This window comes from Bradyrhizobium sp. 87, from assembly GCF_023073015.1.
GTDB lineage: Bacteria > Pseudomonadota > Alphaproteobacteria > Rhizobiales > Xanthobacteraceae > Bradyrhizobium > Bradyrhizobium canariense_D.
Genome location: NZ_JADPIQ010000086.1, coordinates 1 through 114,418 on the forward strand (window position 1 = coordinate 1; position 114,418 = coordinate 114,418).

The 114,418-nt window shown below is 63.7% G+C and carries 101 protein-coding genes and 6 pseudogenes (1 of these 107 cut by a window edge); 62 read left to right on the top strand and 45 right to left on the bottom strand.

What is annotated here, in order from left to right; translation table 11 throughout:
* Positions 1-1,151 precede the first annotated feature (1,151 nt).
* Genes IVB50_RS42745 through IVB50_RS42755 form a run of 3 tightly spaced genes read right to left on the bottom strand, consistent with a single transcriptional unit; the run spans position 1,152 to position 1,985 of the window.
* On the bottom strand, positions 1,152-1,325 hold the full coding sequence (locus tag IVB50_RS42745) for a hypothetical protein (RefSeq protein ID WP_345956910.1): 174 nt from the start codon (positions 1,323-1,325) through the stop codon (positions 1,152-1,154).
* Positions 1,326-1,336: 11 nt separating this feature from the next.
* A complete protein-coding gene (locus IVB50_RS42750; protein ID WP_345956911.1) occupies positions 1,337-1,630 on the bottom strand; it encodes an O-antigen ligase family protein in 294 nt (97 codons plus the stop codon).
* A 25-nt stretch (positions 1,631-1,655) separates the two neighbouring features.
* Positions 1,656-1,985, bottom strand: coding sequence for a hypothetical protein (locus tag IVB50_RS42755; RefSeq protein ID WP_345956912.1), 330 nt, complete (start codon positions 1,983-1,985; stop codon positions 1,656-1,658).
* 127 nt (positions 1,986-2,112) lie between these two features.
* Here IVB50_RS42755 and IVB50_RS20845 point away from each other — a divergent pair, with 127 nt between their 5' ends.
* From IVB50_RS20845 to IVB50_RS20860, 4 genes are all read left to right on the top strand, one after another.
* Positions 2,113-2,538 carry a transposase gene (locus IVB50_RS20845; RefSeq protein ID WP_201263781.1) on the top strand — a complete coding sequence of 142 codons (426 nt, stop codon included), beginning with the start codon at positions 2,113-2,115 and terminating at the stop codon, positions 2,536-2,538.
* The gene (gene tnpB, locus IVB50_RS20850) at positions 2,535-2,882 is read left to right on the top strand and encodes an IS66 family insertion sequence element accessory protein TnpB (protein ID WP_085394103.1); all 348 of its coding nucleotides are present in this window, start codon (positions 2,535-2,537) and stop codon (positions 2,880-2,882) included. Before IVB50_RS20845 ends, tnpB (IVB50_RS20850) begins: the two co-directional genes overlap by 4 nt.
* 69 nt (positions 2,883-2,951) lie before the next feature.
* Positions 2,952-4,603 (top strand): IS66 family transposase gene (locus IVB50_RS20855; RefSeq protein WP_247297060.1). Its coding sequence is split into 2 segments (ribosomal slippage): positions 2,952-4,323 and positions 4,323-4,603, totalling 1,653 coding nucleotides; the frame shifts between segments, so codons are not numbered across the junction.
* A complete protein-coding gene (locus IVB50_RS20860; protein ID WP_085394101.1) occupies positions 4,600-4,839 on the top strand; it encodes a hypothetical protein in 240 nt (79 codons plus the stop codon). The genes IVB50_RS20855 and IVB50_RS20860 overlap by 4 nt, the downstream gene beginning before the upstream one ends.
* Before the next feature lie 26 nt (positions 4,840-4,865).
* Here the strand turns inward: IVB50_RS20860 and IVB50_RS20865 are convergent.
* The 7 genes and pseudogenes from IVB50_RS20865 to IVB50_RS20895 form a co-directional block, all read right to left on the bottom strand.
* Positions 4,866-5,223, bottom strand: a pseudogene (locus tag IVB50_RS20865) (ligase); the annotation flags it as partial.
* A 1,564-nt stretch (positions 5,224-6,787) separates the two neighbouring features.
* Positions 6,788-8,266: pseudogene (locus tag IVB50_RS20870) on the bottom strand (IS66 family transposase).
* 122 nt (positions 8,267-8,388) lie between these two features.
* Complete coding sequence (tnpB, locus tag IVB50_RS20875) at positions 8,389-8,745, bottom strand: IS66 family insertion sequence element accessory protein TnpB (RefSeq protein WP_247297062.1); 357 nt, start codon at positions 8,743-8,745, stop codon at positions 8,389-8,391.
* Positions 8,742-9,146, bottom strand: coding sequence for a transposase (locus tag IVB50_RS20880; protein WP_247297063.1), 405 nt, complete (start codon positions 9,144-9,146; stop codon positions 8,742-8,744). Before IVB50_RS20880 ends, tnpB (IVB50_RS20875) begins: the two co-directional genes overlap by 4 nt.
* Before the next feature lie 67 nt (positions 9,147-9,213).
* Entirely contained in the window at positions 9,214-9,627 is a 414-nt protein-coding gene (locus IVB50_RS20885) for a hypothetical protein (protein WP_247297064.1), read from the bottom strand.
* A gap of 29 nt (positions 9,628-9,656) precedes the next feature.
* Positions 9,657-10,538 (bottom strand): annotated as a pseudogene (locus IVB50_RS20890) (ERF family protein).
* A pseudogene (locus IVB50_RS20895) lies at positions 10,522-11,383 on the bottom strand (YqaJ viral recombinase family protein). Before IVB50_RS20895 ends, IVB50_RS20890 begins: the two co-directional pseudogenes overlap by 17 nt.
* Positions 11,384-11,776: 393 nt before the next feature.
* Here IVB50_RS20895 and IVB50_RS20900 point away from each other — a divergent pair.
* The 3 genes from IVB50_RS20900 to IVB50_RS20910 all read left to right on the top strand — a co-directional run bounded on the left by IVB50_RS20900 (position 11,777) and on the right by IVB50_RS20910 (position 13,482).
* Positions 11,777-12,337: an HAD family hydrolase gene (locus IVB50_RS20900; protein ID WP_247297065.1), complete on the top strand. Its 561-nt coding sequence runs from the start codon at positions 11,777-11,779 to the stop codon at positions 12,335-12,337.
* A gap of 556 nt (positions 12,338-12,893) precedes the next feature.
* A complete protein-coding gene (locus IVB50_RS20905; protein ID WP_247297066.1) occupies positions 12,894-13,085 on the top strand; it encodes a hypothetical protein in 192 nt (63 codons plus the stop codon).
* Between the two features lie 67 nt (positions 13,086-13,152).
* Positions 13,153-13,482, top strand: coding sequence for a hypothetical protein (locus IVB50_RS20910; RefSeq protein WP_247297067.1), 330 nt, complete (start codon positions 13,153-13,155; stop codon positions 13,480-13,482).
* A 410-nt stretch (positions 13,483-13,892) separates the two neighbouring features.
* Here the strand turns inward: IVB50_RS20910 and IVB50_RS20915 are convergent, their stop codons facing one another.
* Positions 13,893-14,441 (bottom strand): transcriptional regulator, encoded by a 549-nt coding sequence (locus tag IVB50_RS20915; protein ID WP_247297332.1) that lies wholly within the window; start codon positions 14,439-14,441, stop codon positions 13,893-13,895.
* Here IVB50_RS20915 and IVB50_RS20920 point away from each other — a divergent pair.
* A pseudogene (locus IVB50_RS20920) lies at positions 14,364-14,569 on the top strand (porin family protein); the annotation flags it as partial. The gene IVB50_RS20915 and the pseudogene IVB50_RS20920 overlap by 78 nt on opposite strands.
* Before the next feature lie 414 nt (positions 14,570-14,983).
* Positions 14,984-15,463, top strand: a complete 480-nt coding sequence (locus IVB50_RS20925; protein WP_247297068.1) for a hypothetical protein — start codon at positions 14,984-14,986, stop codon at positions 15,461-15,463.
* 221 nt (positions 15,464-15,684) lie between these two features.
* Here IVB50_RS20925 and IVB50_RS20930 read toward each other — a convergent pair whose 3' ends face one another.
* A complete protein-coding gene (locus tag IVB50_RS20930; RefSeq protein ID WP_247297069.1) occupies positions 15,685-16,908 on the bottom strand; it encodes an AMP-binding protein in 1,224 nt (407 codons plus the stop codon).
* Positions 16,909-16,994: 86 nt separating this feature from the next.
* Between IVB50_RS20930 and IVB50_RS20935 the strand changes: the two genes are divergently transcribed.
* Entirely contained in the window at positions 16,995-18,149 is a 1,155-nt protein-coding gene (locus IVB50_RS20935) for an AGE family epimerase/isomerase (protein ID WP_247297070.1), read from the top strand.
* Here IVB50_RS20935 and IVB50_RS20940 read toward each other — a convergent pair.
* The 6 genes from IVB50_RS20940 to IVB50_RS20965 all read right to left on the bottom strand — a co-directional run bounded on the left by IVB50_RS20940 (position 18,146) and on the right by IVB50_RS20965 (position 25,418).
* Positions 18,146-18,988, bottom strand: coding sequence for an ABC transporter ATP-binding protein (locus IVB50_RS20940; protein WP_247297071.1), 843 nt, complete (start codon positions 18,986-18,988; stop codon positions 18,146-18,148). The genes IVB50_RS20935 and IVB50_RS20940 overlap by 4 nt on opposite strands.
* A gap of 160 nt (positions 18,989-19,148) precedes the next feature.
* A complete protein-coding gene (locus IVB50_RS20945) occupies positions 19,149-20,432 on the bottom strand; it encodes an ABC transporter substrate-binding protein (RefSeq protein ID WP_247297073.1) in 1,284 nt (427 codons plus the stop codon).
* A 45-nt stretch (positions 20,433-20,477) separates the two neighbouring features.
* Positions 20,478-21,551, bottom strand: a complete 1,074-nt coding sequence (locus IVB50_RS20950) for a branched-chain amino acid ABC transporter permease (RefSeq protein ID WP_085348728.1) — start codon at positions 21,549-21,551, stop codon at positions 20,478-20,480.
* 3 nt (positions 21,552-21,554) lie between these two features.
* Complete coding sequence (locus tag IVB50_RS20955; protein ID WP_204511807.1) at positions 21,555-22,448, bottom strand: branched-chain amino acid ABC transporter permease; 894 nt, start codon at positions 22,446-22,448, stop codon at positions 21,555-21,557.
* A 220-nt stretch (positions 22,449-22,668) separates the two neighbouring features.
* The gene (locus IVB50_RS20960) at positions 22,669-24,600 is read right to left on the bottom strand and encodes a long-chain fatty acid--CoA ligase (RefSeq protein ID WP_247297075.1); all 1,932 of its coding nucleotides are present in this window, start codon (positions 24,598-24,600) and stop codon (positions 22,669-22,671) included.
* A complete protein-coding gene (locus IVB50_RS20965; RefSeq protein ID WP_007601963.1) occupies positions 24,597-25,418 on the bottom strand; it encodes an ABC transporter ATP-binding protein in 822 nt (273 codons plus the stop codon). Before IVB50_RS20965 ends, IVB50_RS20960 begins: the two co-directional genes overlap by 4 nt.
* Positions 25,419-25,749: 331 nt before the next feature.
* Between IVB50_RS20965 and IVB50_RS20970 the strand changes: the two genes are divergently transcribed.
* The 3 genes from IVB50_RS20970 to IVB50_RS20980 all read left to right on the top strand — a co-directional run bounded on the left by IVB50_RS20970 (position 25,750) and on the right by IVB50_RS20980 (position 30,596).
* Positions 25,750-26,427, top strand: a complete 678-nt coding sequence (locus IVB50_RS20970) for a Crp/Fnr family transcriptional regulator (RefSeq protein ID WP_247297077.1) — start codon at positions 25,750-25,752, stop codon at positions 26,425-26,427.
* A 143-nt stretch (positions 26,428-26,570) separates the two neighbouring features.
* Entirely contained in the window at positions 26,571-29,894 is a 3,324-nt protein-coding gene (locus tag IVB50_RS20975) for an adenylate/guanylate cyclase domain-containing protein (protein WP_247297079.1), read from the top strand.
* Positions 29,895-29,915: 21 nt separating this feature from the next.
* On the top strand, positions 29,916-30,596 hold the full coding sequence (locus IVB50_RS20980) for a redoxin domain-containing protein (RefSeq protein ID WP_247297081.1): 681 nt from the start codon (positions 29,916-29,918) through the stop codon (positions 30,594-30,596).
* A 16-nt stretch (positions 30,597-30,612) separates the two neighbouring features.
* Here IVB50_RS20980 and IVB50_RS20985 read toward each other — a convergent pair whose 3' ends face one another.
* Positions 30,613-31,452: a uroporphyrinogen-III synthase gene (locus IVB50_RS20985; protein ID WP_247297083.1), complete on the bottom strand. Its 840-nt coding sequence runs from the start codon at positions 31,450-31,452 to the stop codon at positions 30,613-30,615.
* Between the two features lie 141 nt (positions 31,453-31,593).
* On the opposite strand from IVB50_RS20985, the gene purU reads away from it, so the two are divergent.
* Positions 31,594-32,457, top strand: coding sequence for a formyltetrahydrofolate deformylase (purU, locus tag IVB50_RS20990; RefSeq protein WP_247297085.1), 864 nt, complete (start codon positions 31,594-31,596; stop codon positions 32,455-32,457).
* A 36-nt stretch (positions 32,458-32,493) separates the two neighbouring features.
* Here the strand turns inward: purU and IVB50_RS20995 are convergent, their stop codons facing one another.
* On the bottom strand, positions 32,494-32,778 hold the full coding sequence (locus IVB50_RS20995; protein WP_018457287.1) for a hypothetical protein: 285 nt from the start codon (positions 32,776-32,778) through the stop codon (positions 32,494-32,496).
* 531 nt (positions 32,779-33,309) lie between these two features.
* Here IVB50_RS20995 and IVB50_RS21000 point away from each other — a divergent pair.
* The 6 genes from IVB50_RS21000 to IVB50_RS21025 all read left to right on the top strand — a co-directional run bounded on the left by IVB50_RS21000 (position 33,310) and on the right by IVB50_RS21025 (position 39,151).
* The gene (locus IVB50_RS21000) at positions 33,310-34,500 is read left to right on the top strand and encodes an ABC transporter substrate-binding protein (protein WP_247297087.1); all 1,191 of its coding nucleotides are present in this window, start codon (positions 33,310-33,312) and stop codon (positions 34,498-34,500) included.
* A gap of 146 nt (positions 34,501-34,646) precedes the next feature.
* The gene (locus IVB50_RS21005) at positions 34,647-35,516 is read left to right on the top strand and encodes a branched-chain amino acid ABC transporter permease (RefSeq protein ID WP_007601971.1); all 870 of its coding nucleotides are present in this window, start codon (positions 34,647-34,649) and stop codon (positions 35,514-35,516) included.
* Positions 35,517-35,524: 8 nt separating this feature from the next.
* Positions 35,525-36,553 (top strand): branched-chain amino acid ABC transporter permease, encoded by a 1,029-nt coding sequence (locus IVB50_RS21010; protein ID WP_085348722.1) that lies wholly within the window; start codon positions 35,525-35,527, stop codon positions 36,551-36,553.
* On the top strand, positions 36,550-37,305 hold the full coding sequence (locus IVB50_RS21015; protein ID WP_247297089.1) for an ABC transporter ATP-binding protein: 756 nt from the start codon (positions 36,550-36,552) through the stop codon (positions 37,303-37,305). Before IVB50_RS21010 ends, IVB50_RS21015 begins: the two co-directional genes overlap by 4 nt.
* Positions 37,298-38,014 carry an ABC transporter ATP-binding protein gene (locus tag IVB50_RS21020; RefSeq protein ID WP_247297090.1) on the top strand — a complete coding sequence of 239 codons (717 nt, stop codon included), beginning with the start codon at positions 37,298-37,300 and terminating at the stop codon, positions 38,012-38,014. Before IVB50_RS21015 ends, IVB50_RS21020 begins: the two co-directional genes overlap by 8 nt.
* 18 nt (positions 38,015-38,032) lie before the next feature.
* A complete protein-coding gene (locus IVB50_RS21025) occupies positions 38,033-39,151 on the top strand; it encodes a cobalamin-independent methionine synthase II family protein (RefSeq protein WP_247297091.1) in 1,119 nt (372 codons plus the stop codon).
* Between the two features lie 64 nt (positions 39,152-39,215).
* Here the strand turns inward: IVB50_RS21025 and IVB50_RS21030 are convergent, their stop codons facing one another.
* Entirely contained in the window at positions 39,216-40,331 is a 1,116-nt protein-coding gene (locus IVB50_RS21030; RefSeq protein ID WP_247297092.1) for an acyltransferase, read from the bottom strand.
* Positions 40,332-40,872: 541 nt separating this feature from the next.
* The gene (locus IVB50_RS21035; protein WP_247297093.1) at positions 40,873-42,591 is read right to left on the bottom strand and encodes a caspase family protein; all 1,719 of its coding nucleotides are present in this window, start codon (positions 42,589-42,591) and stop codon (positions 40,873-40,875) included.
* A 172-nt stretch (positions 42,592-42,763) separates the two neighbouring features.
* Here IVB50_RS21035 and IVB50_RS21040 point away from each other — a divergent pair, with 172 nt between their 5' ends.
* From IVB50_RS21040 to IVB50_RS21055, 4 genes are all read left to right on the top strand, one after another.
* Positions 42,764-44,119: a hypothetical protein gene (locus IVB50_RS21040; RefSeq protein ID WP_247297334.1), complete on the top strand. Its 1,356-nt coding sequence runs from the start codon at positions 42,764-42,766 to the stop codon at positions 44,117-44,119.
* Between the two features lie 60 nt (positions 44,120-44,179).
* Positions 44,180-45,376 carry a methionine adenosyltransferase gene (gene metK / locus IVB50_RS21045; protein WP_204511798.1) on the top strand — a complete coding sequence of 399 codons (1,197 nt, stop codon included), beginning with the start codon at positions 44,180-44,182 and terminating at the stop codon, positions 45,374-45,376.
* Positions 45,377-45,502: 126 nt separating this feature from the next.
* Positions 45,503-46,924, top strand: coding sequence for an adenosylhomocysteinase (ahcY, locus tag IVB50_RS21050; RefSeq protein ID WP_247297094.1), 1,422 nt, complete (start codon positions 45,503-45,505; stop codon positions 46,922-46,924).
* Between the two features lie 158 nt (positions 46,925-47,082).
* Positions 47,083-48,543 (top strand): NAD(P)/FAD-dependent oxidoreductase, encoded by a 1,461-nt coding sequence (locus IVB50_RS21055; protein WP_247297095.1) that lies wholly within the window; start codon positions 47,083-47,085, stop codon positions 48,541-48,543.
* 19 nt (positions 48,544-48,562) lie between these two features.
* Here the strand turns inward: IVB50_RS21055 and IVB50_RS21060 are convergent, their stop codons facing one another.
* Both IVB50_RS21060 and IVB50_RS21065 read right to left on the bottom strand, forming a co-directional pair.
* Complete coding sequence (locus IVB50_RS21060; RefSeq protein WP_247297096.1) at positions 48,563-49,798, bottom strand: YbfB/YjiJ family MFS transporter; 1,236 nt, start codon at positions 49,796-49,798, stop codon at positions 48,563-48,565.
* Between the two features lie 29 nt (positions 49,799-49,827).
* Positions 49,828-50,538: an SDR family NAD(P)-dependent oxidoreductase gene (locus IVB50_RS21065; RefSeq protein WP_247297097.1), complete on the bottom strand. Its 711-nt coding sequence runs from the start codon at positions 50,536-50,538 to the stop codon at positions 49,828-49,830.
* Between the two features lie 214 nt (positions 50,539-50,752).
* Between IVB50_RS21065 and IVB50_RS21070 the strand changes: the two genes are divergently transcribed.
* The 3 genes from IVB50_RS21070 to IVB50_RS21080 all read left to right on the top strand — a co-directional run bounded on the left by IVB50_RS21070 (position 50,753) and on the right by IVB50_RS21080 (position 53,042).
* On the top strand, positions 50,753-51,676 hold the full coding sequence (locus tag IVB50_RS21070) for a LysR family transcriptional regulator (protein ID WP_247297099.1): 924 nt from the start codon (positions 50,753-50,755) through the stop codon (positions 51,674-51,676).
* Between the two features lie 146 nt (positions 51,677-51,822).
* Positions 51,823-51,978 (top strand): hypothetical protein, encoded by a 156-nt coding sequence (locus IVB50_RS21075; protein WP_007612486.1) that lies wholly within the window; start codon positions 51,823-51,825, stop codon positions 51,976-51,978.
* A 134-nt stretch (positions 51,979-52,112) separates the two neighbouring features.
* Positions 52,113-53,042, top strand: coding sequence for an aspartyl/asparaginyl beta-hydroxylase domain-containing protein (locus IVB50_RS21080; RefSeq protein WP_247297100.1), 930 nt, complete (start codon positions 52,113-52,115; stop codon positions 53,040-53,042).
* A gap of 6 nt (positions 53,043-53,048) precedes the next feature.
* On the opposite strand, the gene IVB50_RS21085 is transcribed toward IVB50_RS21080, so the two are convergent.
* Complete coding sequence (locus IVB50_RS21085; RefSeq protein ID WP_247297102.1) at positions 53,049-53,591, bottom strand: hypothetical protein; 543 nt, start codon at positions 53,589-53,591, stop codon at positions 53,049-53,051.
* 130 nt (positions 53,592-53,721) lie between these two features.
* On the opposite strand from IVB50_RS21085, the gene IVB50_RS21090 reads away from it, so the two are divergent.
* Entirely contained in the window at positions 53,722-54,180 is a 459-nt protein-coding gene (locus IVB50_RS21090; RefSeq protein WP_035995651.1) for a nuclear transport factor 2 family protein, read from the top strand.
* Between the two features lie 146 nt (positions 54,181-54,326).
* Positions 54,327-55,667 carry an MFS transporter gene (locus tag IVB50_RS21095; RefSeq protein WP_247297104.1) on the top strand — a complete coding sequence of 447 codons (1,341 nt, stop codon included), beginning with the start codon at positions 54,327-54,329 and terminating at the stop codon, positions 55,665-55,667.
* Positions 55,668-55,731: 64 nt separating this feature from the next.
* Here IVB50_RS21095 and IVB50_RS21100 read toward each other — a convergent pair whose 3' ends face one another.
* The 3 genes from IVB50_RS21100 to galE all read right to left on the bottom strand — a co-directional run bounded on the left by IVB50_RS21100 (position 55,732) and on the right by galE (position 59,403).
* Positions 55,732-56,433 carry a fumarylacetoacetate hydrolase family protein gene (locus IVB50_RS21100; RefSeq protein WP_085383345.1) on the bottom strand — a complete coding sequence of 234 codons (702 nt, stop codon included), beginning with the start codon at positions 56,431-56,433 and terminating at the stop codon, positions 55,732-55,734.
* Between the two features lie 35 nt (positions 56,434-56,468).
* Positions 56,469-58,271 carry an ABC transporter ATP-binding protein gene (locus tag IVB50_RS21105; RefSeq protein WP_085348708.1) on the bottom strand — a complete coding sequence of 601 codons (1,803 nt, stop codon included), beginning with the start codon at positions 58,269-58,271 and terminating at the stop codon, positions 56,469-56,471.
* A gap of 118 nt (positions 58,272-58,389) precedes the next feature.
* Positions 58,390-59,403, bottom strand: coding sequence for a UDP-glucose 4-epimerase GalE (gene galE, locus IVB50_RS21110; protein WP_247297106.1), 1,014 nt, complete (start codon positions 59,401-59,403; stop codon positions 58,390-58,392).
* 125 nt (positions 59,404-59,528) lie between these two features.
* On the opposite strand from galE, the gene IVB50_RS21115 reads away from it, so the two are divergent.
* A complete protein-coding gene (locus tag IVB50_RS21115) occupies positions 59,529-60,566 on the top strand; it encodes a glycosyltransferase family 4 protein (RefSeq protein ID WP_247297107.1) in 1,038 nt (345 codons plus the stop codon).
* 219 nt (positions 60,567-60,785) lie between these two features.
* Here IVB50_RS21115 and IVB50_RS21120 read toward each other — a convergent pair whose 3' ends face one another.
* A complete protein-coding gene (locus tag IVB50_RS21120) occupies positions 60,786-61,316 on the bottom strand; it encodes an HAD family hydrolase (RefSeq protein WP_247297108.1) in 531 nt (176 codons plus the stop codon).
* A complete protein-coding gene (gene waaF / locus IVB50_RS21125) occupies positions 61,309-62,379 on the bottom strand; it encodes a lipopolysaccharide heptosyltransferase II (RefSeq protein ID WP_247297109.1) in 1,071 nt (356 codons plus the stop codon). The genes IVB50_RS21120 and waaF overlap by 8 nt, the downstream gene beginning before the upstream one ends.
* A gap of 172 nt (positions 62,380-62,551) precedes the next feature.
* Between waaF and rfaD the strand changes: the two genes are divergently transcribed.
* The 6 genes from rfaD to IVB50_RS21155 all read left to right on the top strand — a co-directional run bounded on the left by rfaD (position 62,552) and on the right by IVB50_RS21155 (position 70,498).
* Positions 62,552-63,532 carry an ADP-glyceromanno-heptose 6-epimerase gene (gene rfaD, locus IVB50_RS21130; protein WP_247297110.1) on the top strand — a complete coding sequence of 327 codons (981 nt, stop codon included), beginning with the start codon at positions 62,552-62,554 and terminating at the stop codon, positions 63,530-63,532.
* A gap of 23 nt (positions 63,533-63,555) precedes the next feature.
* On the top strand, positions 63,556-65,028 hold the full coding sequence (gene rfaE1 / locus IVB50_RS21135; RefSeq protein WP_247297336.1) for a D-glycero-beta-D-manno-heptose-7-phosphate kinase: 1,473 nt from the start codon (positions 63,556-63,558) through the stop codon (positions 65,026-65,028).
* Entirely contained in the window at positions 65,025-66,329 is a 1,305-nt protein-coding gene (locus IVB50_RS21140) for an O-antigen ligase family protein (protein WP_247297113.1), read from the top strand. The genes rfaE1 and IVB50_RS21140 overlap by 4 nt, the downstream gene beginning before the upstream one ends.
* Positions 66,330-66,417: 88 nt before the next feature.
* A complete protein-coding gene (locus tag IVB50_RS21145) occupies positions 66,418-68,331 on the top strand; it encodes a nucleoside-diphosphate sugar epimerase/dehydratase (RefSeq protein ID WP_247297114.1) in 1,914 nt (637 codons plus the stop codon).
* 2 nt (positions 68,332-68,333) lie between these two features.
* Positions 68,334-69,554, top strand: coding sequence for a glycosyltransferase family 4 protein (locus IVB50_RS21150; protein WP_247297115.1), 1,221 nt, complete (start codon positions 68,334-68,336; stop codon positions 69,552-69,554).
* On the top strand, positions 69,551-70,498 hold the full coding sequence (locus IVB50_RS21155) for an NAD-dependent epimerase/dehydratase family protein (RefSeq protein WP_247297116.1): 948 nt from the start codon (positions 69,551-69,553) through the stop codon (positions 70,496-70,498). The genes IVB50_RS21150 and IVB50_RS21155 overlap by 4 nt, the downstream gene beginning before the upstream one ends.
* Here IVB50_RS21155 and IVB50_RS21160 read toward each other — a convergent pair.
* On the bottom strand, positions 70,486-71,505 hold the full coding sequence (locus IVB50_RS21160; RefSeq protein WP_247297117.1) for a glycosyltransferase family 4 protein: 1,020 nt from the start codon (positions 71,503-71,505) through the stop codon (positions 70,486-70,488). The two genes, IVB50_RS21155 and IVB50_RS21160, sit on opposite strands and share 13 nt — an antisense overlap.
* Positions 71,502-72,461 carry a lysylphosphatidylglycerol synthase transmembrane domain-containing protein gene (locus IVB50_RS21165; protein WP_247297118.1) on the bottom strand — a complete coding sequence of 320 codons (960 nt, stop codon included), beginning with the start codon at positions 72,459-72,461 and terminating at the stop codon, positions 71,502-71,504. Before IVB50_RS21165 ends, IVB50_RS21160 begins: the two co-directional genes overlap by 4 nt.
* Positions 72,462-72,761: 300 nt before the next feature.
* Here IVB50_RS21165 and IVB50_RS21170 point away from each other — a divergent pair, with 300 nt between their 5' ends.
* The 10 genes from IVB50_RS21170 (at position 72,762) to IVB50_RS21215 (ending at position 84,175) form a co-directional block, all read left to right on the top strand.
* Entirely contained in the window at positions 72,762-72,953 is a 192-nt protein-coding gene (locus IVB50_RS21170) for a hypothetical protein (protein WP_247297119.1), read from the top strand.
* Positions 72,954-72,960: 7 nt separating this feature from the next.
* The gene (locus tag IVB50_RS21175) at positions 72,961-74,373 is read left to right on the top strand and encodes a mannose-1-phosphate guanylyltransferase/mannose-6-phosphate isomerase (protein WP_247297120.1); all 1,413 of its coding nucleotides are present in this window, start codon (positions 72,961-72,963) and stop codon (positions 74,371-74,373) included.
* Positions 74,374-74,557: 184 nt separating this feature from the next.
* The gene (locus IVB50_RS21180; protein ID WP_247297122.1) at positions 74,558-75,562 is read left to right on the top strand and encodes a Gfo/Idh/MocA family oxidoreductase; all 1,005 of its coding nucleotides are present in this window, start codon (positions 74,558-74,560) and stop codon (positions 75,560-75,562) included.
* Between the two features lie 39 nt (positions 75,563-75,601).
* Complete coding sequence (locus IVB50_RS21185) at positions 75,602-76,753, top strand: DegT/DnrJ/EryC1/StrS family aminotransferase (RefSeq protein ID WP_247297338.1); 1,152 nt, start codon at positions 75,602-75,604, stop codon at positions 76,751-76,753.
* 43 nt (positions 76,754-76,796) lie between these two features.
* Positions 76,797-78,323, top strand: coding sequence for a murein biosynthesis integral membrane protein MurJ (murJ, locus tag IVB50_RS21190; RefSeq protein ID WP_247297125.1), 1,527 nt, complete (start codon positions 76,797-76,799; stop codon positions 78,321-78,323).
* A 164-nt stretch (positions 78,324-78,487) separates the two neighbouring features.
* A complete protein-coding gene (locus IVB50_RS21195; RefSeq protein WP_085348818.1) occupies positions 78,488-78,904 on the top strand; it encodes an SRPBCC family protein in 417 nt (138 codons plus the stop codon).
* A 285-nt stretch (positions 78,905-79,189) separates the two neighbouring features.
* Positions 79,190-79,468 carry a DUF1127 domain-containing protein gene (locus tag IVB50_RS21200; RefSeq protein WP_247297128.1) on the top strand — a complete coding sequence of 93 codons (279 nt, stop codon included), beginning with the start codon at positions 79,190-79,192 and terminating at the stop codon, positions 79,466-79,468.
* A 278-nt stretch (positions 79,469-79,746) separates the two neighbouring features.
* Positions 79,747-82,056: a xanthine dehydrogenase family protein molybdopterin-binding subunit gene (locus IVB50_RS21205; protein ID WP_247297129.1), complete on the top strand. Its 2,310-nt coding sequence runs from the start codon at positions 79,747-79,749 to the stop codon at positions 82,054-82,056.
* Positions 82,057-82,144: 88 nt separating this feature from the next.
* A complete protein-coding gene (locus IVB50_RS21210; protein ID WP_247297131.1) occupies positions 82,145-82,591 on the top strand; it encodes a cytochrome c in 447 nt (148 codons plus the stop codon).
* Between the two features lie 288 nt (positions 82,592-82,879).
* A complete protein-coding gene (locus IVB50_RS21215) occupies positions 82,880-84,175 on the top strand; it encodes a cystathionine gamma-synthase family protein (RefSeq protein ID WP_026233389.1) in 1,296 nt (431 codons plus the stop codon).
* A gap of 78 nt (positions 84,176-84,253) precedes the next feature.
* Here the strand turns inward: IVB50_RS21215 and IVB50_RS21220 are convergent, their stop codons facing one another.
* Entirely contained in the window at positions 84,254-84,670 is a 417-nt protein-coding gene (locus IVB50_RS21220; protein ID WP_007602019.1) for a CHRD domain-containing protein, read from the bottom strand.
* Between the two features lie 155 nt (positions 84,671-84,825).
* Here IVB50_RS21220 and IVB50_RS21225 point away from each other — a divergent pair, with 155 nt between their 5' ends.
* Positions 84,826-85,755, top strand: coding sequence for a cytochrome c (locus IVB50_RS21225; protein ID WP_247297133.1), 930 nt, complete (start codon positions 84,826-84,828; stop codon positions 85,753-85,755).
* Positions 85,756-85,779: 24 nt separating this feature from the next.
* Here IVB50_RS21225 and IVB50_RS21230 read toward each other — a convergent pair whose 3' ends face one another.
* Complete coding sequence (locus IVB50_RS21230) at positions 85,780-86,025, bottom strand: Lrp/AsnC family transcriptional regulator (protein WP_007602021.1); 246 nt, start codon at positions 86,023-86,025, stop codon at positions 85,780-85,782.
* Between the two features lie 129 nt (positions 86,026-86,154).
* On the opposite strand from IVB50_RS21230, the gene thiD reads away from it, so the two are divergent.
* The 4 genes and pseudogenes from thiD to IVB50_RS21250 all read left to right on the top strand — a co-directional run bounded on the left by thiD (position 86,155) and on the right by IVB50_RS21250 (position 90,079).
* Positions 86,155-86,955: a bifunctional hydroxymethylpyrimidine kinase/phosphomethylpyrimidine kinase gene (gene thiD / locus IVB50_RS21235; protein WP_018457519.1), complete on the top strand. Its 801-nt coding sequence runs from the start codon at positions 86,155-86,157 to the stop codon at positions 86,953-86,955.
* A 206-nt stretch (positions 86,956-87,161) separates the two neighbouring features.
* On the top strand, positions 87,162-87,974 hold the full coding sequence (locus IVB50_RS21240; protein WP_247297135.1) for a UDP-2,3-diacylglucosamine diphosphatase: 813 nt from the start codon (positions 87,162-87,164) through the stop codon (positions 87,972-87,974).
* A gap of 13 nt (positions 87,975-87,987) precedes the next feature.
* Positions 87,988-89,032 (top strand): annotated as a pseudogene (locus IVB50_RS21245) (glycosyltransferase family 1 protein).
* Positions 89,033-89,095: 63 nt separating this feature from the next.
* Entirely contained in the window at positions 89,096-90,079 is a 984-nt protein-coding gene (locus IVB50_RS21250; RefSeq protein WP_018457523.1) for a threonine/serine dehydratase, read from the top strand.
* 72 nt (positions 90,080-90,151) lie between these two features.
* On the opposite strand, the gene IVB50_RS21255 is transcribed toward IVB50_RS21250, so the two are convergent.
* Positions 90,152-91,954, bottom strand: a complete 1,803-nt coding sequence (locus IVB50_RS21255) for a caspase family protein (protein WP_018457524.1) — start codon at positions 91,952-91,954, stop codon at positions 90,152-90,154.
* Between the two features lie 163 nt (positions 91,955-92,117).
* Between IVB50_RS21255 and IVB50_RS21260 the strand changes: the two genes are divergently transcribed.
* Positions 92,118-92,561, top strand: coding sequence for an RbsD/FucU domain-containing protein (locus IVB50_RS21260; protein WP_018457525.1), 444 nt, complete (start codon positions 92,118-92,120; stop codon positions 92,559-92,561).
* A gap of 30 nt (positions 92,562-92,591) precedes the next feature.
* Here the strand turns inward: IVB50_RS21260 and IVB50_RS21265 are convergent, their stop codons facing one another.
* On the bottom strand, positions 92,592-92,909 hold the full coding sequence (locus IVB50_RS21265) for an antibiotic biosynthesis monooxygenase (RefSeq protein WP_018457526.1): 318 nt from the start codon (positions 92,907-92,909) through the stop codon (positions 92,592-92,594).
* Positions 92,910-93,032: 123 nt separating this feature from the next.
* Here IVB50_RS21265 and IVB50_RS21270 point away from each other — a divergent pair, with 123 nt between their 5' ends.
* Positions 93,033-93,392 carry a hypothetical protein gene (locus tag IVB50_RS21270; protein ID WP_039800124.1) on the top strand — a complete coding sequence of 120 codons (360 nt, stop codon included), beginning with the start codon at positions 93,033-93,035 and terminating at the stop codon, positions 93,390-93,392.
* Positions 93,393-93,610: 218 nt separating this feature from the next.
* Here the strand turns inward: IVB50_RS21270 and IVB50_RS21275 are convergent, their stop codons facing one another.
* Positions 93,611-95,008 (bottom strand): hypothetical protein, encoded by a 1,398-nt coding sequence (locus IVB50_RS21275; RefSeq protein ID WP_247297137.1) that lies wholly within the window; start codon positions 95,006-95,008, stop codon positions 93,611-93,613.
* Between the two features lie 75 nt (positions 95,009-95,083).
* Between IVB50_RS21275 and IVB50_RS21280 the strand changes: the two genes are divergently transcribed.
* Positions 95,084-96,280, top strand: coding sequence for a major facilitator superfamily domain-containing protein 6 (locus IVB50_RS21280; RefSeq protein WP_247297140.1), 1,197 nt, complete (start codon positions 95,084-95,086; stop codon positions 96,278-96,280).
* Here IVB50_RS21280 and dgcA read toward each other — a convergent pair.
* Positions 96,250-97,245 carry an N-acetyl-D-Glu racemase DgcA gene (gene dgcA, locus IVB50_RS21285; RefSeq protein ID WP_247297143.1) on the bottom strand — a complete coding sequence of 332 codons (996 nt, stop codon included), beginning with the start codon at positions 97,243-97,245 and terminating at the stop codon, positions 96,250-96,252. The two genes, IVB50_RS21280 and dgcA, sit on opposite strands and share 31 nt — an antisense overlap.
* A 143-nt stretch (positions 97,246-97,388) precedes the next feature.
* On the opposite strand from dgcA, the gene IVB50_RS21290 reads away from it, so the two are divergent.
* The 3 genes from IVB50_RS21290 to IVB50_RS21300 are packed head-to-tail and all read left to right on the top strand — an operon-like array spanning position 97,389 to position 100,196.
* Positions 97,389-98,522, top strand: a complete 1,134-nt coding sequence (locus tag IVB50_RS21290; RefSeq protein ID WP_247297144.1) for an ABC transporter permease — start codon at positions 97,389-97,391, stop codon at positions 98,520-98,522.
* 2 nt (positions 98,523-98,524) lie between these two features.
* The gene (locus tag IVB50_RS21295) at positions 98,525-99,295 is read left to right on the top strand and encodes an ABC transporter ATP-binding protein (RefSeq protein WP_007612400.1); all 771 of its coding nucleotides are present in this window, start codon (positions 98,525-98,527) and stop codon (positions 99,293-99,295) included.
* 16 nt (positions 99,296-99,311) lie between these two features.
* The gene (locus tag IVB50_RS21300) at positions 99,312-100,196 is read left to right on the top strand and encodes an MlaD family protein (RefSeq protein ID WP_247297145.1); all 885 of its coding nucleotides are present in this window, start codon (positions 99,312-99,314) and stop codon (positions 100,194-100,196) included.
* Between the two features lie 201 nt (positions 100,197-100,397).
* Here the strand turns inward: IVB50_RS21300 and IVB50_RS21305 are convergent, their stop codons facing one another.
* Positions 100,398-106,238, bottom strand: coding sequence for a negative regulator of septation ring formation (locus IVB50_RS21305; RefSeq protein ID WP_247297146.1), 5,841 nt, complete (start codon positions 106,236-106,238; stop codon positions 100,398-100,400).
* Positions 106,239-106,381: 143 nt separating this feature from the next.
* The gene (locus IVB50_RS21310) at positions 106,382-106,636 is read right to left on the bottom strand and encodes a hypothetical protein (RefSeq protein ID WP_247297147.1); all 255 of its coding nucleotides are present in this window, start codon (positions 106,634-106,636) and stop codon (positions 106,382-106,384) included.
* Between IVB50_RS21310 and IVB50_RS21315 the strand changes: the two genes are divergently transcribed.
* Together IVB50_RS21315 and IVB50_RS21320 are read left to right on the top strand one after the other, a co-directional pair.
* Complete coding sequence (locus tag IVB50_RS21315) at positions 106,635-107,009, top strand: Hpt domain-containing protein (RefSeq protein WP_247297148.1); 375 nt, start codon at positions 106,635-106,637, stop codon at positions 107,007-107,009. The two genes, IVB50_RS21310 and IVB50_RS21315, sit on opposite strands and share 2 nt — an antisense overlap.
* A 166-nt stretch (positions 107,010-107,175) precedes the next feature.
* Positions 107,176-107,496, top strand: coding sequence for a 2Fe-2S iron-sulfur cluster-binding protein (locus IVB50_RS21320; RefSeq protein WP_007602043.1), 321 nt, complete (start codon positions 107,176-107,178; stop codon positions 107,494-107,496).
* Positions 107,497-107,508: 12 nt separating this feature from the next.
* On the opposite strand, the gene IVB50_RS21325 is transcribed toward IVB50_RS21320, so the two are convergent.
* Entirely contained in the window at positions 107,509-107,976 is a 468-nt protein-coding gene (locus IVB50_RS21325; protein WP_247297155.1) for a thioesterase family protein, read from the bottom strand.
* A 179-nt stretch (positions 107,977-108,155) separates the two neighbouring features.
* On the opposite strand from IVB50_RS21325, the gene IVB50_RS21330 reads away from it, so the two are divergent.
* From IVB50_RS21330 to IVB50_RS21340, 3 genes are all read left to right on the top strand, one after another.
* Entirely contained in the window at positions 108,156-109,184 is a 1,029-nt protein-coding gene (locus tag IVB50_RS21330; RefSeq protein ID WP_247297156.1) for an NAD(P)/FAD-dependent oxidoreductase, read from the top strand.
* A 115-nt stretch (positions 109,185-109,299) separates the two neighbouring features.
* Positions 109,300-109,902: a DUF2147 domain-containing protein gene (locus IVB50_RS21335; protein WP_026233392.1), complete on the top strand. Its 603-nt coding sequence runs from the start codon at positions 109,300-109,302 to the stop codon at positions 109,900-109,902.
* A 54-nt stretch (positions 109,903-109,956) separates the two neighbouring features.
* Positions 109,957-110,208, top strand: coding sequence for a hypothetical protein (locus IVB50_RS21340; protein ID WP_247297340.1), 252 nt, complete (start codon positions 109,957-109,959; stop codon positions 110,206-110,208).
* A 55-nt stretch (positions 110,209-110,263) separates the two neighbouring features.
* On the opposite strand, the gene IVB50_RS21345 is transcribed toward IVB50_RS21340, so the two are convergent.
* From IVB50_RS21345 to gudD, 4 genes are all read right to left on the bottom strand, one after another.
* A complete protein-coding gene (locus IVB50_RS21345) occupies positions 110,264-110,533 on the bottom strand; it encodes a hypothetical protein (RefSeq protein ID WP_018457539.1) in 270 nt (89 codons plus the stop codon).
* 260 nt (positions 110,534-110,793) lie between these two features.
* Positions 110,794-112,335, bottom strand: coding sequence for a galactarate dehydratase (garD, locus tag IVB50_RS21350; protein ID WP_018457540.1), 1,542 nt, complete (start codon positions 112,333-112,335; stop codon positions 110,794-110,796).
* Between the two features lie 129 nt (positions 112,336-112,464).
* Entirely contained in the window at positions 112,465-113,913 is a 1,449-nt protein-coding gene (locus IVB50_RS21355) for an aldehyde dehydrogenase family protein (protein WP_018457541.1), read from the bottom strand.
* Between the two features lie 17 nt (positions 113,914-113,930).
* On the bottom strand, positions 113,931-114,418 hold the final stretch of the coding sequence (gene gudD, locus IVB50_RS21360) for a glucarate dehydratase (RefSeq protein ID WP_018457542.1). Its footprint extends 856 nt past the window's final position; the window shows 488 of its 1,344 coding nt (coding positions 857-1,344); its start codon lies off the right edge, out of view; the stop codon is at positions 113,931-113,933.

Here is a 114,418-nt window from a genome sequence, read left to right on the forward strand (position 1 = left end):
CAACGATGGGATCGAGGTCATCGCCAAGTCGACCGACCGTCAGCCCATAACCGCTGCCGCCTGACCGGCACCGCCGTCACCAAAATTTGGCGATAGCTCGTAGGCTAGTCTCCAGCTCCTTCCGACGAATGCACTCAACGTCTAGGCGATCGTTGTTGGCTCCGGCTCTCAGTCGTGCTTGGCTTGGGCAAACAGAAACTAGAATGCCATTGTTAGGGGAGCCGCCGCGGATGCCGCACCATCGCGTGCGGGCAGCGAAGTTGCAGGTCTTGCTCTGACATTACGAGCTGAATCTGTTGCTTCCGCGGCTTCATGTAGGGTGGCGCGAACTGGCGAGCTTCAGCTAAACGCTTCGCCGCGTACCGGCTAATTCATCGCCAGATCTAGAGGTGCGACCCCAATTTGATCTAAAGGATTGGATTTGCAACGTCGATCCATCCACGCGGCGATCGCTGCGGATCACCACCGCCACGATTTCTCTGTCACCACTCACATTGAGCCCACTGATGAGGCCAACGACCCAAGAAACGAATTTACTCTTGACAAGCGCTTCAAATAGCCGCGGCCAGCGGGTCGACCTGCTCGAATTATCGTGAGGCGACCACTATTCGATACACTTGAACTTGTATCCGTCAATCACCTCGATGTGCCGGGCTCAAGAGGTTGTGAGCGATTCGGCTCCTTTGCACTGCTTGCTAAGAGCAAGACGAGGAGCAAGAGCCCAAGTACTTAGCGGAGATAATGAGCGCGGCGAGAAATGCAGCGGCACCGCAGCCGAAAAGAGGCTGGCGCGGGTCGTTACTATGCGTCCGGGTACCGCAGAGGGTTAGTTTCAAGGCGTTCACTGGCATCAACGGACGACGGCTGGTCAGGCCGTGCTGTATCTTTCGTTTTTGAAGACTCCTTCATCGCTGGACCTTTTCCAAAGTGCATAGGCCGCGTGCGATCCTATGCCAAAACTCTGAAGCTCGGATCTGTCCCTGTATTTGGGGTCCGCAAGCGGGCGATATCCGAGCGTTCGCCCAACCCCCTCGTGTGTCGCCGTACCGGTGCAGAGCCAGAGCAGGATGGAGGCAAGGTAAATTCATCGCTCGCCATATGCGCCGACCGATCAACAATCCCATTGAATCTGTCCGCTCTTATAGTTCATCTCAGCCACACGGACAGTCGTGGCCTTCAGAAATCGGCTTCCCTACCTTCGCCTCAGCCTGTTGTGCCCGGATCACCATGCCTCCGGCGACGCCGACGCCGATGACGTACATCCAGCCCTCGTGAAAGTCGAACAGATGGGAGTTGAATAGCGACGTGAAGACGTTCTGCACCACGATCAGCAGGCCTATCCACTTGGGAAGCCATCTCCGCGAAACAGTAGGAAATGAAATATCCAAATCGCATAGAGAGCGCCTATGCCGATGACGCCCCACTGGATAGCGACATGCAGCGTCTGGTTATGTGGATTCGGAACCACCCTGACACCCGGAACCCACGAGGGGTCTTTCGCAGCTCTCTCGAACAGTCCCTGCGACGAACCTGTTCCATGCCCCACAAGCGGAGCTTGCTCATAAAACTGAACAGCGTGCCGCCAATATTCTAGGCGCTCGCCAATGGATGTTGGTACGTTCTGCTGCATGTAGAGGTGATAGTCCCGCGAAAAACTATCGACCGTCCTGCGCACCTGTGGTGAGGACTGCCAAGCGGGCGACCAGCGCGGCAAAGATGAAAGTGATGCTGCGCCACCTTAAGCGAAGCATACCAAATACACCGATCATGATTGGCACGATGACCAACGCAGTGCGGGAGACGACGACGAATGCCATGTTGATCACGAAGCTAAGTGCTAGTGCTGCCACAAATGTGGCGAGCCAATAACGCTTCTCGCGAAGTAGAATCATCACGGGATAGGCGAGCCCTATGGCACATAGGGCGAATTCTTGGCTCTGATCGATATAGTTCTTGACGAAGATCCCGCGCTCAAGGGGGGGCATATGGTCTCAGCGAAAGATTGGGATGGAGAACTACGAGCCAAGACATTAACAACAGGAGGGCGCAAGACAGTATCGCTCCGGCGAGGACCGCCTTGCGCGGTTTGATGGAGGGTGAAGACTTAGGCGTATGACTGACCATATGCCTATGCCGAAGGTTTCCCGACTTGAAGTCGTCTCGACGGGCGCTCGACGCCGTTGGACATTGGAAGAAAAGCAGCGGATCGTCACCGAGAGCTATGGCGGGCCACGTCTGGTGTCGGTGACGGCGCGACGCAACGGGCTGTCGACAAGCCAATTGTTCACGTGGCGCCGGTTGGCGCGCGACGGCAAGTTGAGCGGGGATGCCGCGCCGGTGCTTGTTCCGGTTGAGATCACGCCTGCGGCGGCTCCGATCTCGAGTGACGCGCCACAACCGGTGTCTTCATCGCCTGCGCAACGTGTAAGGGCCGGCATTATCGAGATCGACCTTGGCGGCGGCTGTCGCGTGCGCGTTGACCGGGACGTAGACACCGAGGCGCTGCAGCGGGTTCTTGAAATTTTGAGACGACGATGATCCCGATCCCGAGCGGCGTCAGGGTCTGGATCGCCACTGGCCACACCGATATGCGTCGCGGCATGCAAAGCCTGGCGCTTGCGGTCCAGGAGACTCTGAAGCGCGATCCTCATGCCGGCGATCTCTACATCTTCCGGGGCCGCCGCGGTGATCTGGTGAAGATTCTTTGGCATGACGGGTTGGGCATGTCGCTCTATGCCAAGCGCCTGGACCGTGGCAAGTTCATCTGGCCCTCGGCGTCGGACGGTGCGGTGTCGATCTCGGCGGCCCAGATGGCTTACATGCTCGAAGGCATCGACTGGCGGAATCCGCAACTGAGCTGGCGGCCACAAAGCGCGGGCTGAGCGCCGAATCTGTAGCTTCTTGCATTTTGGGGAGTCCCATCGCGTCCAATCTGTGATTCACTGCGTCGCATGCATGCTGATCGCGACGCTGTTCCGGATGAGGTTGCCGCCCTGAAGAAGGCGCTGGCAGTCGAGCGCGCGAAGGGTTTGGAGATCGCCGGCGAGCTCGCGGTCGCCCGCGCGAAAGCGTCGGAAGACGAGGCGTTGATCGCGCAGCAGAAGCTGCAAATCGCCAAGCTAAAACATCAGATCTATGGGCAACGGTCGGAGCGCTCGGCGCGGCTGATCGAGCAGTTGGCGCTGACGTTCGAAGAGCTGGAAGCTGACGCCACCGAGGACGAGCTGGCGGCGGAACGGGCCGTGGCCAAGACGACCACGGTGCGCGGATTTACGCGCAAGCGCGCCGAGCGCCAGACCTTCCCCGAGCACCTCCCACGGGAACGGGTGGTAATCGATTGGCCTACGGCTTGTGAATGCTGCGGCAGCAATCGTCTTCGCAAGCTCGGCGAGGACGTGACCCGCACGCTAGAAGTGGTGCCGCGCCAGTGGAAGGTGATCGAGACGGTCCGCGAGAAGTTCTCCTGCCGCGACTGCGAGAAGATCAGCCAGGCGCCAGCGCCGTTCCATGCCATCGCTCGCGGGTGGGCTGGTCCGAGCCTCTTGGCCATGATTATGTTTGAGAAGTTCGGCCAGCATCAGCCGCTCAACCGCCAGGCGGAGCGCTACGCTCTGGAAGGCGTGCCGATCGCACTGTCGACCATGGCAGATGCCGTTGGGGCGGTCTGTGCCTCGCTGGATCCTCTGCTGCGCTTGGTGGAAGCCCACGTCATGGCGGCCGAGCGCCTTCATGCTGACGATACGACGGTACCGGTCCTGGCCAAGGGCAAGACTGACACCGGACGGTGCTGGATCTACGTCCGCGACGATCGGCCATTTGGGGGCACGGACCCGCCGGCGGCGATGTTCTACTACTCCCGCGACCGCAAGGGCGAGCATCCCCAAGCGCATCTGGCCCGGTATGCCGGCATCCTGCAGGCCGACGCCTATGACGGGTACAACCAGCTCTATCTGGCGGGACGCCAGCCCGGGCCAATCCGGGAGGCTGCCTGCTGGTCGCATGGACGGCGCCCGTTCTTCGCGATGGCCGACATCGAAGAGAATGCCCGGCGCAAGGCCACCGGCAAAAAGGAAATCCCGCTCTCGCCGATCGCGATCGAGGTCGTGCGGCGGATCGATGCGCTGTTCGAGATCGAACGGTCCATCAACGGCAAGAGTGCCGAGGAGCGCCTTCAGGTGCGGCAGACGCTGAGCCGGCCTCTGGTCGAGGACCTCCAGGTCTATATGCGGGAGCAGCTTGCCAAGCTGTCTCGGGGGCACGACCTGGCTAAGGCGTTCAACTACATCCTGAAGCGCTGGGCGAGCTTCACCCTATTCCTCGAGGAGGCCGCGTGTGCCTCTCCAACAATGCCGCCGAAAGGGGCCTGCGAGGCATCGCACTTGGGCGAAAATCCTGGCTGTTCTGCGGGTCTGATCGCGGCGGGCGGCGCGCCGCAGCTATGTACAGCCTGATCGTCACAGCCAAAATGAACGGCATCGATCCGCAGGCGTGGCTCACGAATGTCCTCGCCCGCATCGCCGCTCATCCGGCTCATCGGCTGGACGAACTTCTGCCCTGGAATTGGACGCCAGCATCTGCGCTCTCCGCTCGAGCGGCGGCATGACCACCCACGTCAACAAGGTCCATCACGTCACCACCATCACCAAGGTCGCCAAAGACCTCGGCGAAGACGAAGATTGGCTGTGGGACATCGCCAACGAGATGGAGATCGAGGATGGCTTCATCTGGGTCTATGGCGTCGGAGAAGACGGCGTTCAGGCGTTCACCGACTTCGGCATCGACAACCTGATCGAGCTTATTAAGTTCTACAAGGAAAACCCTGGACTGCTGAAGCGGTGATCCTGCGGCCTACGCCGAATGGATACGCAAGACACGACGAACGCGACGAATATCCAATACCCCCGCGGGGAGCGTTCGCACGGGCAGAACGAGCAGCTTGACGGTTGGGCTGACGGCACGGAGTCGCAGGTCCCAAGCCGCGTCTGACCAGAGCGTTCCCACTAGCGCGAGCAGGAACAGCGCGATAGGTGCTGCGCAGATCGGACGTGTCAGCGATCTCAGGAGCGCGCGGACCTGGAGGAACGGCACTATGCAAATCAGAAACGCGGCAGTGAAGATCGACGTGAGGGAGGTCGACCAAGGTAGGGCAGCCACCGTGAGGATTGCAAACAGATCGGCCGTCTCGCCCCATGCTGCTGAGCTTCTAAAACGCCGCCACAACATCTGGACGATGGTTTCACGGAAAGGTGCCGTCACTTGGCCTCTGCCGGCGGCGAAACAAAGCCGCGACGATAACGCCGTAAAAGCTTCCTAATATCAAAACCGTTCTAACGGCAGACTCGGCTAGCGCCGGCCTACGCGCCTGTTCGCAAGTGAAATTTCGCGCGACTAGTACCCTCAGGCTCATTGATTTAAGCAGATATGGACAAGAGAATATTGCACCCATGACACCAGTGCTGCCCGGACGAATCTCAGCTACTGTGCTACTTCTTTTAGTGCCGAAGTAAAAAAACATCGGCGGATGGCGATAGTGCTTAGAGCAGTTTCGTTCGCTAAGCCACAGCTTAGCGGTGCCTACTGAAAGCAATGGGTAAATAAGCGGTTCCAGCTCAAACAAAGATTTGCAGAACGTCTCAGATTTGGACTGCCGCAATCAGCATCGCCCGCGGCGTTAGCGCGCCGCCTCGTTCGGGCGTAATTCGACTGTATCTCGGTCTAAGTCCGCCTCGACAGGTGCGACGGCGCGCCTAAAAAAAGAGTGCCAGCTCGGTTTTCGAACAGCCATTTCATCGGAACTCATCAACGCTCACATTGTTCGTAGCGGCGGAATCCGGGCCTAGCCCCAGGGGATCGGCCTAAATGAAGAGAGCCAGGGAAAATAGCGACGATTGCGGATGATCTGCTCGGAACAAGCGGGGCGCCTCGACAGAGATTGAAAAGGATGCTCTTTAGATGTGGCCGACAATATAGGGCCCTTGAGGATAACGCGACCGTCCTACCCGGACAATAGAGCAGACAGCCAGCAGGGGCAGGGATGAAGTCGGATTGTGAGCGCAGTCTCCAACAGTTTCGGGAAGACCTTTGGTTCATGACGAGTAACTTCTGGGTACCTTTATCTGGAGCAATAAAAGCGTTGCTTTGGACAGCCGTGGCAGTTGCAATGGTATTATTTATCGCCCTCTATCTTCCTTGGTGAGGCACGTCCGCGTTTTTTCTCGAGGAGCGTTGCTTGGTTGCGGTAGTTGCCCTAGCCTTTTCGCCGTGCGTGTTCCGCTCTCTTAAATGGGGACAGCCGCCGCAGTCGTGCTCCACCTCCCGCGTCTGAACATAAGCTCCCATGCTGACGGCGTGTTGGTTGAATCCGTGGACTTGAAGACGGGCGTCAATGTCGCTGCATGACCGTTATTAACCTTACAGAGCACCGTGGGCACTGGCGGCGTCGTTCGCGCACTGACTTCGAAGGGCATTTTTGATGGTGTTCGCTTTTATGATCTCGAGGCCTCGCTGGGTTGCTTATGCAGGAGCGGACTGTACCTCGTTCTTGATCAGACCCTCGGTTGAGGGCGGACGAAGTTACCCGGCTCATGCATTCGGCGGCGGCTATTGATCCTCTTGAGCAAGAACAACCGTCGTAACTGTGCCGCCTTCATTAGCGTCTCGAATAGCGTGAAGATCTCGCGGGCCTGCACGTAGACTTCCACGCTAATAGTGTGCTGATCGAAGCCATATGATGCGAGACGTGCTTCGATCTCGTCTGCCGCAATGCGATCGAGCGTAAGCGTCGTTGTCAGGCCACGGCTTTGAGGGCTTGAGCGCGGTAGGCCCAGGGCAGTAGCAGGTCGATGTCGCGGTTTGGATGTCCGTTGACGATCCTGGTCAGGACGTCGGTGAGGTAGGCGAGCGGATCGACGTCGTTGATCTTGCAGGTCTCGACCAAGGAAGCGATGACCGCCCAATGCTCGGCGCCGCCGTCGGATCCTGCAAATAGTGCATTCTTGCGGCAAAGTTTGATACCGCGGATTGATCGCTCGATGGTGTTGTTATCGAGTTCGATCCGGCCATCGTCAATGAAGCGCGTCAGTCCTTGCCAGCGCGAGAGAGCATAGCGGATGGCCTCGGCGAGCTTGATCTTCTGGCTGATGAGAGCCAGCTTGGCGCGCAGCCATACCTCAAAGGCATCGGCCAGTGGTCGGCTCTTCTGCTGCCGCACGAGGCGACGCTCCTCCGCGCTGCGGCCGCGAATCTCCTTCTCGATCGCATAGAATGCGGCGATGTGGTTGAGCGCCTCGCTTGCGATTGGAGCGGGGCCGGCTGTCGCGAGTTCGTAGAAGTTGCGCCGCATGTGCACCCAGCAGAAGGCGAGCTCGACTCCGCCGCGTTCGGCAAGCTTTGGATAGGCGTTGTAGCCATCGACCTGCAGGACGCCCTTGAAGCCGGCGAGATGGCTGAACAGCCGCTCGGCTTTGCGGTCGGGTGCATAGACATAGGCAATGCCGGGCGGATCGAGGCCGCCCCAGGGCCTGTCGTCGGCTGCATAGGCCCAGAGCTGGCCGGTCTTGGTGCGCCCTCGACCCGGATCGTGCACCGGCACCGTCGTCTCGTCGGCGAACAGCTTGGATCTCGCGCGAAGCAGAGCGAGAAGGCGCTCATGCAGCGGGCGCAGATGGAAGGCGGCATGCCCAACCCAGTCCGCCAGCGTCGATCGATCGAGAGCGATGCCTTGGCGGGCATAGATCTGGGCCTGCCGGTAGAGCGGCAGATGATCGGCTTATTTGGACACCAGAACCTGGGCGACGGTTGCCTCCGTCGGCAGGCCGCCCTCGATCAGCCGGGCCGGAGCCTCGGCCTGCGTGACGCCATCTTCGCAGGCTCGGCAGGCGTATTTAGGACGCCGGGTGACGACAACGCGGAACTGCGCCGGCACCATGTCCAGCCGCTCGCTCCTGTCTTCACCGATCCGATGCAGTTCGCCCTGGCAGCAGGGGCAGGTCTTGTCGTCGAGGTCGACGACGACCTCGATCCGCGGCAGGTGGGCCGGCAGTGCTCCGCGATTGACGCGGCGCTTGCGTGCGCGCTCCGCCCGGCCTTCCGGGGCTGTCTCGTCCCGACCAGCCTCGGCAAAGGCTGCGACCTGTTGGACGTCATCGAGGCCCAGCAGCATCTGCTCCTCGGGAAGCGACTCTGCCTTCCGGCCAAAGCGGTGGCGTTGCAGCTCCTTGATAATCTGACGCAGCCGCTCGCTCTCGTGAAGCGCTGCCAGCAGCATCGCCTTGAGCGTCTCGGGATCATCAGGAAGGTTATCGCTCACAGGTAAATCAGAGCATATTCGCGCCCGCTTGACGACGTGCTCGATGCCCCTGATTCACTTCGCCGCAGCACGGCTCACAATTATCCGACTTGCGTCGGCACGACCGTCTCCCGTGCCGCGTGGACACGCCGCCAATCGAGCCCTTCGAGCAGCGCCGACAATTCCGCCGCCGACAAACGCATCACGCCATCCTCGATCTTCGGCCAGCGGAAGACGCCGTCTTCGAGCCGCTTGGCGAACAGGCAGAAACCCGTACCATCCCAGAAGATCAGCTTGATCCGGTCGGCGCGCTTGGCACGGAACACATAAACAGCACCCGAGAACGGGTCAGCCTGCATGTGCTCGCGTACCAATATGGCAAGCCCCTCCATTCCCTTGCGGAAGTCGACCGGCTTGGTTGCCACCATCACCCGGACAGTTCCGGACGGGCCGATCACCGGCTTGCCTTCAGCGCATGGACGATGGCCGCAATCATCGCCACATCCGCGCCTCGGCCGACCCGGATAGTGACGCCCTCGGCTTCGATCTCGATGCCCCCGATATCCGGCTTGGCCTTGCGTCGCGCTGTCTTGCGCTCATGGCCAACAGCCACGGCCGGTACCAAGGCGTCTACCACCGCCGGTACAAACGGTGGATCGTCAGCCATCGGCGTCGGCAACCGGCGTGCTTGCCGGCGCCAGGTGAACACTTGTTGTGGGGTCAGCCCGTGTCGCCGGGCAATCTCGGAAACGACGGCGCCCGAGACCAGCGTCTCCTCGACAATCCGGGCCTTGTCGTCCTTGGAGAACCAACGACGGCGTCCCGTCTCCGTGATCACTTCCAGCCGGCGCGCCGTCACGTCCGATCTAAGCGTATGGTCAAGCATAGACACAAGCCGATCCCTTCGAAGAGATCGTGAAACTCGCCTATCCCATGTGCCGCGAGAAGGTGGGAGCGGAACGACGCTTACGATCGAGCCGCCAATCGAGCGCGTTCTGAACGATGTAGCGTTCGCCGTCATTTTTGAAGTCCGGCACTATACCGGGCACATCTATCCGACGAAGCGTCATCTCTATTGCTTTTTGGCGATATGATTCCAGCAGCTTGTGCCGCAAAATTCGATAGCGCTGCATCTCCCAGGACAGCTCCGCCACATCAATGGCAAGCAGCCACTCGATCCCCGATTGGGGGGCTATGTCGCGGAAGATGACGGCTTGGAGCGCGCGATGCTGCTCGATGCTTTCGCCGGGGAGAAGTTGGGGAGCAGGACACAGCACTTGAAATTCGACCGGAATAGCGGATGTGGTTGCAGGCGTGGCGTTGCTGAAGGGGCCATTCATTGACGTGTGGCCTCCGGTCGGACCGGCAATCAAGCATCGAATGTGGCTACGTTCCGATTAACGTGGTCATGAACGGGGCTCGCTGCCCATAACTCGCTCGCGACAGGCAAAGGTGATATCTGCATATCCACCCACCATGCCTTTTCGTTGCCATGCCGATGGAGAGCCTGATGGTGAGAGCGGCATAATGGGACGGTGAATTCGTCGCTGACCTTGCGCCCAAGTGTTCGAGGCTGGGCGAACTTGAGGTGGTGGGCATCGGATGGAGCCTGCTTGCAGACCAAGCAAGGCTGTGCCCGGACAAAAGCACGGTGGGCCTTGCTCCGCTTGCGCGGGGGGCTCTTTGGGGAAGGCGAGGCCGCTCCCGTAGCTCAGCCGATTGCTGGGGCTTCAGGACAGCCGGTCGGTTCAAGACGGCTTTGGCGGGCTTTGCTTTCGGCCCGGCAGCCACTTGCGGCTCGGCGGCCGCGGGAGGTCTGGCGATTGCATTAGGGGCGTCGAGGTCGTCCTCACCGGCAATGCCAACCAGAGCAAATAGGGCGTAGCGGCGGGCATAGGTCAATGAGGCTCCCATCCGATGCGGCGCCTCGACCTCCTTTGCGGCGCAGACCGGCCAATCGGAGGAGATCCATTCGCCGGAGGCATGGGCCAGCAGGGTCGTGAGATGCACCTGGCCGCTCCCGGGGGGCGATCCGTGTGGTCTGGACGGTTGCGATCTCCTGCTGGCTCAGCGTCTTGCGAACGATGTCCAGGCCCGAGGCCAGGGAGGCGTAGCGGAAGGTCCGGTCGTCCTCCCGTGGGAACGGGGAGCGGATTACCGCCGTGAGGGTCTTTTCCGGGTTGGTAAGCTCGGCCTGCGCCCGGGCAAGGGGCACCCGCGATGGCCCCATCCGCTCACTGGATTGATGCATCGGACCTCTCCAAGACGAGAGCGTCAAAGCTGATGGCGCCGGACTTGGACCGCTTGGCCTTGATCCCGTGCCCGCTTGCCTCCTTGGCATCCTCGGGCACGAGCTTCTTCAACTCAGCTTTAGAGAGCTCGTGCTTCCCGTGGGCGTCCTTGGTGCGGAGATAGGTTGTAGCGAACTCGCCCCAAGCATTTGACGAAGACATATCGACGACCTTAACGGCCTCCAGCCCTTGGTCGAGGCGTTTCGATGTTGAAGAGCAGAGGCGCATCGCCGCTCTGAACGCAGCGCCAAAACTTCTTCTCGGCGGTGAGGAGCAGATGCTGATAGAGCGGATCGGCGTGAATGTTGATCTCAACCCATTTGCCACCGCCGGTGATGCTCGAGAGTACGGACGAGCGAGCGGCGACCACCCACATATTATGCTGCAGCTGTGCCATATGCTTTTCGGCGGCAGCCTCCTCCATGAACGCCCAGGGCAGCATGAACTTTGCCTCGAACACCGCTCCGGTCTGCTCGACCATGCCATCGAGTGTTGCCGCCATCCATTTGTGCACGGGATGCCGAACCCGCTTTTGGATGTCCGAGATGGTTTGTCCTGTTGAGCGCTGGTACCAGGCGCGATTGAGGACTTCTGTTATCGTGCCGAGCTGGACAATTAGATTATCCGAGAGATCTTCTGGCGCGAGCTCTCCAAGTTTCTCTTGCCAAAGGCGGGTGAGCTTGTCCTGATCGTCACCCATGTTGACACGCGCATCTGAGCCGCCGATGAAGTGGCGGCGGTCATTGGGATTGAACCTGATGATGTGATTGGGCGCATCGACGCCGTTTGTTTGAACTGTTGTCACCGGTATCTCCTACGCAGAAACAAGCGGCTTTACATGCCGCACCGCCTGAAGCCCCGCTTCCGCGAGGCGAGATACCGGCGCTACGATCGAAGGGGGCGCCCGGTGGAATCAGTAACGCTCCAATCGCGGATGAAGGCCAGTCCTTTCTGCAGCCACAATCTTGCTCCTTTTAGCGATAGGAATCGCTCTTGTTCTCACGCGCTTAGGGCAACGACGAGACGAGGTTGACCGGTATAAAGCCGACCAAACGAAGCCAATTCACGGATGAACAGCAAAGACGTGGATGTAAAAGGGCGCGCTCGCAGCGAACGATGTTGTCGGTCGCATGACATGTTGAAATGAAGCCGTGATTGTCGGAAGATTGCCGGTCACTCCAATTTGGGCCCGTGAGATTTGAAGCGTCCGGCAGTATTTTTCGATCGTGATGGCGTCCTCAACGAGGACGATGGCTATGCTTTCGATCCGGGCAAGATCCGGTGGGTGGAAGGAGCCCAGCAGGCCGTCAAAGCAGTCAATGACGCCGGGTATCTTGCGTTTGTCGTCACCAACCAATCAGGAATTGCGAGGGGGTTTTACGAGGAGCGGCATGTGCGCAATCTGCACGAGTGGATGTCGCGTGAACTTACAAGCGTTGGTGCCCGTATCGATGCGTTCGAATTCTGCCCCCATCACCCCGATGGTCTGATTGAGCGTTACCGTGTCCTCTGCAGCTGTCGTAAGCCGCAGCCGGGGATGATCAGAGCCCTCCTTGAACGGTACTCGGTGGATATCGATGCTAGCTTCATGATCGGCGACAAGCAGAGCGATCTTGCTGCGGCGCAAGCGGCCGGAATAGCAGCCTATCTGTTTGATGGATCAAACCTGCACACTTTCATTACCCCGTTGTTGACGGGCTCGTCCTATCCTCCGGATCGGTCACCATCGCGTCGCGGAGGAGCCGGAACCGACGATTGATGTGGTCTGGTCGGCGAAGGGATTGCTCGACTGCAAAGTAGGAAAATCAAGGAGGCAAGTTGGCGTCAAAGCGACAAATCAAAGCCAATCGCGCAAACGCAGCGAGGAGTACCGGGCCGCAAACAAGCGCCGGCAAAGCAGCATCGAGCCGCAACGCCTATCGGCATGGCTTATCTCGTTGGGACGAACCCTCTGGTTCTGGTTTCGCTGGCTTTGATGCAGTCGTTGCGGACGACATCAAAAGTACGGACATCGATGTCGCAGTTCAAGATCTGGCTCAAGCTAGGAGTCGCCAGGATCGCCTGCGAGAGCTTAGGTTAATTCTGATCTTGGCGGTAATTGAGGGCGCGGAACCAACGCAAATGAGATATTTGTCTAGCTTGGAACGGTACGAGAAGGCTGCTCTCTCGCGGCAACGGCGGGGGCTCAAACATTTGAAGCGGAATGCCGGATGAGAACCACGAGCTGAGTAGGGCATTGGCAGTATAGGGCCTTCAGGCCGGGGAGCGTCGCGCCGAATGGACGGGCTGCTAGTATTTCAAGTCTTGGAGGCTGCATGAACTACATTTTCCCACTGTTGGCTGTCGCGATCACGATCGGCCTGTTTGTGCTCTACGCGATGGTGCGGCAGAACTTGCGGCGATCCCGCCGCGCCGATGAGGTTCCTCACTGGCCGGGTTCGAGCCTGAGATCGACCGCAGAAGCGTTCACCGCCATACGCAGGGTGCATCGAGAAAATCGAAACTGAGCTTGCGCCCTTGGGCAAAGCAACAGATGGACCTCCTTGGAAGTAGCCGTTTTCGGTCAAGGAAGAGATGAAACGAGCTCTTGCCATAGTGATGATGTTACTCTTGCCGACGTCGCTGAACGCCGGATCAACGATCGTGGGCGCTGGCTCGCAATCTTGTACCGCCTGGTTGAATAGGAAGAAGAACTTAGTCGTAAAGGCAGCCTTTGAATCCTGGGTCGTAGGCTTCGTCAGCGGACTAAACGTGAGTGCCGAGAGGGACATTGTCGGAGGCGGCGATTTCTCCGCGATCGTTGCTTGGATGGACCGGCGCTGCAAATCTAATTCTTTGGATCAAATTGGGGTGGCAGCTCTGGATTTGGCGATGGAATTGGCGGGTAACGCGGCGAAGCGCTGATCTGCTAGATTCGCCGGTTTACGTTCTGCCGCTACATTCCTTCGATGCGCGGTCCGTTCTAAGAGGCGACTGCCCGTCTGCCTTTCAGTGTGAACTCCACATAAGTTCATGATAGGATTTCGGAGCCGGCCTGAATCGCGGAAACAGATGTGCGGATCAAGCTACCCGAGACAGACCTCAAATCAGTGCAAAGTCTTGGTAGCATTGAGCTCAAAGATGAAGGGGGCGGACACGTCGGCCAATACTTTTTCGGAAAGGGTCACGGCCGGACCGTCTTCCTATTCGGGAAATCCGAGATAGGATAACACGCCGTCAACCTGAGCAATCACGGCGAACGGCAAATAGCGCGGATTGATGCAGGCCAGGGCGATAGACGCGAGCTCAAAGCATAGAAATAACGCTCATGCATCTTAGGCTTGCGGAGCTTTTTGCGGCCGACCAAGTTTGGGTCGTGGTAGCCCCGATCTGTGTGGAAGCGGAACGACAAGCAGCCGAAGCTGCATTGCCGCGAGGACCTTCAAAATTCGGCTGAGATTTGGATCCACGGCGCCGCCGAATGTCTTGTACATCGATCTTCGCTCGATCCCGGCCTCCCGCGCCAGGGCGGAGACATTCTGGGACAGCACGGCTTCTTTCAATGCAAGGACTGCCTCCTCGAAGCGGTTGCTGGCGAAGCCTTGCGTTAGTCGCTTTGCGAACCCTTCGAACGCATCGGGGGCCGTCCAGCTCGGTGCACTCTGCACCTCAGATGGATCCGCCCGCACCACGCAGGCCTGCACGTTGAGCGCATCAAAAAGCCTCAGGATTCGGCTGAGCTGAGGGTCGATTCGGCCCCCGAATGTTCTGTACAGGGCATCCCGTCTTAGACCAGCGTCCCGCGCCACATCTTCGGCATCCAGTCGCCCGGCTGGTTCATGAAGACCGAGTATCGTTCGGCCTTCTACAACGCCAAGACCCAAACCGAGCTCTTGGATGGCAGCAACGCGCCGCTCATCAACAGCGTCCGTGCCAACAGCTGGACCAGACGATCTCGACCTCGCTGGTCTACCGCTTCAACTGGACCGGTCCGGTCGTCGCGAAGTGCTGATCCGCAACCCACTTCAGACATCAAAGCCCCGGGCATCGGCCGGGGCTTTTTTGTGGCTTGGAGCGTGTGCTCCGGATCTGAGGAGAGTATGTGGTATGTGACCATACTCCCGGCCATTTGCGCCAAAGTTCAACCTGACGGGGGCAGGCGACGGCTCCTTAGCGCATGATGGCAAGCTGGGTCGGTCCTGGCCAGCTCCATCTCTCAGCCGATCTTGCGATGCTCGCAAAGCGGGTCGCTTCGAGGCATCCCACCTGCTAAGCTGGCCGATGAGCTGAACACCGCGTGCGGATTAGCTTAACCCGGTGTCCATCAAACCGGCAGCAGCTCAGAGCTTCGCGATTCAGGTAGAGGAGGCGATCGCTCGCATCGAGGAGCGGCCTAGCTTCGAACCCCGGGCCGGCTAGGGGGGCGATGACGACGGATCGACAGATCGCCGCAAATCGACGGAACGCCCGCAAGAGCACCGGACCTCAAACGCCCGGTGCCAAGAAACGAACAAGCGGCAATGCACTCCGGCATGGGTTGGCGACGAGCTACGCGGCGAATCCGGCGGACGCTGCGATGATTGGCCAGCTCACCGAGCAAATCGCTGGTTCACGTAAGGAGCGGCTTGCGCTTGCACTGGCGCGGGACGCGGCGGTCGCTCAGTTTGATCTCGCCCGCGTCCGCTGGGTGAAGGCGGAACTGATCGGCCAAGTCGTAGCGTTCGGATCAATCGATCCGCCAGAGATTTTCAGCTCGGCGAAGGATGAATGGCGCTATATCAGGCCTCGTTGCGAAACAACAACACGTGGCTGCCTCTGTCAATACCGCCAGATCCGGCGGAAACCATGCCGGCCGACGCTGCAGAACGTGTGGCTGAGGCGATCCGACGGGCGCTGCGCGAATTAGTCAAGCTCGAGCGGTATGAATCCCGTGAGGCGCAACAGCGCCCTTCGCGCTCTGCTCAAATTGGGGAATGGAGCGACAACAATTTAAAGACGAACCATCTCTGAAATAGGGCTTCCAGACGCAATGCCGAAGGTGCTTTTTCTGCAAAACGAAGCCAATTTTCTGAGGTAATTTCAAAATTACTCAGGCTTTTCAAGCCAGCTGGTCAATGATGCGCGAAGCTACCGCTCGTCCGCGATCACCTTGCCGTCGTTCGGCAGCGCGCCGGGCCTCACCAGTTCAACCTCGCCTCCGAGTTTCGTCACGGCCCGCAAGGTGCCTGCAATCTCGTCGCGCAACGCATCGTTCGCGGCCGCCGTCTCCGCTTTCAGCGTCATTGCATCGGCCTCGCCTTGGCGCGTGACGACGAGGCGTAATCTTCCGAGCGCGGAATGGCGCTTGCCGATCTCGGCGACCTGCTCGGGACGGACGAACATGCCCTTGACCTTGGTGGTCTGGTCGGCGCGGCCCATCCAACCCCTGATGCGCATGTTGGTGCGCCCGCAGGGGCTGGTCCCCGGCAGTGCCGCGGTGAGGTCGCCGAGAGCGAGCCGGATCCAGGGATGGTGCGGGTCGAGTGAGGTCACGACGATCTCGCCGACGTCGCCGGGCGCCACGGGATCGCCGGTACCGGGCTTGACGATCTCCATGATGAGATCCTCGTTCACGACCATACCGTCGCGCGCGCTGGTCTCGAAGGCGATAATGCCGAAATCGGCGGTGCCGAAGGCCTGGTAGACGTCGATGCCGCGCGCCTTGATCTCGGCCTGGAGCGAGGGCGGGAAGGCTGCGCCGGAGACCAGCGCGCGCTTGATCGAGGAGACGTCGCGGCCCGAGCTTGCGGCAGCATCAAGCAAGATCTTCAGGAAGTCCGGCGTGCCGCTGTAGCCGACGGGGCGGTAGGCCTCGATCAGCTCGAATTGCTGCTCGGTATTCCCTGGACCAGCCGGGATCACGGCGCAACCGAGCGCGCGGGCCGACGCATCGAAGATGAAGCCGCCAGGGGTGAGATGGTAGCTGAAGGTGTTGAGCACGATGTCATCGGGCCGGAACCCGGCCGCGAACAGTGCCCGTGCGCCGCGCCAGGGGTCAGCCTGCCGCCCCTCCGGCTCGAAAATCGGCCCGGGGGAGGTGAAGAGGCGGGCGAACGAGCCGGGCGCCGCCGCGACGAACCCTCCGAAAGGCGTGGAGGCCTTGTGCAGGGCCGGTAGTTCCGACTTGCGCAGCACCGGCAGGCCCGCCAGGGCCGCCCTGGAGGTCACGGCGGCCGGATCGACACCTTTCAGCCGATCGGCATAGGCGGGCGCGGTCATCGCAGAGCGCAGCACGCCTGGCAGGCGGGAGAACAGATCGGCATCGCGCGCGGCTTGTTCGCGCGTCTCGAGGGCGTCGTAATGGGCGGTCATGGCTCATCTTTCCGGGTTGGCATCCGTTGCGCGCCGCCGCCGGCATGGGTATCAGACGGCCATGGGCGAGGTTTGAAGAGGACGCGATGGCGGACGAGGGAATCAGTGCGGCGGACGAGGCGGCGGACGTCGTTGCGCGCCTGAAGCGCCGCATGATCGACGAGGCGCTGCCGCTGTGGTCGACGGTCGGCTGGGACCATGGCGCGGGTGGTTTCATCGATCGGCTGCACCGCGACGGCACGGCGGACAGCGCCGCGCCGCGCCGGGTGTTCGTGCAGGCCCGCCAGATCTGGTGCTACGCCAAGGCTGCGCAGATGGGCTGGTACCCTGAGGGGCGCGCCATCGCACTGAAGGGGCTCGAGCATCTGCTCGCCAAAGCAAAGGCGCCCGACGGCCGGCCCGGCTACGTGCACCGGCTGACGCCGGAGGGCGCGGTGCTGGACGGCCGACGCGACGCCTACGACCACGCCTTCATCCTGTTTGCGCTCGCGGCCGTCTATGCGCTCGACCAGGACGCGCAAATTCGCGCCGAGATCGACGCGCTGCTCGCCTTCCTCGACGGCCATCTGCGCTCGCCGCACGGCGGCGTCCACGAAGGCCTTCCGGTCTCGCTGCCGCGCCGGCAGAACCCGCACATGCATCTGTTCGAGGCGATGATCGCGTGCTTCGACGCGACCCACGATTTGTCGTTCCAGAACCGTGCCGGCGAGTTCTTCGCGCTGTTCCTCGCCAATCTCTACGACAAGCGGACGCGCGCGCTCGGCGAATATTTCGAAGAGGATTGGTCGAAGATCGCGCCAGTCAGCGTCGAGCCCGGCCACCAGGCGGAATGGGTCTGGTTGCTGAAGGGGTTCGAACGCATCACGGGCTGCCCGACCGGACAGCGGCGCGCCGAGCTGCTGGAAACCGCGCTGCGCTATCGCGACGAGGCCACCGGCTGCCTGATCGACGAGGGTGACGACGCCGGCAACATTCGCCGCACTACGCGCCGGCTGTGGCCACAGACCGAGATTGCGAAGGCGTGGATCGCGCATGCCGAATCCGGCGAGGTGGGCGCGGCGGAGGAGGCGCGCATGGCGCTGGCGCGGCTCGAACGCCATTATCTCAGCCATCCCGTGCGGGGCGGCTGGTATGACCAGTTCGAGCGCGACGGCAAATCGCTGATCGACACCATTCCTGCGTCGTCGTTCTATCATGTTCTCTGCGCAGTCACGGAAGCGGAACAGGTATTGGAAGGTTAGAGCCAGCGCTTGCGCCGCTTGAAGCTCTTGAGGTTCTTGAAGCTCTTGCGCTGGTCGCCAGCGCCGCCGAGATAGAATTCCTTGACGTCCTCGTTGTCGCGCAATTCGTCCGCGGTGCCGTCGAGCACGACCTTGCCCTGCTCCATGATGTAGCCGTGGCTTGCCACCGACAGCGCAGCGCGGGCGTTCTGCTCGACCAGCAGAATGGTGACGCCGAGGTCACGGTTGATCTTGTGGATGATCGAGAACACCTCTTTCACCAGCAGAGGCGACAGCCCCATCGAGGGTTCGTCCATCAGGATCATCTTCGGGCGCGCCATCAGCGCGCGGCCGATCGCGAGCATCTGCTGCTCGCCGCCGGAAAGATAACCAGCCAGTCCGGTGCGCTCCTTCAGGCGCGGGAAATAGTTGAAGACCATGTCGAGATCGGCGCCGACCTCGCGGTCCCTGCGGGTGAAGGCGCCGAGCTTGAGATTTTCCAGCGAGGTCATGTCGGCGACGATGCGCCTGCCCTCCATCACCTGGAAGATGCCGCGGCGAACGATCTTGTCGGGATCGATGCCGTTGATGCGCTCGCCCCCGAACAGGATCTCGCCGCGCGTGACTTCGCCGTCCTCGGTCTTGAGCAGCCCGGAGATCGCCTTCAGCGTCGTCGACTTGCCGGCGCCGTTGGCGCCGAGCAGCGCCACGATCGCGCCCTTGGGCACGTCGAGGCTGAGACCGCGCAGCACCAGGATGACATCGTCATAAACGACCTCGATGTTGCGCACGGCGAGGAGAGGCGGCGCGGGTACAGCGCCTCGGGAGGGACGAGCAGCTGCTTCATGAATTTCGGTCATGTCTCATACTCCGCTGTCGTCGCCCGGCTTGACCGGGCGACCCAGTATTCCAGAGACGCCTGACACTTACGGAGAGGCCGCGGCGTACTGGATCCCCCGCTCCAGTGCGCGCTGCGCACAAGGCGGGGGATGACATTTGTGTGTGAGGTAAGCGCTAAGCTCACCAGCCCAGCAATTCCGGCTTGCGCGGCAGCTCGACGGTCTTGACCTTCTCGAGTTTGATCGCGCCCTTGGCCATGAGGTCGTTGAGGTCGCCGTCGGTCGCGCCCGCAATCTTGGTGCGGTAGAGGTCGACCTTCAGCGTGCCGCGGTGGTCCTTGTCGGTCCAGGTCGAGGGATTGCAGACGCCTTCCATGCCGGCTGGCACCCAGTCCTTCTTCTGGTAGAAGCCCTTGGCGACGTTCTCGCCGGTGGCGCCGCCGTTCTTGGCGGCCCAATCGATCGCCTCCTTCATGTAGAGCGCCGAGCACACCGCCGCGATGTAGTGCACGGGCCGATAGACCTTGCCGGTCGGGTCGGACATCTTCGAGATCTCCATGACCGTCTTCATGCCGGACGCATCGCCGCCCCAGCTCACAGCGGTGCGCAGCGGAAAGATCACGCCGTCGGCGGCATCGCCGGCGGTCTTGGCGGCGTTCTCGTCCATGCCCCAGACATTGCCCATGAACTGGATGTCGACTCCGGCGGTCTTGCAGGCCTTCATCACCGAGATGTTGGACGCGGCGGTGTTGCCGAGATAGGCGTAGTTGGCGCCCGAGGATTTCAGGCTCAGGCACTGCGCGCTGTAGTCACCCGGCGCGAGCGCGAACACCAGCGGCGGTAGCACCTCGAAACCGAGCTCCTGCGCCATGGCTTCGCCGGCGGCCTTCGGTGCGTTCGGATAGGGGTGGTTGGCGCCCATGTGGACGAATTTCGGTTTGCCGGACTTGCCCTTGGCCTTCCAGTCCTCGGCGGCCCACATCAGCATGGCGCGGAGCGAGTCCGAATAGCTCGGGCCGTAGAAGAAGTTGTACGGCGCGGGCTTGGCCTTGCCGCTGATACCTTCGGGGTCGGTGAGCGCGGCGGCATATGAGCCGGACATGTCGGGGATCTTGTCCTGGGCGAGGAAGCCGGTCAGCGCCTCGGTGTCTGCCGTGCCCCAGCCCATGATGGCCGCGACCTTGGAGTCGGGCGCCGACCACTTCTTGTAGAGCGCGATCGCGCGCGGCACCTGGTAGCCGTAATCGTTGGTGTCGACATTGAGCTGCTTGCCGCCGACGCCGCCGTTCTTGTTGACCCAGGCGAAGGTGTCGGCGACGGCCTGGCCATAGGGTGTGCCGACGTCGGAGGTGCCGCCGGAATAATCGGCGAGGTGCCCGATCGCGATCTGCGCCTGCGCGCTTGCCGAGAATGCGGCGATCGCCAGCGCCAGCGACGCGGTGCTCAAAAGGGATTTTGTCTTCATGGGTTGCCTCCTCCTGTTTATTTGTTGGTTAGCGAGTGCCCGCGCTCAATGCGAGAACGGGTAGAGTTTCCAGTACGCCTTGATCTGTCGCCAGCGATGGGCGAGCCCGTCGGGCTCGAACATCAGGAACGCGATGATGATCACCCCGATTGCGATCTCGCGCAGGAAGGTGATGTTGTTGTTGAGCGACAGCGCCTTGTCGATCGCGCCGCCCTTCAGCGCGACGCTGAGGAACTCCATCGTCTCGGGCAGCAGCACCACGAACGCGGTGCCCATCAGCGTGCCCATGATCGAACCGGTGCCGCCGATGATGATCATGGCGAGGAACAGGATCGAACGTTCGATGCCGAAACCCTCTTGCGATACCACGAGCTGGTAGTGCGCATAGAGCGCGCCGGCGATGCCGGCGAAGAACGCGGCAAGGCCGAACGACAGCGTGCGATACTTTGTGAGATTGATGCCCATGATCTCCGCGGAGAGATAATGGTCGCGGATTGCCACCAGCGCACGGCCATCGCGGGTACGCATCAGGTTGGTGACGAGGATGTAGCTCGCCAGCACATAGGCCAGCACAACGTAGAAATACTGCCTGTCGCCGCGCAGCGTGTATCCGAAGATCGAGAACGGACTTGCGCTCGCCGGCACCGAGCCGCCGGTGAACCACTCGGCGCGGGAGAAGAAGTCGAGCAGGATGTATTGCGCGGCCAGTGTCGCGATCACTAGGTAGAGCCCCTTCAGACGCGCCGCCGGGATGCCGAAGATCAGCCCGATCAGCGCCGTGATGATGCCGGCAAGCGGGATCGCGAAGAAGACCGGGATCGGCGTGTTGTTGGAGATGTAGGCCGAGGTGAAAGCGCCGAGCAGGAAGAAGGCGGCATGGCCGATCGAGATCTGGCCGGTGAAGCCGACCAGGATGTTCAGCCCCAGCGCCGCGATCGAGAAGATGCCGATCTGGATCAGGATACTGAGCCAGTAACCGCTGAAGAACTGGGGCGCGAAGCACAGCAGCAGCACGCCGACGATCGCAAAATTGCGGCTGGTCGTGGTCGGAAAGATCGTGGTGTCGGCCGCATAGGAGGTGCGGAAGTCACCAGCAGGGATGAGGACAGGGCCGGCCATGGATCAGATCCGCTCGATGTCGTGGGTGCCGAACAGGCCGTAGGGCTTGATCATCAGCACGATGATGAGAACGTAGAACGGCGCGATCTCGTAGAGATTGCCCCAGTGAAGGTATTCGCTGTCGACATATTGCGCGATGTTCTCGAGCAGGCCGATGATGATGCCGCCGAGCACGGCGCCGCCGACGGAATCGAGTCCGCCGAGGATCGCCGCCGGAAACACCTTAATGCCGTAGCCGGCCAACCCGGACGAGACGCCGTTCACCACGGCAACGACGACGCCCGCGACCGCGGAAACCGTCGCTGAGATCGCCCACGCCATCGCGAACACGCTTTTCACGGAGATGCCGAGCGACTGTGCCACCTGCTGGTTGAACGCGGTGGCGCGCATCGCAAGTCCGTACTTCGAGGCGCGGAAGAACCAGGCCATGCCGATCATCATCGCGACCGAGACGACGAGGCTCATGACATAGACGGTTTGGATCTGGAGCCCGAGCAGGCTGACGGACTGGCTCTCGAACACCCGCGGGAACGGCTGTGGATTGACACCGAATATCCATTTCAGCGTCGCCTGCAGCACGGTGGAGAGGCCGATCGTCACCATGATGACCGAGATGATGGGTTCGCCGATCATCGGTCGCAGAATCAGGACCTGCACCGCGATGCCGAACACGAACATGAACACCAGCGTCATCGGCATGCCGATCCAGAACGGCACCTGGTATTTCGCGAGCAAGGTCCAGCACACCCAGGCGCCGACAAGCAAGAGCTCGCCCTGCGCGAAATTGACGACTTGGCTAGCCTTGTAGATCAGCACAAAGGACATCGCGACCACGCCATAGAGCGTGCCGACCACTAGGCCGTTGACCAGGAGCTGGATGAGGAAGGCGGTGTTCATGAAGTGGTGCTCGCTGACAAATCCGGCGCGCTCTTCCCCTCTCCCCTTGTGGGCGAGGGTGGCTTGGCGAAGCGAAGACGGGTGAGGGGTTGTCTCAGCAGTAAGGGCGGGGAGAGAGGACCCCTCACCCGAGGGGGGTCTTGGCTAACAGCGTAGATGCCCTCTCCCGCAAGGAGAGAGGGCGCATCGACCCGCATCGCGCTCTCGGTTCGAAGTAGGCTCACTCCGCGGCCTCCGCCATGTGCCCGTGCTCGCCCAGATCCACCACTCGCAGCGTCGTTCGCACCCTTTGCGTGCTGCCGTCCTGAAAGCGGATCACGGTGTCCACGGGGATGCTGGCTTGGCCGCGGTAGATCGCGTCGATGATGCCTTCGTATTTCTCGTTGATGACGCTGCGGCGCACTTTCCGCGTGCGGGTGAGTTCGCCGTCGTCGGCGTCGAGCTCCTTGTAGAGCAGCAGGAAACGGGAGATGCGCTGTGCCGGCGGCAGAGTCGCGTTGACGGTCTCGACTTCCTTCTTGAGCAGCGCATAAACCTCGGGCCGCGAGGCCAGGTCGCTGTAGGTCGTAAACGAGAGCCGGTTCTTCTCCGCCCATTTCGAGATGATGGAGTAGCGGATGCAGATCATTGCGGCGAGCGCGTCGCGGCCCGAGCCCAGCACCACGGCTTCGGCGATATAGGGGGAGAACTTCAGCTTGTTCTCGATGAATTGCGGCGAGAAGCGCTCGCCGCGCGAGGTCTCGGCGAGATCCTTGATGCGGTCGATGACCACGAGCTGACGGTTCGCGTTGAAATAGCCGGCGTCACCGGACAGCATCCAGCCGTCCTTGATGTCGGCTACGCTCGCCTCCGGGTTCTTGTAGTAGCCGAGGAACATGTTGGGATGCCGCACCACGATCTCGCCGACGCCGTGGACGTCGGCATTGTCGATGCGGATCTCGACGCTGTCGGCCATCGGCACGCCCGTCGTGTCGGGGTCGACCTTGCCAGCAGGATGCAGCGTGTAAGCCCCCAGCAGCTCGGTCTGGCCGTAGAGCGTGCGCAGCGGCACGCCCATGGCCTGGAAGAACTTGAAGGTCTCGGGCCCGAGTGCCGCGCCGCCGGTTGCGGCTGAACGCAGGCGGGTGAAGCCGAGACGGTCGCGCAATGCACGGAACAGGATCGCGTCGGCAAAGCCGGAACGCTCGCCCTGTTCGAGCGCGGCAAGCCCGCTCTTCATGCCGATGTCGAACAGGCGCTGCTTGAACGGCGTTGCGTCCATCACCCTGGCGCGGACGTCGGCGGCGATCGATTCCCAAACGCGCGGTGCAAACAGGATAAACGTCGGTGCGATCTCGCGCAGATCGTTCATCATGGTCTCGGGCTCTTCGACGAAGTTGATCTTCATCCGGCACAAGAGGCCTTTGCCGAGTACATAGACCTGTTCCATGATCCAGGGCAGCGGCAGCACCGACACGTATTCGTCGTCCGGCCCTTTCGGGTCGAAAGCGAGATACGTCGCGCAATGGCCGAGCACGCGGCCGGCGGCGAGCATCGCGAGCTTTGGATGCGACGTGGTACCTGATGTCGTGCAGAGGATCGCGACGTCCTCGCCCTTGGTCGCGTCCACCAGCCGGTCGTAAAGTTTCGGTTCGCGCGTAGCCCGCGCCCGGCCGAGTTCGGCAAACGTCTCCGCCGACATCAAACGCGGATCGTCGTATTTCCGCATGCCGCGCGGATCGGAATAGATGATGTGCTTCAGCTTTGGGACGCGGTCTGCCAGGGTGAGCAGCTTGTCGACCTGCTCCTCGTCCTCGGCGAAAACGAGCTGCGCCTCGCCATAATTGAGGAGATACGAAGCTTCTTCGTCGAGCACGTCGCGGTAGAGCCCGAGGCTCAAGCCTCCAACCGCATGAGTGGCGATTTCCGCCGTGACCCAGTCCGGCCGGTTGTCGCCGATGATGCCGATGACATCCCGGCGTCCAAGGCCCAGTTCGACGAGGCCGAGCGCGAAATCGCGCACCCGTGCCTGGTAGTCGTTCCAGGTGAACGGGCGCCATAGCCCGAGATCTTTTTCTCGGAGCGCGATCTCGTTGCCGTACTCCTTCGCATTCAGCCGAAGCATTTTGGGATAGGTGTTGGCCTGCGCGACGCGGCCTGCGTAATCCATCATGCCGCGCTCTCCTGCGCCGGCGGCGCATCGTCAGGGTCGACCAGCACCTCGTCCTCTTCGCCAAGATAGGCGCGCCTGACGTGCGGATCGGCGAGCACGGCGGCCGGATCGCCCTCGGCGATCTTGCGGCCGAAATCCAGCACCATGACGCGGTGGGAGATGTCCATCACCACGCCCATGTCGTGCTCGATCATCACCACGGTCATGCCGAACTCCTCGTTGAGATCGACGATGTACCGGGCCATGTCCTCCTTCTCCTCGAAGTTCATGCCGGCCATCGGCTCGTCGAGGAGAATGAGGCGCGGCTCCAGCGCCATGGCGCGGGCGAGCTCGACGCGCTTGCGCAAGCCGTAGGAGAGGGTGCCGGCCGGCGCCTTTCGCACCGACTGGAGGTCGAGGAAATCGATGATTTCTTCCACCTTGCGGCGGTGCTCGAGCTCTTCCTTGCGCGCGCCGGTGAGCCAGTACAGCGAGCCCGTGAGAAAATTGTTCTTCAGGAGGTGATGGCGTCCGACCATGATGTTGTCGAGCACGCTCATGTGGTGGAACAGCGCCAGGTTCTGGAAGGTGCGGCCGATGCCGAGCGACGCGCGCGCGTTGGGCGTCAGACCGGTGATGTCGCGGCCCTGGTAGAACAGCTGGCCTTCGGTCGGCTTGTAGCGGCCGGAAATACAGTTCACGATCGAGGTCTTGCCGGCGCCGTTGGGGCCGATGATCGAGAACAGCTCGCCTTCCCTGATGGCGAAGCCGACATCGGTCAGCGCACGAACGCCGCCGAATCGCAAGGACACGCCGCGCACTTCAAGACTGGTAGCCACCAAACAGATCCCTCCCGGTGATGGCGCTTTCAGTAGCGCTCTTCGTCCTTTCTATCGGGCGATCCTAGTACGACCGTGCCGGTGAGGCCATGCAGCAGATGGTCTCGACCGCAGCCGCGCCGCTCTCGTTCCCGTTTGGGACAAAAGCCGCATCGCCCGAGGTGGTCCTCAATAGGGGAAAGCGCTATTTTGAAATGTCTCCCGCCTGACAATTCTGCGACAAAGTTTTTGGATGGGGGAATCATCCATCTTTCGTCGGATGGTGTTCGAAACGGTCATGCTGCGTTGCAGCAGAACAGGAGTGACGAACGGTGCGGCTGGCTTCGGGATCATGATTTCAGAGGATCAACTGAAGCGCGTCGCTGCCTGGTCGCGCGAGCTCACGCAGGCGGAGATCGAGGTTGCTCGTGCGGGGATCACGGAGCGGTCCTACGGCACCGGCGAGACTGTCTTCATGCGCGGCGATACGTTCGACTATTGGGCCGGCATGGTCTTCGGCCTTGCCCGGATGGGCGGGGTCTCGCGCGACGGCAAGGAGACGAGTCTTGCCGGGCTAACGGCAGGGGCCTGGTTCGGCGAGGGCAGCGTGCTCAAGAACGAGCCGCGCCGCTACGACGTGGTCGCGCTGCGCAACAGCCGTGTTGCGCTGATGGAGCGCAGCGCCTTCATGTGGCTGTTCGAGAACAGCGTCGGCTTCAACCGCTTCCTGGTACGCCAGCTCAACGAGCGGCTCGGCCAGTTCATCGGCATGCTCGAGGTCAACCGCACGTTGGATGCCACTGCGCGGCTTGCCCGCAGCATTGCTTCGCTGTTCAATCCGATCCTCTACCCGGAATCCACCGCGCATCTGGAGATCACCCAGGAAGAGATCGGCGCGCTTTCCGGCATGTCCCGCCAGAATGCCAACCGCGCGCTGAACCGGCTGGAGAAAGAGGGCTTGCTCCGGTTGGAGTATGGTGGCGTGACTATTCTGGATATCGAACGGCTAAGGGGGTACGGGGAGGAGTGAAGCCGCGTTCGCGGCCGCAACTGCGAGCGCCGCAACCCACCGCTTGCTCTTCCGGCACGACGAGCCCATCCTTGCCGAGATCCTGGGCCATCTGACCGGGTCCAGCAGGCTGCGCCATCGCGGCGCCCGCGGGGTCTCGACCCATGAACTGCTCCTGTTGCGGTTCCGAGGTTCAGAGCGGCTTTGCCTTCTGCCCGAAATGCGGCACGAAGCAGCCGAACGCCTGCCCCGGCTGCGGCTATGCGTGCGCACCGGATTTCGCGTACTGCCCGAAATGCGGCGCCCTCGTCAGTGAAGCCTCCAAGTCAGGCGGGCAGGCATCAATGCGGGCCAGCCGCGTGACAGTCCCGACCAGTGCGTCCTCGCCACCGCTGGCGCCGACGGCCGAAGCCCAATACGGGTTTCGATCGCAGCCGGACAAGATCGACAGCGAAGCCAACCGCCGCACCATTACCGTGCTGTTTGCCGACCTTAGCGGCTTCACCACGATGAGCGAGCGACTCGATCCTGAAGTCATGCAGGCGCTTCAGAACGAATTGTTCGAGGAGCTAACGGCGGCGGTGCAAAGCTTTGGCGGCTTCGTGGACAAATTCATCGGCGACGCGCTGCTTGCGCTATTCGGAGCGCCGGCCGCGCACGAAGACGACCCCGAGCGGGCCGTCCGCGCCGCGCTCGACATGATCGGCCGAACGGCGCAACTCAGCGAACGTGCAAAGGCGTATGCCGGGTCACCGCTCCTGCTTCATGTCGGCATCAACACCGGGCACGTGGTTGCTGGCGGACTGGGTGTTGGAGTTGCTAAATCCTACTCGGTCACGGGCGATACGGTGAATACGGCTCAACGATTGCAGTCGATGGCTTCCACGGGCGAGGTGCTGGTCGGGCCGCTGACCTACCGTCTTACGCGGCATGCATTCTCATATGAATCGCTTGGCGAGGTCTCGCTGAAGGGCAAGATGGGCAGCGTCCTGGTCCATCGCTTGAACGCACCGCTCGACACGCCCCGTGCGGCACGCGGCCTCGATACGCTGGGCCTCAGTGCGCCGGTGATTGGGCGCGACGCCGAGCTCGCCCGTCTAGTCGACAATCTTGATCTCGCGTGTGGCGGCGCGGCGCAGCTGGTGCGGCTGGTCGGTGAAGCCGGCATCGGCAAAACGCGTCTGGTGGACGAATTCGTTGCCCACGCCCGCGATGAGGACCGTTTCGCCGGCGTGGCGATCCGGCGCGCTGTCTGCTCGCCGCTGGGCGAACAGTCCTATGGCACCCTTGCCGCTGTGCTGCGCAGCGCCTACGGCATCGCGCAGAAGGCGACCGTGGCGGAGGCCCAGGCCAAGCTGGCGACGGCACTGTCGGAGCTCGGCCTTGCGGTCGAAGAGGCCGATCGCCTGATGCCCCTTTATTTCCACGTTCTCGGCCTCGGCGATCCGGACGCCGCGCTGCAGCACGTCGAGCCCGAGCAGCTTCGGCGGCAGATATTCTTTGCGATTCGTACCGTGTTCGAACGGCGCCTGGTCCTGTCGCCGCTCCTGATCATTGTCGAGGATCTGCACTGGGCCGATGCCGTATCGCTTGAAGCGCTGCGGTTCCTGATGGACCGGCTGGAGCGTACGCGGCTGATGCTGTTGTTTACGCATCGGCCTATGCTGGAACTGGATCAGTTCGGCTCGGGGCGGATCAGCCATACAACCCTTCGATTGCTTCCGCTTGGTGATGCAGACGGACAAAAGCTGCTCGCGGCCTACTTCAGCCACGGTTGGAGTGAACCGCCGGGAAATCTGTTCAGTCGAATCCTGGAGCGCGCGGGCGGCAATCCACTCTTCTTTGAGGAAATCATCCGCGGTCTCATCGAAGCTGGCGCCTTGGAGCGTGACGGCTCACGGTGGCGGATCAAGTCGGATGAAGCCGCCGCCGATATACCGGCAAGCATTCAGGCCCTGTTACTGGCGCGCCTGGACCGGTTGCCGCATGAGGTGCGCCGCTTGGCCCAGGAGGCCGCGGTGATCGGCCCACGTTTCGATGCGGCTCTTCTCGGTGCGATGGCATCGCAGCGGACGAAGGTGGAAGCGGGGCTCGAACTTCTGTGCGATGCCGAGATTGTCGAGGAGGTCGCGGGCGCGAACTCGATCTCGCTGCGATCCTATCGCTTTACGCAAACCATGCTTCAGGACGTGATCTATCAAAACCTGCTCTTGCAGCGTCGGATCGAGCTCCATGGACGGATTGGTGCCGCGCTGGAGCGGCTCTATGGCAATGAGCCCGAGCGCCTCGAGGACCTCATACTCCTCGGACATCATTTCAGCCTGAGCGCGAGCAAGCCGAAAGGTGCGCGCTATCTGCGCGCGGCCGGCGATCGCGCCCGCGCGACCTACGCCAATGACGATGCCATCCGCTTCTACCAACAGGCTCTCGCCGTGTTGTTGGCCGGCGGGGAACGGGAGCCCGAACGCCTGATCCTCTGCGAGCGGATCGCGGAGCTGTGTGCCGCGGCCGGCCGGAGGATCACGGCTGAGGAGCACTACCAGAGTGCGCTGGAAGGTCATCGCAATGCGGAGGACCGCATCGGCGAAGCGCGAATTCTCCGCAAGCTTGGCCGATTGTTGTGGGACGCCGGCAAGCGGATCAAGGCAGAGGCGCATTATGCCGAGGCGGCCGAACGGCTGGGAGGGACCGACGCGCCCATCGAGTGGGCGCACCTCCTGCAAGAGCGCGGCCGTCTTTCGTTTCGCACGGGCGATCACGTGGCCGCCGCGAGATGGGCGGACGAGGCGCTTGGCTACGCCCGAAGCGTACCGGCGGACGCCGACAGGCAAGTAGGATTCGAGGCGGCGCGCGCCATTGCAGAGTCGCTCAACACCAAGGGGGTGGCTCTGGCGCGGCTTGGCCGACACCAGGAGGCGGTGCGCGAGGTGGAGCAAAGTGTCGCAGCAGCCGAGGCCGCCGGTCTCCTCAACGTGGCCTGCCGCGGCTACACCAATCTCGGTGTGCTCTACACGATTGTCGACCCGGCGAAAGCCGTGGAGGTTTGCCGGCGCGGACTCGATGTCGCGTGTCGGATCGGCGATCTCGGGTTCCAGGCGCGCCTTCTTGCCAATTTTGCTGTTGCCTGTTGCACCTTCACGGACAAATGTACTGAGGAGGGGGTGCCGGCCGCCGAAAAGGCGATCGAAATCGACCGCGCGCTTGATCAGCGCGAGCATCTCTCCGTGCCGTTGATCGTGCTCGGGCAAATCCATCAATGCCATTTCCGGCCCGATCTGGCTGCTCGTTGCTACAATGAGGCAATCGAGGTGGCGAGCGAAACCGGCGAGCCGCAGCAGCTGTTTCCATGCTATGATGGTCTTGCGACGCTGAACCTTGATCGAGGCGACATGCCCGAGGCCGAGCGATATTTCGCGCTGGCACAGGACGTCTGCATGCGGCACGGGCTTGATCCCGCAGGGCTGATCGTACTGCCGTTTCTTGACTAGATCATGTGAAGGAGTGCCATCATGTCTGAACGTCACGTCGAGGGACCACTTCAACCGGGCGATCGTGCACCGAACGTCGTGCTGGACGCGATCACACGCGACGGAAAGATCGCGCTCGAAGACTTTCGCGGACAAAGCCCGATATTGGTGGGCCTGTATCGGGGGCTGCATTGCCCGTTCTGCCGCCGCCATATCGCGGCACAGGCGCAACTTGATGCCGCCTTGCACGAGAAAGGCGTCGAAAGTCTCACGGTGGTCAACACGCCGATCGAGCGCGCGCGACTCTATTTCCGTTACCATCCGTTGCCCAACCTGCTCGCTGCGTCCGATCCCGAGCGGCTCTCGCACCGCGCGTTCGGCCTGCCCAATCTCGAGTTCACGGAGGACGAGACCGAGTGGCCGCACAAGGTCGGCATGAACGTGGTCATGAGCATGCAAGTCGACATGCCCGGCGAATTGCCCGGCCCGATGAACCGGCCCGCGGCCGCGGAGTACCTCAATAACAAGGACGGCTATGAGATAACGGAAGCCGATCAGCGCATGGCGGCAACCGGCCAGGGCCAGCTCTTCGGGCAGTTTCTGCTCGACCGCGAGGGGGTTGTGCGCTGGAGCTTTACCGAGGTGCCCGAAGGCGGCCATCGCATGTTTGCCGCGCCGAGCCCGCAGGAGCTGATGTCGGCCGCCTCGCAGATGGCAAGCTAGGCACCGCGTCAGGCGATCATTCCGCCACCTTCGGCCGCTTGTCCACCAATGCTGCCGCCATCGCCGAGATCAGCGGGCGCATGAAATAGTGGTCTTCCACCGGCGAGACGTCCGTGCGCAAACCATGCGCGGTGAGCTCGCCCGAGACCGCCGGTCCGACCGACGCGATCAGCGTTCGCTCGAGGCCCGCGCGCAGCTTCGCCTCGCTGCCGTGGGCTCTCGCAGCTTCGATCAGCCGTCGGACCTGGCCGAGATTGGTCAGCGCGATGGAATCGATCCGCCCTTCGGCCATGTCATCAATGGCGGCGACGATGTTGGCGTCCGCCGCCTTGGTGTCATAGGCATAAGGCAGCACGGTATCGACTTCGGCACCTTGCGCCGACAGCGCACCGGTCAGCGCGCTGTGATCCTTGTCGGGATAGAGCTGAAGGCCGAGGCGGTGCCCGTTCAAATCGAGCTTGCCGAGCATCTCGATCACGCCCTCGGTGGTCGGCTTTTCCGTGGTCTGCTGCGCCTCGAGCCCGACTTCGCGCAGTGCCTTGCCGGGCTTCGGGCCGCGGGTGAATTTTCGCGATCTGGCAAGCGCCGCCACGAGGGCCTGATCGAGCCCTCGTGCGACGGCGAGCTTCATGATCCGCCGCAGGCCTTCGCCGGTCATCAGCACGAGATCGTCAAACGGTCTGTCGATGGCACGGCGGATCCAGGCCTCGACCGGGGCGGGGTCCGGTGCATCCTGGATGGTGAACATCGGGCATTGGACGACCTCGGCGCCTTGCTCGGCCAGCAGCTTCGAAAACTGAGCCTCCTCGCGCGTTTCCAGGATCAGGATGCGGGTGCCGTTCAAGCGGTCGGCCATGAGCCTACTCCGGTCAGCCAAAGCAATGGTGCGTTCATCCTGACTCCACGGTCGGGATTGGCGCAAGGTGGGGTCGATGATAGAGCAGGGCGCAAATCGCGGGTCGTTCCGCAGCCGCTGCCCAAACCTTCATCAAGGCCCATGCCAGATCATCAATATGTCCTGACCCTGTCCTGTCCGGATCGTCCCGGCATCGTCTCGGCGGTGTCGACCTTCCTGGCGAATTCCGGACAGAACATCCTCGACGCCCAACAATTCGACGACACCGAGACCGACAAGTTCTTCATGCGGGTGGTGTTCACCGCTGCCGATCTCGCCGTGGAGCTGTCGGCACTCCAGACCGGCTTTGCCGCGATCGCCGAGCGCTTCGGAATGGAATGGCAGATGCGCGATCGCGCTGCGCATCGCAAGGTGATGCTGCTGGTGTCGAAGTCCGATCACTGCCTGGTCGACATCCTCTATCGCTGGCGCACGGGCGAGCTGCCGATGACTTTGGCCGCAATCGTCTCCAATCATCCGCGCGAGGTCTATGACGGGCTCGATTTCGGCGGGGTTCCGTTCCACTATCTGCCTGTTACGAAAGAGACCAAGCGCGAGCAGGAGGCGCAGATCCTCGATCTCGTCGCCAAGACCGGGACGGATCTCGTCGTGCTCGCCCGTTATATGCAGATATTGTCCGACGATCTCTCGGCAAATCTGTCGGGACGCTGTATCAACATCCACCACTCGTTCCTGCCGGGTTTCAAGGGCGCAAAACCCTATCACCAGGCCCATGAGCGTGGCGTCAAGCTGATCGGCGCCACCGCGCATTACGTCACGCGCGACCTCGACGAGGGCCCGATCATCGACCAGGACGTCGAGCGCATCAGCCATCGCGACACGCCTGAGGATCTCGTCCGAAAGGGCCGCGACATCGAGCGCCGCGTGCTGGCGCGCGCGATCCGCTACCATCTCAACGACCGCGTCATCCTCAATGGCCGCAAGACCGTGGTGTTCGTGGATTGATTTGCTACGCTCGCCGCAAGCGACGAGGGGGCGCGACTAGCGCACCGCGGTGCCGGACGCCGAGCCCGTTGCGCCCTTCTGCGCCTGCTCTTCCTTTTCGCGATCCGCTGCCGGCATCAGTCGCCTGCGCTCGCGCTCCTTCATGTAGGCATCGTATTGCGGCGTGCCCGCCCGCGGCGGGGCGTCCGCCGGCAAGCCGCCGGCCCATTGCGGGACGTAGTCGCCCATGCCGGAGGAGAGCTTTTCGTTGACTGTGCCGCAGCCGGACAGGCCCGCGGAGAGCGCGAGGAGGATCAGGAGGGAACCGAAGGATCTAGGCATTGCACCATTGTACAGAGGCGAGGTCAGTCGTGTTGGACGCCAGGTCAGGCTGTCGCCGGGAGAGTAGCCTTCAACAAGGTAAAATAGGCTTATTCGAGGTAGGTAATCCGATACCAGAGTGTACCGACCCAAGCCTTGCCGATGTTCAGATTCTGCAAACAAAAGACGAAATCCTCCATCCACCCGGCTGGGAGCGTTTCTAGACTGCGGCAAGGGTTCGCGACAAAGTGGCTTGATCAGCAAAGAGGCTTTTTCGTTGACAGGTCCAGTTCATTTGTACAATCGTACAAATGAAAGCGAGCACAATCATGATGCCGGCGGTACCCGGACGTGACCCGATATCGCTTCTGCCGTTCGGCAATCGGAACGCTCGGCTTGCGCCGAATGGTCGCCAAACGTCCGATTGACAATAAGGGCGCGAAAGACGCCATGTTGCGCGCGACATCACGCGTGCGTGAGCTAGACGTAAGGCAAGGATCGGGCACTCGGTCCGGCGCACAAGAGATCAGGAATGAAGGGGAGGGACATCTGATGTTCGAACGCAAAAAACCGTCTCATAGGACCGCTTGGGCCGCAGCAGCTGCCGCCATCGCGGGCCTCGTGGCCGTCGCTCCGGCCAAGGCCGAGGACAGCGTCAAGATCGGCCTGATCCTGCCGATGACCGGCGGCCAGGCCTCGACCGGCAAGCAGATCGAGAACGCGATCAAGCTCTACATGCAGCAGAAGGGCGACACCGTCGCCGGCAAGAAAATCGAGATCATCCTCAAGGACGATGCTGCGATTCCCGACAAGACCAAGACCGCCGCGCAGGAGCTGATCGTCAACGACAAGGTCCATTTCATCGCCGGCTTCGGCGTGACGCCGGCCGCGCTCGCGGCGGCGCCGCTCGCCACGCAAGCCAAGATCCCGGAGGTCGTGATGGCGGCGGGCACCTCCATCATCACCGAGCGCTCGCCCTATATCGTGCGCACCAGCTTCACGCTGGCGCAGTCCTCCACCATCATCGCCGACTGGGCGGTGAAAAACGGCATCAAGAAGGTGGCGACGCTGACCTCGGACTACGCGCCGGGTAATGACGCGCTCAACTTCTTCAAGCAGAACTTCACCGCCGGTGGCGGCGAAGTGGTCGAAGAGGTCAAAACGCCGCTTGCAAATCCTGATTTCGCACCGTTCCTCCAGCGTATGAAGGATGCCAAGCCTGACGCGATCTTCGTGTTCGTGCCGGCCGGCCAGGGCGGTAACTTCATGAAGCAGTATGCCGAACGCGGGCTCGACAAGGCCGGCATCAAGGTGATCGGACCGGGCGACGTGACCGACGACGATCTCCTCAACAACATGGGCGACGCCGTGTTGGGCACGGTCACCGCTCACCTCTATTCCGCGGCGCATCCCTCGCAGATGAACAAGGATTTCGTCGCGGCCTACAAGAAGGCCTACGGAAACCGTCCTGGCTTCATGGCGGTGAGCGGCTATGACGGCATTCACCTGATCTACGAAGCGTTGAAGAAGACCAATGGCGACACCGACGGCACCAAGCTGGTCGAAGCGATGAAGGGCCAGAAGTGGGAGAGCCCGCGCGGCCCGATCTCGATCGACCCCGAGACCCGCGACATCGTGCAGAACATCTACATCCGGAAGGTCGAGAAGGTCGACGGCGAGCTCTACAACGTCGAGTTCGCGACCTTCGAGGCCGTCAAGGATCTCGGCAAGACCAAGAAGTGACTCGCGTCGTTCCGGGGCTCGCCTCCGTGTCTGCGTCATGCCCGGGCTTGTCCCGGGCATCCACGCAAAGCCGGGAAAAGAAACACCAGACAGAACGTGGATGGCCGGGACAAGCCCGGCCATGACGATAACCCTAAGCTGAGACGATGACCTCAATCCTCACCAACCTGTTCGATGGCGTTGCCTACGGCATGCTGCTGTTCGTGCTGGCTTGCGGGCTCGCGGTCACGCTCGGCTTGATGAATTTCGTCAACCTCGCCCATGGCGCCTTCGCCATGGCCGGCGGCTATGTCTGCATGGTGCTGGTCAACCGGATGGGCTGGCCATTTTTCGCTGCGTTGCCGCTAGCCTTCGTCTCCTCCGCTGCGATCGGCATCGTGCTCGAGCGCACGCTGTACCGACACCTCTATGCGCGCAGTCATCTCGACCAGGTGCTGTTCACGATTGGCCTCACGTTCATGTCGGTCGCGGCCGTCGACTACATCCAGGGCTCGTCGCGCGTCTTTATCAACTTGCCGGCGGCGCTACAGGGCCAGTTCGACCTGTTCGGCGTCGGCATCGGCCGCTACCGGCTGATGATCATCGTGATCTGCGGGCTGCTCACCATCGGTCTCCAAATGGTGCTGGCCAAGACGCGGTTCGGCAGCCGCCTGCGCGCCGCGGTCGACGATCCCCGCGCCGCGAGCGGCCTCGGCATCAACGTGCCGCAGGTGTTCGCCTTCACATTTGCTTTTGGCTGCGGCCTGGCCGGTCTCGGCGGCGCGCTGAGCGCCGAGATCCTCGGCCTCGACCCGTACTTTCCGCTGAAGTTCATGATCTACTTCCTGATCGTGGTCACCGTCGGCGGCTCGTCCTCCATCACCGGCCCGTTTCTGGCCTCGCTGCTGCTCGGCATCGGCGACGTTGCCGGCAAATATTACGTGCCGAAGATGGGACCTTTCGTGATCTACACCATGATGATCGTGATCCTGATCTGGCGCCCGAACGGTCTGTTCGGCCGCACGGCCGCGCGTTGAGTTCGCCGATGAGCGCCTCCTCCGACGTCGGCTATCACGCCCAGCGCCAGGCACGCTGGCACTATGGCGAGGCCGCTTTCTGGCTGATCGTGCTGGCCTGCGGCTTCGTATTTCCCTCGCGCTACTTGATCATGACGGATATCCTGCGGCTCGCGCTGTTTGCGATGTCGCTCGATCTGATCCTCGGCTACGCGGGCATCGTCTCGCTCGGCCATGCCGCCTTCTTCGGCGTCGGCGCGTACGCGGCGGGGCTTCTTGCGCTGCACGGGATCATCAACGAGCCCGTGCTTGCGCTTGTCGTCGCCGGCGTTGTCGCGATGGTGCTCGGCTTCGCTACCAGTTTCCTCGTGATCCGCGGCGTCGATCTGACGCGACTGATGGTGACGCTCGGCATCGCCTTGCTGCTTGAGGCATTGGCCGAACGCTTCTCCAACATCACCGGCGGCACCGACGGTCTGCAGGGTATCGAGATGCAGCCGATCTTCGGTGAGATTCCGTTCGACATGTTCGGCAAGACCGGCTTCTTCTATTCGCTCACCGTTCTGTTCCTGTTGTTCCTGTTCGCCCGCCGGGTCGTGCATTCCCCGTTCGGGCTGTCATTGCGCGCGATCAAGAACAATCCGCTGCGCGCGGCCGCGATCGGCATCCCCGTCAACCGCCGCTTGATTGCGATCTACACGCTCGCGGCGTTCTATGCCGGCATCGCAGGCGCGCTGTTCACCCAGACTACCGCGATCGCCTCGCTCGATGTGTTCGCCTTCGAGCGCTCGGCGGACCTGATGCTTGTGCTCGTGATCGGCGGCACCGGCTATCTCTACGGCGGGCTGATTGGCGCGGTGCTGTTTCGCATGCTGCAGGAATTGTTCTCGACCATCACTCCGCAATACTGGCAGTTCTGGATCGGCCTCGTGCTGGTCGTGATCGTCCTGGTCGGCCGCCAGCGCCTGCATCGCTGGATGCTGTATGTGCCCAATCTGGTCATCAGGCAGATAGCGGGGCGCAAGGCCGTCGTCGCCGTGCCGGAGAGCGACGCATGACCATCGTGCTCGAAACCCAGAATCTCGAAAAGCAGTTCGGCGGTCTGCGCGTCACCCGCGACTTGTCGGTAAAAATCGAACAAGGCGCCCGCCACGCGCTGATCGGCCCCAACGGCGCCGGCAAGACCACGGTGATCAACCAGCTCACCGGCGTGCTCAAGCCGAACTCGGGCCGCATCCTGCTCGAAGGCCAGGACGTCACGGATCTGCCCGTGCACAAGCGCGTGTTGCGCGGCCTGTCGCGCACCTTCCAGATCAACCAGCTCTATCCCGACCTGACTCCGCTCGAGACCATCGGTCTCGCTGTCTCCGAGCGCCTCGGCCATGGCGGCGACTGGTGGCGGCGGATGGGCACGCGCAGCGACGTCAACGGCGAGATCGCCGACCTCCTGACGCGCTTCCACCTGCTCGACGTCATGAACGAACAGGCGGTGACGCTGCCTTACGGCAAGCAGCGCCTGCTCGAGATCGCGGTCGCGATCGCCGCCAAGCCGCGCGTGCTGCTGCTGGACGAGCCCGCCGCCGGCGTGCCCGAGAGCGAGCGCCACGACATTCTCGCCGTCGTCGGCAGCCTGCCGCGCGACGTTACCGTGCTACTGATCGAGCATGACATGGACCTCGTGTTCTCCTTCGCCGACCGCATCTCTGTCCTGGTCTCCGGCGCGCTGCTCACCGAAGGCCCGCCCGAGCAGGTCGCGCGCGACCCGCAGGTCAAGGCGGTCTATCTCGGCGAGGAGGCGGTCAATGTCTGACCTGCTCGCGATCGACTCGCTTCGCGCCGGCTACGGCGAGGCCGTGGTGCTGCCGAACATGTCGCTGCGTCTCGCCCAAGGCCAGGTGCTGGCGCTGTTGGGGCGCAACGGTACCGGCAAGACCACGCTGATCAACTCGATCGTCGGCGTCACCCGTCGCTTCTCCGGAACTGTCAGGCTCGCCGGTACCGACGTCACGACCTTGCGGCCCGACCAACGGGCGCGCTCCGGGATCGGCTGGGTGCCGCAGGAGCGCAACATCTTCCGCTCGCTCACGGTGGAGGAGAATATGTCCGCAGTGGCCCAGCCCGGTCCCTGGACCGTCGAGAGGGTCTACGAGATGTTCCCCCGGCTGAAGGAGCGGCGGAGCAATTTTGGCAACCAGCTCTCCGGCGGTGAGCAGCAGATGCTGGCGATCGGCCGCGCGCTGACCCTCAATCCGAAAGTGCTTCTCCTGGACGAGCCGACCGAGGGCCTTGCCCCCATCATCGTCGAGGAGCTCTTGAAAGCGATTGGGACCATCACGCGGGCGGGCGGCATCTGCTCGATTATCGTCGAGCAAAATGCCCAAAAGATTCTGGGGCTGGCCGACCGTGTTGTGATATTGGAGCGCGGAACGATCGTCCACGACGCCCCGAGCGCCGCGCTGAAGGCCGACCCGTCGGTCCTCGAGCGCCACCTCGGCGTTGCAGGGGCGGCGGCCCACTAAAAAAACTGGGAGTAAGAAATGCAGCGAACCAAAGCCCCCTTCCGCGCCGACGAGGTCGGCAGCCTCTTGCGTCCCGCCAAGATCAAGGAAGCCCGCGCCAGGCTGGAGAAGGGCGAGATCTCGGCCGACGATCTGTGCAAGATCGAGGATTTGGAGATCGAGAAGGTCGTGCATAAGCAGGCTTCGCTCGGCTTGAAGCTCGCAACCGACGGCGAATTCCGCCGCTCCTGGTGGCATTTCGACTTCCTGGCCAAGCTCACCGGCTGTGAAATGTTTCACCCCGACACCGGCATCCAGTTTGCGGGCGTCGAGACCCGGCACGACGCGGTGCGCGTGATCGGCAAGCTCGATTTCCCCGATGACCACCCGATGCTGGATCACTTCCGCTTCCTGAAGAAGGTTGCCGACCAGGCTCACGTCACCGCCAAGATGACGATCCCGTCGCCGGCGGTGCTGCACTTCCGTGGCGGCCGCAAGGCGATCTCCAAGGACGTCTATCCCGATCTCGATGCCTTCTACGAAGACCTCGGCAAGACCTACCGCAAGGCCGTGAAGGCGTTCTACAACGCCGGCTGCCGCTATCTCCAGTTCGACGACACCGTGTGGGCCTATCTCTGCTCGCCGGACGAATTGCAGAAGGCGCGCGAGCGGGGCGACAATCCCGAGGGTCTCCAGCAGATCTATGCGCGCGTCATCAACTACGCGCTGGCCGAGAAGCCCGCCGACATGGTGGTGACGACGCATGTCTGCCGCGGAAATTTCCGTTCGACCTGGATTTCTTCAGGCGGCTACGAGCCGGTTGCCGAGACCATGCTCGCCGGCACCAATTACGACGGCTATTTCCTCGAATACGACAGCGACCGCGCCGGTGGTTTCGAGCCGCTGCGCTTCCTGCCCAAGGGCAACAAGGTCGTCGTGGTCGGCGTCATCACCTCGAAGTTCGGTGAGCTCGAGAACAAGGACGCGATCAAGCGGCGTCTCGAGGAAGCCGCCAAGTTCGCCCCGCTGGAGCAGCTCGCGCTCTCCCCGCAATGCGGCTTTGCCTCAACCGAGGAAGGCAACATCCTCTCGGAGGAGGAGCAGTGGGCCAAGCTCAGCCTCGCGGTCGAGATTGCGAAGGAAGTGTGGGGGCAGTGATCGGGTGCAGCCGCGTCTTTGCGTAAGCGAGACGCGTTGTGTCAAAGCTGCTCGATCCGCGACATCAGAGCGGGGCCGGACTTGTCCGCCCCGCTTGTTTTTTGCGTCGAAGGGTACTGCGGATCAGGCGCTGCGCCGGCGCCTCGAACCAGCGATAGGTAAGGTGCGAGGCCACGAGTGTCGGCAGCACGAAGGCCACCCAGAACAGATGGTCGCCGTAGGGAATCGGTCGCTGCATGGCCACGCAGGCGAGTGCGATGGCGAGCTGAATCGGGAAGTGCAGAAGATAGCAGGAATAGGTCATATTGCCGGCCATCTCGAGTAGTGCCTGGACCCGCCGCGGCAAGGTGAGTTGGCCGGAACAGCAGAACAGCAGGATCGGTGTATAGATCAGCAGCAGCGGTCCGGCGGCCGGGGCGAGCTCGATGCCCGCCAGCCAGATCGCCGCCGGGACTGCGATGGCGGCGAACGCGGCCGTTGCTTCCAATGTCCGCCGATGCCCGGAATCGACGACGGCCTGCCGGGCCATGGCGGCAAGTCCGCCTGCATAGAAGAAGGCGAGGCTGGTCCCGACCTGCGTTCCGATCGTGATCGAGGCAAGGATCACGACCAAATTGAACAGCGGCGATGCCGTTACAAAGCGCAACGCCATGAAAAAGGTCGCATAGTCCATAATCTCGACTGAGACCGACCAGATGGGCCCGTTGAAGCTTTCGCTGCGCGGCGGCAGCCAGTCGCTCGCCATGAAGAGCTGTGCGAGGAAGTGCGGGAGATCGTTGTTCGGATAGACGAAGTAGACTCCATGCTGGGCGAAATAGACCGGTTGCAGCACCGCGACCAGCAGCAACGTTGCGATATGGAGCGGATAGAGGCGCGACAGCCGGTTCACGAAGAAGCTTCGGCCGTCGACCGTTCGATCGGCGATAAGGGTGCGATACTTCCAGAAGAATATGAAGCCCGAGATGCACCAGAAGAACCAGACGCCGTACTCGCCGGCCTCATAGAAAGGGAACAGAACGCGGTAGAACGGCAGCTCGCTTCTGGTGAGCTTGACGGCGGGCTCGGCGACAAGGGCAAAGTGCTGATAGTGCCATAACAGCACGGCGAGGGTCGCAAGGAAGCGTAGGCCCTCCAATCCCAGGAGCTTCCGGGCCTCCGGCAGTGGCAATGTTTTCGGCATGATGAATACGGCCTTCGGCTACCTCGGCCGCATCATTGATCCCAGCATCTCGTGGACATCGTAGGTTATGACCGCGAGCAAGGCTGCGAGCGCGAGATAAGCGCCGCCATATTCGCGCTTGGTCTGGAGCGGGACACCGTAATAGGCGACGTTCTCGGGTGCATGCGGATCATATCGCCACGCGCCGAGGAGCTGCGGGGCGGAGCGCCTTGTGAGAAAACCGGCTGTGATCCGAACACGACAAACAGGGCGATGCCGGCGGCGGCAACGAATTTTCTCACAGAATTCCCCAGCAACCAATCCACCGCCTGGTCGGTGGCGCAATCATTATAAGATAACGATAGGTTGTGGTAAAGAGCAGCCGCAGGTTGCGCTCGACTATCTCGCGAGCTGTTGTAATTTTGGCGCTTCGGCGCGGGATGCCAGCACGATCAAAACCGCAACTATGGCCGCAAGAGCCTCGCGATGTGCGGGACTGCTTGTTCCGGGATGCTACGCTCGCCGGGGTAAAGGCAGTTTGCCGGGAAGATGCCAATTCGCATCATTTCTCCGCCAGATAGACCTCTCCCAGCAGCGAGGAGTTCGACCACGGCACCTGCTTGCTCTTCGTGGTCGAAACCACCTCCGCCCGCACACGTGTCAGCATCTGCTGCACCTCGAGACCGGGCGTGCCGATGTGGTGGGAGAGCGCGGCGGAGAACGGCGAGTTGGCGCCTTCGCCGTCGAGAGCGACCTGGCCCGGCGCAGTGGCGAAAGCGATCAGCGTGCCGGCGCCGAGCGTCGCGCCGGCGCCCAGGCTCGTTGGCGCTGCGAGGCCCGAGGCAGCTTCGATGGCGCGGTTGGTGCCGGCTGATGCGACCTGCTGTGCCATCGGATTATTGCGGCAGGCATCGAAGATCAAAATGTTGGTGCGGACCTGGTCGTCGAGGCCGGCCATGATCGTGTCCATGTCGATCATCGCGTCCGTCATCCTCGCGCCCGGCTTGAGTTCGACGTCGACAGGAATGAGATAGTTGCGGCCGTCGACCTGCACACCGTGGCCGGCATAGTAGACCAATACGACCTGCGCCCGCGCCGCCTCCCGCAAGAAGTCACGCGTCATCTTCTGCATCGCCGCGCGATCGAGATCGACGCCTTCTGATACAGTGAAGCCGATGTTGCGCAGGCTCTTCGCAACGGCGCGCGCGTCATTGGGCGGATTGGGCAGCGCCTTGACATGCGCATAGGCGCCATTGCCGATGATCAGCGCCATGCGCGTGCTGCGCGCGGCCGGAGCAGGCGAGGGGGGCGGCGCGGCACCGGTCTGCTGGGGAGCCGGTGCCTTTGCCGGCTCGGTCGTCGGTGACGGCGCATCGCGCGGGATCGGTGCGCTGGCGTCGGTGATCAGCGACAGCCGCACCTTTGCGGTGGTTTGATTGGCCTTGCTGCCGGCATCGGACGCCGCGATCGCCAGTGTGGCTTTGTAGTCGTCGCTCGCGTGCGCGTAATCGCCTTTCGCCTCATAGGCCAGCGCGCGATGGGTGTAGCCCGAGATCAGCACGCTGTTCGGCGGCGTCATGATGTTGACGGGCGGCTTCTCTTTCGCGAGCCGAATCGCTTCGCTCCCGTCGGCAATCGCGCGATCGTAATCGCCTCTGACACGCCAGATCGCGGTCCGGTTGATCAGCGGCTGCGGCAGCGTCGGGTCGAGTCGGATCGCCTGGTTGATGTCGGTCAGCGCGCCGTCGAGATCGCCGAGCGCCTCCTTGGAGATGCCGCGGTTCTGGTACGAGAACGCCGATTTTGGATTGGCCTTGATCGACATGTCGTAGTCGGCGATCGCCTTGGCGTAATCGCCTTTGCCGCGCCAGGCATTACCGCGATTGTGGAAGATGGTTCCGTCAGGCGGGCCGAGCTTCAGCGCATCGTCGAAATCAGCGACCGCGATCTCGTACTCGCCTCTGTCGTAATACGCCGAGCCGCGCAGATTGTAGACTGCCTGGCTCGGCTGGAGCCGGATCGCTTCCGTGGCGTCAGTGATGACCTTGGCGTAATCGCCCTTTTTGTTCCAGCCCACCGCGCGCCAGAAGTAGACCGTCGCGAGCTGCTCGCCTTTGAACACCTTCAGCGAAATGATCTTGCTGCAGGCGTCGATCATCTGGTCTGCCAGCGTGGTGTCGGTGGTGCAGAGCGGCCCAAGCTGGTTGCGCGCCTGCGCAAAAGCTGGCGCCGACCACAGGGTTGCGGCGAGCAGGCAGAGCGCGACGAGCAGGCGACGCATTGGCGGTGGTCCCGTAGAGGAGAGGCGTCTGTTGGTTACCCGGCAGGGGAAGGTGGTTCACGGCTCCCTGTTGTACAAACGGCAAACAGGGGTGGCTCTTTCGCTATTCCCTCAGTGGGCAGATTTTGCTAGGAGGCACTACCCAATCCCTCTGCCCACTGCGTCCCACTCCATGAAGAATGACGAAATCCTGAGCGAAATCACCGAGTTCTGCCGTAAGGCGGACATGGCGGAGTCGACGTTCGGCCGGCGCGCGGTGAACGATGGGAAGCTCGTGCACCGCTTGCGCGAGGGCAAACGCATCACGATCGATACCCTGGACCGGATCCAGGCCTACATGGCTGCATCGATGGCCGGCGGCGTGCCGCCGCCGCGGGGGCTTCAGGTGCCCCCGGAAAAGCGCGATCCGCGCGGCAATTTCCGCTTTTTCGAGAACCGGCAGAAATACCTGCTGTTCGTCCACACTTGCAGTGAGAAGCGGGTGGTCGCCGAGCGCGTGGCGCTGGAGCTTGCCAGCATCCATCCCCGGCCCCCGGCGCTGCGCGTGTTCGATGCCGGCGTTGGCGACGGCACGGTACTGGCGCGCGTGCTGCGCTCGATGCACCAGCGCTTTCCGCACATGCCGTTCTATGTCGCCGGCAAGGAGCTCAGTCTCGAGGACCTCCGCCTGACGCTGGACAAGGTGCCGGATCGCATTTTCGAGCACCCGGCCTCGGTGTTCGTTTTTACCAACATGCTCTACGCGGAGGCGCCCTGGCTCACGCCGGCATCGCCCGCGGCGGCGGCCGCGACCGTTTGGCACGAGGTTCCCCTGCGGGGGGCTTCCTCCGGTGAGTTCGAGACGCAAATCGCGGAGTTGAAGCCGTTTTTGGAGCAGAACTGGCGCGCGGCGGTCAGCCCGCGCACGGGGATGCCGCTCTATGAGCGACCTGTCGTGCTGGTGCTCTACCGCGAAGATCAGCGTTTTCTGCTCGATTCGACCATTCCACGGCCGGGCCAGGCCGAGGCCAATTTCGATCTCGTTATCGCATCCCAGCCATACCGGGCGCTGTCCTCGGTCAATTTCAGGGCAAAACGGATCATAGCGCCCCTGGCGCGGGCCTTGCGGGCAGGCGGCCGCTTGATCGGTATTCACTCCCACGGCCAGGATCCGGGCATGGAGATGATCCAGGCGATCTGGCCCGGAGAAAATCCTTTCTCGGTGAGCCGTCATGAGCTATTGCGCGCGGTGAAGTACGAGCTCGGCTCGGTGGGCCGCGACTTAAATTTTAATGCTTACGCAGATAACCGCTCGATCTTCAGGTATGATATGGAAGCGCTGCCCAACGAGGTGACGGGCACCATCGGAACCTCGACGGCCTTTGCAGCCTGGAATGCGGCAGTGTATGTGGCTCAGATTGAGGACGACCGGTTGACGGAAATGACTCAAAACGGCCGCACTCTGGACGCCGCCAGGGACGTGCTGCGAAAGTACAATGGGCTCTGGTTTCTCGACGAATCCTACGTCATCTCGCGCCGGCGTGATTGACATCATTCAAAGCTAAATATCGCAACGCCCGCCAGCTAGCGGCGGAACAAGGGGTTACTGATGCGCGCGTCCTATCTCTTCACCAGCGAGTCCGTGTCCGAAGGCCATCCGGACAAGGTGTGCGACCGGATCTCCGACGAGATCGTCGATCTGTTCTACCGCGAAGGACCGAAAGCCGGCATCGATCCCTGGCAAATTCGTGCCGCCTGCGAAACGCTCGCGACCACCAACAAGGTCGTGATCGCCGGCGAGACCCGCGGTCCGGCATCCGTCACCAACGAGCAGATCGAAGGCGTCGTTCGCGCTGCGATCAAGGACATCGGCTACGAGCAGGAAGGTTTCCACTGGGAGAAGGCGGACATCGAGATCCTGCTGCATCCGCAGTCGGCCGACATCGCGCAGGGCGTCGATGCGCTGCAGCCGGGCGAAGTCAAGGAAGAGGGCGCGGGCGACCAGGGCATTATGTTCGGCTACGCCACTAACGAGACGCCGGATCTGATGCCGGCGCCGATCTTTTACGCCCACAAGATCCTGCGCCTCATCTCGGAAGCGCGCCACTCCGGCCGCGAGAAGGTGCTGGGCCCGGACTCCAAGAGCCAGGTCACCGTGCAGTACGAGAACGGCAAGCCGGTCGGCGTGCGCGAGATCGTGGTGTCGCACCAGCATCTGGTCGAGGACATCTCGTCCAAGCAAATTCGCGACATCGTCGAGCCCTATGTGCGCGAGGCGCTGCCGAAGGACTGGATCACGGCGAAGACCATCTGGCACATCAACCCGACCGGCAAGTTCTACATCGGCGGTCCCGATGGCGATTCCGGCCTGACCGGCCGCAAGATCATCGTCGACACCTATGGTGGCGCGGCTCCGCACGGTGGCGGCGCGTTCTCCGGCAAGGATCCGACCAAGGTCGACCGCTCCGCGGCTTACGCTGCCCGCTATGTCGCCAAGAACATCGTCGCGGCCGGTCTTGCCGACCGCTGCACGCTGCAGCTCGCCTACGCCATCGGCGTGGCGCGTCCGCTGTCGATCTACATCGACACCCACGGCACCGGTAAGGTGTCGGAGGATCAGCTCGAGAAGGCCGCGGCCAAGGCGATGGATCTCACCCCGCGTGGCATCCGCAGCCATCTCGATCTCAACCGCCCGATCTACGCGCGCACCTCCGCCTATGGCCATTTCGGCCGTACTCCCGACAACGAGGGCGGCTTCTCCTGGGAGAAGACCGATCTCGTCGAAGCGCTCAAGCGCGCGGTCTGATCACCGACGACATTTCGGGGCGCCGCGACAGCGGCGAACCCGGAATTCCTAATCGATCGCATCGAGATTCCGGGCTCGCCCTCCAGGGTGACCCGGGATGACCAATTCAACAACAGGACGCCCGCAATGAACGCGAAGCCCGGCTTCACAGATTACATCATCAAGGACATTTCGCTCGCCGATTTCGGCCGCAAGGAGCTCTCGCTCGCCGAGACCGAGATGCCCGGCCTGATGGCCACCCGCGAGGAGTACGGCCCGAAGCAGCCGCTGAAGGGCGCCCGTATCGCCGGCTCGCTGCACATGACGATCCAAACCGGCGTGCTGATCGAGACGCTGGCCGCGCTCGGCGCCGACATCCGCTGGGTCTCCTGCAACATCTATTCGACGCAGGACCACGCCGCGGCGGCGATCGCAGCCGCCGGCATTCCGGTGTTCGCCGTCAAGGGTGAGAGCCTTACCGAGTACTGGGACTACACCGCCAAGCTGTTCGACTGGCACGGCGGCGGTCACCCGAACATGATCCTCGACGACGGCGGCGACGCCACCATGTACGTCCATCTCGGCCTGCGCGCCGAGAACGGCGACACCAAGTTCCTGGACAAGCCGGGTTCGGAAGAAGAGGAAGTCTTCTTCGCGCTTCTGAAGAAGCAGCTCAAGGAGAAGCCGAAGGGCTACTTCGCCGAGATTGCCAAGAGCATCAAGGGCGTTTCCGAAGAAACCACCACGGGCGTGCATCGTCTCTACGACATGCAGAAGGCCGGCACGTTGCTATGGCCCGCCATCAACGTCAACGACAGCGTCACCAAGTCGAAGTTTGACAACCTCTATGGCTGCCGTGAATCGCTGGTCGACGGCATTCGCCGCGGCACCGACGTGATGATGTCCGGCAAGGTTGCGATGGTCGCGGGCTTCGGCGACGTCGGCAAGGGTTCGGCCGCCTCGCTGCGGCAGGCCGGCTGCCGCGTCATGGTCTCCGAAGTCGATCCGATCTGCGCGCTGCAGGCGGCGATGGAAGGCTATGAAGTCGTGACCATGGAAGACGCCGCGCCCCGCGCCGACATCTTCGTCACCGCGACCGGCAACAAGGACATCATCACGATCGAGCACATGCGCGCAATGAAGGATCGCGCCATCGTCTGCAACATCGGTCACTTCGACAATGAGATCCAGATCGCGGGTCTGCGTAACCTGAAATGGACCAACATCAAGCCGCAGGTCGACGAGATCGAATTCCCCGACAAGCATCGCATCATCATGCTGTCGGAAGGTCGCCTCGTGAACCTCGGCAACGCGATGGGCCATCCGTCCTTCGTGATGTCAGCCTCCTTCACCAACCAGACGCTGGCGCAGATCGAGCTTTTCGCCAACAACAAGGACGGCAAGTACAAGAAGGAAGTCTACGTGCTGCCGAAGTCGCTCGACGAAAAGGTCGCGCGCCTGCACCTCGCCAAGATCGGCGTCAAGCTCACCGAGCTGCGCAAGGACCAGGCCGATTACATCGGTGTCAAGCAGGAAGGTCCGTACAAGTCGGACCATTACCGCTACTGATCCGCTGATCGTATCTATTTTCGATGCAAAGCCCCGGAGCGATCCGGGGCTTTATTGTCTTGAGCGTGACGCACGCGTCTCCTCGAGGTTGTGTCAGGCCGATTGCCAGTTGACGAGCAATGATCGCGGTCAGACAATCCTTGGCATCGGAGGAAACAATGGCTCAAGACCATTTCGACGTGCTGATCGTCGGTGCCGGCCTGTCCGGGATCGGCGCGGGCTATCATCTTCAGACCAAATGTCCGACCAAGAGCTACGTCATCCTTGAGGGACGCGACTGTATCGGCGGCACCTGGGACCTGTTTCGCTATCCCGGCGTCCGCTCCGACAGCGACATGTTCACGCTCGGCTATTCCTTCAAGCCCTGGACCGATCCGAAGGCGATCGCCGACGGCGCGCAAATTCTCAGCTACGTTCGCGAAACCGCAGCCGAGAACGGCATCGAGAAGCACATCCGCTTTCACCATCGGGTCAAGCGTGCGGCGTGGTCGACGAGTGAGGCGCGCTGGACCGTCGAGGCCGAGCGCATCACCGGCGAGGGCGTGGCACAAACCGTGCGCTTCACCTGCAATTTCCTGTTCATGTGCTCGGGCTATTACAAATACGAGGCGGGCTACACGCCGGAGTTTCCGGGGGTTGCGGATTTCGCCGGCCGCATCGTGCATCCGCAGAAATGGACCGACGACATCGACTGCGCGGGCAAGCGCGTCGTCGTGATTGGCTCGGGCGCGACCGCGGTGACGCTGGTGCCGGAGCTCGCCAAGACGGCCGCGCAGGTCACCATGCTGCAGCGCTCGCCGACCTATGTGGTGTCGCGCCCTGCACAGGATCCCGTCGCCAACAAATTGCGGCGCAATCTGCCGACGCGGCTTGCCTATCACCTGATCCGCTGGCGCAACGTGATGTGGGGGATGTTCTTCTTCCAGCTCAGTCGGCGCCGCCCTGCGAAGGTGAAGGAGCTGGTTCTCAAGGGCGTGCAGATGGCGCTCGGCCCCGACTACGACGTCGCGACCCATTTCACGCCGCGCTACAATCCGTGGGACCAGCGGCTCTGCCTCGTGCCGGATGGCGACCTGTTCAAGGCGATCCGCGAGCAGCGCGCCTCCGTAGTCACCAAAGAGATCGACACGTTCACGCACGATGCTATCCGCCTGAAGGACGGCAGCGAGCTTGCGGCGGACATCATCGTGACCGCGACGGGACTGGTGCTCCAGGTCGTCGGCGGTCTTGACATCAGTGTCGACGGCCGCGCCGTCGATTTCGCCAACACGCTGACCTACAAGGGCATGATGTATGCCGACGTGCCCAACATGGCTTCTGCGTTCGGCTACACCAACGCATCATGGACGCTGAAATGCGACCTCACCTGCGAATATGTCTGTCGGCTCATCAACTACATGGACCGGCACAATTTCCGGCAGTGCATGCCACATAATGACGATCCCACGATCACGGCGCAGCCGTCGCTCGATTTCACCTCGGGTTATGTGCAGCGCTCGGTCGCAAAGATGCCGAAGCAAGGCTCGAAGCAGCCGTGGCGGCTCTACCAGAACTACGCGCTCGACATCGTCTCCTTGCGGTTGGGCCGGATCGACGACGGCGTGATGCAATATTCCTGATCGCGACGACCGCGACGTTCTAAGCCTTGCGCGTGGCAAGCGGCAGGGCAAGATCAATCGCGAGTGCAAGCACCACGGCGCCGCCGCCCAGCGCGAACAAGACGAGATAATCGCCGCCGGTCTGTGCGTAGATCCAGGAGAAGCCGTAGGCCGCGGCCGCCTGGAACAGCGCAAAGCTGGTCGCGGCATGGCTCCATGTCGTGCGCTGCTGCTCGGCAGAAAGTGGGACCAGCTCATGGATGCGTCCGAGCACGAGCGGTACGATGCCAGGTGTGAAGCCGCCGACCACCACGCTCGATACGATCAGCGGGAGAGGCGCGGTACTGACGGTCGGGAGCAACACGGCGGCCGCTTCGATCAGGAAGGCGGCGCGCAGCGCCGGTCGAAACCCAGCGCGGTCCCCGAGATGACCGGTGACCACCGGGCCGACGATTGCGCCAAGGCCATAGAGCACCCAGTAGTGCGATCCCGCAACAATACCCTGGCCGAGGCCGCGCGCGACGAAATCGACGATGAAGACCATGTGCGGCACCAGCGCCACCGCGTTGAGGCCGTATTGGACGAGCAAGCCGCGAGCAGCGGGCGAAGCGTGCTTCGCCCGCTGCGATGACACGGTATCGGCCTTCGCCTCAGCGGGCCAGTTCCACCAACTCACCAGCGTGAGCGTGCCCGCGAGCACGCCAAGACCATACCAACTCTGTTGCAAGCCTTGCTGCAGCAACAGCGGCACCAGCGTGCCGGATGCGGCGACACCGAGCCCGACGCCGGCAAAGATCACGCCGCCGACGATGCCGCGCCTCGCCGCCGAGATATGCGGCAGAATGACGGAGGCCACCAGTACCATGATGATTCCGCCGGTGAGCCCCGACAGGAAGCGCCAGGCGAAGAACCAGGTGAACGACACCGGGGTCGAGCTGGCAAAAAAGGAGAGGGTCGCGAGCAACATCATCGTCCGCAAGCCGCGAACGGCGCCGATGCGCGCGGCCACGGTCCGCGCCGCGAGCGCGCCGGCAAGATAGCCGGCCAGGTTCGCTGCACCGAGATAGACGACGTCGGACGGGTCGAACCATTTTGCGGCGATCAGGGCCGGGATCAGCGGCGTGTAGGAAAAGCGCGCGAGGCCAAGCCCGACCAGCGATGCGGACAATCCTGCTACCGCATATCGCCAGGTTTGCTGTGAGGAAGTCCGTGATGTCGAACCCGACCGCTGATGCGATCGGGGGTGGACTTGCTGCTTGGCATCTGCGTCTGTCATGTCGTCCTCGTGCGCGAAGGCGCTAGCGTTCAGTGGCCGGCGCTCTGGCCGCCGTCGACATGCAGGATTTCGCCGGTGACGAAGGAGGCGCCCTCGAGGTAGAGCACGGCATCGACGATGTCGGACATCTCGCCCATATGGCCGACGGGATGCAGCGCATCGAGCTGGGCGTGCGTCGCGACGGGATGCATCGGCGACTTGATGATGCCGGGCGACACCGCGTTCACGCGGATACCACGCTTGGCATATTCGATCGCCAGTGACTTCGTCGCGGCGCTCAACCCACCCTTGCTCAGCGAGGCTAGCACCGAGGGCACGTTCGAATTGGCCTGGTCGACCAGCGTCGTCGTGATCTGGACGACGTGGCCGGACCCCTGCTTTTCCATCTCGGCGATGCCAAGCTGCGTGACGTGGAAGAAACCAGCGACGTTGGTGCCCATCACCGCTGCATAGTCCTCCGCCGTATACTGCGTGAACGGCTTTGCGACGAAGATACCGGCGTTGTTGACCAGCGTGTCGACGCGGCCGAAGCGGGCGACGGCTTGCGAGACCGCGCGCTCGGCGGTCTTCCGGTCGGCGATGTCGCCGGCAATGGTGAGGACATCTTCATCGCCCGACGGCTTAATGGAGCGCGCCGTCGCGACGACGCGATAGTTGCGATCGCGAAAACCCTGGACCAGGGCGGCACCGATGCCCTGCGAAGCACCGGTGATGATGGCAACCTTCTGTTCGATACCCATGATGGGCTCCTGTTGTTGGCTTTCAGAACCTGCGCCAGCAGCGGCTGGCTTGGTCGATGAGGTACGCCGCAGCGGGCCGGCTGCGAATACGCGCTGTCCGGCAGACACTCTTTCGCGGCGCGAACGAATGCCGGGCGGGCTCCTGGCGGTGGTTGTCGCGGCAGGAGCGAACGCCTAGCTTCCAGTCTGAGCTCGATGGGCTGGCGGGAAACCTATGGATCGTCTGGATGCAATGAAGGTGTTTGTCCTTGCGGTGGACGAGGGCAGCCTCGCGGCCGCGGGCCGCAAGCTCGGCCGTTCGCCGGCGGCGGTGAGCCGCGCCATTGCTTTCCTGGAGCAGCGGGTCGGTGCCGAGCTGCTGCACAGGACCACACGCTCCATCAAGCTGAGCGAGGAGGGCGAGCGCTATGTCGCGGTCTGTCGCCGCGTGCTCACCGAGTTGGAGGAGGCCGACGACATCGCGGCCGGGCCGCGCACGGCGCCCCGCGGCCTGCTCACGATCACTGCGCCCGTGGTGTCGGGTGAGATGGTGCTGCGGCCGATCCTCGATGCTTTTCTCGACGCCTATCCGACCGTCTCGGCAAAACTCCTGCTGTTCGATCGCGCGGTCAATCTGATCGAGGAGGGGGTCGACGTCGCGCTTCGCATCGGTCATCTCGCGGATTCGGCAATGGTCGCGATGCGGGTCGGCGAGATCAGCCGCGTCGTGGTAGCATCACCGCGCTATCTGAAGCAGCATCCGCGCATTACCGAGCCCGGCGACCTCGCCAAGCACCAGATCGTCGCGATGGCGCACCTTCCCAATTCCTGGACCTTTGCACCGCAGGCCGGGTCGTCGGCCGCCCGCACGGTGCAGTTCACGCCGCGGCTCGTCGTCAACAGCACCTATGCGGCGGTGGCCTCGACCGTCGCCGGCCGCGGTGTGGCGCGAATGTATTCGTACCAGGTAGGCGAGCAGGTCGCGCGCGGCGAACTCGAGATCGTCCTGGCCGGCCACGAGGATCCCGAGATGCCCGCGCATTTGATCTGTCCGCAGGGCCGGCTCTCGGTGCCGAAGGTGCGGACCTTCACGGACTTTGCGGTGCCGCGGCTGAAGAAGCAGTTTGCTCGGCTCAAGAACGGCATCACCGCCCGGTGAGCCGCTGCGCGCACGGGCAATGCGTTGTTTTGCGTATACGGCGGGTCGGGTGAATCGGCCATGCTGCCCGAACGGTTAACGCCGGATTAACCGCGGAGTCCTAGCCTGTCTCGGCCGGGGTTACTTGCAAGGCCGAGGTGAGCCCAATGGAAGCCCAGAGAATCGCGGTCGACGCCGTCGTCGCGTTGACCGATTGCGACCGCGACGCCGTCATCGCGTTCATCCGCCGCCTGTATCTTGCCGGCGTCACCGACCCCAAGCGCCTGACCTTCAAGGGCCTCCAGGCGCTGTCACGGGCCTGATTCGGCTCGGTTCGGCCTCAAGTTCCCAGCCCTGATCTCCGGAGCGTGAGTGCAACCCACCGGCGAATATCTTGCCGCTCGGGCCGCGTCGGGATAGATCACGTCCCCGGTTGAATCACCGGGGAACGGGGGAGATGTTAAAACAGCTTTTTGCGCCGCAACTCGTCATTCTCTATGTGCTGGCGGCATCGACGATCTACGTTCATTTCCGCGGCAAGCAGCGACTGCGCTTAGCGCGCCAGCTCGGGGACCACTCCACCTATCTCGCGCCCTACAATGTGCTGATGTACGCGGGCTCGGCGGTGCCGAACAAGCCGGTGATCCCGGTGGAGCAGTTTCCGGAGCTGCAAGCCCTCAGCGAACATTGGGAGACCATTCGCGACGAGGCCGTTCGCCTGTTCGACGAAGGCTTCATTCGAGCGGCGGCGAAGAACAACGATTGGGGCTTCTATTCGTTCTTCAAGAGCGGCTGGAAACGCTTTTACCTGAAATGGTACGACGACTTCCTGCCTTCGGCGCGCACGCTGTGCCCGAAGACGGTGGAGTTGCTCAACTCCATTCCGAGCGTGCATGGTGCGATGTTTGCGATGCTGCCGCCGGGCGGCACGCTCGGCGCCCACCGCGATCCCTTTGCGGGTTCGCTGCGCTACCACCTCGGCCTCGTCACGCCGAACTCGAACAGGTGCCGCATCCTGGTCGATGGCGTCGAATGCGTCTGGCGCGACGGCGAGGCCTTCATGTTCGACGAGACCTTCATCCACAGCGCCGAGAATGCCACCGACGTCAACCGCATCATCCTGTTCTGCGACGTCGAGCGTCCGATGAAATACGGCTTCATGACCGCGATCAACCGCTGGGTCAGCCACCACATCGTCAAGGCCTCTGCAACCCAGAACGTGGACGGCGAGAGCGTCGGCGTGCTCAACAAGGTGTTCGGCAAGCTCTACGAGATCCATCTTGCGAGCCGCAAGGTCAAGGAATGGAATCGCAACGTCTACTACACGCTCAAATATTCGCTGACGGCGGTGATCCTCGGCCTCATCGTGCTGTCGGCATTGCGGTGATCGCGTTTAGTGACGGTGCTTGTGTTCTTCGGAGCCATCAGGGCGTTGGTAACCGCGCAGCTCCGCGTATCGCTGCATTTGGCTCCGGTCGAGCAAGGCAGTTGTCGATAGATGATATTTGAGGTGGCTTTCGCGGAGCAGTGCCTGGGTTTCCGAAATGGCAATGAGGGCCGCCTTGAGTGATTCCGATGTCACGACGCGGGCGGAGAAGAGGCGGTCCAACTCCGTTTCCTGCTCGACCAGCTTGTTACCCAGCGGGACCGCTTCTTGCTTCATGGCATCGAAGAGGCGCTGAACCTGGATGCGCTGATCCGCGGTCAAATCAAGTCGATCACCGAGCTCAAGAACATGGCTCGGGCCGGGATATCCATTGAGTTCGGCGGCAAGCGCCAGGCCCATGCCACGTCCGGCTCGAAGATCTTCGATCTGCTGCTGCGACAGCGCCTTGATGGGGCGATGCTCAAGGCCAGCATAGGGCTGACTGGACTGCGCGCCGGCAACATTGCACAAGACGATAAGCGTGGCCGCAAGCAGGAGAAGGCGTCTCATGAGTCTGGCTCCATGAAATCGGCCCGGCTTGTCGATCGATCTCCACCGGTACTCTCCACATATCTTGCTGGATGGTTCGCCCAATGGCAACAAGATTGCCTGATTTGAGTTGCCGAACATGGAGCAGGCGATGGCCTCCTTGCCGACCGCGAATACCGAGATCACGCAGTTCTTTCGCCACTGGCTGGAGACCTTCGCGGGCTATGTCCGCGAGGTCGACTATGCTTCGGCGCGGCCGCTCTTCCATCCGGATGTGCTGGCGTTCGGCACGCACAACGACGTCATTCCCGGCCTCGACCAATGGGTCACCACGCAATGGGACAACGTCTGGCCGAAGACGTCCGACTTCCGTTTCGTCATCGACCAGGCCTCGATCCTGGCATCGTCCGATGGCACAATGGCGACAGTGATCGTGCCGTGGACGAGCACGGGCTATCATCCCGACGGCAGCGCGTTTCCACGCCCCGGCCGGGCCACGATGGTGTTTTCAAGACATGGCGATAGCTGGCTCTGCGTGCATTCGCACATGTCGCTCAATCGCGGTGTGCCGCAGACAAGCCACGCCAATCGGCCGGTGAAGGCTTGGTAGTGCCCCCCTCGCGGGGCTTATCGACCGACTAAAGTTTTAGCCTCCCATTTCACGTCGGTTGGAACCCTTGGAACCCAACGTCGTTTTTTCGGCAACAACAACAGGTGAAAACACGCAAGCGGGGGCCTATCTGAGGATGCGCTCCCATGGCAACACTTGATCTCGACGCCACCCGACTTACTGCCCCCGAGCATCAGCGCCAGCTTCGCCGCGCCGTGATCGCCTCCACAATCGGGACCGCGATCGAGTGGTATGACTTCTTTCTTTACAGCACCGTCACGGGTCTGGTTTTCGCAAAGCTCTTCTTTCCTCACTCCGATCCCTGGGTCGGCACGCTGGAGGCGTTTGCGATCTACGCGGTCGGATTCGCCGCGCGGCCCGTCGGCGCGGCAATCTTTGGCCATTATGGCGACCGCATCGGACGTAAATCCACGCTGATCGCGACCTTGCTCTTGATGGGACTGGCGACCGCTGCGGTGGCGGTGGTGCCGACCTATGCCAGCATCGGTATCTGGGGCGCCGTGATCCTGACCGTGCTGCGGTTCATTCAGGGCGTCGGAGTCGGTGGTGAGTGGGGCGGCTCGGTACTGATGTCGATGGAATGGGCGCACAACGATCGATCCCGTGGATTGATCGCATCATGGCCGCAGTTCGGTGTGCCCTGCGGGCTTTTCCTCGCCAATCTTGCCGTGCTGGTGTTCAGCCAGATGGCGGGTGATCAGTTCCTGGCATGGGGCTGGCGTATTCCCTTCGCGCTCAGCATCATCCTGGTCGGCGTGGGCCTCTATATCAGGCTCGGCATTCTCGAAACCCCGGTGTTCTCCAAGCTCGTCGCCGAACGCCAGGTCGATCGCACGCCGATGCTCACGGTGATCCGGGAATACCCGAAGGAGATTCTACTGTCTGCCTTTGCGCGCATGTCGGAGCAGGCGCCGTTCTACATCTTCACGGCCTTCGTGTTCTCCTATGGCATCGGCACCCTGCACGTATCGCGCGACTTCCTGCTGACCGCGGTGCTCTCGGCCTCCGTGCTGTCGTTCGTGTCGATCCCGCTGTGCGGACATATCTCCGATCAGATCGGCCGCAAGAACATGTATATGCTCGGCGCTGCCGTGACCGGCATCTTCGGCTTCGTCTATTTCGCCCTGCTCAATACGGGGTCGCTGACCATCATCTTCCTCGCGATCCTCCTGTCGCTGATTCCGCACGACATGCAGTATGGACCGCAAGCCGCCTTGATCGCCGAGAGCTTCACCGGACGCCTTCGCTACAGCGGCTCCTCGCTAGGCTATCAGCTCGCATCCGTGATCGCCGGCGGCCCCGCACCGCTGATCGCTACCTGGCTGTACGGCACGTTCCACTCGGCGACCGCGATCGCGATCTACATCGCGATTTGCGCGGTCGTGACGCTGGTGGCGACCGCGATGATGACCGATTACACGGGAAAGGACATCAACGCCGCGGGGGCGTACGAGCGACGAACTTGAATCCGCAAAAAAGCCCCGGACGCGATGCCCGGGGCTTTGCTGTCCCGTGATCTCGAGCTCAGCCTTATTCCGGCTGACCGATGCTCACCTTCAGCGTGCCGACGCCGTCGACGCCACATTCGAGCTTGTCGCCGGGCTGGAGCTGCGACACGCCGGCCGGCGTGCCCGTCATGATGATGTCGCCGGCGGCGAGCTTCACCTGCTGCGAGAGCTGCCAGATGATCTCGGGCACGTTCCAGATCAGCTCTGTGAGGTCGCCCTTCTGCGCTTCCTTGCCGTTGACCGTGAGCCAGATCTTGCCCTTGGCGGGGTGGCCGATCTTCGATGCCGGCTGCACTGCGGAGCAGGGCGCCGAATAGTCGAACGACTTGCCGACCTCCCACGGACGCTCCTTCTTGCGCGAGGCGATCTGCAGGTCGCGGCGGGTCAGGTCGATGCCGACGGCATAGCCGTAGACATGGTCGAGCGCCTTGTCGGCGGGAATGTTGAGGCCGCCGCTCTTCATCGCGACGATCAGCTCGACCTCGTGATGGAGATCCTTAGTCAGCGGCGGATAGGGAATGGTGGCGCCGTCGGGCACCAGCATGTCGGCGTGCTTGGCGAAGAAGAACGGCGGGGCGCGCTCGTCATTGCCCATCTCGCGGATGTGCTCGAGATAGTTGCGGCCGACGCACCAGATGCGGCGCACGGGATAACGGCCGCTTTCCCCGACGACGGGAAGCGAAGCCTGGGTCGGAAGCGGGATGACGTAGGAGGCGGCGTTCATGGTGCGATCTCGCTGCTCTTGAGGTGAAGGGAACTCTATGCGGTTGCGCTGATCGGCGCCAGAGCACCGGCGTCGTGATGTTGCAGGCGGAAGAACGAGGCGTAGCGGCCGCCGCGGCGGAGCAACTCGTCATGCCGGCCCTGCTCGACGATCTCGCCGCCCTCGACCACCAGGATCGCATCGGCGTGCATGATGGTGTGCAGGCGGTGCGCGATCACGATGGTGGTGCGGTTCTGGCAGAGATGCTCGATCGCCTCCTGCACCTGCCGCTCGGACTCGGAATCGAGCGCGGCGGTGGCTTCGTCAAGCAGGATGATCGGCGCGTTCTTGATCAGCGCGCGCGCAACCGCGATCCGCTGGCGCTGGCCGCCGGACAGCTGCGTGCCGTGCTCGCCGACGGGCGTGTCGTAGCCGAGCGGGAAGCCCATGATGAAATCATGCGCGCAGGCCGCCTTGGCGGCGTCGATGATCTGGTCTTCGGTCGCGCCGGCGCGGCCGAACGCGATGTTGCTGCGGATGGTGTCGCGGAACAGATAGACGTCCTGACCGACATAGGCGGTCTGGGCCCGCAGCGATTTTCGGGAGACGGCGCCGATCGACTGGCCGTCGATCACGATGTCGCCTTGCGTCACCTCGTAGAAGCGCAGTAGCAACCCCAGCACGGTCGATTTGCCGCCGCCGGATGGGCCGACCAGCGCAGTGACCTTGCCGGGTTCGGCAACAAAGCTCATGCGGTTGAGGACGGTCTCACCGTTGCGATAGGAAAAGCTGACGTCGCGCAGCTCGATGCGCGCAGTCGACAGTTTCAGCGCCGGCTTGTCGTCGTCGGAATGCTCGCTCGCGGGGCTGTCGACGACTTCCAGCAGCATGCGGGCGCCAACGAGCTGGCTGTTGAGGTCGATGTTGAGCCGCGCCAGCCGCTTGGCCGGCTCGGTCGCCATCAGGAACGCGGTCATGAAGGAAAAGAACGCGCCGGGCGTGGCGTTGAGGGCGACTACGCTATAGCCGCCGTAAAGCAAACAGCCGGCGACCGCGAAGCCGCCGAGCATCTCCATCAGCGGATTGGAGCGGTTGGCGACGCGAGCCATCTTGTTGGCGTTGCGCTCGACGATCGCGATGTTCTCGTCGATGCGGGTCTGCATGGTGTCTTCGAGCGTGAATGCTTTCACCGTGCGGATGCCCTGCAGCGATTCCTGCATCGTCTCGAGGATGTCGGCGGTGCCGGTGAACTGGTTGTAGGCGAGACCCTTGATGCGCTTGACCAGCTTGCGCAGCACCAGCATCGCCGGCGGCACGGCGACGAGGCCGATGAACGACATCACCGGATCCTGCCACACCATCACGCCGATCATGGCGAGCAGCATCATGAGGTCGCGCCCGACCGCATTGACCAGCATGTTGAGGACATCGGTGATGGATTTTGCGCCGGCCGTCAGCCGCGCCAGGAATTCCGACGAATGCCGCTCGGAGAAGAATCCGACGCTCTCGCGCATCAGCTTGGCGAACAGCTGGCGCTGGTTGGTGGCGAGGATGGCGTTGGAGATCTTGGTCAGGATCACCATGTGGCCGTAAGTCGCCACGCCCTTGATGAAGAGCAGGATCACGGTGATGCCCGAGAACATCGCGATGCCCGGGATGTTCTTGTCGACATAGGCCTGGTTGATGACCTGGCCGAGCACGTAGGTCGCGCCCGCGGTCGATCCGGCGGCAAGCGCCATCAGCGCGAAAGCGACAAGGTAGCGCCGCCAGTAGATGATGCCCTGTTCCGTGACCAGGCGGCGAATCAGGACCGCTGCCGCATAGGGATCGTCGGTGATTTTCTTTGGAAACTGAGCCATCCGCAGTCCATTGACGGCACAGGAATAAGCCTGCCCGCGCGTCAGGGATCGAACGGCCTCTGTGCCCGCTAAGCCAGCGCTTTTCAAGCCCAATTAAGGGCTTGCGCTGGAATGGAATCTAGGCCGAGGCGGCCTGGCGGAGCTCGCCGTGACGCTCGCGGAACAGCTTGTCCTCCCATGCCAGCGCGTGCGCTGCGATGGTCTCGAGGTCGTCGTATTGCGGCTTCCAGTCGAGCAGGCCGCGGATGCGGCTGGTGTCGGCAACCATGGTCATGATGTCGCCGGGCCGGCGCGGGGCGTATTGCACGGCGAAGCTGCGGCCCGAAACACGGCGCACCGCGTCGATGGTTTCCAGCACCGAGTAGCCGCGGCCATAGCCGCAATTGAGCGTCGTCGAGGCCCCCCCGTTGCGCAGATAAGCGAGCGCCGAGCGATGCGCCTGCGACAGGTCCGAGACATGGATGAAGTCGCGGATGCAGCTGCCGTCCTGGGTCGGATAGTCGGTGCCGAACACGTCGATCTTGGCGCGCTGGCCAGTGGCGGCTTCCACCGCGATCTTGAGCAAATGCGTGGCGCCGACCGTGGCAAGACCGATGCGGGCCTGCGGATCGGCCCCCGCAACGTTGAAATAGCGCAGGGTGACGTACTGCATGCCGTAGGCGGCGGCGACGTCGTGCAGCATGATCTCGGTCATCAGCTTCGACGAACCGTAGGGCGACAGCGGCCGTGTCGGCGCATGCTCGGGCACCGGCACCTGGTCCGGATCGCCGTAGACCGCCGCGGTCGAGGAGAAGATGAAGCGGTCGATGCCGCGCTTGACCGCGACGTTGAGCAGGTTGCGCGCGGTCGTGAAATTGTTGCGGTAATAGCCGAGCGGATCGCGCATCGAATCCGGCACGACCACCGAGCCCGCGAAATGGATGATGCTCTCGATGTTGTGCTGGGCGATCACGCCTTCGAGCAGGTTCTCGTCGCCGGCATCGCCAATGAACAGCGGCACGCCTTCGGGCAGATAGGCGGAGAAACCGGTGGAGAGATCGTCGATCACGACGACGTCCTCGCCGGCTTCCGCCAGCGCCAGAACCGTGTGGCTTCCGATATAGCCGGCACCGCCGGTGACAAGCACAGTCATGATCTCACCCGTCCTCGATCAACGCTCCAAGCTAACGTTTACGTGGTGAAGAGTGGGTGTCGGCGCGGCTGAACTGGTCACTATGCTTAATGTTGCGTATAGGGACTTTCGAAACGGAGCGTGGCGTGGCGAATTCCCCAAGCGATCTCGAAGTGATCGTGCCAAATCTGCACAGGCGCTATTCCGGGGTCACCGCGACCAACCGGATGGTGGCGCCGCGGCTGGCGAAGCTGTTTCGCGCCGCGTGGTTCGGCTCCGACGCGCCGGAGGGGATCGCGCGCCTGAACTGTGCCGATCTCCTGAGATTGTGGCGCCGCAAGGCGCCGCTGATCTGGCACGCGCGCCGCAACAACGAGATGATCGCGGGTGTGCTGTTGCGCGCGCTCGGCTGGCCGCTCAAGCTCGTCTTCACCTCGGCGGCACAGCGCCATCATAGCTGGATCACGCGCTGGCTGATCCGGCGCATGGACACGATCATCGCGACATCGGATCTTTCGGCCTCGTTCCTGAAGGTGAAGGCGACGGTGATTCCGCATGGCGTCGACACCGCCGTCTATGCGCCGCCGCTCGACCGCACTGCTGCCTTCGCGGAAACCGCGTTGCCGGGCCGCTACGCGATCGGCTGCTTCGGCCGGGTACGCGCGCAGAAGGGCACCGATGTGTTCGTCGATGCGATGTGCCGCTTGCTGCCGCGCTATCCGGATTTCACCGCAATCATCGTCGGCCAGGTCACACCCGAGCAAGCTGTTTTTGCAAACGACCTGAAGAAGCGGATCGAGGCCGCCGGCCTGCAATCGCGCATCGTCATCACTGGCGAACTGCCGATCGAAGACGTGCAGCGCTGGTATCAGCGGCTGACGATCTACGCCTTCACCTCGCGCAACGAAGGTTTTGGCCTGACCTTGATCGAGGCGATGGCGGCCGGCAGCGCGCTGGTCGCCGCGCGCGCCGGGGCGGCCGAACTCGTGGTCGAGGATGGCGTGACCGGCGTGCTGATCCCGACCGGTGATGCGGACGCGCTGGCTGCAGCGGTCGAACCGCTGATGCGTGACGTGGCCGCCGCGATCGCTATGGGCGAGCGCGGGCGGGCACGGGTGCTCGCGCAATTCAGCCTCGATGCCGAAGCAGCCCGGATCGGTGAGGTCTATCGTCCACTGCTCTGAGCGAGCGGAGAAAACATCCCCATGCACTAGCCGGGCAGCGGAATCAATGGCTTGGCGGCCTGCGCAATGCAAATGCGGATTTACGAACTTGTTTGAGCCGTCGGACGAGACATTGCAAGTAGATGGCATTGCAGATTGTGCGCGAACCCCGGGATACACTCCGGCACGGCATTCGTTGACGTTCTTTCTCGACTCGATGTCCCGCCGGATCGCCGGGGTCTACGGTCGCTTGGTCCGGGCGAGCACCTCGGTCACGAACGCGTCGAGGTCGCCGCCTGGAAAGAGAAAGCCCGGCAGTCCGAGCGGCTTGCCGGCCTCGATGTCCCGGGCCTGATCTCCGATTACGAAGCTACCGTCGAGTTGCACCGGCCAGTGCTGGACGAGATCGCGCAACATACCGGGTGCGGGCTTGCGCCAATCATGCTCTCCGATGTAGCCGGCGACCGTTCCTTGCGGATGGTATGGACAGAAGCGGATGTCATCGATCCGCGCGCTCTCACGGGCGAGTTCGTCGCACATCCAGCCGTGCAGCCGGTTCACTTCAGCTTCGGTGAAGAGGCCGCGCGCGACGCCGGACTGGTTGGTGAAGACGAATACCCAATAGCCGGCCTCGTTGAGGCGGCGAATGGCCCTAGCAACGTTGGGCATCCAGCGGATGCGGTCTTGCGTGCCGATATAGCCATCGTCACGGTTGATGACGCCATCCCGATCGAGGAATGCGGCGGGTTTCGCCGCGCGGCCGTCAGACATTTCCAAGTCCCTGCGTCCTCGCAAGCACGTCTCTCGCGATCTCGACCACGTTCTGCGCCGCGATGTCACGCATGCAGCGGTGGTCGTTCATCTTGCAGATCGTGCTCTGGCAGGGCTGGCAGGAGAGCACGCTCTTGTCCTGGACCACGGTCGCGGCGAGGCCGTTGAGGGGAGCCCAGAGGTAGGGGCTGGTCGGGCCGAAGATGCCCATGGTCGGCGTGCCCAGGGCGGCTGCGATATGCATCAGGCCGGAATCGTTGGAGATCGCGACGCCGGCCGCGGCCATGGCCAGCACGCCGTTGCGCAGATCATTGCCGGTGAGGTCCCGCACCCCAGCGCCGCCCGCCGCGACGATCTCCTGGGCCAGGCGCTTTTCTCCGGGGCCGCCGACCACCCAGACCTCAAGGCCGCGCTCGGCGAGCAAGCGGGCGGCTTCAGGATAGTAGGTCCAGCGCTTTGAAGCGCCGACCGAGCCGGGAGCCAGCGCCACGGCGGCGCCTGTGCTCAGGCCGTTGGCCTGCCGCCAGCGGATGATGTCCTCGGTTGGGACCCGCAATTGCGGCACCGGCCACTGCGCCGGCACCGGGGCACCATTGGGCTGGGCGAGGGCGGCGTTCTTGTCGATGAAGCGGGGCAGCTTGTTTTCGCCCCAGCGCCAGCGATTGAGCAGGCCGAACCGGAACTCGCCGACGAAGCCGACCCTTTCCGGAATCCCGGCCAAAGCGGGCGCAATGGCGGCCTTCCAGGTCCGGGGCAGCACCAGCGCGGTGCCGTAGTTCCGCTCGCGCAGGAGCTTCGCCAGGCCGAGCTGGCGGCCCACGGCGAGCCGGCCGCGCGGCAGGTCCCACACGATCGCTTCGCGCACGCCGGGCATGTAATCGACCAAAGGAGCGCACAGGGACGTGGTGAGCAGATCGACCGGCCGGTTCGGCCAGCGCTCGTTCAGGACCCGCACGACGGTGTGATTCCGGACGAAATCGCCGATCCACATGTAGGGGACGATCAGGATCGGGCGCGCGTCGCCCCGATCTACCGCTCCACTAAATTGCGAATCTTGGTTCATTCGTTAATAAGACCGGGTGCGCTGATATGGCGGTTCGGTTAGCCGCTCCCGGCCGGCAGGTAAAGCCGGCTGAGCGGCAATCCCAAAACCGCTTACACTTTGGCGGATCATGCGCTAGGGCAGAACCGGGCCGCAAAACTTCGGGCAGGCAAAATCTGGCAGGGAAGTTGGAATGTTACTGGTAACCGGCGGGGCCGGTTTTATCGGATCGAATGTCGTCGCCGCGCTGAACGAGTCCGGCCGCAGCGACGTCGTGGTCTGCGATTTCCTTGGCAACGAGGGCAAATGGCGCAACCTCGCCAAGCGGCAGCTTGTGGATATCGTGCCGCCGGCTGAGCTGCCGGACTGGCTGAAGGACCGCAAGCTCGATGCGGTGATCCATCTCGGGGCGATTTCCGCGACCACCGCGACCGACGGCGACCTCGTGTTCGAGACCAACTTCCGCCTTTCGATGCGCCTCCTGGACTGGTGCACGGCGAATGCGGTGCCGTTGATCTACGCCTCTTCGGCGGCGACCTATGGCGACGGCGAGGCGGGATTTGACGACGACGCCTCGGTCCCTGCGCTGAAGAAACTGCGGCCGATGAATCTCTACGGCTGGAGCAAGCACCTGTTCGATCTCGCCGTCGCCGAGCGCGCAGCGAACGGCGAGAAGCTGCCGCCGCAATGGGCCGGGCTGAAATTCTTCAACGTGTTCGGCCCCAACGAATACCACAAGGGCTCGATGATGAGCGTTCTGGCGCGCCGCTTCGACGACGTCAAAGCGGGCCGCGTCGTGCAATTGTTCAAGTCGCATCGCGAGGGTATCGCGGACGGCGATCAGCGCCGCGATTTCATCTATGTCGACGACGTCGTGCGCGTGATCATGTGGCTGCTGGCAACGCCCTCGGTGTCCGGGCTGTTCAATGTCGGCACCGGCAAGGCACGCAGCTTCAGGGACCTGATGCTGGCGGCTTATGCTGCGCTCGGCGCCAGCCCCAACATCGAATACATCGACATGCCCGAGCAGATCCGCGGTAGCTACCAGTACTTCACCCAGAGCGAGGTCGATCGCCTCCACCGCGCCGGCTACAATGGCGGTTTCACGACGCTCGAGGACGCGGTGAAGGCCTATGTCGGGGATTATCTCGACCGGCCCGACCGCTTCCGCTGAGGTCCATCACCATGCCGACGCCCATTCTCGATTTCGATGCCCTCGCGCAAGCCATCTCAGGCTGCACGGTGCTGTGCATCGGCGACATCATGCTGGACGAGTTCGTCTATGGCGAGGTGTCGCGGATATCGCCGGAGGCGCCGGCGCCTGTCATAGCGGCCCAGCGCAGCGAGCTCCATATCGGCGGCGCCGGCAATGTCGCGCGCAACGTCGCCGCGCTCGGCGCGCGCTGCATCTTCGTCGGCCTCGTCGGCGAGGACGAGGCGGGTAGGCGGCTCGCCTCGACGCTTGCGGAGCAGGGTGCAATCGAAAGCGTGCTGGTGTGCGATCCCTCGCGTCCGACCACGCGAAAAGTACGTTTCGTCTCCGAGCATTTTTCCACGCACATGCTGCGTGCGGATTGGGAGCAGGCACAGCCTGCTTCCGATACGATCGAGACCAAGCTGATCGAAGCGATCCTGCCGCAGATCGCGCGCGCCGACATCGTGCTGCTGTCCGACTACGCCAAGGGCGTGCTGACCGCCCGCGTCATCCGCCACACCATCGACGCCGCGCGAAAACTCGGCAAGCCCGTGATCGTCGATCCCAAAAGCCTGAACTGGGCGATCTATCGCGGCGCGACGCTGCTCACGCCCAATCGCAAGGAATTTTCGGAGGCGACCCGAAGCCGGGCCGACACGCCGCAGAGCATCGTCGATGCCAGCGAGGACGTGATGCGGCTCGCCGATTGCGAGGCGATCCTGGTCACCCAAGGCGAGCACGGCATGACGCTGGTGCCGCGCAACGGCGAGGCCGTTCACGTTCCGGCGTTTCCGGTCAAAGTGCGCGACGTCTCCGGCGCCGGCGACACCGTTGCCGCAGCGCTCGCGGTGTCGCTGGCCACGGGTGCGAGCTGGGACACGGCGCTGCGCATGGCCAGCGCCGCGGCCGCCGTCGCTGTCGGCAAGCAGGGCACCGCCAGCGTGAGCGCGGCCGAGCTGAAGCGGAGGATCTTGCCGCATGCCTATCTCGCAGCCGAGGAGAAGATCGTGCTCGAACCGGCTGCGCTGGACGCCCAGCTCGCCGAATGGAAGAGACAGGGCCAGCGCGTCGGCTTCACCAATGGCTGCTTCGACATCCTGCATCCCGGCCACGTCAAGGTGCTGACGGCCGCGCGCTCCGCCTGCGACCGCCTGATCGTGGGCTTGAACAGCGACGCCTCGGTGCGGCGGCTGAAGGGCGCCGACCGCCCCGTTCAGGACGAGCGGGCGCGTGCGGAAGTGCTGGCGGCGCTCGAAGCTGTCGATCTCGTCGTTATTTTCGATGAGGATACGCCGATCGACCTGATCACCCGCATCAAGCCGAGCGCGCTGATCAAAGGGGGCGATTACACCCGCGAGCGGGTGGTCGGCCATGAGATCGTCGAGGCCGCGGGCGGGACGGTGGTGCTGGTCGACATTCTCCAGGGCTTCAGCACGACGGCGCTGGTCCATCGCGCGCGGGGAGAGGGCAAGTGACGACGCTCGCCGGGGAGACGACCGGCCAGATGCTGTTGCGGCGTCTGCGCAGCCCAGTGGCCTGGAGCGAGATGGTCGACCTGTTCGCGATCCTGACCGCGGCCTCGCTGCCCTGGTCGACCTCGCTCACGGCGATCTTCAACGCCGCGTTCCTGGTCTGCATGGTGCCTTTCCTCGATTTCAAGGCATTCCTGCAATCGCTGAAACGTCCGATCTGCGCGGCGCCGATCGCGCTGTTCCTGCTCGCGGTGGTGGGAACGCTGTGGTCGGACGCAGCCTGGGGCACGCGCCTCTACGCGGTCGGGCCGACCGTCAAGCTGCTCGTGATTCCCGTCCTGCTGTATCATTTCGAGCGTTCGCCGCGCGGGCACTGGGTCTTCATCGCGTTCTTCGCATCCTGCGCCTTGCTGTCGGTGATGTCCTGGCTGGTGGCCTTCTACCCCGGCCTGTCGCTGAAACCCGGTGATCCCCTCGAGCGGGGCATCTTCGTCAAGAACTACATCGACCAGAGCCAGGAGTTCACGCTGTGCGCGATCGCGCTGGCCTATCCGGTCGTGGTCCTGCTGCGTGACAAGCGCTACTGGCTCGCCGCCCTGTTGACGGCCCTGGCGCTGAGCTTCTTCGTCAATATGGCTTTCGTGGTGGTATCCCGTACCGCGCTCGTCACCGTGCCGATCATGTTCGCCGTGTTCGCGTTGCTTCACCTGACATGGCGCAGCATCGCGATCATCTCCGCCGTCCTGCTCGCCGCAGCCGCAATCGCCTGGCAGGCCTCGCCGCAACTGCGCAAAACCGCGGAGACGTTTTCGCGCGACTATCGGCTTTACACCCAGGAGAGAGTCCCGACCTCCATGGGCGAGCGGCTTGTGTACTGGCACAATTCAATCCAGTTCTTTGCGCAAGCCCCAGTGGTTGGGCACGGGACGGGGGCCGGCTACGGGCTGTTCGAGAAGGTCTCCAAGGGCGAGGAATGGGTCAAGGGGGCCAGGGTCTTTCCGAATCCGCATAACCAGACGCTGCACGTCGCCTTGCAATGGGGCGTCATCGGCATAGCCGTCCTCTACGCGATCTGGATCGTGCACCTGCTGTTGTTTCGCGGCGATGGCCTTGCAAGCTGGATCGGCCTATTGGTCGTGGTCCAGAACGTCTTCACCTCGTTGTTCAACTCCCATCTGTTCGACTTCCACGAGGGCTGGATGTACGTCATCGGCGTCGGCGTTGCCGGCGGCATGGTGATCCGGGCCGAGCAGGCCGGGGCGAAGACGGCGGTTCCTGAACGGTCGGCCGATGGCAAACCTTGACTTGACTGGCAAGCCTTGACTGGCATGTCCGGCCGAGATGGGTTATCAGCGCGATCAGGTTGCATCTAACTGGATTTTCGGTCAGCGGATGACGCGTCTTTCGCATCTCACCTTGCGCAATTTCATGATCGCGCTCCACGACCTGCTGGCGACCACGGCGGCGCTGTTCGCCGCCTTCTATCTGCGCTTCGAGGGCGGCGACGGCTTCTTCGACCGCCTGCCGCTGCTGATTCAGATCCTGCCCTATTTTCTCGCCTTCAGCTTGGTCGTGTGCTTCGTCTTCAACCTGACCACGACGAAATGGCGCTTCATCTCGCTGCCCGACGCGCTGAACATCATGCGCGTCGCGACCGTGCTCACGGTTGCACTCCTGGTGCTCGACTACATCTTTGTCGCCCCCAATGTCCGCGGCGCCTTCTTCCTCGGCAAGGTGACCATCGTCCTCTACTGGTTCCTCGAGATCTCCTTCCTCAGCGCGTTGCGCATGGCCTACCGCTATTTCCGCTATACGCGGGTTCGGCGTCACGCCCGCACCGGAGATGCCGCGCCGACGCTGCTGATCGGCCGCGCCGCGGATGCCGAGGTGCTGTTGCGCGGAATCGAGAGCGGGGCGATCAAGCACATCTGGCCGGTCGGCGTGCTGTCGCCGTCGAGTTCCGATCGCGGCCAGTTCATCCGCAACGTCCCGGTTCTCGGCGGCGTCGACGACATCGAGGATGTCATCGCCGACTTCACCAAGCGCGGCAAGCCGATCGCGCGCGTCGTGATGACGCCCACGGCATTCGAGCCGGAGGCCCATCCCGAGTCGATTCTGATGCGGGCGCGCAAGCTCGGCGTGATCGTGAGCCGCATGCCCTCGCTCGAGAGCGGCGATACGCCACGGCTCACGGCCGTCGCCGTCGAGGATCTGCTGCTGCGGCCGAGCGAAAAGATCGACTATGCGCGGCTCGAGGCCCTGATCGAGGGCAAGGCGGTGATCGTCACCGGCGGGGGCGGCTCGATCGGTTCGGAGATCTGCGAGCGTGTCGTCGCGTTCGGCGCCGCGCGCCTTCTGATCGTGGAAAATTCCGAGCCGGCGCTCTACGCGATCACGGAAACACTCGCGGCGCTCGGCTCCGCTGCTTCGATCGAAGGGCGCATCGCCGACATCCGCGACCGTGAGCGCATCATGCGCCTGATGGCCGAGTTCAAGCCGGACATCGTGTTCCATGCCGCCGCGCTCAAGCACGTGCCGATCCTCGAGCGCGACTGGAGCGAGGGCGTCAAGACCAACATCTTCGGCTCGATCAACGTTGCCGATGCCGCGCATAGCGCCGGCGCCGAAGCCATGGTGATGATCTCGACCGACAAGGCGATCGAACCGGTGTCGATGCTCGGCCTGACCAAGCGCTTCGCCGAGATGTATTGCCAGGCGCTCGACCATGATCTTGCGGCGGGTCACGGCGGCGCCAGGCGGTCGATGCGGCTGATCTCGGTCCGGTTCGGAAACGTGCTGGCGTCGAACGGCTCGGTGGTGCCGAAGTTCAAGGCCCAGATCGATGCCGGCGGTCCCGTGACGGTCACGCATCCCGACATGGTCCGCTACTTCATGACCATCCGCGAAGCCTGCGATCTCGTCATCACGGCGGCAACGCATGCGCTCGGAACGCAGCGTTCGGATGTGTCGGTCTACGTGCTCAACATGGGTCAGCCGGTGAAGATCGTCGATCTCGCCGAGCGCATGATCCGTCTCTCGGGCTTGCAACCCGGCTACGACATCGACATCGTGTTCACGGGCATGCGGCCCGGCGAACGCCTGCACGAAATCCTGTTCGCCTCCGAGGAGCCGACCCGCGAGATCGGCGTCGCCGGCATCATGGCCGCGCAGCCGAACGAGCCGCCGATGCAGACGCTGCGCAAATGGATTGCGGCGCTGGAGCAGGCGATCGCGCGCGACGATCGGGCGACCATCAGGACCATCCTGAAGGACGCGGTTCCGGAATTCGGGTCGACCGCGGCCTGATCATGCAGCCTCGAGGCAAGATCGTCGTGGCGAGCCAGCATTACCCGCCTGATCCGAGCACGACGGCGGCGATCATGGCCGAGATCGCCTGCCGCATCGCCGGGGATCACGAGGTCGTGGTGTTGTCGGGCTCATCAGGCGCGTTGCCGGCCTCGCAGGCCGGCCCGGGCAAGCCGCGGATAATCGCCGTCAAGAACCGGATGGCGGGCAAGGCGGCGCTGGTGCGGCGCGGCGCCTCCGAGCTGCTGTTCGCGGTGCGTACGTTTCTGGCGCTGACACGGGAGCTGAGGCGAGGTGACGTCGTGCTTACCGTCACCGCACCGTTCATGCTGCCTTACGCGGTCGCGGCGGCGGCGAGGCTGAAGGGCGCGCGCTCGGCGCTGATCATGCACGACCTCTTCCCGGACGTACTGGTGATGGCGGGCCTGCTGAAGCCCGGTTCGATCGTGACCATGACGATGCGCGCCGCCAACAGCCTGATGTTCCGCGCGCTCAATGCCGTCATCACCATCGGCCGCGATGCGGAACGGCCGCTGCTGAGCTATTCCGGCATGACGCGGAACAAGATCCGCTTCATCCCGAACTGGGGGACGCTTGTGGCCGCACCCCGGCCGGTGACGGCGGATAATCCGTTCCGCAAAGCGCTCTCGGCGGATTTCGTTGTCGGCCTGTCGGGCAATCTCGGCTTCACCCATGATCCGGAGATCGTGTTCGAGGCGGCGCGTCTTTTGAGGGCCGAGCCTGATATCCACTTCCTGCTCTCCGGCTGGGGCATCGGCTTCGAGCGGTTGAAGCAGTTGCAGGCCGACGCGAACTTGCCCAATGTCTCCTTCGTGGGGCGGGTCGAGGATGCCGAGCTCGAGGCATTGCTGGCGGCGGCCAATCTCTGGATCATTCCGTACCGGAAGGACGTTGCGGGGGTATCGGTGCCGAGCCGGTTCTACAATCTGCTGGCGGTCGGCCGTCCCGTGGTGCTGGTCTCGGAGCCGGAGGCCGAGGCCGCGTTGACGGTGGTGGAGAACGGGCTGGGCTGGGTGGTGACGCCGGGCCGTGCCGATCAACTGGCCGAGGCGATCCGCGCGGCGTCTCGCTCCGACGCAGTCGCGATGGCGGAGCGCGCGGTCAAGGCGGCGGCGAAATTCGATCGCGTCACCGCGATGAACGCCTACGCTGCCCTGGTCGACGAATTGTTGCGCAACCCCGAACTGGCGGAGCAACGATGAACAAGCGCAAGCCAGTCGTGCTGGTGACGGGTGCGAGCGGTTTCGTCGGCCGTCATGTCGTGCCCGCACTGGCGCACGAGGGGTGGTCGGTCCGCCGCGCGGTGCGCAGATCGGAAGGCATGGACGACGAGGTCGTGATCGAAACGATCGGGCCTGAAACCGACTGGCAGGCGGCGCTTGAAGGCGTCGATGCCGTGGTTCATCTCGCCGCCCGGGTGCATCACAAGCACGAGGAGCATGCGGTCCAGCTCTATCGCAACGTCAACATTGCCGGCACGCTGCACCTGGCGCGCAGCGCGGCGACGGCCGGGGTGCGCCAGTTCATCTTCATCAGCACCGTTCTCGTGCACGGTCGCACCAATGACGGCCGCGCGCCGTTCAGCGAGGACGATGTCCTGACGCCGCGCGGTCTCTACGGCATGTCCAAGGCCGCGGCCGAAGCGGGCTTGAAGACGCTGGCGCGCGACAGCGCCATGAAGATCTCGGTGATCAGGCCGCCGCTGGTCTATGGTGCGGGCGCCAAGGGCAATTTCGCGCTGCTGACGCGTGCCGTGAGCCTCGGGCTGCCGCTGCCCTTTGCCACGATCCGCAATCACCGCGCCTTCCTTGCCGTGCAGAACCTGTCGTCGTTCATCCTGCGCCGGCTTTCTCATCCAGATCCCGCGAGCAATTTCGAGATCTTCCTGGTGGCCGATATCGAGCAGGTCTCGACGCCCGAGTTCATCGCGCGTCTGGCCAAGGCTGCCGGCAAGAACTCGCGGCTGTTCGGCATGCCGCCGGACCTGCTCGGGACGCTGCTGAGAGTGATGGGCCGGCAGGATACGCATGACAGCCTGATCGGCTCGCTCGAGCTCAACCTCGCCAAGGCGATTGCGACCGGGTGGCAGCCCCAGGTGTCTCTCGACGAGGGGCTGCGGCTGGCGCTGGTGGCTCAGGACGCCTGACGGCGGGAGAACCGCCGCAGCACGATGCCGGTCGCGATTGCGCCCGCCAGCAGCGCGGTCAGCGTGATCGTCAGCGAGCCGGCGCGAGCGGTGGCGATGGCAAGCCCCGCGAGCACGAGATTGAGCGCGAACACCTCGCCGATCACGCGGGAGACCGTGAAGCCGTGGTCGGTGGCGCGCTGGTAGAAATGCGAGCGATGCGCCGACCAGAATTGCTCGCGCCTGGTGATGCGCCAGAACAGCGTGATGGTGGAATCCACGAGGTAATAGGCCGGCAGCAACAGCGCCGCGGCGGGCTGCCCGCGCCAGGCGAGCTCGAGCAGGCACCAGCCGAGCAAAAGGCCGATCGGCAGGCTGCCGACATCGCCCAGGAAGACTTTTGCGATCGGCTTGTTGAACGGCGCAAAGCCGAGCATGGCGCCGCACAGCGCCGCGGCGATCAGCGCGGCCGGCCACGACAGATCGCCGAGCAGTCCCAGCAGCAGCAGCGCCGCGGTGACCGGCACCACTTCCGCCACCGTCATCAGGTCGAGCCCGTCCATGAAGTTGACGAGGTTCACGAACCACACGCCCGCCAGCAGGATCAGTCCGCGCTCCAGCCCGAGCGGCAGCGCCGGCACTATGCGCGCGGTCTCGGGCGTGGTGAACACGACGGCGCCGACGGCTGCGGCCTGCAGCACGAGCCGTACCAGCACCGGCAGCGACTTGATGTCGTCGGCAAATCCGACCACGGCGATCAAGACGGTCGCAGCGATCAGCGCCGGCGGAATCGCGACGTTCGCCCAGACTGCCCAGGCTGATGCGACCAGCAGCGTCGCTGATATCACGGCGATGCCCGCACCCTGCGGGGTCGGGATGCGATGAGAGGACCGCGCGTTGGGCCGCGCCAATGCGTAACGCTGGAGCAGGGGGCGGCTGGTCCAGGTGATGACGCCCGACACCAGCGCGGCAATCGCAACGGCAAGCAGCGAGGGGACGGCGCCGAGCGCATCGATGGCCGCGCTCACTGCGGCACCCCGAGCGGCGCCGATCCCTGCGCGGCTTTCTCGGCGCTGAGGATCCAGACCAGACCGCCGATCGCGCCGACGATGAAGTACACGGCGCCGAACAGCAGCGAGACGTTGACGCCCTCGTTTGCGGCCAGGCCCGCGAAGCCGAACGCGAGGCCCATGGTGGCTTCCCGCACGCCCCAGCCGGCGATCGAGATCGGCATCATCGTGATCAGCATCACCGGCGGCACCAGCATAAAGACGTCGCTGAATCCGACCGGCGCGGCGATCGACTGCACGACGCACCAGGCGACCACGACGGCCAGCACATGCACGGCGAGCGACAGGATCACGACGGCCGGTCCGCGCGAGCGGCTGAAGATCACGCGGTTGGCGATCACGGCACAGGCGTGGATGTGATGCGTGGCCCACCAGGTTTTCAGCCAGTGCCATTTCAGCGCGCCGAAGACCAGAAAGCCGAGGCCACCCGCGAGCGCCGCGAGGTCGACGAGCAGCAGCGCCGAGCGCCCGTGCGGATCAGCGATGAGGCCGTAGCTCCAGGGCAGGCTCGCGACGATCATGATCGCGAGCGCGATCAAACCGATCGCGCGGTCGACGAAGATCGAGTAGGTCGCAGCGCGCCAGCCGGCGCCGGCGCGCGCGACGAGCCACAGCCGGACCGCATCGCCGCCGATCGCCGAGGGCAAGGTCTGGTTGAAGAACGATCCGATTACGTTGTAACGCATGGCCCGGCCGAGCTCGAGCGGGGCGCCGCATGCGGCGCTGATCTCGCGCCAACGCAACACGCCGACGAAGATTTGCAGGAACGTAACGGCGATCGCCAAGCCGATCCAGAACAGGCTGGTCACGGTGAAGCGCGAAAACAGTTCGGACAGATCGACCTTGCGCAGCGCCAGGTATAGCAGCGCTCCGGAAATCAGGATCTTGGCCGTCGACAGCAGGATTCGGCGCATTTCGCCCGCATGAACAAGGGTTTTGAAGCAACCCGACGCAAGGCGCCGAATTCGGCCGCTTTGGTATGGTTTTGGCGCCGATCTTGCAATAGCGGTGATCAGGAGCCCGCATGCAGGGCGGCCGGCTATTGCGGCCCCGTCGATGCGGAGGCTAAAGAGGCGCCGCGGGCGAAAGATCGAGCGACGGATCGGGCGAAGCGGCCCTGGGGAACAGGATGAGGGATCACCGCAGATCGTCCGGCTGCCGCAAATGCGCCGTCTAAGGTCTACAATGTCGGCGACCACCACCCGGAAGAGCTGATGCAGGTCGTCGGAGTTCTGGAGCCGGAGCTGGGTCGGACGGCGATCAAAGAATTGCCGCCGAGAGACCTTTTGGAAACGTCCGCGGATGTCGAGGATCTGATGCGCGATACCGGCTTTGCACCGTCAACGCCGATCGCGCACGGAATTCGTAATTTTGTCACCTGGTATCGGAACGACCTCAAGGTTTGAAATGACGATGGACAAACGCATTATCCCCCTGATCATGTGCGGCGGTGCCGGAACGCGGCTGTGGCCGGCTTCGCGCGAGGTGCGGCCCAAGCAGTTCCTGCCGCTGTTCGGCACGCGCTCGACCTTCCAGGATACGCTGTTGCGCGTCTCGGAGGCCTCGCTGTTCGATCGCCCGATCGTCATCACCAATGCCTCCTACCGCTTCATGGTGCTGGAGCAGCTCGCCGAAATCGGCATTGAGGCCGACGTGATCCTCGAGCCGATGCGGCGCGATTCCGGGCCTGCGATCGCAGCTGGCGCGGTGTTCGCACAGAACCGCGCCAGTGAGGCGATCGTGCTCGCGCTCGCCGCCGACCATGTGGTGCAGGACAATGCGGCCTTCGTCGCGGCGTGCCGCCAAGGCCTCACCGCCGCGAACGCCGGGCGCATCGTCACGTTTGGCGTCAAGCCGGAGCGGCCGGCGACCGAATACGGTTATATCAGCCCGGGCGAGGTCATCTCAGGCGAGGTGCACGCGGTCGCGCGCTTTGTCGAGAAGCCGGATGCGGTGAAGGCAGCCGACTACGTCAATTCCGGCTATCTCTGGAACAGCGGCAACTTCATGTTTCCGGCCAGCGTCCTGCTGGACGAATACCGCAAGGTCGATGCGGCGAGCGTGGAGACCATCTCCAATGCCGTGACCAATGCCGGCCGCGATCTCGGCTTCGTGACGCTGGAGCCCGAGGCGTTCGGCGCGGCCAAGGCGATCTCGATCGACTATGCGGTGATGGAGAAGACCGCGCGCGCCGCGGTCGTGCCGGTGTCCTGCGGCTGGTCCGACGTCGGCTCCTGGCACGCGGTGTGGGAATTGTCGGACAAGGACGCGCAAGGCAATGCTTCGCATGGCAGTGCGGTGTTCGAGGATTCCCGCAACTGTAACGTCACCACCGACTCTGCGCTGGTCGCGCTCGAAGGTGTCGACGATCTCATCGTGGTGGCGACCGCGGACGCAGTGCTGGTCTCGCGTCAGAAGGATGCCAACGGGCTGAAGCGGCTGGTCACGAAACTCAAGGCGGTCGCGCCGAAGGTCACCGAGGAGCACCTCAAGGTGCATCGGCCCTGGGGCAGTTACCAGTCGGTCGACAATGGCGAGCGCCACCAGGTCAAGCGCATCGTGGTGAAGCCGGGCGGACGTCTGTCGCTGCAGAAGCACCATCATCGCGCCGAGCACTGGATCGTGGTCCGCGGCACCGCCCGCGTCACCGTCAACGACACCGTCAAAAGCGTGCACGAGAACGAGTCCATCTACATCCCGATGGGCGCGGTGCACCGGATGGAGAATCCCGGTAAAATCATGCTGGAGCTGATCGAGGTCCAGACGGGAAGCTATCTCGGGGAAGACGACATCATCCGGATTGAAGACGACTATCAAAGGTCGTAACCACCACACTCCGAATCACGCGACCCGGGCCAAAAGAGTGGTCTCTTCCAGAGGCTTAAGGCCCGGGAAACGTGTAACTTTTTGAATCAAATCGTGTCCGGACCGCTAGCTCCGCACTCGCCACAAATGTGGCGTCCGTGCTAGAAGCCCCCCGGGGATTTGCGTTGAATCGGGGTTTGCTCACATGAGTTCCACAGGATCTGCACCGGCAAAGGCCGGCTTGCGCGTCGGCGTCATTGGCGCCGGCGTGATGGGCAGCAACCACGCGCGCGTGCTCGCGGGTCTTCCCGGTGTCAGCCTCGTCGGCGTCGTCGATCCTTCGCCGGCACATCGCACGCGGGCGATGGAGCTTGCCAATTGCGCGAGCTTCGAGACGCTCGACCAGCTCTTGGCCGAAAGCGTCGATGCCGTCACCATTGCGGCGCCGACCCATCTGCATCACGAGGTCTCGCTCGCCTGCATCGCCAAGAACATCCACGTGATGGTCGAGAAGCCGATTGCGTCCACGGTCGCGGAAGGCCGTGAGATCGTCACGGCTGCGCAAAAGGCCGGCGTGACGCTGATGGTCGGCCATGTCGAGCGCTTCAATCCGGCCGTTGCCGCCGTCAAGCAGGCGATCGCGGGCGAGGATATTCTGTCGATCGCGATCACGCGCGTCGGCCCATTCCCGCCGCGCATGTCCAATGTCGGCGTCGTCATCGATCTTGCCGTGCACGACATCGATCTGATCCGCTGGTTCACCGAATCCGACATCGTCGAGGTGCAGCCGCAATTGTCGAGTGCGGTCGCCGAGCGCGAGGACATCGCGCTCTTGCAGTTCCGCACCGCCAACGGCGTGCTCGCGCACATCAACACCAACTGGCTGACGCCGTTCAAGGCGCGCAGCGTCACGGTCGCGACCCGCGGCAAATACGTGATGGGCGATCTCCTGACGCGCCAGGTCACCGAATGTTTCGGCTTCAAGCCTGACGGCAGCTATTCGATGCGGCATCTGCCTGTCGGCCATGACGAGCCGCTCCGAGCCGAACTGATCGCGTTCCTCAAGGCCGTGCGCAACGGCGAGACGCCGGCGGTCACCGGCGACGAGGGCGTCGCCAGCCTCGAGATCGCGACGCAGTGCCTGGAAACGCCGTCGCGGCCCGCCGCCAAGTCGTCCGCCCTCAAGGGCCCGCGCCGCGTCGCGGGTTGATCCCACTCCATGTTGACCGATCAAAACCCGCAAGGCGCCATGAACCAGCATCTGCGTTCCGAACCCATTCCCTTCATCGACGTCGCCTCGCAGCGCCGCCGGCTCGGCGACTCGCTCGATGCCGCCGTGAAGCGCGTTCTCGATCATTGTCAGTTCGTCAACGGCCCTGAAGTCGCCGAGCTCGAGAAGCAGCTTGCGGCCTATTGCGGCGCCAAACACGTCATCGGCTGCGCCAGCGGCACCGACGCGATCCTGATGGTGATGATGGCGAAGAATGTCGGGCCTGGCGTCGCCGTCCTGTGTCCGTCCTTCACCTTCATCGCGACGGCTTCGCCGGTGGCGCGGACCGGCGCGACGCCGGTTTATGTCGATGTTGACGAAGCGACCTTCAACATGAGCCCGGAATCGCTCAAGCGCGGCATCGCGACCGCCCGCAAGGCCGGCCTCAAGCCGGTCGCGGTCATTCCGGTCGATTTGTTCGGCCAGCCGGCCGATCACGATGCCATCGCGGAGATCGCCAAGGCCGAAGGCCTGTTCGTGCTCGATGACGCAGCCCAAGGCTTTGGCGCGAGCTACAAGGGCCGCAAGCTCGGCACCTTTGGGCTCGCCACCGCGACCAGCTTCTTTCCCGCGAAGCCGCTCGGCTGCTTCGGTGACGGCGGCGCGATCTTCACCGATGACGACGAGCTCGCGGCGACGCTGCGCAGCATCCGCGTGCACGGGCAGGGCGTCGACAAATACGACAACGTCCGCCTCGGCCTGACCGGCCGGCTCGATACCATGCAGGCCGCCATCCTGATCGAGAAGCTGAAGATCTTCGACGACGAGATCGCCGCCCGCAACAAGGTCGCGGAGCGCTACGCGCGCGGTCTCGGTAATGTGGTCACCGTGCCGCGCGTGGCGCCCGGCAATACGTCGGTCTGGGCGCAGTACACGATCCGCCTTCCCGAGGGTACCGACCGCGACGGCTTTGCCGCCGCGCTGAAGGCCCAGGGCGTGCCGACGGCGATCTACTACGGCAAGTCGATGCATCAGCAGACGGCCTACAAGCAGTACCCGGTGGCAGAGGGCGGTCTGCCGGGCTGCGAGAGCCTGTCGCAGGACGTCATCAGCCTGCCGATGCATGCCTATCTGACTGAAGCCGATCAGGAGCGAATCATCACGGCCGTGCGCGGCGCGCTTTCAACCTGAATTCGCCGTTTTGCTGCGCGAGCTCTTCCTTTAGAAGGGAACGATGCTCGGACGTATCTTCACGGTTGGTGGTTACACGCTGCTCTCGCGGCTGACGGGGTTTGCCCGCGACATCATGCTTGCGGCGATTCTCGGCGCCGGCCCCGTGGCCGACGCCTTTTTCGTGGCGCTGCGGCTGCCCAACCATTTCCGTGCGATCTTCGCCGAGGGCGCCTTCAACGCCGCCTGGGTGCCGGCCTATGCGCACGTCCACGGTGAGCGCGGGGAGGGGGCGGCAAGATTATTCGCCGACCGCATCTTCACGCTGCTGCTGGCCTCGCAGGTGGTGCTGCTGATCGTCGCCTGGCTGTTCATGCCGCAAGCCATGAGCATTCTGGCGCCCGGCTTTTCCGAGGACGCCGAGCAGCGCAAGCTCGCGATCGAGCTGACCCGGATCACCTTTCCCTATCTGCTGCTGATCACGCTGGTGACGCTCTATGGCGGCATGCTCAACGTGATGCAGCGCTTTGCGAGCGCCGCAGCGGCGTCGATCTTCCTCAACATCTCGATGATGATGACGCTGGCGCTTGCCGCCTGGTTTCCCGGCGCGGGCCACGCCGCCGCCTGGGGCGTCCTGATCTCGGGTTTTTTGCAGTATTTCCTGCTCGCCGGCGATCTCGCCCGCCATGGCGGCCTGCCGCGCTTTGCGCCGCTCAAGCTCGACGAAGACGTCCGCGCATTCTTTAAAGCACTCGGGCCGGCGACGCTGGGCTCGATGGGCACGCAGCTCGCGCTGTTTGCCGACACCATCATCGCGACTTTCCTGCCGGCGGGCGCGCTGTCGGCGCTGTATTACGCCGACCGTCTCAACCAGCTCCCGATCGGCGTGATCGGCATTGCCATCGGCACGGTGCTGCTGCCGGAGATGTCGCGGCGGATCACGGCCAACGACCATGACGGTGCGATGAAGGCGCAGCGCCGCGCGTTCGATTTCACGCTGCTGTTCTCGGTGCCGTTCGTCGCCGCCTTCCTCACCGTGCCCGACGCGATCATGCGCGCGCTGTTCGCCCGTGGTGCGTTCTCGAAAGCCGATGCCGCCGCTGCCGGCGCCACGCTCGCGGCCTATGCCATCGGCCTGATCCCCTTCGTACTGATCCGCAGCGCGGTCGCGACCTTCTACGCGCGCAAGGACACGGCGACGCCGGTGCGGGCGTCGCTGACGGGCATCGCGGTCAACGTCGCCTTGAAAATTGCCTTGATGGGATCGCTGGCCCAGATCGGGCTTGCGCTGGCCACTGCCGTCGGCGTCTGGACCAACCTGCTACTGGTGCTGTTCTTCGCGGTGCGGCGAGGCTTTCTCGTGCCGGACCGCGCCTGGCTGTTGTCGCTCGCCAAATTCCTGCTGACCGGGCTCATCCTGGCCGCCGCCTTCTGGCTCATCGCGCGCTTCAGCAGTCCTTCGTTGGGCTCGATGCACTTCCGGGACGAATTGACGCTGCTTCTGCTGGCCGTCGGAGGTACGATCGTCTATGCGCTCGCCATCCTTGCGCTGTTCGGGCGCCGCTGGCTGGTCTCACTGGTGCGGGGTTAACTTTTTCATATTTTCAACGCATTGACGGCTCGAGCTTGTCGGCACGGGCCAGTCTGGATCGTCCTTGGATGGACACATCTCGGAAGTGCGGCGGATGGACCCTGCACACGTGACGTGATGCCGTCACCTCGAGCCGGCAAAATTCGAACCAGGAGCACTGTTTTATGAGGATCACCGTCGAAACCAACGTAGCAGCCCCTATCGATCAGGTCTGGCGCGCTTATACGACGCCTGCCGACATCATGAAGTGGAACGCCGCGTCCGACGACTGGCATACGACCAAGGCGACCGTCGACCTGCGAGAAGGCGGTGTCTTCTCATCGCGCATGGAGGCCAAGGACGGCAGCATGGGCTTTGACTTCGCCGGTACCTACACGAAAATCGTCGAGCACAAGCGTATCGAATACGCGTTCGGCGAGCGAAATGCCGAAGTCGAGTTTGTGCCCGGCCCGAAGGGCATTCTGGTTCGCGTGGTCTTCGATGGCGAATCGACGCACTCGGTCGAGCAGCAGCAAGGCGGTTGGCAGGCAATCCTCGACAACTTCGCACGATACGTGGAAGCGAAGCAGACGAAGTCCTGAGGCGTGTGTAGGGGCAAGAAAGCGCCAGAATAAGGGGCTCGCTTCCAGGGTGCAACCGACCTCCACACATCTCTTGATTTTGCGCGATTGCTATGATAATCGCAACGCATGATCAAATCAGTGCGCAAACTCAACCGCAACCACATGACCCGCTTCGGCCGGGCCGTGGAAGGAGTCGCGCGCTAGAAATTCGACGACGACATCTTTTCACCAGGCCCCGCCGGCATCGGACGGGGCCTTTTGTTTGGCCACGCTTCCCTGCCGGCACAACAGCAGGAGCGTCCGATGCCACCCCAACAGACGATCATGACATCCGAGACGGAGAGGCTCCCCCTCGAGCTTGCCTCGACGTGGAGCATCCCAGGCTTGCTCGCGCGATACTGGCGTGCGCTCCAGGACTGGCGCTGGCGGCACGGCCCACAAATCGCCTTGCGGGACCTGAGTGACCGGGAGCTGATGGATATCGGCCTGACGCGCGGCGAGATCGACTACATCTCGCCGGAACGGGCTATCGATAGGCTGAGGGATCACGCCAGAGATCTATGGAGCCGCGGGGGGATGTAACTGATGAGCCATCCGAAGCGGAGATGCGCTTTGCGAGCAAGCAGCTGTCAGCACGGCTGCGCGTTCTCAGGCGTGGACTGCGGGCGGGTTCGGCAACTATCATGCCATCAAGCGGACCGTTCCTCACGGCGAAATGACCGAGTTGCGGCGCTCCCGTTCCATCCTGCTCTGACAGGTGAGGGCGCTGGACGGTTTTCGCATGGCTAAACCCGTTTGCCTTGCCAGTTTTTCCACGGCAATATGCCGGCAAAACAACCATGAGAAACGGGACGAGAAAAATGGCGGCTCCCATCAAGTTTGGCGTTGGCCAAAGCGTGTTGCGCAAGGAGGATGACGCGCTCATCCGCGGCAAGGGCCGCTATACCGACGATTATGCGCCGCAGGCCGTGCTTCACGCCCTGATGCTGCGCTCGCCGCATGCGCATGCCAAATACACCATCGATGCGAGCCGCGCCCGCACCCTTCCCGGCGTCGCGCTGATCCTGACCGCCGATGACGTTGGGGATCTCGGCAATCTGCCCTGCCTGTTCAATCTCGAGACCGATCCCTTCACCGGGCCGCCTTACCCGATCCTCGCCAAGGACGAAGTGCGCCATGTCGGCGATTCCATCGCCTTCGTGGTCGCCGAGACCATCGACCAGGCCCGCGACGCGATCGAGGCGATCGAGGTCAAATGGAGCCCGCTGCCGGCGGTGACCGGTGTCGTCAATGCCGTGAAGAAGGGCGCGCCGCAGGTCTGGCCGGACAAGCCCGGCAACGTGCTGTTCGACGTCTCGATCGGTGACAAGAAAGCGACCGAAGCGGCGTTTGCCAAAGCGCATGCGGTGGCCGAGATCTCGATCGTCAATCCGCGCGTGGTCGCGAACTTCATGGAGACGCGCGCGGCGGTGTGCGAATACGACGCCAAGCGCGACCATCTGACGCTGACGGTCGGCAGCCAGGGCAGCCATCGCCTGCGCGATATCCTCTGCCAGAACGTGCTCAACATTCCGACCGACAAGATGCGGGTGATCTGCCCCGACGTCGGCGGCGGCTTCGGCACCAAGCTGTTTCCCTATCGGGAATACGCCCTGTTGGCAGTCGCCGCGCGAAAGCTGAAGAAGGCGGTGAAATGGGCCGCCGACCGTACCGAGCATTTCATGGGCGACGCGCAGGGCCGCGACAACGTCACCACCGCGAAGATGGCGCTGGCCGAGGACGGCAAGTTCCTGGCGATGGATTGCGACCTGATGGGCGACATGGGTGCCTATTTGTCGACCTTCGGGCCCTATATCCCGCATGGCGGCGCCGGCATGCTGCCGGGCCTCTACGACATCCAGGCGTTCCACTGCCGGGTGCGTACCATCTTCACCAACAGCGTGCCGGTCGATGCCTATCGCGGCGCCGGGCGGCCCGAGGCTGCTTACGTCATCGAACGTCTCGTGGACGCCTGCGCGCGAAAACTCGACATGACGGTGGATGCCATCCGCCGCAAGAATTTCATCCAGCCGAAGGCGCTGCCCTACAAGACCGCGACCGGCAAAGTCTACGATTCCGGCGACTTCGCCGCGCATCTGAAGCGCGCGATGGAGATCGCCGATTGGAAGGAGTTTGGCAAGCGCGCCAAGGCGGCCAAGAAGAACGGCCTGATCCGCGGCATCGGACTTGCGAGCTATGTCGAGGTCTGCGGCACCATGGGCGAGGAGACCGCCAATGTGCGGATGGACCCCAATGGCGATATCACGGTCCTGATCGGCACCCAGTCGAGCGGGCAGGGCCACCAGACCGCCTATGCGCAGATCGTTGCCGAGCAGTTCGGCGTGGCGCCCGAGCGCGTGCACGTCCACCAGGGCGACACCGACATGATCGCCACGGGCCTCGGCACCGGCGGCTCGGCTTCGATCCCGTCGGGCGGTGTCAGCGTCGAGCGCGCGACCCGCGAGCTCGGGCAGAAGCTGAAGGAAATCGCGGCCCAGGCGCTGGAAGCCAGCGCCGGCGACCTCGAGATCACCGACGGCATGGTGCGCATCGCCGGCACCGACCGCTCGATCTCGTTCACTGATCTCGCCAAGCGGCCCGGCGCGGATCCCTCGAAGCTGAACGCGAGCGCGACCTTCGCCAGCGCCGACGGCACCTATCCCAACGGCACCCATGTCGCCGAGGTCGAGATCGATCCGGCCACCGGCATCATCAAAATCGTCAACTACGTGATCGTCGACGATTTCGGCATGACGCTCAATCCGCTGCTGCTGGCCGGCCAGGTCCATGGCGGCGCCATGCAGGGCATCGGCCAGGCGTTGATGGAGCAGGTGGTCTATGGCGCGGGCGATGGCCAGCTCGTCACCGCGACCTTCATGGACTACGCGCTGCCGCGCGCCGCGGACGGGCCGGCCTTCGTGTTCGAGACCGCCAACGTTCCCTGCAAGACCAATCCGCTGGGGGTGAAGGGCGCGGGCGAGGCCGGTGCGATCGGGTCCTGCCCGGCGGTCGTCAACGCCATCGTCGACGGGCTCTGGCGCGAATACAAGATCGACCACATCGACATGCCGGCGACCCCGGAACGGGTGTGGATCGCCATCAACGAGCACCATCGCCGTCACAGCCTGTGACAATCTTCCACGGGAATGAAATCTGCCGAGCGGTGTTGGCCCATTGAGGGGTCAGCACGATCCTGCATCAAGGAAAGGGATTTTGCGAATGAAGCGAGTGTTGGTGGTTGGGGGTGCGCTCCTGCTCGGTATGGGCGCGGTTTGGGCACAACAGGACGCCGTCAAGGAAGTGCAGACTCTCATGAAGGGCAACGGCAAGAACGCCGGCGCAGTGGCGGCCATGGTCAAGGGCGAGAAGCCCTATGATCAGGCCACTGTGGACAGCGCGCTGGCGCAGTTCGAGGACACCGCCAAGAAGCTGCCGCACCTGTTTCCGGCGAGCGCAAAGGGCATGAAGCCCGAGGGCGACTACAGCGCCTCGCCGAAGATCTGGGAGGACAAGGCCGGGTTCGATGCGAAGGTCGCGAGCTTCGCCAAGGTCGTCGGCGAGGCCAAGGGCAAGATCAAGGATCTCGACTCGCTCAAGGCGAATTTCCCCGCGGTCGGCAAGGAATGCGGCGGCTGCCACGAGACGTTTCGTGTGAAGAACGGTTGACGGAAGAAAAAGATTCGTAGCCCGGATTGCGCTTCGCTCCATCCGGGCTACTGGGAATCGGGAAAAAGCGGTTGCGAAAGCAGCCGCTTTTTTCATGTCGGCGCGCAGCGCTGCTGGAAATTCTATCCGCAAGGCCTGACGGATCGCTACCGGAGCAGCTATCTTTGCTCCAGCCGCCGCGGCATTGGCGTGAGCTTTGACGCTGACGCATCTCGCTCCTGACTGCGTCACGACATCAGGAGTTCCAACCCGCGGCGAGCGCCTCAATCAGCAACAGCGAGACAAGCCATGGTAAAACCGTTCCCGTCTAAGACGCACATCGGCAACCATATGCTGCATCCGGAAACGCTAATGCTGACCTATGGCTACGATCCTCAATTGTCGGAAGGCGCGGTCAAGCCGCCGGTGTTCCTGACCTCGACCTTCGTGTTCAAGACGGCCGAGGACGGGCAGGACTTCTTCGATTTCGTCTCCGGCCGGCGTGAGCCGCCGGAAGGGATGGGCGCGGGCCTGGTCTATTCGCGTTTCAATCACCCCAACAGCGAAATCGTCGAGGACAGGCTCGCGATCTACGAGCGCACCGAGAGCTGTGCGCTGTTCTCATCCGGCATGGCGGCCATCGCGACCACGATCCTGGCGTTCGTCCGCCCCGGCGACGTCATTCTGCACTCCCAGCCGCTCTACGGCGGCACGGAAACGCTGCTGACGAATACGCTTGCGCGTCTGTCGATCGGCGCCGTCGGCTTCGCCGATGGCGTCGATGAAGCCGTGGTCAGCCGGGCCGCGGAGGAGGCCATGCGCAAGGGCCGGGTTTCGATGATCCTGATCGAGACCCCGGCCAACCCGACCAACGGGCTGGTCGACATCGCGATGATGCGGCGTGTCGCCGACACCATCGGAAAGGCGCAAGGACACGTTCCGATCATCGCCTGCGACAATACGCTGCTCGGGCCGGTGTTTCAGCGACCGATCGAGCACGGCGCCGATATTTCCCTGTACTCGCTCACGAAATATGTCGGCGGTCATTCAGATCTGATCGCGGGCGCCGCGCTCGGCGCGAAGGCGGTGGTGAAAGGCATCAAGGCGCTGCGGGGCGCCATCGGCACCCAGCTCGATCCGCATTCCTGCTGGATGATCAACCGCTCGCTCGAGACGCTGAGCCTGCGCATGGAAAAGGCGGATGCGAATGCGCGCCTCGTGGCGGACTATCTGCGCGATCATCCCAAAGTGGCCAAGGTGCACTATCTCGGTCATCACGACGCGGCGTCGCCGGACGGACTTGTGTTTGCACGGCAATGCTCGGGGGCGGGGTCCACGTTCTCGTTCGACATCGTCGGCGGCAAGGCCGCCGCCATGAAATTCCTCAACGCGCTGCAAATCCTCAAGCTGGCGGTGAGCCTTGGTGGAACGGAGTCGCTTGCGAGCCTGCCTGCCACCATGACCCACTCCGGCGTCCCCGCTGACATCCGCCGGAAGATCGGCGTGCTCGATTCCACGATCCGGCTGTCGATCGGCATCGAGCACCCGTCGGATTTGATCGCCGACCTCGCGCAGGCGCTGAACGCAGCCGAACCTGAGGTGTGACGCCTGCGCCAGCGCTACGCGGAATCGAAAAGGGCGGTTGCGCAAGCAGCCGCCCCTTTTGTTGGATCGCTCGAAAGCTTACTTCGTCACCTGACCGCGGATCTCGCCGCCCGGATTGGCCGCGGTGTGGATGTTGACGTAGAGTTTGCCGCCGAGCAGATCGGCGGCCTGCGCGTCGGTCAGCGTCGCCGAGCCCTCGGCCGGGCTGGTGGCAGCGCCTGGGATCGGGATCGCAACGCCGGCGTTCTTGCCGGGCTCGGCAGGTCCGTGGAAATGCGCGGCGGTGGCGGGCCCGGACAGGCCGGAATAGGTGACCTTCCAGGACAGCTTCTTGCTGGCGGCGTCGTAATCCAGATCGGCCGTTCCGGTGCCGCTGCTCGTCGTTGCGGGGACCTCGGACTTGGCGTCGAGCGTTGCTTTCAGCTTTTCGGCGCTGGCCGAACCCGCAAAAGCAACGGCGCCAAGCACTGACATGGCGATGACGATCTTGTTCATGATTTTTCTCCCTGCTGAACCCGTTTGGGCTGCCAAACTTCCAACAGCCGGTATTGCAGTTTATTCCCGTTTCATGCTGCGGTGGGCTAAATTCTTCGTGGCTGGAGCCGCGAGGACATCGGTCATAAGCTTCGCCGCGACGACGAAAGGACCGCATGTTGCGACGAACAATCTCCGTGGCGCTGCTCGCCGCACTCGCCACAGCCGGCGTCTATTGGTGGCTCAGCGCGCCGGTGGGGGCGGCGGTCGGCACCGCGCCCGCCCGCGTCCCTGATCTTGCCAATGGCCAGCTGATGTTCAACGCCGGCGGCTGCGCCTCATGCCATGCCGTCCCCGACCAGCCCGATCGTCTCAGGCTCGGCGGCGGCGTCGCGATCAAGTCGCCGTTCGGAACGTTCTATGCGCCGAACATCTCGTCCGATCCGACCGACGGCATCGGCAAATGGAACGATGCCGAATTCGTCAATGCGGTGATGCACGGGGTCTCGCCGGACGGAGGGCATTATTTTCCGGCCTTTCCCTATACGTCCTATCAGCACGCCAGGCGCGAGGACGTGCTCGATCTCTTTGCGTACCTGAAAACGCTGCCGGCCGTCGCAGGCAAGGTGCGCGACCACGATGTGCGCTTTCCGTTCAACATCCGGCGCAACGTCGGCATTTGGAAATTCTTGTTTCTGGACGACAAGCCCTTCGTCCCCGACAGCGCGAAGTCACCGCAGTGGAATCGCGGCGCCTATCTCGTCAACAGTTTTGGCCATTGCGCGGAATGCCACAGCCCGCGCAACGCGCTCGGCGGCATCATGGCCGGACAACGCTTCGCCGGCGGCCCCAATCCGGAAGGCGAGGGATGGGTGCCCAACATCACCCAGAAGGGCCTCGGCGAGTGGAGCGCGAAGGATATTGCCTATTTCCTGAAGACCGGCGAATTGCCCGACGGCGACAGCGTCGGCGGCGCGATGACGCGGGTGATCAAGAACACCTCGCAACTGCCGGACGACGATCTCGCGGCGATGGCGGACTATCTCAAATCGCTGCCGCCGGTGGACGGTCCGCCGCGTCCCAAGCGCAAGGAGGGCGGCACCTGATCGGGCCTGCCCTTTTTCGGACGGTCAACTCGCGCCAAACGCCTTGAAGGTGATGATGGTGAGGGTGTCCTGGATGCCGGGCAGCACCTGCACCTTCTCGTTGACGAAGTGGCCGATATCGGTGTCGTTGTCGACGTAAAACTTCACCAGCAGGTCGTATTGCCCGGCCGTGGAATAGATCTCGGAGGCGATCTCGGCTTCGGCAAGCGCATTGGCGACCACATAGGATTGGCCGAGCTTGCATTTGATCTGGACGAAAAAGGGAACCATCGCGGTCACTCCGAAAGCATATCTGACGGCTAATAGGCCAAACCCGGCCGGATTTAGCAAGCGAACTTGCTGCGTTGAGGTAGGCGCGCTAGGACGGGCCATGGCTTTGAGAACGCTGAAAGTCGCCCCATGACGACGCCCGTCGCGCTGACCATCGCCGGCTCCGATTCGAGCGGCGGCGCCGGCATCCAGGCCGACCTGAAGACCTTTGCCGCGCTCGGCGTCTTTGGCGCGTCCGCCATCACGGCGCTCACGGCGCAGAACACCCGCGGCGTCACCGGCATTCACGCGGTGCCCGCCGAATTCGTCACCGCGCAGATCGACGCGGTGTTTTCCGATCTCGAGGTCGGCGCGGTCAAGATCGGCATGGTGGCGCAAGCGACCAGCATCGATGCGATTGCGGCCGCGCTGTCGCGCTGGGCGCCCCGGCATATCGTGCTCGATCCCGTGATGGTGGCGACATCGGGTGATCGCCTGCTCGCGTCCGAAGCGGTCGACGCCCTGCGCATCAAACTGATGCCGCTGGCCTCGGTGATCACACCCAATCTGCCCGAGGCCGCGGCTCTGCTCGACGAGCCGGTCGCGACAAGTGAGCTCGAGATCGAGAGCCAAGGACGCCGGCTACTGGCGCTCGGCTGCCGGGCGGTCCTGATCAAGGGGGGGCACGGCGAGGGCGCCGAGAGTATCGATTATCTCGTCGATGCCAGCACCACGATCGCGCTCGCCGCGCCGCGCGTTGCCACTCGCAACACCCATGGCACCGGCTGTTCGCTGTCCTCGGCGGTCGCCGCCGGGCTCGCCAGGGGCGAGGATCTCGAGCGTGCCGTGCGCAACGCCAAGACCTGGATCAGCGCGGCGATCGCGGCCGCTGATCGCTTCAGCGTCGGCCACGGCCACGGCCCGGTCCATCATTTCCACAAATTTTACTGAACGCCGCTCGCGAGCGCGCCACCGCTAGTCCGTCCCGCCATGCAGCTCCGGCTTCTTGCGGAGGCTGCCGCGACGCCATGTCGCCTGATTGTCGCATGCGACTGATATTCGCGGGGTGGGCGAGGCAAGCGCGATTCGTATCTGAGGGTGCCTCAAAGGTTCGATTGGTCATCCCCCTGTCACGGGACATTGTTACAGGCTGGCGCATGGGAAGTTACGATGTGAGTGACGAGAGCCCGGAGCGGCGCTTTCGCACGTTGTTCATCTCCGACGTTCATCTCGGAGCCCGCGGTTCTCAAGCCGATCTTCTGCTCGATTTCCTGCGTTTCCACGACGCCGACACGATCTATCTCGTCGGCGATATCGTCGACGGCTGGGCGCTGAAATCGAGCTGGCATTGGCCCCAATCGCATAACGACCTCGTGCAGAAGCTTTTGCGCAAGGCGCGCAAGGGCGCCAAGGTCATCTACATCCCCGGCAATCACGATGAGTTCCTGCGCAACTATTACGGCACGCATTTCGGCGGCATCGACGTGGTCGAGAACACCGTCCACATCGGCGCGGACGGCAGGCGTTATCTCGTCATCCACGGTGACATCTTCGACCTCGTGGTGCAGAACGCACGCTGGCTCGCCCATCTCGGCGACAAGGTCTACGATTTCGCGATTCAGCTCAATCGCTTCGTCAACTTCTTCCGGCGCATGTTCAAGGTGCCGTATTGGTCGCTGTCGCAATGGGCCAAGCAGAAGGTCAAGAACGCCGTCAACTATATCGGCGCATTCGAGCAGGCACTCGCTGCCGAGGCACGGCGCCACGACGCCGACGGCGTGATCTGCGGTCACATCCATTACGCGGTGATCCGCGACGAGGGCGGAATCCGCTACATGAATTGCGGCGACTGGGTCGAGAGCTGTACGGCGCTGGTCGAGCACGACGACGGCCGTTTCGAGATCATCACCTGGGCGGACCAGGCCGAGAAGCCGGCACAGGTCCCGCAGGTCGCAGCCAGAGCTGCATGACAAAGGCAGCCTGATGCGCATCCTGGTCGCGACCGACGCCTGGCACCCGCAAGTCAACGGTGTGGTTCGGACGCTGACCAAACTTGCCGACGCCGCCAAAAGTCTCGACGTCGATTTCTCGTTCCTGACGCCACAATCGTTCCGCACCTTTGCGATGCCGAGCTATCGGGACGTGCGGGTGGCCATGCCGCGCCCGGGCAGAATCGCGAAGCTGATCGAAGAGGCGCGCCCGGACAGCATCCACATCGCGACGGAGGGGCCGATCGGCCTGATGGTCCGCCGCTATTGCCGGCAGCGCAAGCTGCCCTTCACGACCAGCTTCCACACCCGCTTTCCCGAATATGTCCGCGCCCGCGTGCCGGTGCCGGGCTCGCTGATCTGGCGGGCGCTGTGCCGATTCCATAGCCCCAGCCGCGCCGTGATGGCGGCAACGCCGGCGCTCGCCAGCGAACTGACCGAGCGCGGCTTCGACAATGTCGTGCTGTGGCCCCGCGGCGTCGACACCCATCTGTTCCATCCCCGCCCGATTGATCTCTGCCTGCCGGCGCCGGTGTTCCTCTCGGTCGGCCGCGTTGCCGTGGAGAAGAATCTCGAGGCGTTCCTCGAGCTCGACCTGCCCGGCACCAAGGTGATCGTCGGCGACGGTCCCGGCGCGTGTCGCGCTGGAGGAGGCCTATCCGGACGCGATCTTCCTCGGCGAAAAGCATGGCGAGGAGCTGGCGGACATCTACGCGGCCGCCGATGTCTTCGTGTTTCCGAGCAAGACCGACACGTTCGGCCTCGTTCTGCTCGAAGCCCTGGCGAGCGGCCTGCCTGTCGCGGCGTTTCCGGTGAAGGGGCCCCGCGACGTGATCGGCGATGCGCCGGTCGGCGCGCTCGATCACGATCTGCGCAGCGCCTGCTTCGCCGCGCTGGATATCTGCCGGCAGGACTGCGTGGAATTCGCCGCCAACTACACCTGGGAGGCCTCGGCCCGGGCTTTTGTCGACAGCATTTTGGCCGTCGGCGCCGTGATGCCCGGCCGGAACGGGGCAGAACCGGCGCGATTCGTCGCCTGAGGGGAAGAAGCCCTCGCGCGGAGATGCCTTGCCCGCGCCTCATCCGGCGCGATAACATCAGGCATGACAGAACAGCTTCTCCCGATCGGCCCTGCCGATATCGACGCCGCAGCACGCGTGATCGCACCCTTCGCCGTCCGCACCCCGCTGTTGTCCTTTCCCGTGCTCAACGAGCGTGTCGGTGCAAAGGTCTATCTCAAGCCGGAGATGCTCCAGCGCACCGGGTCGTTCAAGTTTCGCGGTGCCTTCAACAAGGTCGCCTCGATCCCGCAGGACAAGCGCGCCGGCGGCGTGGTTGCGTTCTCCTCCGGCAACCACGCCCAGGGCGTGGCGGCGGCAGCAAAGATCCTCGACATGCAGGCGACCATCGTGATGCCCGCGGATGCGCCGTTGTCAAAGCGCGAGCGTACCAAATCCTACGGTGCCGAGGTCGTGCTGTACGACCGCGACCGCGACGACCGCGAGGCGATCTCGCGCGGCATCGCCGAGAAGCGCGGCGCGACTCTGGTCAGGCCCTATGACGATCCCTTCGTGATCGCCGGTCAAGGCACCGCCGGCCGCGAGATCGCCGAGGACATGGCGGCGCTCGGTCTCAGCCCCGACATCGTGGTCGCCCCGGCCTCCGGCGGCGGCCTGATCGCCGGCGTTGCAACGGCTGTGAAGGCGCGTTTTCCGCTGGCCGAGATCGTAGTGGCCGAGCCCGACGCGTTCGACGATCACGGCCTGTCGCTGACCGCGGGCCACCGCGAGCCGCACGCACCCGCCGGCCGCACCATCTGCGATGCGCTGATGGCCCTGATCCCCGGCGAGATGACCTTTGCGATCAACAGCAAGCTGCTCGCGCGCGGCGTGACCGCCTCGGACAAGGAAGTCGGCGCGGCCGTCGCCTTTGCCTATCGCGAGCTAAAGCTCGTGGTCGAACCGGGCGGAGCGGTCGGCCTGGCGGCGCTGCTTGCGGGACGACTTGATGTTGCCGGCAAGAATGTCGTCATCGTGCTCTCCGGCGGCAATGTCGACGCTGATCTGTTTGCCGAGCTGGTGGCCTGATAATCAATCTTCTGACATCAAGAAGGGCAGAGCGTCACCGCTCTGCCCTTTGTCGTGTGTGGCCGACCGCGATCAGTGCATGAAGCCGCGGTGGTTGTTGCCGCCGTTGCCACCCTGGCTTTGGTTCATCGACTGCCGGAAATTGTTGCTGCCGTTGTTGACGATCCGGTTGGTCTCATTGAACTGCGGGTGGTTGTTGTTCTGCACCTGCACCTTGTTCACGGGGTTGTTGCTGATCTTCGCCCCGTTGTTGATGCGGATCGGGTTGTTCTGCGTCTGAACGTTGACGGGCTTCGTATCGATGGTCGTGCCGCCCTTGCCGACATTGACCGGCATGCTCACGATCTTGCCAGGATTGCCACTGGTTGTGCCGTTGGCAGTACCATTCGGCGTCTTGTTGGTCGCAGGCAGCGTCACGATCTTGCCGATGCCGCCATTGTTGTTGGTGGTGTTGGTCGGCGCAGGCAGGGTCACGATCTTGCCCGGGGTCTGCGACGGCGTGCCGTTCTGCTGGTTGGGCTGGTTGTTGCCCGCGGGCAGGTTGACGATCTGGCCGACATGTCCGAGCTTGCCGATGCCGTTGTTGTCGCCCGACTTCTGCACGATCGGCAAATTGCCGTTCACTTGCGCGCCGCCATTACCCTGCTGCAGCGGCATGTATTTGGGCTGGCCGAGATTGCCGATCTTGAAGGTCGGGGCGATATTCTGCGGCGCCAGGAACTTGGTCGCCTGCATCAAGGGGATCTGCTTCGGCTGCATCTGGAGCTTCAGCGCGACCTGCGCATAGGGCGTGTTGCCGTAGCTGTCGTAGAAGTTCTTGTAGCCGAGCGGCGAGTTCGCGAGCACCGCCTTGTGCCAGGCCTGCGTGAGCAGCAGGTTGTTGAGCAGCCAGCGGACGTGATCGCACAGCGGGTCGTGCGGATACATCGTGATGAATTCCTGATAGTACTCCGGCCGTGCTTCGGACACGACGTAGTCATAGGCCTGGCGCGTCGAGCGGCTCGGCAGATTGGAGGCCATCTGCACCACAGGCGCATTCACCGGTGCGCGGCTGGCGGCAACCGCGGTGTCGCCGAAGAAGGTGAAGTCGGACGTGAGCGACGAGCTCTCCCACGGGATCTGCGCGCCGCTGGTGGTCTGGTTCACTTCGAGGCGCACGCGCTTGAACAGCTGCTCGATCGGCACGTTGGGCTCGCGCGCGACGTTCAGGAAGGCCTGCGTGTAGGGGCTGTGGCCGCCGGTGCCGTCCTGCGCTTCGGCGCCCGGCGCGGTCGAGTAGCCGACGATCGAGCCGTTCGGGGCATCGACGATGGCCAGGCCGCGGCCGGCATCGTTCACGTTCGGGAACGGGTTATTGCGGCAGGCATCGAGGATGACGATGCGCATACGGCTCGGGATCGTCTCCAGCGTCGACATCACGTCGACCAGGCGGACGGAGTTGTTGACGAGTTCGGTCTGGCTCGAGACCTTGGCGTCGACCGGAACGAGGTAGTTCTCGCCGGCGAGTTGCACGCCGTGACCGGCATAGTAGACCATCGCCACCGTGTTCGGACCACGCGCCGACACTTTGGCGGAGAAGTCCTGGACGACGCGGAGCATGTCGTTCTGGGTCAGGTCGGTCGCGGCGACCACTTCGAAGCCGGCGGAGTTCAGGAACTTCGCCATGGACTCCGCGTCGTTGTCCGGATTGGCGAGCTGCGGCGCGTTCTGATAGTTCGAATTGCCGATCACCAGCGCGACACGCTGTTCCGGGCCTTGCAGCGCGGTGGGGGCCGGCTCGACCGGGGCGACCTGCGCGGAAACTGGCCCGCAGGCAAAGCCGAACAGGCTCCCCAGCAGGCTAGCCGTCATCAGGAAGGGTTTTAGGCGGAACATGGCGTGCTCCTTTGGCACTGATCTCGATACGAGATTGGTTGCCGGCAAACTTGGCCGCGTTCGAGTTTGATGTCCGTGATCCCCATCACCATGGTAGGCTGCGTGATCTGAATCACGCTTGGACCTGCCGAGGTGGGCGCCCAATGGGAGGACAGTCCGTCACATGCTGAAATCGATCGATCCGATCCTCACGCCCGACCTGCTTTGGCTGCTGGCTTCCATGGGCCATGGCGACGATCTCGCTTTCGTCGATGCCAATCACCCCTCGGCGCGCATCGCGCAGAGCACGCATTCGCAGCGCTTGATCCAGTTGCCAGGCATGAGCATGGAGACCGCGATTCGCGCCATCATGTCGGTCTATCCGCTCGACGATTTCGATCCCGATCCGGTCCGCGTGATGATGCCGGTCGACGATCCCGACCGCGTCCCCGACGTGCAGCGCGCGGTGCTCGCGGAGATCGAGCGTGCCGCCGGCCGGCCCGTCACGCCCGGAAAACTCTCGCGGCCGGATTTTTATCGCGCGGCGGCGGCGAGCTTTGGCGTCGTACAGGTCGGCGACAGCAGCAGTTACGGATGCTTCCTGATCAGGAAGGGTGTGATCAGCTAGCAGCGCACGATCGAACGATGCGGGACGGCGTCACGCGTGCTCGAATGGTCCGACCTCGCGGATCACCTTGCAGATCTGCAGGAAGCCGCTGGCGTAGAATTCGGCATGTCCTCGCTTCATCGTCTCGACATGTTCGGGATGGGTGCGCCAGGCTTCGAGCGCTTCCTCAGAGGCAAAACGGAACACGGTGAGCTCCTCGCCGTCGTCGGCCTTGAACGACTTGACCGATACAAAGCCGGGAAGACGGCTGACGATGTCGTACATGCGCGCGCCGAGTCGGTCGTGTTCGTCGACAGAGGCGCCGTTACGCAATTGTAGATCGCCAATGACAATCACTTCACCAATCATATTTCTACACCTTAATCGATAGGATTCCTGCCGCTCGATCTGCTATTCGGTTCCGTGAGGGCTTTGTTACTTGGCACTCGAAATTGAATGGTCATTCCGCAGGCGGCCGTCTATCGTCCATCCATGTCACGCTTTTTATGTCTATCTGTCGCTATCGTCCTATCGCTGCTGCCGGCTGTCGCGCCGGCTGCTTCAATCCAAAAGCGTCCCAAGCAAGCTTGGCATGGCTACGGCTTCCTGCCGGGCTATCGCCAGCCGCTGAGCAACAGCATTCCCCTCTACAAGCAGAAGGAAGCGATGCGGCGGATGTCGCCTAGCGACCGGCGCCATTGGTACATCGATCCGGTTCCGCAATATTACGGCTGGGATGGTGAGTGGCGCTATTTCGGCCGGCCCGGCTTCGGCGGCGGCCGCTACAATGGCGGCAGTTTTGGGCCGTGCTGGACGCGGACGCCGATCGGTGCGGTGTGGAATTGCGGGTGATCGGCTGAGCATCCGTCATTGCGAGCGGAGCGCGCTGCGCTCGCAATGACGTTGAGAGAGTGTTTCCTCATTCCGCTCTCGTGCCGCGGACGCAGCGTGGCGTCTCTTCGACGGTGCGCTGCAGAGCCGGGGCCATGTGGCGACGGAAGCTGTGGCTCGTGGGTCCCGGATCTGTGCTTCGCTTGTCCGGGACACGAGACGGAGCAGGCCGCATCCCCTTACGAGAAGAACGCGATCTTCTCGGCCTGGGTCATGCGGCGGATGGGCGCCATGGGATCGTTGGCGGCGGCGCGGGGCTTTTGCAGGATGCCGCTGGCGAGGATGGTGGCGCCAAGTGAGGCTTCCGGAACCGGCGACGTCATCGGGAGCGTCGTGGCCTGCGCCGCGCCGAATGTCGCGGATGCTGCCATGACGGGCGCTGGCTGCTCCATCACTTCGGCGGCGGCTTCTGCAATGGCGTTGGTGAGGCGCGCCAGCGATTCCATCGCGATCGGCGCTTCCTCTACGGGCTCCTCCACCATCGCTGCGGCGGCGACTGGCTCTGGTGCGAACGGCTCGGGTGCGATCGGCTCCGGTATCTCGGCTGCGATGGGCGCTGCGGCCTCCGCAACCACCGGCTCCGGAACCGTCGCTTCCATCTCGACCGGTTCGATGATCTCGTCGAATTCCGGGTCTGGCGCGGCCATCTCCAGCGCGATGGCCTCGAGGATGGCTTCGTCCTCGGCTTCGGCGGCGGCATCGAGCGAAAATTCGTCCGTCACCTCCGCGAAGGCCTCAGTGGCTGGCTCTTCAAAAGCGGTGTCTTCAGGCGCGATCCGGCTCTCGGTGACGGTCTCCGGCTCGAGCGCGACGTCCGTCGCCTGCTCGGCAACGGAGAAGGCCTCGGCGACGATTCCGGCCGCTTCCATGGCGGCTTCGGGCTCGATCGCCTCTGCGATGCCCTGCGGCGCCTCCGTAAGAGCCACGGGTGCTTCGCTGGCCATCGCCGCAGGCGCGGCCTCCGGCAGCGGAGCTTCCGCAACGGGCGAGGGTGCCTCCTGCACCGGAGCCGGCGAGGGGCGCGCGGCCTGCGGCATTGCGTCAGCGTCGGTCTGGTCGATCCGGTCCTTGAGCAGATCGAATGCGGCCTTGAGGTCGGCGCGGGGGTCGATGGTGGCAACCTGCGCGCAGGCCGCCTCGATCGACGCGAGCTGCGAATCAATCAGGTCGCAGATTCGCCCGTCGGCGCCGATCTCGCGCCAGCGCCAGGAGATCTCCTTGATGATGCGCAGGCCGCGCGGAATCGGCGCGAGGCTCGCCTCGATCGCCGCGGGATCGAACGCCGCGATCGCAATCGTCTCGGCTTCGCGGATCGCGTGCCGGATCGCGACCAGCGCCTCGGGGAGGCGGTCCTCGACGACGGGTTGGCGCTGTGCCGCAAGGGCTTCTTCGATTTTCGCGACCGCGTCGAGCACCATGCGGGTATCGGCATTGCGGTTGCGCTTGGCGTATTCGCCGAGGAACCAGCGGCCGCGCGCGGTCTCCATGAAGGCTTCGCGGATCGCGTCGTAATCCTGCTCGTTCGGCTCGGCCGCACGGGCAGACATAGGCGAGAGGGCGAATGCTTCGTTGGCCATGTCAATCTCGTCGCGCAAATCACCGCGCGTTACAGTAACGATCATCACGATATCGACCGAATCGCAATTGGTTTAATGGCAGGCGAATCACAAATCCCCATCGCAGCAGCTCAGAAGCGGCGATTCGCCGTGAGCCTCGCGCTGTTCTACTCGGCCGTGTTCGCGGTGTCGGGAACGCATCTGCCGTTCTTTCCGCTCTGGCTGAAGGCGATCGGCATCGACGCGGCCTGGATCGGCCTCATCAACGCGCTGCCGGCGATCACACGCTTCACCACGCTGCCGCAGATCACCGCCTTTGCTGAAAAGAGACATGCGATTCGCGCCGGCATGATGATCTCCGTGCTGGCGACGGCGATCGGGTTCACGGCGGTCGGCTTGCAGCAGCAGCCGCTGGCGCTGTTCCTGATCTATGCGCTGACCTGCATGATGTGGACGCCGACCATGCCGCTGACCGACGCCTATGCGCTGCGTGGCGTCGCCCGCTACGGGCTCGATTACGGACCGGTGCGGCTGTGGGGTTCGGCAGCCTTCGCGGCCGGCTCGCTCGCCTGCGGCTATCTCGTAGACCACATCGCGGCGCGCGATCTGATCTGGGTCATCGTCGCCTGGGCCGTGGTTGCGGTCGCCGCCGGCATGCTGCTGCAGCCGCTTGACGATGTCAGGCGACGGACGACGGCACTGCACGCCAGCAAGGCGCTGCTGCGCGATGCCGGCTTCTGGGCCATCATCGTTTCGGCCGCGCTGATCCAGGGCAGTCACGTCGCGTATTATACGTTCTCGGCCATCAACTGGCAGGCCCACGGCCTCGGCGGGCTGACGATCGCGGGCCTCTGGACGTTAGGAGTGATCGCCGAGATCGTCGTGTTCGCGCTGTCGCCGCGCTTCTCGCTGCATCCGTCCTCGCTCATGGCGATCGGAGGCGCGAGCGCGGTCGTGCGCTGGATCGTCACCGCATACGACCCGCCGCTCATGCTATTGGCGATCGTGCAGCTCGGCCACGGCCTCACTTTCGGGATGACCATTCTCGGCACGATGAGTCTGCTGGTGCAGCGCGTGCCGTCGCATCAGATCGCGCGGGGGCAGGGCTATTACGCCGCGTGCAACGGGCTGCTGGGCGCCGCGACCTCGATCGCGTCAGGCGCGATCTACGCCCGCATCGGCGACGGCCTGTATTACGTCATGGCCGCGATGGCCGGTGTGGGTGCGCTTGTGATCTGGTCGGCGCGGCACCGGCTGAAAGCTCATCCCCAGAGCGACGAGTCCGGCGGGTAGACCAGGCTGTCATCATAACGCAGGCCATGATCGCGGTCGCGCGTCAGCAGCAGCGGGCCGTCGAGATCGACGAAGCGCGCCTGCGGCGTCACCAGCATCGCAGGCGCCATCGACAGCGAGGTCGCGACCATGCAGCCGATCATGATCTCGAAGCCGAGCGCCTGCGCGGCATCGGCCATCGCCAGCGCCTCGGTGAGGCCGCCGGTCTTGTCGAGCTTGATGTTCACGGCGTCGTAGCGCTCGCGGAGCGACGCCAGCGAAGTGCGGTCGTGCACGCTCTCGTCGGCGCAAACCACCAGCGGCCGCTTGATCCGCGCGAGCGCGTCGTCTTGGCCCGCGGGCAGCGGCTGCTCGACCAAGGTGACGCCGACGGCCTCGCAGGCCGCAAGATTCTGCTCCAGATTGGCTTCGGTCCAGGCCTCGTTGGCATCCACGATCAGCTCGGATTCGGGTGCGGCGTTGCGCACCCCGGCGATCCGCTCCCCGTCGCCGTCGCCGCCGAGCTTGATCTTGAGCAGCGGCCGGTGCGCCGCCTTGGCAGTCGCCGCCGCCATGGCCTCGGGCGTGTCCAGCGAGATCGTGTAGGCCGTGGTGCGTTCGCCCGGCGCCGGGCGGTCGAGCACGCTCCAGGCCCGCAGGCCCGCCGCCTTGGCTTCCAGATCGATCAGGGCACAATCCAGGGCATTGCGGGCCGCCCCGGGCGGCATGGCGGCTTGCAGGGCCTGACGGGTGAGACCGCGGGCCACGGCGTCCTGCATGGCCTTGATGGCGGCAAGGGTCGCCTCCGGCGTCTCGCCATAGCGGGGATAGGGCACGCATTCGCCGCGGCCGGTCAGGCCCTTCCGGCGGACCTCGGCCACAACGGTGACGGCCTCGGTCTTGGCGCCCCGGCTGATGGTGAAACTGCCTGCGATGGGAAAGCGCTCGATTCGCGCGGCGAGGGCAGGAACTTTGCTGGAAGTCATTTTGAACTCTGGCGAAATCTGAACCTGCTGGTTACCTCTAGCAACTAAGGTTAACCAGTTGGGGATACCTTCTCCGGGTAAGGGCGCGTGCGCAACCATCTGATTTCAACCGTTTCTCGCGCCCCGGCACGGGAGCGGACATCTTGAACGGCGATCCGAAGCTGGAACGGATTGCGAAGGGCAATGCGCTGGCACTCTGCGCCACCGGAACCTGGACCGCGAGCTTCGCGCCGGTCCTGGAGCGGATGGTGGCTGACGCCGAGAAGCTCGCCGGCGGCCCACAAAGCATCTTCATCGACGTGTCCGAGGTCGCCAAGCTCGACACCTTCGGCGCCTGGCTGATCGAGCGGCTGCGCCGCAGCCTGACGCAGGGCGCCGTAGAGGCGCAGATCGCCGGCCTCTCCGCCAATTATTCAAGCCTCGTGGACGAGGTGCGGCGGGTCAGGGCGACGCCCGTCATCGACGCCAGCACGATCACCATCACCGGCATGCTGGAGCAGATCGGCCGGGCCGTGGCCGGTGTTGCCGGCACGGTCGCAGGCCTGGTCGACATGCTCGGCGCGGTGCTCGCGGCGGTCGCGCGCACCCTGATTCATCCGCGCTCGTTCCGCCTGACCTCGACCGTGCATCATCTCGAGCAGGTCTGCTGGCGCGCCGTGCCGATCGTCGTGCTGATCACCTTCCTGATCGGCTGCATCATCGCCCAGCAGGGCATCTTCCACTTCCGCAGGTTCGGCGCCGACCTGTTCGTCGTCGACATGCTCGGCGTGCTGGTGCTGCGCGAGATCGGCGTGCTGCTGGTCGCGATCATGGTCGCGGGCCGCTCGGGCAGCGCCTACACCGCCGAACTCGGCTCGATGAAGATGCGCGAGGAGATCGACGCGCTGCGCACCATGGGTTTCGACCCGATCGAGGTGCTGGTGCTGCCGCGTATGCTCGCGCTCGTTCTCGCGCTGCCGATCCTGGCCTTCCTCGGCGCGATGGCCGCGCTCTATGGCGGCGGCCTCGTCGCCTGGCTCTATGGGGGCGTGCAGCCGGAGGCTTTCCTGCTGCGGCTGCGCGACGCCATCTCGATCGACCATTTCATCGTTGGCATCGTCAAGGCACCTGTCATGGCCGCGGTGATCGGCATCGTCGCCTGCGTCGAGGGGCTCGCGGTGCAGGGCAGCGCGGAATCGCTCGGGCAGCACACGACGTCGTCTGTCGTGAAAGGCATTTTTTTCGTCATTGTCATGGACGGCGTGTTCGCCATCTTCTTCGCCGCGATCGGGATGTGACGATGGCAGGCGAGATCCAGAACCCCATCATCCGGGTCCGCGACATCACCGTGCAGTTCGGCGCGACGCGCGTGCTCGACGGGCTCGATCTCGACGTCAAGCGCGGCGAGATTCTTGGCTTCGTGGGCCCGTCCGGCGCGGGCAAATCCGTGCTGACACGCACGATCATCGGCCTCGTGCCGAAGGTCGCAGGGAGCATCGAGGTGTTCGGCGTCGACCTGGATGCCTCCAATACGTCGCAGCGTCGCAACGTGGAGCGGCGCTGGGGCGTGCTGTTTCAGCAGGGCGCGCTGTTCTCCTCGCTCACGGTGCGGCAAAACATCCAGTTTCCGATGCGCGAATATCTGCGGGTGTCGCAGCGGCTGATGGACGAGATCACCATCGCCAAGCTCACCATGGTGGGTCTTAAGCCTGAGGTCGCCGATCGCTTTCCTTCGGAACTGTCGGGCGGCATGATCAAGCGCGTGGCGCTGGCGCGCGCGCTGTCGCTCGACCCGGATCTCGTCTTCCTGGACGAGCCGACCTCGGGCCTGGACCCGATCGGCGCCGGCGACTTCGACGAGTTGGTCAGGACGTTGCAGCGGACTTTGGGGCTGACCGTTTTCATGGTAACGCACGACCTCGATAGCCTTTACACAGCATGTGACCGCATCGCCGTTCTAGGCAACGGTAAGATCATTGCGGCAGGGTCGATCGCCGACATGCAGGCCTCGCAGCATCCCTGGCTGAGGCAATATTTCCATGGCAAGCGCGCTCGCGCGGTGATGGGCTGAGGTGCCGGAGTAGCTGATGGAAACGCGGGCAAATTACGTGCTGATCGGGTCGTTCACGCTGGCGGTGATCGCCGCCGCGATCGGCTTCGTGCTGTGGTTTCAGTCGCTGCACACCACCAAGCAGCGCAGCCCCCTGCGCGTCGTGTTCGAGGGCCCGGCCGCGGGCCTGCGCAACGGCGGCAGCGTCAATTTCAACGGTATCCGGGTGGGCGAGGTGGTCTCGGTGAAGCTCGACAACCCGCGGCGGGTTGTCGCACTCGCCATGGTCGAGAATAACGCCCCGATCCGCAAGGACACCCTGGTCGGCCTCGAATTCCAGGGCCTGACCGGCGTTGCCGCGATCTCGCTCAAGGGCGGCGAGGAGGCAGCGCCTGCGCCGCCGCTCGACGAGGACGGCATCCCGACGCTGACGGCCGATCCCAACAAGCTCCAGGACGTCACCGAGGCGATCCGCGGGACGCTCCAGAACATCAACAAGATCGTCGCCGACAATCAGGAGTCGGTGAAGAACTCGCTGAAGAACCTCGAGACCTTCACCAACTCGCTCGCCCGCAACTCCGAGAAGATCGACGGCGTGATGGCCAAGGTCGACGGCGTGATGCTCAAGGCCGATAGCCTCATGCTCGGCCTCAACACGCTCGCCGGCGGCAAGGACGGCGGCGAGCTGTTCCAGGCGGTGAAGTCGATCCGCGAACTGGCCGACGATTTCGACAAGCGCTCCGGCGCATTGATGACCGACGGCCGCCGCACGCTCGGCGACATCAGCCGCGCCGTCAACAATTTCGACCGCAACCCGACCCGCGTCCTGTTCGGCGCCAGCAACAACGCGCCGCCGGCCGCGCCGCCACCGCCGCCAGAGCCGCCGAAGCCAGCCGCGGCGCCCGAGCGCAGGCGGCAGTAGCGACGTTGCACTCGTCTCTCACCTCGTCATTGCGAGCGAAGCGAAGCAATCCAGACCGTCTCCGCATAAGCAGTCTGGATTGCGTCGTCGCAAGAGCTCCTCGCAATGACGAGTTTGTGGAGGCGCAACAACCTCCCCAAAACAAAACGGAGGCCGTGAGGCCTCCGTTTTCATTTGTCATGCGTCTTGGCGACTGACCGCTTATCCCAGCCGGCCCGCTGCGTGAGCGAGCAGCGTGTACACCAGGCCCGTCTCCGAGGTCAGGTGGTTGCGCAGCTCCTGCGGGCCGCGGCCGTCGCGGGCGACTTCGTCGAGCAGGCGTTCGAACTCGGCGACATAGCGGTCGACCGTGGCCTTGAAGTTGCGGTCGGAGCGATACTTGCGGGCGACCTCATCAAAGGCCTTCTGGCCGGCGGGCGTGTAGAGCCGCTTGGTGAAGGCCTTGTTCTCGCCGCGCTGGTAGCGGTCCCACATCTCGGACGCGAGGTTGCGGTCCATCAGCCGGCCGATGTCGAGCGACAAGGATTCCAGCGGATTGCCGCCACCTTGCGGAGCCTGCGGCTGCGGAGCCGGTGCAGCCTGGCGGCCGCGCTGGGGCTCACGTCCGGTGGGCGCACCCTGGTTGGCGTCCGTGCGGCTCAGCAGGTCGGACAGCCAGCCGTCACGGCCCTGGTCGTTGCCGGCCGGCGCCACCGGCGGGGCTTCGGTGCGGCGCGAGGAGGCGGGCATACCGAGGTCTGGCGGCGGCAGCGTCGAGGCGCTGGCGCTCTCGCGCATGCGCGCTTCGGTGCTGCGCGCGCCGACGGCCGCCAGCATCGGCTCTTCCTGGCGCTGCACGCTGGCGCGGCCCGTCGTGGAGACGTCGAGGCCACGACCATGCTGAGCCACGATGCGATTGAGCTCGGCGAGGGCCTCGATCTGGTCGACGATCACCTTGCGCATCTGCGCAGTGCTCTCGGCCGCCTCCTGAGGCATCTCGAGCACGCCGCGGCGCAGCTCGTTGCGGGTGGCTTCGAGCTCGTTGTGCATCTCGAACGCCATCTGCTTCATGCTGGAGACGAGGTTGGTGAACTTCTCGGTCGACTGCTTGAACATCGCATCCGCCTCGTCGGTGGTCTGGCGGTAGATGTCGTGCATGGCCTCGACGGTCTGCCGATGCTCCTCTTCTGAGGCCGACCGCACCGCTTCGAACTGGCGCGTGATCGCGGCGGAACCGGCGCCGGCGGTCTCCGCGACGACGCGGGCGATGTCGCGGGCACGCTCTTCGGCGGCCGCCAGCGATTCATCGAGCAGGCCGGTGAAGCGCGACAGGCGCTGGTCGAGATCGGCCGTGCGCAGGTCGATCGTGGTGACAAGCGATTCCAGCGCCTCCTTGCGTTCGGCGAGCGAGGCGGTGGTGTTCTTGTTGCTCTGTTCCACGACCTGTGCGGCCTCGACCAGTGCCTTGCCGTGCGCGTCGAACTGGGTCGACAGCTCGCCGAGATCCTGGAGCGCCCGGGTGGTCTTGCTGTTGAAGACGTTGAGCTGGTCTTCCAGGTTCTGCGTCGCAGCGCCGTTGCGCGAGGTGACGTCGTTCATCGCCGAGACGAAGTCGGCGACGCGCGTCACCAGCGCCCGCTCGAGCGAGTTGAGGTTGTCGTGCGCACCGGTCAGCACCTCCTGGAGCAGGATGTTGCCTTCGCGCAGTCGCTCGAACAGGGCGACCGTGTCGGTGCGCAGGATCTTGCTGGTCTCCTGCATCTCTGTGACGGCCGCGATCGAGACCTGGCGCGACTGGTCGATCGCCGCGCGGGAGGCCTGCTCGAGGTCCTTGAGCGACTTGTTGACGGCACCTGTCGCCATCTCGCTCGCCGAGTTGATGGTTCGCGCCACCTCGGAGCCGTTGCCCATCATGGTCTGCGAGAACGCATGTCCGCGCGTCTCGATCGACTTCAGCGCGTCGGATGTGACGCGGTCGATGTCGAGCGTGAGCTGGCTGGTCTTGGAGCCGATCGCGTCCACGAGCGAGCCGCGCTTGGCGTCGATCATGTTGGCGAGACGGTCGGACTGCTGCTGCACATAGGTGACGATCTCGTCGGTCTTGCCGGTCATGGCCTGGCCGAAGCTGCTGCTGGCGGCGAGCACCGAGCGCTCGACGTCGGCCGAACTCGACTTGACCCGCGAGCTCGCCTCGTTGGAGGCGTTGATCAACGCGTTCTGGGCGTTGAGCGCGCTGGTCTGGATGTCGTTGGTCGCGTTCGCGGTGGCCGTGCTCAGCGTACGCTCGATCTCGCTCGAGATCGTGCGGATCTGGCTTGCGGCATCCGCCGAGGTCGAGGTCAGCGAGGTCTGCGCCTCACGCGCGCTGTTGAGGATGGTCGAGGCGGTGTCGGCGCCGACCGAGGTCAGCGTGCGCTCGATGTCCGTAGTCAGCGACTTGATCTGGCTCGCAGCGTCCGTCGAGGCGGAGATCAGCGTGCCCTGGGCCTCGCGTACGCCGCTGGTGAGCGCCTCGATGGTGGCCCCGCCGGCGGTCGCCAGCGCGCGCTGCATCTCGGCCGCCAGCGAACGAACCTGGCCGGTCTGTTCGGCGGAGACCGCCAGCAGGGTGCTCTGGGCATCGCGGGCGCTGGTCGTGATCGTCTCGGCGGTCGACTGGCCGACCTGCGAGAGCGAGCGATGCACTTCGGCGGCGAGAGACTTGACCTGGCTCGCCGCATCCGAGGACGCGTTGACGAGCGTGCTCTGGGCTTCGCGGGCGCCGGTCATGATGGTCTCTGCCGTCGCGGTTCCCGCCATCGAGAGCGAGCGCTGCACGTCCGAGGACAGCGCCTTGATCTGGTTGGCGGTCTCGCTCGAGGCCGCGATCAGCGCGCTCTGCGCATCGCGGGCGCCGGCGGTGATCGATTCCGCCGTTGTGGTGCCGGCCATCGACAGCGAGCGCTGCACGTCGGCGGTGAGGGTCTTGACGTGGTTGGCGGCGTCCGAGGACGCCGTGACGAGCGTGGTCTGTACCTCGCGGGCACCGGCCAGGATCGAGGCGGCGGTCGCCGAGCCTGCCGACGACAGCGTGCGTTCGACGTCGGCGGTGAGAGTCTTGACGTGGTTGGCCGCATCCGAGGACGCCGTCACGAGCGTGGTCTGCACCTCGCGGGCACCGGCCAGGATCGAGGCGGCGGTCGCCGAGCCTGCCGACGACAGCGTGCGTTCGACGTCGGCCGCGAGCCCCTTGATCTGGTTGGAGGCATCGCCCGACGCGGCGACCAGGGTCGACTGGGCTTCGCGGGCGCTGGTCAGGATCGAGTTCGCGGCACCGGTGCCGACGGCGGTCAGCGCACGCTCGACCTCGGCGGAGGTCATCTTGAGCTGGGCGTTGACGTCGGAGGAGACCGTCATCAGCGACTGCTGCGCGGTGCGCGCACCGGTCTGGATGGTCTCGCTGGTGTTGACCACGAGGTTGGTGAGCGAGCGCTCGGCGTCCTCGACATGCGAGCGAATCGCGGTCGAGATCATCTCGGCGCGGGACATCATGTCCTCGCTGGCCTGGCGTCCGCTGCTCTCGATGCGGCCGGCGACGGCCTCGACGCGCGAGCCGAGCAGGTCCTCGAACTGCGCCACGCGCACGTCGATGTCGCTGGCGACGGCACCGACCTTGATCTCGATGGCCTGCTGGATGTCCTGGAAGCGCGCCGTGACCGTGTCGGTCAGGTGCATGCTGCGGCCATCGATGATCTCGGCGACGCCGGTGATGCGGCGATCGACCGCCTCGATCGCCTGCGCGGTGCCGTCCGTAAGTGTCGAGGTCAGCAGGGTGAGGCGGGAATCGATCGACTGCACGGCCTGCGAGGCGCCGTTCGTCACCGCGCTGGTCAGGTAGGTGAGGCGCGTGTCGATGGATTCGAGCGCCTGCGACGCGCCGCCGGTGAGGGTGGTCGTCAGATGCGTGAGGCGCGTGTCGATCGTCTGGATGGTCTGCGACGCGCCATCGGTCAGCGAGGTCGCGAGGTGGTTGAGGCGGTTGTCGATGGTCTCGACAGCCTGAGACGCGCCGTCGGTCAGCGACGTCGTGAGGTGGGTGAGGCGGGAGTCGATCGATTGGATCGCCTGCGCGGCGCCGTCGGTCAGCGACGAGGCGAGGTTGTTGAGCCGTCCGTCGATTGTCTCGGTGACCGACTTCGCACGGGTATCGAACGACTGTTCGAGCGCGGCGACGCGGCCGACGAGCTGTTCGTCGAAGGTCTTGATGTGACCGTCGATCGTAGAGTCGAGGCTCGAGATCTTGCCGTTCAGCGAGGCATCGAGGTTGCTGACACGTTCGCCGATCGTGGTCTCGAACTGCACCAGGCGCTGGTCGAGCACAGCCGTGATCGCGCCGCCATTGGCGGTGAAGCGGGTGTCGAAATTGTCGACATAGCTCTTCAGCGATTCATGGATGTCCTGCGTGCGCTGGCCCATCCGATCGACGATCTCGCCGCCGAAGGTTTTCACGGTGCGGTCGAACTCGGAGATGTGGCGGGTGATCAGCGCGCCCAGCGTGCCGGAGTCGCGGGCGAATTTCTCGACCAGCTCGGCGCCCTGGTTCTTCACCAGCTCGTCGAAGGCGCTCATCTGGAGCGACAGCGAGTCGTGCGCGGTCTCGGTCTGGCTGACGACCTTGGCGACCAGCGTGTTGACGGTGGCGTCGAGTGCTTCGCTGGCCTTGTCGCCGGAGGTCATGATCTGGCCGGCGAGGCGGTTGCCGGCGTCGTCGATCTTGGCGGAGAGGTCGTTGGAGCGCAGCTCGAGCTCGAGCAGCAGCGAGTCCGACGAATTCTTCAGGCTGTCGTGCACCTGCTCGGTGCGCTCGGAGATGCCGTCGACAATCGCGGCGGAGCGCTGCTCGAACTCGCCGGTGATGCGGTCGATGCGCTCGTTCAGCATCTCGTGGACACGGTCGGCGAGGTCGACGAATTCGTCGTGAACGTGGCCGGTCTTGAAATTGAGGCTGGTGGTCAGCCGCTCGCTGGCGTCGAGCACGGCGCGCGTGGTCTCGTTGCTGGCCTCCTCGAGGCGGTTGAGCAGGTCGCCGCCGCGCTCGCCGAGCGCGAGGATCATGTTGTCGCCGGCGTTGCTCAGCGCACCGGTGATGTGGGCGCCGCGCTCTTCGAGGGCGCCGGTGATGGACTTGGCGACCTCGTCGACGCGCGAGGCGATCGCGTCCGAGATCAGTGCGATGTCGTGGCGCAAATCGATCTGCACGCCGGAGATGGCGCTGCGGACCTGCTCGGCCTGGCCGACCAGATTGTCGCGCTGATGCGCGATGTCCTGGAGCAGGGCGCGGATGCGCACTTCGTTGTCGGAATAGGCGCGTTCGAGCGCCGCGACCTCGTTGGCGACCAGCGTCTCGAGTTCGCCGGCGCGCGCGATGGCGCGCTCGATGCCGTCGCCCATCGCCGCAACCTCGCGGCGGATGGCCTGGCCGACGGTCACCATGGAATCGGAAGCCGAGCCTTCCGGCTCGGAGAAGCGGATCGCAACCTGGGCCATCGCCTGCGCGACCGAGCTCATTTGCTGGCCGCGCCAGACGAGGCTCGCCAGGAAGAAGAACAGCATGATCGGCGCAAAGAACATCGTGACGAGGCCGGCAATGGCCAAGACGCCGCCGCTCTGGCCCATCGCCGCCTGGATGGAAGGCAGGAAGCCGACCGTCAGCGCGGCGCAGGCGGCCAGCCAGATGACGGTGAAGATTGTCGCGCCGGTGTAGATGTTGCGGGTCGGGCGTCCCGTCTGCAACGTCTGCAAGAGCTGGCCGATGGTCGCACGGTCGTCATTGGCGGCGCGGCGCGAGGAGCGCGGCTCCTCGATCTGGTCGAACATCGCGCGTTCGTTCGCGGCAGGGCGCGCGTCGAAGCTCGGTTCGTCGAACATCGGGGGAGCTGGTGGCGCGACCGGGGGCGACGTTTCGCTGCGCATCGAGGCGTTGCGGCTGGTGTCCGCGGCCGTGTCGCTGATGTTCAGGGCTTCCTGGATTGCAGAAAGCGCATCTTCTGTGGGGTCTTTGACCTTTTTCGGAGTGTTTGCCATGTTCAGTCCGAGCCCTCGTTACTTGTACGCGTCCCCCCGCGAGCTCTGCGCGCTACGCAAGCCCACAGTCCGGATCATGCCGCTTGCGCGGATCTCCGAGCCATCCCCACCCGGACGGCTTGTCCGCCAATTTCTCCAACATCCTATTGGCAGAGCGTCGCGAATGAAATGCCCGCGATTAAGACATTCTTAATCATCGTTAACAGGATCGTGCCGTAACGCCTTAGCAATAAATGGAATTCTCCACCGGACTCGCCGGATTGCGGCAACTTTTCGTCAATAAGCAGGCAGATTTGCGCAAAACGGCCAGAACATTTCGTTAACCATTTCCATGCTTGGGTGGAGGGAACTTGACCGCCGGACCGGCGGACATCGCGCGATGCCGGGGCCTGCGCCATGACGCCTGAACTGCAACGGATGGACTGGATGCCCTCGCCCCCGCTTGCACCGATCGAAAGCCCGCTCGACCTCGATCATCTCTCACGCATGACGCTCGGCGATTCCGAGCTGGAGCAGGAAGTGCTGGCGATGTTTGCCGAGCAGACGGTGCGCCTGATCGCGACGATGGCAGCGCTGCCGGCCGAAGCCGGCGCACTCGCCCACAAGCTCAAGGGCTCGGCGCGCGGGATCGGCGCCTTTGCAGTGGCGGATGCCGCAGCCAGCCTGGAGACTGCGATCCAGACCGGCCAGGGCCGGCCTCACGCCTTCGCCGCGCTGAAAGAGGCGGTGACCGAGGCTCGCGCCGCCATCGAGGCGATCCTGAATCCTTAGGCCAACAGGGCCCGAACCGTGCTGTAGTCTTTTGTTTTGACGGGTCTTCTTCCCGCGAAGCGGTATTCGCGACTTCATCAAAACGCTATGGCGCCGGGCTGACCGACCCGTTATAGGACAGCCCGGACCCTCCTTCATTCCCTAGATCGCGGCAGCACGAGCACACATGGCCAAAATCCACTTTGTCGATCACAAGGGCGAAACCCGTACGGTGGACGTCGAGAACGGCGCGACTGTGATGGAAGCCGCCATCCGCAACAGCATTCCCGGCATCGAGGCCGAATGCGGCGGCGCCTGCGCCTGCGCCACCTGTCATGTCTATGTCGACGAAGCGTGGCGCGAGAAGGTCGGTAGCCCGACGCCGATGGAAGAGGACATGCTCGACTTCGGCTTCGACGTGCGCCCGAACTCGCGCCTGTCCTGCCAAATCAAGGTCTCCGACGATCTCGACGGCCTCGTGGTGGCGACGCCGGAACGGCAGGCCTAACTCTCTTAGCTATCATGTGCTGGGCTGCGCGACCTGGATGCCGCGCTTATGCCAGGGGCTGAGCTTCTCGAGCACTTCCGCAGTCAGCGGCGTTGGCCGGCGCGACGTTTCGTCGATCATCACGGCGACCGATGTCGCCGATGCAATGCACTTCCCTTCCGAAAACACCACCTGCTCGAACGTCACCGACGTTCGCCCCAGTTTCACCACGCCGAGACCGAGCTCGATCGTATTCGGCCAGTGCAGCTCCGCGCGAAAATGGATGTCGAGCCGCACCATGATCCAGGCAAGTCCCGGCGGCGTCAGGCCGTATTCCGGGAGCTTCATCAGCGTGACGCGGCCGGTCTCGAAATAGGTGGCGTAAACCGCGTTGTTGACGTGCTGGTTAGGGTCGAGATCGCCGAAGCGGACGTTGTCGCTGAGGCGAAAAGGATAGTCCTCCAGGCGCGGCGTCGTATCGAGGCGGCTTGGTGCGTTCACCGATTGATCTCCGTCATATCGTTCCTCGTTACAGCCCAGTTATCCTGACCCGGCAAGTGGGCCCGGCTGCGGGGCGCTCCCGCTTTTATGCCTTCCCTGATCCATCCCCGTTGGCTAGACAGGCAGGGTCACCTCGGCCCAAAGGGCGCCGTCCCACGAACGACCGATAAAGAGACGACATGAGCGACGCGATCAAAACCGATGTGCTGATTATTGGTGCCGGCCCCTGCGGTCTGTTCGCCGCCTTCGAGCTGGGCCTTCTCGACATGAAGACGCATTTCGTCGACATCCTCGACAAGGTCGGCGGCCAGTGCGCAGAACTCTATCCGGAAAAGCCGATCTACGACATTCCCGGCATTCCGCAGGTTTCTGGGCAGGGCCTCACCGACGCGCTGATGGAGCAGATCAAGCCGTTCCATCCGACCTTCCATCTCGGCGAGATGATCGAGACCGTCGAGAAAATCGGCGATCCGCTGTTCCGCTGCACCACGGACGCCGGCAAGGTGTTCGAATGCAAGGTGCTGGTGATCGCTGCCGGCGGCGGCTCGTTCCAGCCCAAGCGTCCACCGGTGCCGGGGATCGAAGCCTATGAAGGAAGCTCGGTGCACTACGCCGTGCGCAAGATGGAGGCGTTCCGCGACAAGAACGTGCTGATCGTGGGCGGCGGCGATTCCGCGCTCGATTGGACGCTCAATCTGCATCCGATCGCCAAACGCATCACGCTTCTGCACCGTCGCGACGATTTTCGCGCCGCGCCCCACAGCGTCGAGCAGATGCGCGCGCTGGTCGCGGCCGGCAAGATGGATCTGCGGCTCGGCCAGGTCACTGCGCTGTCAGGCAATGAGGGCAAGCTGAGCGGCGCCACCGTGAAGGGCAACGACAACAGCGTGAACGAAATTGCCTGTGACACCATGCTGCCGTTCTTCGGGCTGACCATGAAGCTCGGTCCGGTCGCGAACTGGGGCATCGCGCTGGAGAACAATCTGGTGCCGGTCGAGACATCCGCGTTCGAGACCAACGTGCCAGGCATCTTCGCGATCGGCGACATCAACACCTATCCCGGCAAGATCAAGCTGATCCTGTGCGGCTTCCACGAAGGCGCGCTGATGTCGCAAAAAGCCCATCGCTACGTCTATCCGGGGAAGCGGCTCGTGTTCCAGTACACGACGTCGTCCTCCAGCCTGCAAAAGAAGCTCGGCGTCAACTGATGGCGGGGGCGATGCCTCATGTTTCTGGTGCTGGAACAGTTCGCGAAATCGCCGTAGTCTGCGGCCATTGCAGCTGGCGGCTTAGCAAGGCGATTGGCTCAGCAAGGTGATGAAAATGCGGACTCTCTTTTTCAGCTTTCGGCTGTTCTCGCTTCTCGCGCTCGCGATGACGCTCGGTGCGGTGAGCCCGGTTGTGGCGCAAGTGCAGCAGCCGACCGCCGCAGGCCTCTGGCAGAAGGTCGAAGACGGCAAGACGGTGGGATGGTTTCTCTTCATCGACCACAACGGTGTGTTCGAAGGCGTCATCGCAAAAACCTTCCCGCGGCCCGGCGACGACCCGAACGAGATCTGCGCCAAATGCACGGACGATCGCAAGAACGCGCCGGTGCTCGGGCTCTCCTTCATCCGTGACATGAAGCGCGACGGCTTGAAGTATGACGGCGGCAACGTGGTCAATCCTCGCGACGGCAACATCTGGAAGGCCAAGATGACGGTCAGCCCGGACGGACAGACCCTGACGATGCGCGGTTTCCTCGGCATCTCCCTGTTCGGCAAGGACGAGACCTGGACGCGTCTTCCCGACGCCAACATCGCGCAGGTCGATCCCGCCATCGTCGCGAAATATCTTCCGGCGCAAGCGACCGCCGCGACCAAGCCGGTGCCTGTGGCACCGGCGAAGAAGGGCGGCGCAATGATGGCGCCGGTGCCGAAGCAGTAGGTCTACGTCGCGCGCTGTGCCGCCTGAACTTCGGTAGCTCCACACACCGCCGTCATTGCCTGGTTCGAGAGCCTGCACAGCGAATACGGCCAATGCTGCTCGGATGCCGACGGCTATATGGTCGCCGACGTCGACTGGGAATCCGACAAGGGCCGTTATCGCGTGCATCTCGAGGGCGAATGGGTGGTCGTGCCCGACGGCGCCGTCATTACCGAGCCGAACAAGATCGGCCGCACCATGGTGTGGAAGCACTATATCGACGGCCATCCGCGGGTGCGCTGCTTCATGCCGGGCAGCATGACGTAGAGTGAAACGTCATCCCGGGCGACGCGCAGCGTCGAACCCGGAATGGCGTCAAGGCTTAGCGCGCCTCGTTGTTCGCGCTGACGCTCGCAAGCCGCTTCACGCGTGGCGACAGCACCGACATCTGCGCGGGCGAGGCGGGCATGCCGGCGACGATCATCGCGGGCGCAGTCGACTGCTCCTCGATGCCTGGGCCGCCGAGCACCTGGACTTGCGTCGCCGAGATCGGAAACGACGTCACTTCGTAAGAGGGAAGCTCGCCGGCGAACGCGCCTGACGAGTTGGCAATCATCGCTGCGGCAACGGCAACCATCGAAAGAACGCGCATTGGAAAATCTCCGTGAGAAGTGCCAATCGGAGGTTAGGTCGCGGTGATGCCGCAACAGGTTCGCCTGTGTGCGAACATTAGATCGCGGTCGCTGATCTATTTGATTGCGTGATGTCGAGCGACGAAGCGCGAAGGAAGTTTTCCGCGCCAATGTTTCCGGGCGGTTTCGCGGAAGTGGTCGCGCGGTGACGTGTCGGTGCCCTACGTGCCGAAACGGCACCAATGCATCCACGCGGCGAGGCAGCGTCCGCGCGCGGCGCTCAGGTCACTGGCGCCGGATTGAACAGCGTCAAATCGTTGTGGATGCCCCAGCGATCCGACCAGGGTTTCGTGCGGCCGCTGGCGACGTCGAGGATCAGGCGGAACAGGTCCCAGCCGGTTTCCTCGATGGTCTTCTCGCCGGTGGCGATGCCTCCCGCATCGAAATCGATCAGGTCCTTCCAGCGTCGCGCCAGCTCGCTGCGGGTCGAAACCTTGATCACGGGCGCAGCCGCAAGGCCGTAAGGCGTGCCGCGGCCCGTGGTGAACACCTGCAAGGTCATGCCGGAGGCGAGCTGGAGCGTGCCGCAGATGAAGTCGGACGCCGGCGTTGCCGCAAACAGCATGCCCTTCTGCGTCGCCTTCTCGCCGGGCGAGAGGACGCCGGTGATCGCGCTTGATCCGGACTTGACGATTGAGCCGAGCGACTTCTCGACGATGTTGGCGAGGCCGCCCTTCTTGTTGCCGGGCGTGGTGTTGGCGCTGCGGTCCGCGCCGCCACGGGCCAGATAGGAATCGTACCAGGCCATCTCGCGGACCAGCGCGCGGCCGACGTCCTCGTTGATGGCGCGCCGCGTGAGCAACTGGATCGCGTCGCGCACTTCGGTGACTTCCGAGAACATCACGGTGGCGCCGGCGCGCACCAGCAGGTCGGCGGCGAAGCCGACCGCAGGGTTCGCGGTGACGCCGGAGAACGCGTCGCTGCCCCCGCATTGCAGGCCGATGACGAGATCGGCGGCCGGGCAGGTCTCGCGGGTGCGCTTGTTGAGGATCTTGAGGCGGGCCTCTGCCTGGGTCATGATTGCCTCGACGATGGCGCCAAAGCCGTCGAAGGCTTCATCCTGCATGCGCACGATGGCATTGCTGACGCCTTCCGGCACCAGACGCTCGGGCGCAAGCTTCTCGCAGCCGAGGCTGATGACCAGTATCTCGCCGCCGAAATTCGGGTTCTGTGCGATGTTTTGCAGCGTGCGGATCGGAATCACGGCATCAGGCGCGTTGATGGCGACGCCACAGCCATAGGCATGCGTCAGCGGCACGACGTCGTCGACATTCGGATATTTCGGCAGCAGCTCGGCGCGGATGCGCTTCACCGCATATTCCATCGTGCCCTTGACGCATTGCACCGAGGAGGAGATGCCGAGGATGTTCTTGGTGCCGACCGAGCCGTCGGAATTGCGAAAGCCTTCGAACGTGAAACCTTCGAGCGGCGGCAGCGGCGCGGGAACGGCGGTGGAGATTTCCAGCTTGTCGAGGGCAGGGGCCTCCGGCATGCGGATGCGCGCTTCGTCCACCCATTCGCCGGCCAGTATCGGCGCGAGCGCATGGCCGATCACCTCGCCATAGCGGATGATCGGGGCGTCCTGCGGGATGTCGACCAGCGCCGTCTTGTGTCCCTGCGGCACGAAGGCGCGCAGCGTCAGCCCGCTGGCGAAGCGGGAGCCGGCGGGAAGCCCGAAATCATTGACAACGATCGCGACGTTGTCGCGCTCGTTGAGCTTGATGTAGCGAGGCTGCTCTTTCGCTGCGACTGACTGGTCCATCTGCTTTACCTCGGAAACTCAAGTCGTAGGGTGGGCAAAGGCGCAAAGCGCCGTGCCCACCATGCTTCGTGCCGAACGTAAGCGGTGGGCGCGCCTCGCTTTGCCCACCCTACGATATCTTGCCCGTGGTTAGCCGGGATAGGTATAGGCGGTCTTCACCGTCGTGTAGAACTCGCGGGCATAGGAGCCCTGTTCGCGGGCGCCGTAGCTCGAACCCTTCCGGCCACCGAACGGCACGTGATAGTCGACGCCGGCCGTCGGCAGATTGACCATCACCATGCCGGACTCGCTGTTGCGCTTGTAGTGCGAGGCGTATTTAAGGCTGCTGGTGCAGATGCCGGAGGCGAGGCCGAACTCGGTGTCGTTGGAGATCGCGAGCGCCTCCTCGTAGTTCTTGGCGCGAATGACGGCGGCGACCGGGCCGAAGACCTCCTCGCGCGAAATGCGCATGTTGTTGTTGGCCTCGGTGAACAGCGCCGGCTGGAGGTAGTGGCCGGGCGTTTCGCGCTTGAGCAACTCGCCGCCCCAGGCGAGCTTGGCACCCTCGTCCTGGCCGATCTTGATGTAGCGCAGGTCCTGGTCGAGCTGGCTCTGGTCGACCACCGGGCCGATATGCACGCCGGCCTTGAGCGCGTCGTCCACCGTGAGGCCTTTCAGGCGCTCGGTCACCGCCGCAACGAAACGGTCGTGAATACCTTCGGTGACGATCAGGCGCGAGGACGCCGTGCAGCGCTGGCCGGTGGAGAAATAGGCGCCGTTGACGGCGACTTCGACGGCGGTCTTGAGATCGGCGTCGTCGAGCACGACCAGCGGGTTCTTGCCGCCCATCTCGAGCTGGAATTTCTTCATGTTGCTCGAGGTCACGCAAGCCTGCGCGATCTTGCGCCCCGTCTGCACCGAGCCGGTGAAGGTGATCGCGGCGACGTCGGGATGCTCGATCAGGGTCTGGCCGACCACGGAGCCCGAGCCGACAACGAGGTTGAACACGCCGGCCGGGATGCCGGAGCGGGTGATGATCTCGGACAGCGCATGCGCCGAGCCCGGCACCAGTTCGGCAGGCTTGAACACCACCGTGTTGCCATAGCAGAGCGCGGGGGCGATCTTCCAGGCGGGGATCGCGATCGGGAAATTCCAGGGCGTGATCATGCCGACGACGCCCATCGGCTCACGGGTGAGCTCGACGTCGATGCCGGGACGGACGGAAGCGCCCTTCTCGCCGATCATGCGCAGCGCCTCGCCGGCGAAGAATGCGAAGATCTGGCCGGCGCGCGCGACCTCGCCAATTCCTTCCGGCAGCGTCTTGCCTTCCTCGCGGGCGAGCAGGCGGCCGAGATCTTCCTTACGGGCGATGATTTCGAGAGAGATCTTGTTCAGCGCGTCATAACGCGCCTGGGGTGTCGACTGCGCCCAAGCGGGGAAGGCGGCCTTGGCGGCTGCGATCGCCTTCTCGGTCTGGGCCTTGTCGGCCTTGGCGTATTCGCCGACGACGTCGTTGGTGTTGGAGGGGTTGATGTTCTTGGTGACGGCGGAGCCATCGACCCATTCGCCGCCGATGAAGTTCTTCAGGATCGCAGTCATAGCTTCCTCCAGAGTTTTTAACGAACCAGGCAAGGACGCTTGTCGTCGAAGGTCCAGCCGGGGATCAGGTCCTGCATGGCAATAGCGTCATCGCGGGCGCCGAGTCCATGCTGCTTGTAGAGGTCATGCGCGGCGTCGATGGCGGCCCTGTCGATTTCGATACCCAGGCCCGGCCTATCCGGCACCGCGATCTTGCCGGCCTTGATCTGGAGCGGCTCCTTCGTCAGGGCCTGACCGTCCTGCCAGATCCAGTGTGTGTCGATCGCGGTGACCTTGCCGGGGGCGGCGGCGCCGACATGGGTGAACATGGCGAGCGAGATGTCGAAATGGTTGTTGGAGTGCGAACCCCAGGTCAGGCCGTTGTCGCGGCAGGTCTGGGCCACGCGCACCGAGCCTTGCATGGTCCAGAAATGGGGATCGGCCAGCGGAATGTCCACCGCGCCGAGGCGCAGCGCATGGGACAATTGCCGCCAATCGGTCGCGATCATGTTGGTCGCGGTCGGCA

Bases quoted from the DNA above. Each gene is read 5' to 3' on its own strand.
- IVB50_RS21030 (WP_247297092.1), bottom strand. From the start codon at position 40,331: ATGCCGAAAACATTGCCACTGCCGGAGGCCCGGAAGCTCCTGGGATTG.
- thiD (WP_018457519.1), top strand. From the start codon at position 86,155: ATGACGACGCCCGTCGCGCTGACCATCGCCGGCTCCGATTCGAGCGGC.
- IVB50_RS21095 (WP_247297104.1), top strand. From the start codon at position 54,327: ATGGCAACACTTGATCTCGACGCCACCCGACTTACTGCCCCCGAGCAT.
- IVB50_RS21180 (WP_247297122.1), top strand. From the start codon at position 74,558: ATGAGTTCCACAGGATCTGCACCGGCAAAGGCCGGCTTGCGCGTCGGC.
- galE (WP_247297106.1), bottom strand. From the start codon at position 59,403: ATGACTGTGCTTGTCACCGGCGGTGCCGGCTATATCGGAAGCCACACG.
- garD (WP_018457540.1), bottom strand. From the start codon at position 112,335: ATGGACCAGTCAGTCGCAGCGAAAGAGCAGCCTCGCTACATCAAGCTC.
- IVB50_RS21155 (WP_247297116.1), top strand. From the start codon at position 69,551: ATGAACAAGCGCAAGCCAGTCGTGCTGGTGACGGGTGCGAGCGGTTTC.
- IVB50_RS21210 (WP_247297131.1), top strand. From the start codon at position 82,145: ATGAAGCGAGTGTTGGTGGTTGGGGGTGCGCTCCTGCTCGGTATGGGC.
- IVB50_RS21240 (WP_247297135.1), top strand. From the start codon at position 87,162: ATGGGAAGTTACGATGTGAGTGACGAGAGCCCGGAGCGGCGCTTTCGC.
- IVB50_RS20860 (WP_085394101.1), top strand. From the start codon at position 4,600: ATGACCACCCACGTCAACAAGGTCCATCACGTCACCACCATCACCAAG.
- IVB50_RS20980 (WP_247297081.1), top strand. From the start codon at position 29,916: ATGTCTGAACGTCACGTCGAGGGACCACTTCAACCGGGCGATCGTGCA.
- IVB50_RS21260 (WP_018457525.1), top strand. From the start codon at position 92,118: ATGCTGAAATCGATCGATCCGATCCTCACGCCCGACCTGCTTTGGCTG.
- IVB50_RS21090 (WP_035995651.1), top strand. From the start codon at position 53,722: ATGGCCTCCTTGCCGACCGCGAATACCGAGATCACGCAGTTCTTTCGC.
- IVB50_RS42750 (WP_345956911.1), bottom strand. From the start codon at position 1,630: ATGCAGCAGAACGTACCAACATCCATTGGCGAGCGCCTAGAATATTGG.
- IVB50_RS21355 (WP_018457541.1), bottom strand. From the start codon at position 113,913: ATGACTGCGATCCTGAAGAACTTCATCGGCGGCGAATGGGTCGATGGC.
- IVB50_RS21075 (WP_007612486.1), top strand. From the start codon at position 51,823: ATGGAAGCCCAGAGAATCGCGGTCGACGCCGTCGTCGCGTTGACCGAT.
- IVB50_RS21165 (WP_247297118.1), bottom strand. From the start codon at position 72,461: ATGCGCCGAATCCTGCTGTCGACGGCCAAGATCCTGATTTCCGGAGCG.
- IVB50_RS21000 (WP_247297087.1), top strand. From the start codon at position 33,310: ATGTTCGAACGCAAAAAACCGTCTCATAGGACCGCTTGGGCCGCAGCA.
- IVB50_RS20985 (WP_247297083.1), bottom strand. From the start codon at position 31,452: ATGGCCGACCGCTTGAACGGCACCCGCATCCTGATCCTGGAAACGCGC.
- IVB50_RS20940 (WP_247297071.1), bottom strand. From the start codon at position 18,988: ATGACCGAAATTCATGAAGCAGCTGCTCGTCCCTCCCGAGGCGCTGTA.
- IVB50_RS21175 (WP_247297120.1), top strand. From the start codon at position 72,961: ATGGACAAACGCATTATCCCCCTGATCATGTGCGGCGGTGCCGGAACG.
- IVB50_RS21035 (WP_247297093.1), bottom strand. From the start codon at position 42,591: ATGCGTCGCCTGCTCGTCGCGCTCTGCCTGCTCGCCGCAACCCTGTGG.
- IVB50_RS21320 (WP_007602043.1), top strand. From the start codon at position 107,176: ATGGCCAAAATCCACTTTGTCGATCACAAGGGCGAAACCCGTACGGTG.
- ahcY (WP_247297094.1), top strand. From the start codon at position 45,503: ATGAACGCGAAGCCCGGCTTCACAGATTACATCATCAAGGACATTTCG.
- IVB50_RS21215 (WP_026233389.1), top strand. From the start codon at position 82,880: ATGGTAAAACCGTTCCCGTCTAAGACGCACATCGGCAACCATATGCTG.
- dgcA (WP_247297143.1), bottom strand. From the start codon at position 97,245: ATGACTTCCAGCAAAGTTCCTGCCCTCGCCGCGCGAATCGAGCGCTTT.
- IVB50_RS20950 (WP_085348728.1), bottom strand. From the start codon at position 21,551: ATGGCCGGCCCTGTCCTCATCCCTGCTGGTGACTTCCGCACCTCCTAT.
- IVB50_RS20910 (WP_247297067.1), top strand. From the start codon at position 13,153: ATGAAACGAGCTCTTGCCATAGTGATGATGTTACTCTTGCCGACGTCG.
- IVB50_RS21225 (WP_247297133.1), top strand. From the start codon at position 84,826: ATGTTGCGACGAACAATCTCCGTGGCGCTGCTCGCCGCACTCGCCACA.
- IVB50_RS21305 (WP_247297146.1), bottom strand. From the start codon at position 106,238: ATGGCAAACACTCCGAAAAAGGTCAAAGACCCCACAGAAGATGCGCTT.
- IVB50_RS21070 (WP_247297099.1), top strand. From the start codon at position 50,753: ATGGATCGTCTGGATGCAATGAAGGTGTTTGTCCTTGCGGTGGACGAG.
- IVB50_RS21005 (WP_007601971.1), top strand. From the start codon at position 34,647: ATGACCTCAATCCTCACCAACCTGTTCGATGGCGTTGCCTACGGCATG.
- IVB50_RS21105 (WP_085348708.1), bottom strand. From the start codon at position 58,271: ATGGCTCAGTTTCCAAAGAAAATCACCGACGATCCCTATGCGGCAGCG.
- IVB50_RS21300 (WP_247297145.1), top strand. From the start codon at position 99,312: ATGGAAACGCGGGCAAATTACGTGCTGATCGGGTCGTTCACGCTGGCG.
- IVB50_RS21145 (WP_247297114.1), top strand. From the start codon at position 66,418: ATGACGCGTCTTTCGCATCTCACCTTGCGCAATTTCATGATCGCGCTC.
- IVB50_RS21085 (WP_247297102.1), bottom strand. From the start codon at position 53,591: ATGAGACGCCTTCTCCTGCTTGCGGCCACGCTTATCGTCTTGTGCAAT.
- IVB50_RS21330 (WP_247297156.1), top strand. From the start codon at position 108,156: ATGAGCGACGCGATCAAAACCGATGTGCTGATTATTGGTGCCGGCCCC.
- IVB50_RS21345 (WP_018457539.1), bottom strand. From the start codon at position 110,533: ATGCGCGTTCTTTCGATGGTTGCCGTTGCCGCAGCGATGATTGCCAAC.
- IVB50_RS21100 (WP_085383345.1), bottom strand. From the start codon at position 56,433: ATGAACGCCGCCTCCTACGTCATCCCGCTTCCGACCCAGGCTTCGCTT.
- IVB50_RS21025 (WP_247297091.1), top strand. From the start codon at position 38,033: ATGCAGCGAACCAAAGCCCCCTTCCGCGCCGACGAGGTCGGCAGCCTC.
- IVB50_RS20925 (WP_247297068.1), top strand. From the start codon at position 14,984: ATGACGACGGATCGACAGATCGCCGCAAATCGACGGAACGCCCGCAAG.
- IVB50_RS21015 (WP_247297089.1), top strand. From the start codon at position 36,550: ATGACCATCGTGCTCGAAACCCAGAATCTCGAAAAGCAGTTCGGCGGT.
- IVB50_RS21080 (WP_247297100.1), top strand. From the start codon at position 52,113: ATGTTAAAACAGCTTTTTGCGCCGCAACTCGTCATTCTCTATGTGCTG.
- IVB50_RS20845 (WP_201263781.1), top strand. From the start codon at position 2,113: ATGACTGACCATATGCCTATGCCGAAGGTTTCCCGACTTGAAGTCGTC.
- IVB50_RS21310 (WP_247297147.1), bottom strand. From the start codon at position 106,636: ATGGCGCAGGCCCCGGCATCGCGCGATGTCCGCCGGTCCGGCGGTCAA.
- IVB50_RS21315 (WP_247297148.1), top strand. From the start codon at position 106,635: ATGACGCCTGAACTGCAACGGATGGACTGGATGCCCTCGCCCCCGCTT.
- waaF (WP_247297109.1), bottom strand. From the start codon at position 62,379: ATGAACCAAGATTCGCAATTTAGTGGAGCGGTAGATCGGGGCGACGCG.
- rfaD (WP_247297110.1), top strand. From the start codon at position 62,552: ATGTTACTGGTAACCGGCGGGGCCGGTTTTATCGGATCGAATGTCGTC.
- IVB50_RS20935 (WP_247297070.1), top strand. From the start codon at position 16,995: ATGGCGGACGAGGGAATCAGTGCGGCGGACGAGGCGGCGGACGTCGTT.
- IVB50_RS21265 (WP_018457526.1), bottom strand. From the start codon at position 92,909: ATGATTGGTGAAGTGATTGTCATTGGCGATCTACAATTGCGTAACGGC.
- IVB50_RS21205 (WP_247297129.1), top strand. From the start codon at position 79,747: ATGGCGGCTCCCATCAAGTTTGGCGTTGGCCAAAGCGTGTTGCGCAAG.
- IVB50_RS20930 (WP_247297069.1), bottom strand. From the start codon at position 16,908: ATGACCGCCCATTACGACGCCCTCGAGACGCGCGAACAAGCCGCGCGC.
- metK (WP_204511798.1), top strand. From the start codon at position 44,180: ATGCGCGCGTCCTATCTCTTCACCAGCGAGTCCGTGTCCGAAGGCCAT.
- IVB50_RS21230 (WP_007602021.1), bottom strand. From the start codon at position 86,025: ATGGTTCCCTTTTTCGTCCAGATCAAATGCAAGCTCGGCCAATCCTAT.
- IVB50_RS42755 (WP_345956912.1), bottom strand. From the start codon at position 1,985: ATGCCCCCCCTTGAGCGCGGGATCTTCGTCAAGAACTATATCGATCAG.
- IVB50_RS21185 (WP_247297338.1), top strand. From the start codon at position 75,602: ATGAACCAGCATCTGCGTTCCGAACCCATTCCCTTCATCGACGTCGCC.
- IVB50_RS21275 (WP_247297137.1), bottom strand. From the start codon at position 95,008: ATGGCCAACGAAGCATTCGCCCTCTCGCCTATGTCTGCCCGTGCGGCC.
- IVB50_RS21055 (WP_247297095.1), top strand. From the start codon at position 47,083: ATGGCTCAAGACCATTTCGACGTGCTGATCGTCGGTGCCGGCCTGTCC.
- IVB50_RS20955 (WP_204511807.1), bottom strand. From the start codon at position 22,448: ATGAACACCGCCTTCCTCATCCAGCTCCTGGTCAACGGCCTAGTGGTC.
- IVB50_RS21200 (WP_247297128.1), top strand. From the start codon at position 79,190: ATGCCACCCCAACAGACGATCATGACATCCGAGACGGAGAGGCTCCCC.
- IVB50_RS20960 (WP_247297075.1), bottom strand. From the start codon at position 24,600: ATGATGGATTACGCAGGCCGCGTCGCGCAGGCCAACACCTATCCCAAA.
- IVB50_RS20885 (WP_247297064.1), bottom strand. From the start codon at position 9,627: ATGAATGGCCCCTTCAGCAACGCCACGCCTGCAACCACATCCGCTATT.
- IVB50_RS20970 (WP_247297077.1), top strand. From the start codon at position 25,750: ATGATTTCAGAGGATCAACTGAAGCGCGTCGCTGCCTGGTCGCGCGAG.
- IVB50_RS21280 (WP_247297140.1), top strand. From the start codon at position 95,084: ATGGCAGGCGAATCACAAATCCCCATCGCAGCAGCTCAGAAGCGGCGA.
- murJ (WP_247297125.1), top strand. From the start codon at position 76,797: ATGCTCGGACGTATCTTCACGGTTGGTGGTTACACGCTGCTCTCGCGG.
- IVB50_RS21020 (WP_247297090.1), top strand. From the start codon at position 37,298: ATGTCTGACCTGCTCGCGATCGACTCGCTTCGCGCCGGCTACGGCGAG.
- IVB50_RS20975 (WP_247297079.1), top strand. From the start codon at position 26,571: ATGAACTGCTCCTGTTGCGGTTCCGAGGTTCAGAGCGGCTTTGCCTTC.
- IVB50_RS21250 (WP_018457523.1), top strand. From the start codon at position 89,096: ATGACAGAACAGCTTCTCCCGATCGGCCCTGCCGATATCGACGCCGCA.
- IVB50_RS21270 (WP_039800124.1), top strand. From the start codon at position 93,033: ATGTCACGCTTTTTATGTCTATCTGTCGCTATCGTCCTATCGCTGCTG.
- IVB50_RS21220 (WP_007602019.1), bottom strand. From the start codon at position 84,670: ATGAACAAGATCGTCATCGCCATGTCAGTGCTTGGCGCCGTTGCTTTT.
- IVB50_RS21060 (WP_247297096.1), bottom strand. From the start codon at position 49,798: ATGACAGACGCAGATGCCAAGCAGCAAGTCCACCCCCGATCGCATCAG.
- IVB50_RS21120 (WP_247297108.1), bottom strand. From the start codon at position 61,316: ATGTCTGACGGCCGCGCGGCGAAACCCGCCGCATTCCTCGATCGGGAT.
- tnpB (WP_085394103.1), top strand. From the start codon at position 2,535: ATGATCCCGATCCCGAGCGGCGTCAGGGTCTGGATCGCCACTGGCCAC.
- IVB50_RS21195 (WP_085348818.1), top strand. From the start codon at position 78,488: ATGAGGATCACCGTCGAAACCAACGTAGCAGCCCCTATCGATCAGGTC.
- IVB50_RS21010 (WP_085348722.1), top strand. From the start codon at position 35,525: ATGAGCGCCTCCTCCGACGTCGGCTATCACGCCCAGCGCCAGGCACGC.
- IVB50_RS21040 (WP_247297334.1), top strand. From the start codon at position 42,764: ATGAAGAATGACGAAATCCTGAGCGAAATCACCGAGTTCTGCCGTAAG.
- IVB50_RS21295 (WP_007612400.1), top strand. From the start codon at position 98,525: ATGGCAGGCGAGATCCAGAACCCCATCATCCGGGTCCGCGACATCACC.
- IVB50_RS20905 (WP_247297066.1), top strand. From the start codon at position 12,894: ATGAACTACATTTTCCCACTGTTGGCTGTCGCGATCACGATCGGCCTG.
- IVB50_RS21170 (WP_247297119.1), top strand. From the start codon at position 72,762: ATGCAGGTCGTCGGAGTTCTGGAGCCGGAGCTGGGTCGGACGGCGATC.
- IVB50_RS20945 (WP_247297073.1), bottom strand. From the start codon at position 20,432: ATGAAGACAAAATCCCTTTTGAGCACCGCGTCGCTGGCGCTGGCGATC.
- purU (WP_247297085.1), top strand. From the start codon at position 31,594: ATGCCAGATCATCAATATGTCCTGACCCTGTCCTGTCCGGATCGTCCC.
- IVB50_RS21335 (WP_026233392.1), top strand. From the start codon at position 109,300: ATGCGGACTCTCTTTTTCAGCTTTCGGCTGTTCTCGCTTCTCGCGCTC.
- IVB50_RS21065 (WP_247297097.1), bottom strand. From the start codon at position 50,538: ATGGGTATCGAACAGAAGGTTGCCATCATCACCGGTGCTTCGCAGGGC.
- IVB50_RS20995 (WP_018457287.1), bottom strand. From the start codon at position 32,778: ATGCCTAGATCCTTCGGTTCCCTCCTGATCCTCCTCGCGCTCTCCGCG.
- IVB50_RS21150 (WP_247297115.1), top strand. From the start codon at position 68,334: ATGCAGCCTCGAGGCAAGATCGTCGTGGCGAGCCAGCATTACCCGCCT.
- IVB50_RS21255 (WP_018457524.1), bottom strand. From the start codon at position 91,954: ATGTTCCGCCTAAAACCCTTCCTGATGACGGCTAGCCTGCTGGGGAGC.